The organism is Paenibacillus sp. ICGEB2008 (assembly GCF_000307675.1).
Taxonomy (GTDB): domain Bacteria; phylum Bacillota; class Bacilli; order Paenibacillales; family Paenibacillaceae; genus Paenibacillus; species Paenibacillus polymyxa.
This window is the reverse complement of sequence record NZ_AMQU01000006.1, coordinates 1-115,343: the sequence shown is the minus strand read 5'-3', so window position 1 is coordinate 115,343 and position 115,343 is coordinate 1. Positions and strand designations below refer to the sequence as shown.

The window sequence follows — 115,343 nt, the reverse complement described above, 5'->3', positions numbered from 1 at the left end:
AGGGAGCCTATACCCAAAAAATAAAAAAAAGAAGCTGCTCAATATCACATTGATTTGCTTCTCAAAACTTCGGCCGTATATGTAAAGCATCTTCCTTCCGATCCTGCTCATTTCGCCGAATTATCCAATATATTCATGCAGCATCCATCCTTTCGGATGGAGGAAGACAGTTATCTCATCCTGATGCAAAATCAGGAACCAACGACCAAGCTACTGGAACCACTTGTACGCAGCCATCCTGATGTGCTGATTGCCATCAGCAGACAAGAGCACAGCATTGCGGATGTTTATATGCAAGCCAAGTCCGCTATGAATGTTGTACTAGCTCTGCGTCCACCTGTGCAGATTGTCTCTTTTGCAGAAGTCGAATTCTTGGTCAAATTAAGCCAAACCAACCTGACTAACACAATCCACCTGGTCAGCAAGCTGGAAGATACCGTGGATTTGCTGGATACGCTGCGGAGCTTTATTAATCATAATGGCAGTGTCTCCTTTACCGCAGATGAATTAAACATTCATCGAAATACACTGCAATACCGTTTGAAGCGCATCCATACCTTAACTGGCAAAGATCCCCGGAATCTCCTTCAGCTTTTTGAACTTACGCACGGCTTATTGGCGCTGCATCAATGAACTGCTGTATCACGCCAGATCATGCTGCGATTATATCCTATTTTCGCTCGCCGTCACTCCCGAATTTCTCCACCAATCTCCGTTGGCTAAAGAAAACCGGGGTTACAGGCGAGCGCTCGTATTCCATTGTAATTATATTATGCCGTTTTATGTTCCTCGCCTATCAATCCGATCATTACTCACTGATTTGAAGCACTCTTGCGATATTCTCGCATGTGCGCTCTACGTTTTGCGGCCCTTCGGCCAGCAGCTTACCCAGCTCCGAGGCTCCCGGCACGATGCCAAACACTGCATCTATTCCTTCCTTGTACAGCGTGTCGATCCCTTCCCCGATATAACCTGCGATCGCAATGACCTTTTTGCCGGATTGTTTGGCTGCCTGAGCTACTCCGTACGGAGTTTTACCGAATTTGGTCTGGAAATCAATGCCGCCTTCCCCCGTCAATACGATATCGGCCGTGGCTAGCTTCTGCTTTAAGCCAGTGTATTCAATCACGATTTCAATGCCTTTTTGCAGCGTCGCCTGAGTAAAAATCAATAAGCCCGCACCCAAGCCACCTGCTGCACCTGCGCCCGGAAGATCGCGTACATCCTTGCCCAGCTGCTGCTTCACCACATCCGCATAATGGGCAAGATTGGCATCCAATTGCTGCACCATTTCTGGCGTTGCCCCTTTTTGCGGGCCGAATACACGGGATGCCCCATGCTCTCCGCAGAGCGGATTTGTCACATCACAGGCTACAATCAATTGCACCTGCTGCAAGCGGTCATCCAGTGATGAAATATCAATGCTGTCCAGCTCGCCCAAACTGCCGCCGCCGCGTGGAAGAGTATTGCCTGCCGCATCCAAAAATCTAGCCCCCAGCGCTTCCGCCATACCTGTACCGCCATCATTCGTCGCACTTCCGCCAATGCCAATGATAATTTTTCGAATTCCCTGGTTCAGACACTCACGTATTAACTCACCCGTACCATAGGTTGTTGTTTTTAACGGGTTTTTATTGTCCTTATTAACCAAATGGATTCCGCTGGCAGATGCCATTTCGATTGCCGCAGTGGTGCCGTCTCCCAGCAAGCCATATGCCGCTTTTACAGGTTCTCCAAGCGGTCCTGTCACCTCCATGTAACGAAGCTGCCCGCCTGTCGCATCCACCAGTGACTGCACTGTTCCTTCACCACCGTCTGCCATCGGAACGTGGACATAATGGGCTGTCGGATAGACCTTGCGCAATCCTTTCTCCATTGCGATGCACACTTCCTTTGCCGTCATGCTTTCTTTAAAAGAATCCGGTGCCAGTACAAATGTTTTCTCTCTCATTTTGTCACCCCATCGTGAATATTAAAGTATGAATCCATACAATATGGTTGCTACAATCGCCATAGTTCCGCCCACAATAGCTTCATAAGGGATTAATCCCATCCGTTGCTTAATGCTCATTTTCATGCTGTCTGCCGTAACGTGGAAATAGTTGCCCTGTGGTAAGGAATCAATGACGGTAGCTCCTGTATGCACCATCACAGCGGCAGCTAACGGGGCTGTCCCCATGTTCAGAATGGCTTCCCCAAACGAGCCAGTCGCCAAAATAACGCCAGTTGAAGTCGATGCTGTGGCGGCCGCCATCAGAATCCCTGCAAGCGGTGCCAAAAATGTGCCAGAAACTCCCGAAGCTTCAATCAAGCCAACTACCTGAGCAGATAAATTAGACGCAGAGATCAAACCCGCAATCCCACCTGCACCGATCAAGATGAGCACGGTTGCCGTCATTTTATTCAAACCGGAAGCCGAATATTTCAGGATATTGCGCCCTTGTCCCATGGCCAGCATACCTACAATCCCGGCGATCGGCAAAATGTACATCGCGTCGACCTTGAAGTTCGACAGTGCTTCAATGCCAGAGATGGAACCAATCGGGTTAATCATCAGCAAAATAACAGCTACCACCGGAGCTACAATCGCCCGTCCCAATGCCGGGTACTTCGACGTATCGACATCACTATCCATAATATCCTGTTCGGATACCTTCACGCCCTTGTTTTTCAACATAGACGCCACCAGAACCGTCATAATTAATCCGCATATCGCGGGCACCACACCCGCCAACATCACGTGGCTTAAATCCAGATTAAACCCGCGTGCTGCCGCAATCGTATTGGGATTTGGAGAGATAATGTTTCCCGCCTTTCCGCCTCCAGACAAGGCCAGCAGGAGAGCCAGCTTGGAAATCCCCATTTTGTTCCCAACCGACAAAGCAATAGGTGCCACGATTAGCACTGCGACGGGAATAAATACGCCTACTGCTGTAATAATCATCGTCGCTAACGCTAGGGCAAGGATCGCTTTACTGCCGCCAAACTTCTTTACAATAGCCTGTGCAATTGTCTCCGCTGCCCCAGACTCCATCATCACGCCTGCCAATACACCGGCCGCGAGCACACGAATGACCGTCCCCATCACGCTCTGCGTACCACTAATTAGCACGCTGATCGTCTGCTCCAGATTGGCTCCGCCCAATAAAGCGCCTACAATAGCTCCCAAAAATAAAGCGTAAACCGGATTCAGCTTTCTTAATATCAAAATAATTGCAATAGCCAGCCCTGCTAGAGCTCCTATCCAACTGATCGTTAACCCTTCCATCTGTCTAACCCCCCGGGCAATTTTTGATTACGCTTTCATTATATCGATTGCAGCGTGTGAATTATATTGAAGAACAGACGAAATTGATTGTGCATTTGCACAAAAAGGCCCAAACAGCTCACAAAATCAATTTAATGAATACGCTTGCAAATTTAAAATTTTAGATTATAATACTTGTATACAAGTATACTTGATTAATGAGAAGGTGAATTTATGGTTCTGTCCAGTGAATTCCTATATCCCTCCAAATGGCTTCTTAAAGCCTCTGCTGGGGATCGTGTAACATCCGAGCTTAGAATGCGCATCATTTCTGGCGCAATTGAAAGCGGTACCATACTATCTGAAAATAAATTAGCTGCTGATTTTGCTGTAAGTCGCTCACCTATTCGTGAAGCGTTAAAAATACTGGCCTCCGAAAATATCATCCGACTCGAAAGAATGGGTGCGGTCGTTATTGGTCTATCAGAGAAAGAAATAGAAGAAATTTATGATGTTCGTCTACTTATAGAATCCTTCGTATTTGAACGTCTTATAAAGATGGACACTCATGATTTAGCAAAGGAACTTAGTAAAATACTCGAAATGATGAAAGTCGCAGTCAAATATAGTGATGCCGATGAGTTTTCATATCAAGATGTCTTGTTCCATGAAACGATTATTCGTGCAGTTAATCATTCATACATTCTGATGATCTGGAATAACCTAAAGCCCGTGATGGAAAGCCTCATTCTGTTGTCGATGCGTATGCGTTTCAATGAAAAGTATGAAGACTTTACACGGATTGTATCAAATCATGAGCTTTATATTGAAGCAATCCAGGCAAAAGATAGAGACCTTATGATTAAGTCTTTACATGTAAACTTTGATGATGTTCAAGGTAAAGTAGAAGACTTATGGATGTCCCAACAACTGCTGTCCAAAGGAGTCGTGCCACAAAATGACTAACTACATGTTAGGTATAGATATCGGAACCACCAGTACGAAAGCCGTTTTATTTAGTGAAAAGGGCGAGGTCATCCAACAAGAAAATATCGGGTACCCGCTTTATACACCAGATATAGCGACAGCTGAACAAAATCCTGAGGAAATTTTTCAAGCAGTCCTACAAGCGACTTCGAATATCATGAAACATCACTCACAAAAAAAGCTATCGTTTGTTTCATTTAGCAGTGCCATGCATAGTGTCATTGCAATGGATGAACACGACCGTCCACTTACACCTTGTATCACTTGGGCAGATAATCGCAGCGAAGCGTGGGCACATCATATAAAAGATGAGTTGAATGGCCAAGAAGTCTATAGACGAACAGGAACACCCATTCACCCCATGTCACCCTTAACTAAAATAGCTTGGATTGTGAATGACCTTCCTGAAATCGCTATCAAAGTTAAAAAATATATCGGAATTAAAGAATATATTTTCAAAAAACTCTTTGATTTATATGTTGTTGATTATTCTCTGGCTTCAGCCATGGGCATGATGAATCTTGAAAAGCTGGATTGGGATGAAGAAGCTTTAAAAATTGCGGGTATAACCCCTTCTCAATTGTCTGAGCTCGTACCCACAACCAAAATATTTACCGACTGTAATTCAGTTTTAGCAAAAGAGATGGGGATCGATCCACAAACACCATTTGTCATTGGGGCCAGCGATGGAGTTCTCTCTAATCTAGGTGTCAATGCGATACGAAAAGGCGAAGTTGCCGTCACTATTGGGACAAGCGGTGCCATTCGAACCATCATAGACAAGCCGCAAACAGATGAAAAGGGAAGAATATTTTGTTATGCCTTAACGGAAAAGCACTGGGTCATTGGCGGGCCGGTAAATAATGGCGGGATGGTCCTTCGCTGGATTCGTGACGAGCTTACCTCATCAGAAGTAGAAACAGCGAAACGACTAGGAATTGATCCGTATGATGTACTAACCAAAATTGCTGAACGCGTAAGGCCAGGATCTGATGGATTGTTATTCCACCCCTACCTCGCTGGTGAACGTGCACCCTTATGGAATCCAGACGTACGTGGCTCATTCTTCGGTTTAACGATGTCACATAAAAAGGAACATATGATTCGCGCAGCCTTAGAAGGAGTCATTTACAATTTATACACCGTATTTTTGGCCTTAACCGAATGCATGGACGGGCCCGTGACCCGGATCCAAGCTACAGGAGGCTTCGCAAGGTCAGATGTTTGGCGGCAAATGATGTCTGATATATTCGCATCTGAAGTCGTCGTTCCGGAAAGCTACGAAAGTTCTTGTCTAGGAGCTTGTATTTTAGGCTTGTACGCCACCGGAAAAATCCAATCATTTGAAGTCGTCTCTGAAATGATTGGCAGTACCAACAAACATGCACCCAAAGAAGAAGCAACCAAGGAATATAGAAAGTTGCTGCCGATTTTCATTAACCTATCCAGAGTATTGGAAGACGATTATACACGGATTGCCAATTATCAAAGAAGCTTAATTAAACACTAAAAGGATAAATACAGGGGGTAATTACAATGCCATTAGTCGTTGTAGCGATTGGAATTTTAGCATTACTCGTTTTAATCATGGGCTTCAAATTAAACACCTTTATTTCCCTAATCATTGTATCGTTCGGCGTGGCCCTAGCCCTTGGAATGCCCTTAGAGGAAATTGTCAAAACCATTGAAGCCGGATTAGGCGGAACACTGGGCCACTTAGCGTTAATCTTTGGACTTGGGGCGATGTTAGGGAAGTTGATCGCTGATTCTGGGGGGGCCCAAAGAATTGCCATGACCCTCGTTGACAAATTTGGTGAAAAAAATATTCAATGGGCGGTCGTAGCCGCTTCATTCATTATCGGAATTGCGTTATTTTTTGAAGTAGGATTAGTATTGTTAATTCCAATCGTATTTGCCATTTCAAAAGAATTAAAGGTTTCTATCTTATATCTCGGTATTCCGATGGTCGCTGCTTTGTCCGTCACACACGGTTTCTTACCACCACATCCAGGACCAACCGTGATTGCTGGTGAATATGGCGCGAACCTTGGTGAGGTTTTACTTTATGGCTTCATTATTGCTATCCCAACCGTTATTTTGGCTGGTCCTGTATTTACGAAGCTTGCCAAAAAACTCGTACCTGCTTCATTTACGAAAACCGGTAATATTGCCTCTTTAGGTGAACAGAAAGTATTTAAGTCTGAGGAAACTCCTGGATTCGGAATCAGTGTATTTACTGCAATGCTTCCTGTCATTTTAATGTCGATTGCTACGATTATTACTTTGCTTCAAAAAACAATGGGATTTGAGGATAATAGTTTACTGGCAGCGATCCGTTTTATTGGTGATGCATCAACATCTATGTTGATTTCTTTACTGGTTGCCGTTTACACCATGGGAATAGCAAGAAAAATTCCAATCAAAGATGTAATGGCATCTTGTACAACTGCTATTACTCATATTGGGATGATGCTCTTGATCATTGGGGGAGGCGGAGCCTTCAAACAAGTACTCATTAATGGCGGCGTAGGTGACTATGTAGCCGATTTATTCAATGGAACTACATTATCACCAATTCTGCTAGCCTGGATCATCGCTGCAATCTTACGTATTTCCCTGGGTTCTGCGACTGTTGCAGCCTTAACAACCGCTGGTTTAGTAATTCCGATGTTAGGACAATCTGACGTTAATCTTGCTTTAGTCGTGCTTGCCACGGGAGCGGGTAGCTTAATAGCTTCACATGTTAACGATGCCGGGTTCTGGATGTTTAAAGAGTATTTTGGTTTAAGCATGAAAGAAACCTTTGCCACATGGACATTGCTTGAGACCATTATTTCTGTAGCCGGATTAGGATTCATCTTAATACTAAGTTTATTCGTATAAACCATGATTTCCGGGCGGTAGATCCCCCACCTATCTTTCTTAGAATCTCTAAGTCGATAAGTGAGGATCTACCGCCTCTTTACAAACTGGAGTGATATCACCTTATTTCACTTTTGAACGATTGAACTGGTTGCTTCTGTTGTTCCTTTTGCCTCACCATGTCCTGCACCAAATAGGTTCAATACCACCACGCCAATAACAATTAAAGCAATCCCTACCATACTCCCTGTATTGATTTTCTCCTTCCAAATCAATACTGAAATCACCGTTGTAGCAACAGCCCCCACCCCTGACCAAATGGCATAGGTCATATTAAGAGGAAGTGTCTTGAGGGTTAGTGAAATAAAGAAGAAAGAGATTACAAACGCGACAATCGTGAATAGTGTCGGATACAGTCTCGTAAAACCTTCTGAAGCTTTAAGCATTGAAGTACCAATAAGCTCACTAGCAATAGAGATTGCCAAGAAAAAATAAGCCATCATTCATTCTCCTTTATATATGTCTTTAATTCTTCTATAATTTTTTGCTTCAATTCTTCATTGGGAAGAGCGAGTCCAAACATTTCGGCAAACCACAAACCGTCTATAGCTAATCGGACAATCGTAGAACGAACCGGATTTAATTCGTCGTTTTCGATTTTATTTTGGATATTCGCATACTCATCCTGAAGCAGCTTGAGCATTTGAGGGTTCGTAAATTGTGCTGCCGAGAGAGCGGTATACAGGTCACTTGCATGCTGATCCCCGGAAAATGACGTATTCATATAAGCGCGAATCCATCTACCTTGGGAATGTGTATCGTTTTCTGCCCTTTCATTAAATTCGGTGATAAAGCTGGTCGATAGCTGTTCAACCATCCCCAGAATCAATTCATCTTTATTCGGAAAATGGTAAAGCAACCCTCCCTTACTTATTCCCGCTTTCTTAGCCACCGCTTCTAATGTTAATTTTTCTACTCCTTCTTCTTGTACAATTATAGAAGCCGCTTTAAGGATTAATTCTCTTTTTAATGTTTTTTTAGTTGTATTCATTCTGATCACCACCCATTTTACTACACCGTCCAGACGGTTTTATTTCAATCAAAAGATACGTTTAAGCTAAATAAAAAGAAGCCTTGGGCGTGTAACATTTCAGCCAAGACTTCTTCAAATAAACAACTACCCAGCCCGGATATTTAACAAAAGTCCGCATCTGTTGGGTTTTAAGTGCCACCTATAGCTTATCTCTTCAGATACTGTCTCAGCCATTGGAGCGCGGGGCGTTCCGTGCCGTTAGAGTTCAGCAGATGTGTACCATCTTTCCAAGTTTGTCCTTGGATATACCCCCAAAGCGTAACTCCCTTCACTGAGGGGTTTTGCCAAAGGACTGGAAACTTCTCTTTGTATCTGGCAAGTTGAGTATTATCATCCCCAGTTATATCCAGTTCCGACACATAGATCGGTAACCCGGTCGCCGACAGCTTATTTAGTACAGTATTCATCGTGTTGACTGAGACGTTGTCCATACTGAAATGGTGGCATTGAATGCCAATACCGTCAATCAGGCCTCTACTCTTGAGCTGATTAATAATATTGACATATTGGTCGGCTAAAGAAGGGTCGTTGATAATACCATAATCATTTATATGCAGTTTGGCATTCGGGAAAGCTTGTCTAGCCTGTTGAAACGACCATATGACCCAATCCCATCCGGTCGACCCGTCACCACCAATGGCATTGCGGTAGGACGGCTTCTGATGCAACGGCTCATTCACCACATCTACAAACGCCGCATTCGGATAGCGTTGACCTGCTGCTTTAATCCACTGAGTCACTTCCGCTTTCTGATCAGCAGCCGACAGTCCTTTAACCCATCCTGGCTCCTGGGCACCCCATACCAACGTATGGAACTTGAACGGGAAACCATTGCTACGGGCATAATTGTAGGCGGTATCCGCCTGCGACCAGTTCATGTTGTTACGACTGCCTTCAACCGATTCCCACTTAGTCGAGTTCTCCGGCGTCACTTGATTCCAGTATGTCCCGTAACTAGGAGGGACACTGCCCGCAATGATATTCCCCAGAAATTTGCTTCCATTTGCCAGGCCAGCATCAGCCTGGTTGACCAGAACAGAAGATAACAACACACCCGCCAACGCCAAGCTGCTCACCAACTTGCCCACTTTAGTTCTTAACATAAAATCTCCTCCTCACACGTATAATTTGATAATACTCTTCCTCAATAATTTAAGCGCTTACATTTCCAATTATAAGAATGAATAGTTGTTTTCTGCTACATGTGAAAGTATAGATTTTACCCGAAAAATCTTACATCATTGCAGAACAGCCACAACACGAATCCCAAACAACTCTGAAACGATAACAAAAGGCTGCTGCGAAAAGTGATATACTCCCTTCACAGTAGTAGGTTTTATTATTCAACCTGTCTATCTTCTTGGGAGCATATCACCTGAAGACCGCTCCTTAATTATTTAAGGATTAAGCGCTCTTGCAATCGCGTCTACATAACTTTGGCTGGCGCGTTGACTTACTTCTGCTTGAGGAACCATCCCTTCAAAATTGTGGAATGTGCCGGGATACAGATGAAATTCAACGTCAACGCCTGCTTGGGCAAGGCGTGCCACATATTCGATCGTCTCATCTCGGAATAGATCGAGCTGCCCTACGCACGTGTAGGTCGGCGGCAGACCAGCCAAGCTTTCTGCTCTCGACGGCACCGCATATGGGGAAACCTCGCTATCTTCGGTACGATTACCCAAGTACATGTTCCAGGCCGTCAAGTTGTTCTTCCGGCTCCATGGTGCATTATCGGCCGTAATTTCATGACTTGATGCCGTAACATTGCGGTCGTCGATCATCGGATATAGCGGCATTTGGAAGATAAGGGCTGGTCCGCCTTTGTCACGAGCCATTAAAGCAAGTGCTGCGGTTAGACCGCCACCCCCGCTTGCACCAGCAATTGCGACCCGGTCCAAGTCGATGCCCAGCAGCTCAGCTTCATCGGTCATCCACGTCAAAGCGGCATAACAGTCATCGATGGCAGCTGGGTAGGGGTGCTCGGGAGCAAGTCGATAATCGACCGATACGACGACGCAATTAGCCGCCTGCACGAAGCGTTCGCACAAAGCATCGTCCATATCAGGATGCCCCATTACATAGCCTCCCCCGTGAATCCACAGCATGGCCGGAAGCTTAACGTCAGTTCGCTGGGCAGGTTCGTAGATTTTGACTAATATCTCGCCTGCAACGCTCGGAATCATCCGGCTTGTCGTGCGTACGTGTTCCGACTGCTCAATAGGCGGACTCGACAAACAACTTCTGCTCAGTTCTAAATTCTCCTCCAGTTGAAAACCGGGGAATTGTGCAATTACTGACCTTAATTCTGGTAATAAACGATTTTCAAAATCCATGCGAATCACTCCTCTATGTTAGGTTATTTTATAGTCTTTTTTCCGTCTCCGCTTCCCACTTGGCTATTTCCTTCCGCACTCGGGGTGCTACCTCTGTTCCAAGTAGCTCAATGGCTCTCATCACCTCGGCATGCGGCATCGTGCTTAACGGAACATACAGCATAAAGCGTGTAACACCAACATGCTTGCGAAGATGAATGATCTTCTGAGCAACCGTCTCGGGATCGCCAACATACAGCGCACCTTCAAAGTTGCGCGCGGCATCATAGCTGGAACGATCATAATGCGCCCAGCCTCGCTCCCTGCCCAATCTATTCATACCTGCCATCGTAGAAGGGAAATATGTATCTGCCGCTTGCTCATTATTCTCTCCGACAAATCCTATCGAGTGCGACCCAACCCTAAGCTGCGATTCATCATGACCAGCGTGCGCTGCTGCTTTCTTATAAAGCTGGACAAGCGGTGCAAAATTTATCGGGTTTCCTCCAATGATCGCCAGCATCAAGGGCAGTCCTAACAGACCTGCACGAATAGCAGAATCCTGCCTTCCCCCGCTGCCTACCCATATTGGTAAAGGGTTCTGAACTGGCCGTGGATACACGCCCAAATTGTTAATGGCTGGCCGATGACCGCCCTTCCAGATTACCTTTTCGGACTCCCGTATTTTAAGGAGAAGTTCCAAATGTTGTTCAAACAGCTCATCATAGTCATCCAAGTCATAGCCGAACAGAGGAAAAGACTCAATAAAAGAACCCCGACCCGCCATAATCTCGGCACGTCCATTTGAAATACCATCCAGCGTAGCAAAGTCTTGAAAAACGCGCACCGGATCAGCTGAAGAAAGCACCGTCACTGCACTGGTTAGCCGAATCCGTTGTGTCTGCGCTGCAGCCGCGGACAGCACCATTGCTGGTGAAGATGCCGAATAATCCTTTCGATGATGCTCACCTACACCAAACACATCAAGTCCCACTTGATCAGCAAGGATAATTTCCTCGACAACTTCACGCAACCGCTGTGCGTGACTTATCACTTCGCCTGTCTGAGCATCAGGCTTTGTCTCTACAAACGAGGTAATACCTATCTCCATGGTCTATCTCTCCCGTTCTAATAGCTTTCTTTGTGTGCCAATTGAATAACAATAAAATATCATACCAACCGGTATGTTATTTTCCCCAGTAAATATAACTCACAAAAAAGAATACTGTCAACAATCATAGTAAATTCACTTTGATTATTCTTTCATATTCACCTCCTCTTTTCGGGAAAGACCAACCCTCATTTGACAATTTTAAGGACTAATTATAAGATAATAACGTACCAATTGGTAATCAAATGAATGTCACTGAACATTATAATCAGATACATGGAGCCATTAAGAATAAAATCATGAGTAACGAGAGGTATTGTTATGGGACGAATCCGCGAATTTGACGAAGAGAAAGTTTTAGATGCAGCTATGCAAATATTTTGGGAAAAGGGATATGAAGCCACCTCATTAAGTGATTTAACTTCCAGAATGGAAATTCAACGCCCCAGTATATATTCAACTTTTGGGGGCAAAAAAGAATTGTTCGAAGCCGCACTACGCAAATACACGATGTCCCGTGCTTCTCTGATCCGAATCAAACTTCAAAGCATTCCATCTGTAAAAGAAGCATTTCGTACCTTTTTTGAGGGTGTGGTTGAAGAGGAGTATGCGGAAAATCCTAGAAAAGGATGCTTTTGCATTAATACAATGGTTGAACTTGCGCCCCATGATGAGAAGTTTGAAATTCTTACAAGGGAGCATCAAATGTACCTAGCGGTCATTTTTCAAGAAACCATTGAACGAGGTATACAATTAGGTGAGCTTGAGATCGAACTAGATGCGAAGGCTGTATCACAGGCACTAGTTGTATCGTTAATTGGTCTGACCGTCATGATAAAGTCTCGTCCAGAACGATCATTTATTGATAATACAATAGAGGTAACACTGACACTGCTTAAGTAAGTTGAATGGATTCTTTTAGCGGATAACAATCTCTATAAGACAGTTTAAAGGGCACCCAGTCGGGTGCCCTTTGTGCGTAACACATATTTTCACATATGTTGATATAAAACAATGCGTTACAATTGCGTATAAGGATGGAGGTTTTATTAATGTCCACGATGTTTTTCTTTCGCTTTTTTCTCCTTTAATTCCCTTATCCGTGCCTTCATAGATTCCTTTTGTTGTTTGGAGTAAGTACGTTTCTCCAACTTACGCTTCTCATACTCTAACTTTAAGGCCTCTTGTGCGTTGGAAGAGACTCCCTTTCGCCTTAATTCATACGCTGCCTGCCTTGCTAGCCGCTTTGGATTGATCTTCTTCGTTTCAGACCCCTTTACAGCCACCTCTTGTGACAGCCGACTAACAAGTTCACACATTTCCTCACGGATAAAATGGAGAATTTCTTCGTCTTTAGGCTCTGTACCAAAAATGTACCTGGCTGCCTTCAATTTCCCTTGGTCCTGCTCCTCCACGACTCCAACCCAATACTGTCCATCATGATAAATCGTAAGCTTCATTTGAATCCCCCTCATTTTAAATCGAAACGATGGACATCCCGAGGGGGGAAGGTTACTGACATGGCACTCTTGCTAATATAGAGTCGTCCATGCGTCTGGACTACCAACCAGACTGTGTTTTTTCGTCTCAGAAAAAGTATAGTTGCCTTACTGGAAAACAGCAAGTTAATCGCTGATATGTATTAGAGTGAACCTAGATATAGAGTATACTAGATGAGTATAAGTTCGGTACACGATGACATGATATATGTAATGGTACTTAAATACAGCGCAGAAGAGGTTGAGAATGAGTCAGAAGCATTTTGCAGATTATCCATTAAGTGAAGAAATTGTGAGGGCTCTGAATAGCTTGGGCTATGAGACGCCAACAGAGATTCAAACGGAGGTTATTCCCGTTGCGCTTGCGAAGAAGGATCTTGTGGCCAAATCGCAAACAGGCAGCGGCAAAACAGCAGCATATGGTATTCCACTTTGTGAGCTAGTAGATTGGAATGAGAATAAGCCCCAAGCTTTAATCCTGACACCAACTCGTGAACTCGCATTACAAGTTACTGAAGACATCACGAATATCGGACGCTTTAAGCGGATCAAAGCAACGCCCCTTTATGGGAAACATCCTTTTCATATACAAAAGGCCGAGCTAAAACAAAGAACACATGTGACTGTTGGTACGCCTGGACGTGTACTGGATCACATTGAACGAGGCACGCTATCCTTAAATCGAATTGCCTATCTCGTGATTGATGAAGCTGATGAGATGCTGAATATGGGCTTTATCGAGCAGGTTCAGTCGATTATTCAGGCGTTGCCTAGTGACCGGGTTACGATGTTGTTTTCCGCTACTTATCCCGAAGATGTAGCCAAATTATCACGTAAATATATGAACGATCCTGCGGAAATTGAGATTAAGGCGACGGGTGTAACCACAGCCACGATTGATCACTCTCTTATTCAGGTGCGAGAGGCGGACAAACTGGCTCTGCTCCAGGATCTGCTCATTGTTGAGAACCCTGACAGCTGCATCATTTTCTGCCGTACGCAAGAGCATGTAGATACACTATTCAGAGCATTGGCTGACCTCGAATATCCATGTGATCGCATTCATGGCGGCATGGAGCAGGATGAGCGATTTGAGGTAATGAACGCATTCAGAAGGGGACAATTCCGTTACTTGATCGCAACGGATGTAGCCGCCAGAGGGATTGATATCACAAATATCACCCATGTCATCAACTACGATATTCCCCTTGAAAAGGAAAGCTATGTTCATCGTACAGGCCGTACAGGACGTGCTGGCAAAACGGGGAAAGCCATTACTCTAATCACTCCTAAAGACAGCAACCGATTAGCTGATATTGAAGCATATATTGGATTTGCAATTCCGCAAGTAAAAGCCCCCTCAGAAGAGGCTGTAGATCTCCGCAGAGAAGATTTCGAGCGGAACCTACATGTAAAAACTGTGCTCAAAAACGACAAGCGCGAGCAATTAAACCAACAGATTATGAAGCTCAATTTTAACGGCGGTAAGAAGAAAAAACTTAGAGCTGTCGACTTTGTGGGTACCATCGCTAAGCTTGACGGGGTAACGGCAGATGATATCGGCATCATTACGATTCTGGATAATGTGACAGATGTTGAGATTCTGAATGGCAAGGGCCCACTGGTGCTTGAAATTATGAAGAATACGACCGTAAAGGGCAAGCTGTTAAAGGTACGCAAAGGGCATAAGTAGAAGGTACGCTGCATAAAAAGAGTGAGGCCATCCCGTCCAGAACAGCCGAAGGTTTTCGTAAGCTATACAGGCGGGATGGCCAAGTTCATCTCTTGCTCCTCTAATTCATCTTTCCATTTATCGATATTATAAATGACTTTGAATTTCTCTTTTAACTGAGTAACACCTTCAACTGGCACATAGCTGTCCAATTCTATATGGAAGTCCGAAATATCTTTTTTATGGTTATACATCTCTTCTAGAATATCAATGATTGTGGAAAGTCTAGATTTAAACGATAACTTATAATCATCTTCGTCCTCGAGTATACATAGATTTTCTACCCCTCTAAAAAAGGAGTTCTCTTCAAAATATAGCTTGTTACAGATCATATGGATCTGCATCAATGGTTCGCATATTTGCCAATCTGCTTGCTGCATGGCGGTTTTAAGCGATACATGTGCTCCACTAGTGTAATAATAATCTCTATAAAAACACATTGAACAAGAGGCCTTCATTATTTTAATTTTAGAATCTACAGCAGGATACCCTAATACAAATCCTTCAGCTAATAATTTCTTGGAAAAGTAATCTAACGATTTTACGAATAATTGGTATCCAAGCTCCTTACCTTCCTCATCATCTTTATGACAGCAATAGTGAATAATATCTTCATTTACTTGTTTATTTTCATATTGATATCCCATTCCAGCCTCTAAACGATCAATATGAATTTCGACTCCTGCAAATAAGTCATTCAAACTTGTTATTCTGGAATGATTGCCTTTCAAATTTATGTTTAAGTCAGCAGTACATTCTCTATAAAGTATGCAGGTGTCTTTGATATTCAGGTTAATATCTTGTCTTTTCATAAAATCAGCGATTCTCTTGAGATGCAAGTAATCCGTTCCTATAAAAATTATGTTCTCATATTCAATAGCCCCAGCATCAGATTGATTAAAATGAACAGCAATACAAACGTCCCCATCGTGTGCTATCAATGTCTCAATACTCTCAATCATCCTATTCCGTAGTGCAGCTTGTCGAGGAAATGACATGGTTAATCCAATGTATTTTGATTCTAGGTTAGGCAGCAGCTTTATTTGATCATGAAGGTAAAGCATCACACGATCAAAATTATATTTCTTAGCACTTTCATTCATTAGAAACCGTAGACCTCCTTCTTATCAATTCTTAATTTCATTTTACCATCCCCCCACTTCCACAATATACCTTTAACTCTATAAAACTAATTACGTGGGTGATAATTGATCTGCTTTATCGTATTCTCTTAAAGAGTCGCTAGAACATTTAAAAAAATTTTAGACAAGGTGTCCCTTTCGGTCATCTTCAATTGTTATACAGATATAGTTTGCTTTTTGATCAGAGGGGGTGCCTAAATCTTTGAATGAGGACATCGAATACAGAATCAAACGAGTTCAAGCCGGCGAAATCCAGGATTACGCCTACATTGTAAAGGAGTATCAGCGTCAGATTTTTGTGTACTGCTGGAGGCTATTAGGAAGTGAGCAGGAGGCAGAAGAGGCTGTGCAGGATATTTTCGTCAATGCTTTTGAGAAAATCAGCAGGTACAAGCCGACAGTGGGCTTTTCCTCATGGCTGTATAAAATGGCCTATCATCACTGCCTGAACCTGATTCGCAGGAAGAATCTACAGCGCAAATTTAAACTTACCCTGTTCACCTCAACTAACATGACTTCAGACAGTCCAGCGCAGGTTATGGAACGTCAGCTTTTCAGTGAACCGCTGAGCCGAGCGTTGGACCAACTGAACGCGGAGGAGCGTAACCTGCTGGTGCTGCGCATTTTTGAAGAAAAAACGTTTGGAGAAATCGGGGAAATCATGAACAAAAGCGAGGATGCTATCAAGAAAAAATACGGCAGGACAAAAACAAAGCTCAAAAAAATAATGGAACCCCTAAAGGAGGACCAAAAATGCGTGAGTTACAAGACAGAATTCAAAAACAAAGCCTGAAATACACCGATCTGCAAGACAGGGGGTTCAAAAACATGGACAAGCTAACCGAGCCAGAGAACGCTTTGAAAATTCAGGCTTTTGACGTCTCTGACAAAGTGATGGAACAGGTCTACCAAAAGGAGATGCCCAAAAAAGGAAATATCGGAAAAATCCATTTTCAGCCTCGCTTGACTGTCCCCATCATGATTTTGCTTTTTGTAGTAGGGGCCTCTGTGACCGGATACGCAGCTTCACAATATCTGGAATTCCGTAACAGCACGGGTAATGTCGTATTAAATACCGCCAAAACCCCTACCGAAACGGACGCCTCCAAAACGTATACCTCCACCTACGAACGGTGGAACGAAGAGGTGAAGCGCCGTTTGCAACCAGGAGAATATGCTGCTTATTACGTCAAAGACGATTCCATGAATCAAAAAAACCTATCTAATCCTGCCCTGTTTGCGTACAAACCGGCTGAACTTTCAAGTTTCAACAGCTTACAAGATGAAATCAAGCGGACTGAGGCTCCTTTATTCAACAACCCTACTCACCTACCGGATGGCTATCAGTTTGAATTTGGATACGTCTATCCAGTCGCTGCATATCCTGGAATGATGGATAAAAAGGAATATCGCGCTTTAACCGATCAACTGATGCAACAGGCCAAAGCTGCACCGGAGGGTGAAAATCTGTTTATTCAAAAGCTAAGCTGGGACAAGTCAGACTCCTCCTTTGCCCGGTATGCGAGAGGAAACGACTATGTAAACATTACCGTCACCAAATACACTCCTGAAGTCACAAAGACGACCATCATGCAAAATGAACAGGATTCGGCTGAGCAAGTGACAATCAAAGGAACCAAGGTCTATTACATCAGGGCAAGTGAAGCAAGCAAGCCCTTGGAAGCAGGAAAAAACCGACTGGGATGGCTCGATGAAAAAAGACATTTACACTACAACATATCCGATAACCAAGACAGCCCGCTGACCAAAGAAGATTTGGTTAAAATAGCCGAAGATTTGCTTAATGGTTCACCACAATAGCTGCAACGGTAAGATTTAAAAAGAGACTGCCCTTCGCCAAGGGTAGTCTCTTTTTAAAGAATAGTCCCTATACCTTTCCTCACAAACCACTACCGCATACACCATAACCTTTTTACCTCGACTAACTCCTGATCGTTGAACTTCATTCTGTATACATCTGGTTTGGATGTGTGTAGTAGAAAATCCAAGTCGTACTGCTTGTCATAATACCCCATCATTAAAGTCATAACCGCCCCATGAGTGCCTAATGCAACTTTCTGTCCTCGATAGGTTTTTAACAATTCTTTTAGAACTGCTATACTTCGGTTCTGACAAACCGTATTAGACTCTCCTCCCTGTAAAGCAAAGTTTGGATCAGAAAATGACTTATCTAATAAAGGGAATAATTCCTCATCGGGCATTCGGTGGTCTTCATTCAAAAAGATCCTTTCTTTAAGATCCTCGAATACTAAAACTTCTTGTCCTGAACATCGGGCTAATTCTTGGATGGTTAGGATTGCTCGTTGATATGGACTTGAAACGAAAACCCCGATCCCCTCTCCTTTCAGTAATTCCGTTATTCGATAGGCATCTGACTTCCCTTTATCCGTCAACCCTCTAGTTCTTTCATTTCCTTCCGTCTTCGGTGATTCGCCATGTCTCACCATGTAAATGAAAGTTTCCAAAATAGCCTCCTTAAAGGATATCGTTTTGCTCTCGTGATTCCTGAAACCGCCCATTGGTTATAATTTTAGAGCAAATCCTTCGGTATGACCAATCCAGTCTGCACTCACCATACACGAACTGATAATTGCTGTTACAATGTCATATATTATCTTTTTCTTTCATGCATAACGCTTTACCACGGAAGCTGATCATCCATGTAATAGAATCCGCCTGTTGGACCATCCTCTGGCAGGGTCGCCAGTCGGACCGCCGTTTTTGCTCCATCCTCCACCGACAGTTCCGCCTTTTCCCCACCCATCTGCGTTTTGACCAAGCCGGGGTGTACGGAGTTAACCTTCAGATGCGTCCCACTGTTTTTTTGTGCCCAGTAGGCCGTCAGCATATTCAAAGCTGCTTTGGAAGCTGCATAAGCCGGGGTAGCAAGCCGCTGCACCCGTTCATTGGAAAGTTGGAACTGAATCGATCCTATAGCGCTGCTTTGGTTGACGATTCTGCCTGCTTCGCTCTTTAACAGTAATGGCAACAGTGCTTCTGTAATCAAATAGGGTGCGAACGTGTTCACCTCAAAAGTATCTCTGAAAGCATCCCCGTCATAACCCGCTTTTTCTGCCAAAATGCCTGCATTGTTGACCAAAATGTCCAGCCGACCGTAAGTCTTCTCAATGAATTGCGCCAATTCCGCGATATGTGCAGAATTCGTAACCTCCAGCTTCACACCGACTGCCTGAATGCCATCTTGCAATAGCCCGGCCGCTGCTTCATCTGCTGCTGTTTTTGTGCGCGCAGCAACCAATACCGTTATCCCTTGCCGCCCCAATTGTCTGGCAATCTCCAGTCCGATTCCTTTGCTTGCTCCGGTAATTAACGCGATTTTGTTTGTCATGATTTATTTCCTCCTCATTTTTATAAAATTGAGAATGATCGTTCTAATAACATGAAAAAAATTTGTTTTCGTGTATCGTCTATGTCTCTAAAATACGTAGATTTAACTCGGCTATCCGTTGCAGCTTTTCTTTCGGAACGGAAGTCCGCACCATCACCCTCAGTCCCGCTAAGGCATTTTGCAGATACTCAGCCAATTCCTTCGCTTCGTACTGCTGTGTGAATTCGCCGTTTTGCTGTCCCCACGTTACGATTTCTGCAAGCAGCTCCTCCGATTTTGCAAAGGCCTTCGTCGCTATCGCATCAATCTCCTCATCCCGAGCTGCTAATTCGACAGCCGAATTCACGAACATGCAACCGGGCGGTACGTCCTCTTCACCATTAATGATAAAGTCGAAAATGAACTGAAGTGCCTGCTTAGCCGTCTGGGATTGCTTGATCCCTGCCGACCATCTACCACTAACTCGCTCTCCGAATCGGTCCATCACTTTGAGAAACAGGGTGTGCTTGTCGGTAAAAGTATCATAGATACTTCTTCGATGGATCCCCATGTGCTCGACAAGATCATTCATCGAGGTTTTCTCATACCCCTGCTCCCAGAACAGCTTCATAGCTTTTTCCAGAACAACGTTTTCCTCAAATTCTTTGCTCCTGGCCATCGTAGCTACCCCCTGACCACTTAGAATAGGTTTGGATTAATTTGCATGACCTTTTGGAAACGATCGTTCTACATTGGTCGCTGATATGTCTTTCTTCTCTGTCTGGCTTTATCCTAACATATCGGGAACGATCGGTAAAGAATTACTTTTCCCCCTTTATAGCCCGCTCCATGATTACTGTAATCACTATAGCAAACACCAATAAACACAGAAGGATTACAAAGTTTCGCACTCGTAAGCAAGCATTTTAGCGGTGGGAGCTCCCCACCGCTAAAATGCTTGCTTATGCGACTGAATACGTATTGTAAGATTACTTTGTATTTTATTAAAATATTTGGATGATCGAGTTACTAGCCATGTAAAATTAACGATGCAGCGGTTCTTTTTCGCCCAGACCCAGCACCTCTGTAGTGGTATTGTGGATCTGTTGGTAAAGCTCTGAGTTTTCCGCTAACGACAATCCATAAGAAGGAATCATCTCTTTTATTTTTGGTTCCCATTTTTCCATATGTTGTGGGAAGCATTTCTCTAATACCTCCAGCATAACGTGAACAGCAGTAGAAGCCCCCGGAGAAGCACCGAGCAATGCAGCCACCGAGCCGTCAGCGGAACTAACCACTTCCGTACCAAATTGAAGGGTTCCTTTACCGCCCTCTGTATCTTTGATCACCTGCACACGCTGACCTGCTACCACGATATCCCAGTCCTCGATTTTGGCATTGGGAATAAACTCGCGTAATTCCTCCAGGCGCTTTTCATTCGATAACATCACTTGCTGGATCAGGTATTTGGTCAATGCCATCTCTTTTGCCCCTGCCGCCAACATCGTGATGAGGTTATTGGGTTTTACGGAACCAATCAGGTCCAGATTTGAACCCGTTTTCAGGAACTTTGGTGAGAAGCCGGCAAACGGTCCAAACAGCAGCGCTTTTTGGTTACCGATGTATCTAGTATCCAGATGCGGGACAGACATAGGAGGAGCACCGACCTTCGCTTTACCGTATACTTTTGCATGATGCCGGGCGACCACTTTAGAATTGTTACATACCATAAATAGTCCACTTACCGGGAATCCCCCGATATATTTGGACTCAGGAATGCCAGTTCTTTGGAGTAAAGGTAGACTTCCGCCACCACCACCGATAAAAACGAATTTGGCAGTATGATATTCGATTTTTCCGTTATCCAGATTATGCACTTTGACTTTCCACGAGCCATCGCTCGCACGTTTAATATCCTTTACACTATGCTTGTATTTAATCTCGACGTTTTTGCTTTTTAAATGGTCAAACAGCATGCGTGTTAAAGCACCAAAGTTGACATCTGTTCCAGAGTCGATTTTGGTTGCCGCAATCGGTTCATTCAATGTACGACCTTCCATAATTAGCGGAATCCATTCCTTCAGCTTTTCAGGGTCATCGGAAAATTCCATGCCTTGAAATAGCGAAACACGTGAAAGCGCTTTAAAGCGCTTTTTTTAAAAAAGATACGTTTTTTTCACCCATTACCAAACTCATATGGGGTATGGGCCTGATAAAGTCCTGTGGATTACGAATCAAATTACTGTTGACAAGAAAAGACCAAAACTGTCTTGAGAGCTGAAACTGTTCGTTGATATTAACCGCTTTACGAATATCTACAGATCCGTCCGCTTTTTCGGATGTGTAGTTCAGCTCGCACAGTGCAGCATGACCCGTGCCTGCATTATTCCATTCGTTAGAGCTTTCTTCTCCTGCACTTGCCAGTTTCTCAAACACTTTAATTTCCCATTCCGGTGCTAACTCTTTCAGCAATGATCCCAGAGTCGCGCTCATGACTCCGGCACCAATTAAGATAACGTCTGTATTTTTCTGAATACTATTCATAAAAACCTTCCTTATCTCTTATATTTGCAAAAAAGAGCAGGCCCTCCTGCTTAACTGACTCAAGAAGCAAGGCTCCACTCAGGAACATACCTTTTCTATCTCCATTATAACTTAAATATAATCATTTAAAAATTATATCTACTTTTATCTGATAATTATAAATCATTTCTGCTAAAAAGTGAGAATTTTCTTGCGAAAATAAAAATTGAACTCAGCTTTTTATAAGAAACATAGCTGATTTTGTTACTCTCATGAAATACAGCTTCCCAATAATTAAATCAACAGTTTATATATATGAATAACCAGGAATTGTTATGTAGGATTTCAAGAATTAATGCGCGATCCATCTTGGGACTGTACGCAAACTGTACAATGCATAGAAATCAAGTAAAATAAGGGACATAAGGCGAAGATCCCCCATGACCTGGACTATTGTTGGAATATTTTCTTTTGTCAGGGAAGAACGGTTTTCGGACTGAAATGCTGAAGAAGCAGAATCCGTAATGATTCTGCAAACCTTGTAGGAATGGGGACTAGAGTGCTATGAGGAAAATAGTAGTTAGTGGGAATACGTACTTGTGGAGTTATAAAACAGTCAGAGATATTTACTGTAGATCCAAGTTGACTATTATTTCTGAAAATAAAGATATAAAATTTATAATTCAGTTTACTACTAAAGATACAATTGTCACTGGTAGCCCTTTGAATGAGGGATTACGTGTGATGAAAGAGGGTAAACAATATTCTATTAATCTGAACCAACCTAAGTATGTTGCTGAAGTGTTGCAGTATATACTTGATATGGAGTTAGATGTGACAGTGAAGAAAGTGCATGAGCTAAATGGTAATGAATTGTTGGTTAGTATGGGGTATCAGGATGTGACTGGACTTTTGATATGAACTAAGCCTGTTCCACATTCAAAATCAAGCAAAGGGCCTTCCCCGAAGGAATGGCCTATTTGTTATGGAAAGATACCTCATTTTTCATGCCTCACTCTTAGTCACTTTATAGAGAACTTGCTGTTATTTAGGATAAGTTACGTATACACCAACTGCTTTCCCTCTGAATCCCAACGCCATGCCAAATCACCTTGTAGCCATAAACCACCATAGCACTCGTCTATTCCCTTTATCTTCACCCAGTCATGTACTCCTGCCACTGTATTCCTCCCTACTTCCGATAATGCAACAACGCATTGGTCAAAGGATGGGGTTGTTTTCTTTTGATGATCAGAAAATGAGTGGCGACCTTGAATCTCCAATAGTGCATGTGGTTGCTCCGACATATTCCTTAAACGATACCAAAATTCCAAATCACCCAGGCCCAAACCACTTATTCGGTTCCCAATCTGCTTAAACAATTCTTGTGGAGTATTTACTCCTTGCTGGATGAGTTCCAAAGTTGTCTGCTCTACGATGCCCAGCCCATTGGCGGTAGAAGGTAGACGAGATAGGTGCAGTTCAAGTGCCGCATGAGCAAAAGGCAGGGCAGATGTGTCTTCGTGCAAAATATCAATATGCCGCGTTATATCCGGGGAGGTATATGCTTCCCAGATTCTTTTGCCCATCTCAAGCTCCTGCTGGCCAATCTGCTGCCACGTGCCTGACAATTTTTCTAACTGCTTCGTTGTAAGCTGTCCCAAGCCCCTAAACGGTTCAATACCTGGGTAGTTGCCGATACACAGCAAGCTCAGTTTGGTTTGGCCTAGGGTTTGCATTGAAAACCAGTACAACAAGTAACTTAGCATCAGCTGGTCGAACAAATCGTGCTCAAACCATAGCACGACTTCGTCGTACTTATGAAAGTTATGCAGAGTCTGCTCCTGAGCCTTGCAATTGGATACATAGTCTTCTGCCGGAATCCCGAGAGTTCTCTCCAAATATTCCACTCTAGCTGCTCCAGATGAGGGCTCGCCCATTTCAAGGAACACCGGACCTACCGGATACACTTCTCTCCAGACCAGGATATCTCCGCGAATGTTCCCTTTCCTCAGCTTGTCACCAACGTGGTCACCGTTGACTATATGTAGCACCGATTCTCCTCCTTCGTAAATATCGTTAAACATGGATACAAAGTCGCTGACAAGCAGCGAAGCTCTCAGATTATTGCGGGCATCGAACAATCGTTTTTTCAGCACGGATGGAGATACACATAGATAGCTTGATATTTCACCGATTGAATACCCTTGAAAATAGTACAGCTGAACCGCCAGTTTTAACTTGTCAGATAAACCCTCGACGGATTGATGAAGCTTCTGATGCCATTCCCTTCTCTCTGCGATAAGCTCCACATCATATTTCTCTACATCCATGACTATAGTTTCGTCCAACGGCATCATCGTGTGCTTCTTCCGGCGCAGAAGGCGATGACATTGGCGTTCGACAATGATCTTGAACCATCCAGGGAACGCCTCTGCTTCCTGTAACTTATGGAGATTGGCAAAAGCCTCAGTGAACGCTTCCTGAACTGCATCCTCAACTATGCTCCAGTCACCCAGCTTGGTAAATGCTACTGAAAAGGCCATCCCACTAAAATGCTGCACGATCTGCTCCCATGCGATTTGGTCGCCTAGCCGAGCTTCCTCAATCCATCGCTGCACCTCTTGCACCTCCTCTGTATGTAAATTCTATATATAAGTGCCGGTATAGCTGCAAATGGTTACTTTGTCTAATTAAACTATCGTTTCCCGAGATTATAAATACTTCATCATGATGTTCGAAACAGTCCGCTGTTGATTCTCCCAATCATAATCGGAGTTATCCATTATAAAAGTTTGAAAAGGAAGCTGCTCAATAATGTGCAATTCTAGCTCTCGTCGATGTTCAAGGAACTGTATATATCCATCGTACCCGTGCAACCCCTTATTTTTTCCATAATCCTGCTCCGTATGGTACCAAATCACAAAATCTAGCCACTCTTGAGGCCTCATCGTTTTCACTCGCTCAATCGTCTCACGGACACTAGGTTGCTTCAGATAGAACAAAATTGGATTAAGGTCCTGAATTTGCTCCGCAATCTGTAATACGTGCTGAACAAATCGATCATTTCCAGTATCATGTCGAGCGAGTAATGCACACCCTGGGTTCTGTAAAAAACAGCATTCGAGTATGACCAGCTTATCCTTTTCTCGCTGATTCTTAGCAAAAGAACTCCAACGTTGAACCATCAACTCGCAATATTTTTCTACAGGTATTCCATCGTAGATTTCATAGCGCCGGATTTCCTCATACAAACTAGAAGGAATTTCATTTTGAGCTGATTGCTGCGCAAGCGCGTATGCGATTAATGAGTCGTTACCGCTTAGCGATACAAATGGATCAATATCATGAAATACATCGGCATAGCTAGACCGGAGCCTATCAAGTTCCTCATTCGGCACACATGCAACCGATTCATAATCAGCGGGATGTCGTAAGTTCCCTTCTAAAAATAGCTCCGATTCTATTCGATGCGTGTTTAAGGTGTCCTGTATATATTGGGATAATGTAGATTTTCCAGAGCCAGGTATACCTTCAACCATAACCAATTTTGTTGCCGCAGATGGTAAATTCGCCATAGTATCACATCCTCATGAATTAAAAATCCTCTGAGAAACAATAAAAAGCATTGGGTCCTGAGGACTGACCCAATGCTTTTATAGATGATCTATAATTATTTAATAATTACGTATTCCAGGTTAACCAGTTTTGCATAAGCAACAATTTGGTCTGTAGTTAGATTCAAGGAAACTACAGTATGGTGACCACCACCGTTTTCAATCCACGCTTTAACTCCATCTTGGAAGTTTGGCTTCACATTCCACAGTACACGAGCCACTGGAAGTTTGGGAGCAGGAACTGTTGGTTCAAATGCAGTAACCTCATTGATCAGCAGTTTATAATGTGTGCCAAAGTCAGCCATGGAAACAACCACACCGTCTCCTGCCTTACCGTCAAACACCAGACGGGCTGGGTCTTCACGATCGCCGATACCTAACGGAGAAACGATAATTTTAGGCTTGTTGCTTGCCAACGTTGGATCAACTTCAAGCATATGCGATTGAAGGATCGATTCCTGACCAGCTGCTAATTCATAGGTGTAGTCTTCCATAAAGCCAGTGGATTGGTTATGGCTCATGACTTTAAGCAGACGGTCCAGCGCTGCAGTCTTCCAATCTCCTTCACCAGCGAAGCCATATCCTTGTGCCATCAAACGTTGAACGGCAAGACCAGGAAGCTGTTTCATACCGTAGAGATCTTCAAAGTTTGTAGTGAAGGCAGTATAACCACCATCATCCAGGAATCGTTTAATAGCAATTTCATAGCTTGCTTGCACTCTTACGCTGGATTCCCAAGCTTCCTTGCTGTAAGTACCATAATCAAATTCATAGAGTTCGGAGTATTCTGCGAACAAAGCATCAATTTCTTCTTCCTTCACAGCATTGACGTACTGAACAAGGTCGCCAATTCCGAAGTAGTCAACGGTCCATCCAAATTGGATTTGGGCCTCGACTTTATCCCCTTCCGTAACACCAACGTTACGCATGTTGTCGCCAAAACGGGCAACTTTGATATTGAAGCTTTCGTTATAAGCAACCGCTACATCCATCCATTCTGCGATTTGCTTTTGCACTTCCGCACGTTCCCAATATCCTACAACCACTTTATTCTGTTTCTTCAGACGGGCATTGATAAATCCATATTCACGGTCACCATGAGCTGCCTGGTTGAGGTTCATAAAGTCCATGTCAATTGTAGCCCAAGGAATGCTTTCATTATACTGAGTAGCCAAATGAAGCAGCGGTTTTTGCAACAATTTAGTACCGCGAATCCACATTTTTGCAGGTGAGAAAGTATGCATCCAAGTGATGACACCAGCAACCTCGTCACGATAGTTGACTTCTTTCATGAGGCTGGTGATTTTGTCTGCACTAACTGCCAGATCCTGCAATACGAGCGGATAAGGCAACACACCGCTTTTATTTAAGGCATCGGTCATTTCTTGTGCGTGTGCTTTCACTTCTGCTAATGCTTCTTCCCCATACAGATGTTGTGAACCTACGACAAACCAGAACTGTTTTGTACCTACTGTTGACATAACATTCATCCTCTTTTCTTCGTTTGTTAGTATAGTTGTCTTATTTTTGCCCGTAGTAAGCGTCTTTCCCATGTTTGCGCAAATAGTGTTTATCTAGAATACGCTGCGGCAATTCTTCAGCAAAATGATTCAATTCCCGTGCGAATAGGTTCATTTTCGAAACTTCTTCCAACACGACGCTATTCATAACTGCGGATTTCGCATCTTTTCCCCAAGTGAAGGGAGCATGACCTTTAAGCAGGACACCTGGCATTGCTAAAATATCCAGCCCACGCTGCTCAAAAGTTTCGATGATGACACGGCCTGTTTCGGCTTCGTAACCACGATCAATCTCGTCTTGTGTCAAGAAACGGGCACAAGGAACAGAACCATAGAAGGTGTCTGCATGAGTAGTCCCCATTACAGGTACGTCCAGGCCGGCTTGAGCCCAAACGGTCGCCCAGGTCGAATGCGTGTGCACAATACCGCCGATTTCTGCATAGTGCTTGTAAAGTACGGCATGAGTCGGTGTATCCGATGAAGGTCTCATCTCTCCTTCAACAACATTGCCGTCAAAATCAACAACTACCATATCGCTAGGTTTCATCGTGTCATAGCTAACACCACTCGGTTTGATAACGAATAAGCTGCGCTCACGATCAACAGCACTTACGTTACCCCAGGTGTATTTCACGAGTCCATGTTTAGGCAAATCCAGATTGGCTTGAAATACTTCTTCTTTCAGCTGCTCTAACACGTCAATTCCTCCAGTTTTCCACTAGATTATCTACAGCAGCCTGCTCAATCGCCAGGCCTTGTGTGTAGCGTTCCAAGAATGTTTCGAATCCCTTAACATCGGAACCGTCGGGATGAATTTCTTGTCCCTCAACATCTCTGAATACTTTTTGGTCGAGGAAGTCTTCCAGACTTTCTTGCTGATCCTTGTTCATCATGTAAGAAGCCAGAATAGCCATACCCCACGCTCCGCCTTCTCCAGCTGTTGCCATCACGGACACCGGAACATCCATAGCTGCCGCGACAATTTTTTGTCCGACAATAGGAGTTTTGAATAAACCGCCGTGAGCCAGAATGCTGTCAATTGCGACATTTTCTCTCTTCGTCAAAATATCCATCCCGATTTTCAAAGCAGCAAATGCAGTGAACAGATGAGTGCGCATGAAATTGGCCAAATTGAAACGGCTCTCAGGGGAGCGGACAAACAATGGCCGACCTTTCTCTATTCCGGTGATATTCTCTCCTGACAAATAGCCGTAGCTAAGTAAGCCGCCGCCATCTGGATCTGCTTCTAAAGCCTTGTTCAGCAACACGCTGAATAATTGATTCGGGTCCGCCTTTTGCCCCATGGCCTCATAGAACTCACGGAACAAGCCCAGCCAAGCATTGAGATCACTTGAGCAGTTGTTGGCATGAACCATTCCGACTGGATTACCATTCGGTGTGGTCACCAGATCAATTTCCGGATATACCGCCGAAAGATCCTTCTCTAATACGATCATGGCAAAAACTGAGGTTCCCACAGACACGTTGCCAGTACGTTTTCTCACACTATTCGTAGCGACCATTCCTGTTCCCGCATCACCTTCTGGAGGACAAAGCGGAATACCTGATTGCAAATCTCCGGATTTATCTAAGATTTTGGCTCCCGCTGCGGTTAGTACACCTGCCTGCTCGCCTGAGATATGAACTTTAGGAATAATGTCTTGTAACTTCCAATCGTAGCCTTTGGCTGCAATGAGTTCATCAAACTGCTTAACCATCGACTCGTTATAATCATGTGTAGTCTCATCAATTGGGAAGATCCCCGAAGCGTCTCCGATGCCAATGGCTTTGTTGCCAGTCAGCAGCCAGTGAATATATCCAGCCAACGTCGTAATAAAATCAATATGAGGAACATGTTGTTCTTCGTTCAATATCGCTTGATACAAGTGAGCAATACTCCATCGCTCAGGAATGTTGAATTGGAATTTATCAGTTAAAGCTTTTGCTGCAGCACCGGTTGTCGCATTCCGCCAAGTACGGAACGGAACAAGCAACTCGCCCTTGCTGTCAAAAGCCATATAGCCGTGCATCATTGCAGAGAATCCTATAGAACCAACCGTATGAAGGGTGATTCCGTATTTTTGTTCAACCTCTTGTTTCATTTCACGATAAGCCTCTTGTAGACCTGTAATAATGCTCTCTAAGTTGTACGTCCAATATCCATCTACCAAGAGGTTTTCCCACTCATAGCTTCCAGATGCGATTGTTTCAAAACGATGATCAATCAGCACTGCCTTGATACGTGTGGATCCAAATTCGATACCAAGTGAAGTTTCTCCCTTAGTAATCGCTTGTTTAATGTCTTGATCCATGCTCACGTTACTCCTCTCTCTGAACAACTGTTATAATCGCAATAATTGAAAGAAGGCGCTTTCTTTTGTTTACAGCCTTAGTATATTTTTTTGTGCGTACATTTGTCAATACAAAACCATAGTTATACTTACAAATACTTTGACGAACCGAGTGTTTTTCTATTTTAACTTTAGTATTTATACAGATAGGACAATAGATTATAATAAACTCATAATTATGCTAAAATATGTACATACAAATATTATAGATACATTAATTAGTATTAGAACAACTTGGAAAGAAGGAATAAAGTGAAACCAAAGTATCAGGTCATCCTTGAGGATATAAAAAGCAACATTCTTTCAGGGGCATACAGCGTAGGAGAACAAATTCCAACGGAATTCGCTTTGCAGGATAAGTATAAAGTTAGTCGCCAGACGGTCCGAAAGGCTATTTTGGAACTATCTAACGAAGGTTTTTTAAGAAGTGAAAAAGGATCTGGCACCTATGTCAGCAACCAATTTCGGTCAAAAACCGGTGGCAATTCCAGCAATAAAACCATCGGAGTCATCACAACCTACATCTCTGATTACATCTTTCCCTCTATTATTCGCGGGATTGAAGCCAGATTGAACGAAGATAATTATTCATTACTATTAGCCAGTACCAATAATGATGTCGCACAGGAAAAGAAAGCTTTGGAGATGATGCTGTCCTTTGGTGTCGATGGTTTGATCATTGAGCCTACGAAGAGCAATCTATATAATCCCAATATCGCTTACTATCTGACGTTCAAGGAACAGGATGTTCCATTCATCATGATTAATGCCTATTATGAAGAGTTGGAGGTTCCTTACTTCTGTCTCGATGACGTACAATCCAGCTATCTGGCAACCAAAGAATTGATCGCTAACGGACACACACAGATTGGCATCATTGCCAAAATGGACGATTTACAAGGGAAGTATCGAATGAAGGGTTATATCAAAGCGCTTGGAGAAGCCAAATTACGCTTTCACCCCGAGCAAGTGCTCTCATTCTATACAGAAACGAAGCAGGATCTGTCCACCAATTTGAAGAAATTCTTGACCGAACAAAGAGACGATTTAACCGCAATTGTCTGCTATAACGACGAGGTCGGACTAGAAGTTGTACATGTATGCAGACAACTTGGTATATCCGTTCCCGAAGATTTGTCCATTATTGGCCAAGACAATTCCTATATTTCCAAAAATGCAAACATCAAACTAACAACATTGACACACCCACAGGAACAAATGGGCCGTGATGCCGCCGACTGGGTTATTAAGAAACTACAAGGGAAGAAGGATCTAAGCAACCAAACCTATTATCAGCCCGTGTTAATTGAAGGAGAGACGGTAAAGAAGAAATTGAAGTGAAGGGGGAAATTTGTGATATTCACATACTCGTAATATACAAAACGCTACTGACAACGGAATGTCAGTAGCGTTTTGGCCTTTTTTGGATTCCTTGCCAGATGCGAAGCGAAATAACTTATCCATCATTATCACCTGAAAACTAAATCTGTTGACATTTTGTGGGGAATACTGTATATATTCAAAGCCAATATGAAAGGCAGTAGAGGAGGATCTGCATGCACAGAGTGATCAAGATCAGATTTACGCTTTTTTACGGTGAAGTGCCTGAGGCAAAATATTACGGGTACTTGGAGTTTAATCAGGATGGAAATATAATCGCGCTCTACAATAGGTACGGTGAGGAAATAGACATGTATGGCGGACATGAATTTGTTAGGGTAAGGGCACTTGGCAAATTTGATGACCAAGACCGTGATAATTTTTATTCTTTGTTAGAAAGTGATGGTGTAGGATAATCTGCACGATAGGCTGACGATTCCGGTGCCAAGGCACTACGAAAAATCAGCCTTTTTGATTTTATTTGCCTTATAGAGTTGACCGGCACGTTATCATAATCCCCTAACCTCATCCTGTCAAGAAATAATGCGCGAATGAGCGACACCGTGGCGGACCCCCCTTTTGCTTTCGAAATATGAATGAATTTCCGAGTATGATGAGCAATTTCGCTTTTTCCAATTCATCCCACTCCACGTAAAATGATCTTCAGGCGTTGCGGGATAAGCGATATACAAACAATAGACGGAACGCCATGAACAATCGGGAGGTAGAAGATGGACAATCAGGCTCAAGATGCAAGAGAAATGAAGAGAGGGGCAATATTAACCGCTCTACTCATCGGTACATTTGTCGCATTTCTTAACGAAAATTTACTTACCAATGCGTTTCCTGCATTGATGAGAGAATTTAACGTTGCTGCTTCGACCATACAATGGTTATCGACCGGTTATATGCTCGTGATCGGCGTACTGGTGCCGGTGACCGCATTACTACAGCAATGGTTCACGACTCGCCAGATGTTTATGTCTGCGATGGCGTTATTTTTGGCCGGTACCTGCTTGTGTGCAGTATCCCCGGCATTCGGAATCTTGCTGATGGGCAGGGTTGTTCAGGCTTGCGGAACAGGATTATTGATTCCGTTGATGATGAATACGATTCTCGCCCTCTATCCTCCAGAACGCCGGGGTGCCGCCATGGGTCTCATGGGGCTGGTCATCATGGTCGCTCCTGTCATCGGGCCAGCTTTGTCTGGCTTGATTATCGATACCTTTCAATGGCGATGGCTGTTCTACATGGTGATTCCTATCGCACTGTTTTCGATGATTTATGCATTGGTGTACTTAAAGAATGTGACAGAACTGACCAAGCCAAGGGTCGATCTTGTATCCATTGTGATGTCAACCGTCGGTTTCGGCAGCGTCACCTATGGCTTCAGCCAAACAAGTGTCTCACTTGAGCCTGAAGGTTACGGATCGATTGCAATAGGCAGCCTTTTCTTGCTCTTGCTTGTATGGCGCCAGCTTAAGACCAAAGAGCCGTTGATCGATCTTTCCGTATTCCGGCATTACACTTTTTCTCTGGTTGCGGTATTGATTGTAATTCAGATGATGGTTCTATTCGCCACAACAACATTGCTGCCGTTCTATATGCAGGATGTGATGAAGTTGACAGCATTTGCGACAGGCTTACTTCTAATGCCAGGTAGCATTTTGAACGGGATGCTGATGCCGGTATCGGGTAAGTTACTCGATAAATTTGGGCCGAGACCCGTCATTGCGCCCGGACTATTCCTGATCGCCATATCGTTGTGGCTGTTTACCGGCATCGACAGTGATACAACACAAGGTTCCGTTCTGTTCAATCATATCCTCTTATTCTTAGGCATGTCATTCGTCGTCATGCCGGCTCAGACAACAGGATTGAATCAACTTCCACGTCACCTGGTTCCTCATGGCACAGCCATATACAATACGCTCCAACAGATTACAGGTGGAATTGGCATCGCATTGTTCGTCGGCATCATGTCGTCTGGAGCCAATCGTTATCTTCATCATTCGCTCAATCCCACTGCAATGCATGAGAAGACACAAAGCATGGTTTCCGGTCTACAAACAGTTTTTTGGATTGAATTTATTCTTGCAATACTTATTATAGTGCTGGGTTGGTTTATAAAAAAGCCATCTGAACATAATTAATTCATTACTAGGCACAGATTAAATCATGTATAGGATCGCTACTCTATTTTAATTGCCTCGATATAAAGTTCAATTCTCACTTCATTCGCGACAACAATCCCGCCTTTTTCCAGATGGGAGTTGAATGTCAAGCCGAATTCATTGCGTTCAATACTGGCTGTAGAATGAAATCCTACACGTTCCCGGCCGCGAGGGTCTTTGTTAAGTCCTTCAAAAACGGTATGAAAAGTGATGGGTTTTGTTACTCCATGCAGAGTTAGATTGCCCGTAAGTTCATATTGCCTTTCGCCAGCAAGGACGCAGCTGGTGCTTTCAAACGTAATGGTTGGATACTTGTCTGCATGAAGGAAGTCGTCGCTCTTCAGGTGCTCATCTCGTTGCGATTGGCGAGTTGTGATACTATTTGCATCTATGGAAGCCTGAATACCCATGGTTGCTAAATCATTAGGATCAAAACTCAAGATCGCTTGGAAATGCTCGAATACTCCTTTGATTCTATTAATCATTAAATGCGTTACTGAAAACTCAACGGAGCTGTGGTCCGGATCAACTTCCCACTTGATATTTTCCATGAATAAGTTCCACCTCTATAATAAGATTTTGAGAAGGGTCGCTCCCTCTCAAGGCACTGCGATATTCGCATACTCCTAATATACAAAAACGCTACTGACAACGGGATGTCAGTAGCGTTTTAGCATTTTTTTGGCTTCCTCGTTGTCTATAGTCAATAAAGTTATGTACTAAACAATAAAGTTGTGTTCTAACTTATAGTAACTTGTGAGTGACTGGAAGCTTGCGGAAACAACCTGTGAAGCTGAGTAAGGACGAAGATCGATCAAGGTCAGCAGATTGCAAAGCCGTTTTGGGGTAGCTAAACCAGACCCTATATCGAAACTTTAAACCAAACGGACTTTTCTTTGCAATCCACTAAAGAGAAGTCGCCGTATTTGTTATGTGACGTTTCTTAGTTTTAAAAATGAGTTTAATCTCTTGTTTTTTATTTCTGATTAGCACGTTGAGAGAGCCATTCTTTTTTCAGTAATGCATATTGATACGTATTCTCGTATTTCGGCGTGCCGTCTTCGTATTTAACAAATGAAACGAATTCCATGAAGCAGCCTTCCTGGCGAAAGCCCAGTTTATCACACAGCTTCTGGGAACGGAAGTTATCGTCCTCGACATAGGCGTACAGTCTCCTTACTTCCTGTTGCGTAAAGAGATATTCTATGAAGGCGTTGGCGCTCTCACTTGCGTACCCTTTCCCTTCAAATCTGGCATTAAAATTCCATCCAATACCATACGTATCCGAATCTCGTTCTTCCTTCATACCAAATAGTTCTCCGATCAGTTCGTTGCTGTCTTTCAGGCATACCGCGATATGGGAGTCGTCACCGCTTCTTTTTTCGACCTCCTCTGTAGCTTCCTCCAACGTCGAAATCTGGTGATCCATAAAGCAGTTAACTCTTGGATTAGCTGTATACTCCAACAATCCGGCAGCGTCGGTTGCGGCAAAATTCCGCAGGATCAATCGGTTGGTTTCAAGTATTTGCATGGATATACCTCCAATTGTTATTTAAACGGACAATAAAGTTGTGTACGAGATATTAATGAAACATCACGAAGGTGAGCTTGCAGGTGCCAATCAATTGAAGGCTGATACTCTAAACTTATCCGTCAACATTTTATGGATAATTTATACACGCCTTCCTCACGATTCGTCTTTGTCGAAATAATCATTTGGCAAATGCAGTTCTCGCAAACAGCTGATAAATTCTCCTTTGAAATTCGGATTGCTTTTATATTCCGGCCATACCGCCTTATAGTAAGGTAGCAACTTCTCATGTGGGATAATGCCCCAGTATAAAATCAAGTTATTCAGAACCTGCGGGCCGCCCCCCATCAGCATCTGTTCAATGATCTGCCAGCTTCCCAGCTTGTTTTCGCAACTGCGCGCGGCATAGATGGCAGTGGTTTGCATTTTCAGGTCGGCATGACACAAGAAAGGCGCAAAGTTCTGAAGCGTAATCGCACCGTAATTCTCCAAAATATACCCTGCATAACGCAACGCTTCTGGGTCGTCAATCCTGTCAAGCCTTTGCAAGATCACTGAAATAAACTTCGTTAAATCCTCAGTTTTACTGGAAGCGTGCAGAATCTGTAAAGCTTGAAGAAAATCCTCATGTTTATCCGATTGCAACAGCTCCAGAAGATATTTTCTACCCGTGTCAAAGGAAGTTTTGCAGATAAGCCTAATGGCTGTGGTCCGATTTTTGGGGCTTTGTTCCGCAATATTTTTCAAAAAAGCAAGGGTTAGCTGAGAGACCTTCTTAAACTTGAACAATCCATCAAGCGCTTTAGCTTGGATTTCTTCGTTTGGAGCGCTCTGATAAATCTGGATCAGTGCATTCTCATCACCCGGCATTCGACTGCCAAACCACCCGATATCATAATCCAGAATAATTTCATCCAGCCAGCGCTCATACCAATCCAGAAAGCTACCTTCATAGACAAAGAAAAAAGGATGATCGGGATGAAAATCGGAGGTGCACACAATTCTCCCCCTATATTTCCCTTCAAGTACGAGATACATGTCGTATTCGCAACCTTGGGTACCTATGCACAACATGCCGCCCAACACCTTATTACAGGTGTCGTCGTATTCCTCATCGGGAATGTCCTCGTCCCTGGTCAGGGGCTCAATCAGATGGTTCCATTCCTCTTTGGTCATCCCGGGATGCAGAACGGATTTTGCAAGGAGCACCTGGCGCTCGGTGTAGGAAGTTGCCTTTCCAAGTGAATAAATTCCATAGTAGGGTCCGGCGCCTCCGTTGCCGATTTTCATTAAAAACAGCGCGTAAGGCTCAGGAAGTGTGACCTGATTGAGGGTTTGCCAGTCCTCTAGCTCTTTTGCTGTAAGCTTCTCTTTAACCCTATATTGATGTGAGGATGCTCCAAACACCGAGAAGTCCGCGTCCTTGCGCATGGCTTGACTCAGTTTGTTTTTTATTCGATCCAGTTGCGTTTCTTTCTTCCTAAACCACATATTTGAACTCTCCTGTTGACCATAGCCAGGTTTCCTTGTTTGCTTATCCAGCAATTTTATTGTTTTTTCTATGGGTCGTACCTCTTTAAAATGATATGTATCTAGAGTACCACAGGAAAAATCCATATGAATGGAATCTATATGTGGATTAGACTATAATCACCTTGTTATTCATGTAAGCCACTCCTCATTTCTCGGAAATTAACGACATAATTATTTAATTAAACTCATTAAACGCAGTTCATTTTAAACAACATAGAGTGAGGGAGAAAATAATGAAAAGCCAATTAAGAAATATTACGGTCGACGGTTATGCCTTCGTTTATTGGTATTCAGGCGGGTCTCGCTTCATCCTAAACCTATCTCCCAAAGAGAATAAAAACATCAAAGTCACGCTCATCTTCCAGGCAGATCCTCCCGATGAAGAGCCTCGTACTTATTGGGCCTTTTATGATATTTCAGCACAAAATAATAACATGGAAACTGTCCTCCATCTGGGTAAACCCAAGCATATCGCTGAAATTATCTCTTACTTGATGGCAAAACGACAAGAGCTTTTGACCCAGGGGAAACCTCAGGTTCTGGATAATGCCTGGGATTTATTAAAGGAGATGGGCTATTCCGAGCTAAATCCAATCTGGATTAGACAGTGGTAGTCCTAATGGCTTGTGGGCTAGCCCCCTTTGACCTGACCACTCAAAGGGGGCTTAAAGTCCACAGGGGTACGATTATTCGTTATTCGGCGTAGTCGGACTAGCCGAGGGCATCAAGCCTTTAACAGCGCCGAGAAACGGGCGAATAGACTTGATCATGCCGTAGCCCATCTTCACAACCGGGACAAATTTCTGGATCATGCCGAACAGTCGCAAGCCGCCGCCGAGCATACCGCCAAGCCCTCCTGCGCCTGCAGTGGAGCCGCCAAGGCCGCCTAACAGCGAGCCCATCATCGGCAGGAATGCCGACACCTTGGCGTCCGGCTTGCGAGAGCGCGAACGGCTAGACGGTTTACGTGCACCGCTTTTCCGGTTGCCGAGACGGACGCCCGGGGCATGCGAACTGGCTCTGCGTTTGAGAGATCGGGAATCTTGCTTCCTGGAAGGAGCACGCGGGGGAGCCCCAGCACTGGAAAGTACCAACCCGCCGCGATTAACGTCGGTGATGTAGCCGACATAAGTCTCTCCGCTGTGCAGGGTGACACAGACCGGACGGCCTTGAAACTTCTTAGCCCGTGCACGCATCTCTTTCGATTGTGCCATGGAAGTTCACCTCGCTCACTGATTATAATTCAGTTTACGCCAGGGGCGGGCTTCCTGCTTGTGCGAATGGGGCATACGCACGCCAAAAATCGCCTAACGTGCTCGTTAGCCCCACGCCAAATCAAGAGAATTGCCAAAAACCTGCTACTGGATGTTGTATCTCAGTCGTCCCCACGTTGGCGAAAATATATAGTGATCCAAAACCAAAGGGATAATTGTAATCCTCTTGAAGCAACGTTTTGGGATAACCATCTTCATCTACCTGAAATAAAAAAGAGAATGATTCCTCTTTCAACTTCGTAAAATAATAGTCTTCATTTTGAATAAGTCTCGGGTTTCCGCCTACTTTGATCAAAAAAGGCTGATCCATCGATTTTTTGTCATGGCTTAATTCCCCATCTGAAATTGCATGCTTTACAAGCCCTGGGTTAGTAAACATATCTTTGACACTTTCAGTTGAAGTGGGATGCTCAATCACCTTGACCGAGCAATTAGGATAAATGTTGTTTTCTAAATACTCCTCATAGTCTTCAGGGATGAAGATCGAAATCATGCTCTCCGGTTTAAAGGGATGGACGAGGCTCAAGTAAAAAACATATTTTTGGTTATCTTCGTGGATGAGGTCCGATTGATTATCAAAAAATTCGGGCGCATTCCCGCCGATCCAGCCCGCACTATGCTTGTTCGATAGGATCGACCCCGCATAATAAAGAATACATTCCGTTCTCTCAGCTAAAATATTCATTTGATATTCATTAGGCATTTTACAACTCTCCCTCAAGAAACGCGAAACCCCTTACTCCGCTGCTTCCGCCAGCCATGCTTGCATAGCTGGCGACTCTGCCTGATTCAAACGCAGGGCGATTTCGGTATTGATCTCATCTGGCCGCATGATCTCGACAAGGACACATACAGACTCTCGCGGTTGATTCAAGGCAAACACGCCTTCATCATCGAGCATTTTCATCGCCAGCTCCATGGCCTTCAGCCTCGAATCAAATTCACGATTCCATTCATCAGCTTCAAGCTCCACAATGGAAGGACGCTCCATAAATAATTGTTTAACATCATCGAAGTCCTCATCCTCGTAACAACAATAGGGTGAATCGGCTTCTGCCGCCAGCGCCTGTATTTCATGCGTCGGTTCCATGACAATCGCCCCTTAGCCCTATAAAATATATATCTTATTTCCATTATAAAAATTGTTCGTTCTAAATTTACCTACTTTTCGCCTGAATCCTGGAAATGTGTGCGATTAAGGTTCTAATTCAAGGTGCATCTTGGCTTCCGCCTCATCCCATGGCACCGAGTAACCCGCCCCTTTGGCGCAAAAGATAGAGGAGGATGTATACAGTGGGTCTGCCCCTTTGCGGTAGCCCATCCGTTCTATGACTTCCTCCGTATTATGACAGCGATCGTAGCCGCTGAACACGCAACGGATACTGCCTCGTCCATGCGTAAAGGATGCAAATTCGGTACTGTAGTTCATGAAAGTCGACACAGGCACCCTGCCCGTGACCACCGCTTGCGTTCCGGTTGTCTGCGGTGGATTAAAAATACCCGAAGCACGCTGAATATCGGACAGCACCCTGCCCATTTCATCGATAGCGACCTTGATTTTGAAATCGTAATAGGGCTCCAGCAGCACATTGTCCGCCTTCTCCAGCCCCTGCCGTAGTGCTCGAAAAGCAGCCTCACGAAAATCGCCACCATGGGTATGTTCTTTATGCGCGCGCCCCCTCAGCAGCGTAATGTTCACGTCGGTGACCGGCATGCCAGTCAGCAGTCCGTGATGCTCCCGTTCATAGAGATGATTCCGAATCAGATTCTGATAGCTGACATTCAGATCATCGGCATGACATCTGCTATCGAACATAATGCCGCTGCCCCTTTCTCCCGGTTCAATCAGCAGATGCACTTCCGCATAATGCCTGAGCGGTTCGAAGTGGCCGTACCCTTTCACAGCCGATTGAATCGTTTCCTTATACAAGATTTCCGGTTGTCCAAAAGAGATAGCAAAGCCAAACCGCTCTCTAACAAGCTGCACCAGCACTTCCAGTTGAATCAATCCCATGACGCGGATAGAAATCTCCTGCAATTTTTCATCCCAAACGACGTTTAGAGACGGCTCCTCCGCCTCCAGTGTGCGAAAAGCACCGAGCACCTTCTGTACATGTATCGAATTGTCGAATAATACCTTCGATTGTAATGTCGGCTCCGAATCGTAAGCTAACTTGTCCGATATCGACCCCAGACCTTGTCCGGCCTCGGCGGCGGACAATCCGGCAACCGCAAACAAATCGCCGGCCTCCACTTGTTCCACCGGCTGCGATTTAAGTCCGTTAAACAAGAAGAGCCGCGTAATTTTTTCGTCATATTGAACCCCGCCGCTCTCGTAACTAAGCTGTTCTCTCACCTTCAGCCGACCACCCAGCGCCTTAATGAACGTGAGTCTCACTCCGCCTGCATCGTGCCGAATTTTATAAACCCGCCCCTGGAACGAAGCATTCTCGTCATAAGTGGTTGTCGTCAGCAGATGCAGCTGATCCAGAAATTCAACGACGCCTGTATCCTGAAGCGCAGAGCCGTAAGCACAGGGGAAGAGAAGACCCGCCGCTATCATCCTCTGCAAGGCCTCCAGCCAGAAGCCGGAATCCTCTCTCCCCTCCAGGAATGCTTCCAGCAATGCTTCGTCTCGCTCCGCCATGGCCTCCCGCAGCGGCTCGCCGACTATGCCGTCAGCCAAGCTCTGTGTAATGCAACATACTTCCCCCGTTAACTGCTGTCGGATATCTGCCTCGGTTCTGCCTACATCCGCGCGGATCCGATCCGTTTTGTTGATAAAGAAGAACGTCGGAATCCGATGTTTGCGCAGCAGCTGCCAGACCGTCTCCGTATGGCCCTGGACACCTTCAACTGCGCTTACAATCAGGATGGCATAATCAATGACCTGAATCGCTCGCTCCATCTCCGGGGAGAAATCGACGTGTCCGGGCGTGTCTATTAAATAATAACTGTCTCCTTTATATTCCATTACCGCCTGATCTGCGAACACCGTAATGCCCCTTGCCCGCTCGATGTCGTGGCTGTCCAGAAACGCATCCTGATGATCCACCCGCCCACGCGACCGGATACTGTTCGTATGGTACAGCAGCTGTTCCGCAAAAGTTGTCTTACCTGCATCCACATGGGCGAACAGGCCAATCGTTAGTCGCTTCATAGAATCCCACTTTCAACGTTTCTTGTTGATACTACTCATTTTATTAAAGCATAGAAATCGGGAGAGTGGGTAGAAGTTGGTTTGCGCTCACAACTTGCTGGTAAGCCAACATAACTTCAAACTTGGTAGTGGCATCACCACATTAGGGATAGCAAACATAGCAAACATAAGATATCGGAAAGTAAAATAACTCCTCAATTAATGCCGAAAGCGAGTATTGTCAGAAATGGGTCTGAGTTACTGTTTGTTTGAAATAACATTATCGAGAAACTGAACTGCGTCACTATTAAATTTCCAGGAGATCCCAAACTTATCAACCAGCATTCCAAAACACGAAGACCAAGGCGTATTTGTTAACGGCATCACAACATGGCCGCCAACAGACAAATGTTTAAAGTATTCTTCCAATGTTTGTTTATCATCATTAACTAGACTAATAAATACGTTATTTCCTTTCACTAGTTCCCCTGTTACCGCCATCATGGAAGGCAAAATATCCGACATCATGATTTTTCCGCCTGCAAACTCGACTGAGGACTCCATGATCATATTTAATTCATTCTCCGATAATGGATAGTTTGGATCTTGCGGGAAATCCTTAAATTTAACTTTTTTAACTTCTTTCGCGTTTAAAGCCTTCGAATAAAAATCAATCGCTTGTTCTGCAACTCCATCAAAGTTTAAATATACAATAGCTGACATAAAGTAAAACCTCCTTCGTGTTATACATGCAGTATAATGAATAAGAGGTGACAGATGTATGTCACCATTTATAGATATAGTACAAAAAAAAGAAGGAGAACCTATGGAAAAGGTCGAGAGGTTAATATCCATCATCATGATATTGCTGAAAAAAGACATCGTTACAACAAAAGAATTCGCACAATTATTTAACGTTTCCAAAAGAACGATCCTTCGGGATATGGAAACTCTGAGTTTATCGAACATCCCGATCTATTCTATTCATGGAATTCATGGCGGCTATGGCATTATGGATGAATACAAGGTTGATAAACGTCTTTTAAGCAACTCCGACTTGGAGAATATATTGACTGCGCTCGGCGGATTAGGACAAATTCTAATTAGTAAAGAAGTTGAAGTGACTATTAAAAAAATAGAAGCCATGGTTAGCCCATTGTCTCCAAAAGGCTCAATCCAACTGTCATTTTATGATTGGGAGGGTCGGTCTGAGATTCTTCAAACCTTGAAGATATGCCAAGAATCGATATCAAAGAGAAAGTTGGTCTCATTTGATTATATAGATAAAAATGGCACCGCGACGAATAGAATTGTCGAGCCATATCAGCTTCATTTTAGCGAAATGAGTTGGTATTTGAAGGGATTCTGTTTACATCGTCAGGGATATAGAACATTTAAATTATCCAGGATCGATCATCTTCTTATGGAGGAAATCACATTTAACCCTAGAGTTGATTCATTGGGACAAGAACATGAAGCAAGTTATCAATCGGAATCAGTCTCTATTAAGGCATTAATTTCGCCTAGCATAAAAGATCAATTTATAGAAAGGTACGGCCGAAAGAGTATTGAAAACTATAGTCCTGATTATCTCTTAGCCACCATCCGTGTTCCTCAAAACACTAATGGATTTCAATTTTTAGCAAGCCTCGGTACAAATCTAGAAGTCGTAGAGCCCAAAGCATATGTTGAAGAATTTCGAAATTATTTAAATAAAATGGTGGCGATATATAATGAAAACCCCAATTAATTCTGATAAATAAAGAGAGAGTGTGGTGGATTCTTTTTATACTAATTCTTTAATTTGGGTGGCCCCGTGAGGGAAAATTTACAGGTTTACGTATCCTCCACTTTCAACGATCTTTTGAGGAGAGACATACCGCTGTTGAAGCCAATGATACGGTTCAGCTTAACGTCGCTATCAGCGAAATTACTAAAGGAGCTGCCGCCGTCAGCTCCTTGTTTTAACTCGTCTGGTGTACGTATTGTCATTTTCTGTCCTGTTTACCCACTGGAATGCTCTGAGCAAAATGAAATACATTATGAGGGTCGTACTTTCGTTTCACTTGCTTCAATCTGCCAAAGTTCACGCCATAATACGCCTTGGGCCAGTTCTTAATCTGCAGATCGGGAAAATTCACATAATTCCCTTTAACAAAGGGACGTAACGCTTTACGGAACCTTTCCACCCACTGAATATTCCGCTCCTGCTCCCCACTATTTCTCCAACGGGCTGACAGTTCGTAGATTGTCTCAGCCTTCCGATGAGGATAGGCCGTTGCAGTAGGCGATACTCGACTCACCGCGCTTCTTGCACCGCCTAAGCTCTGACTCCACACGCTAGAATGCCTGTTGGGTGCTTGAGCTAAAAAGTCGCGTATAATTCGTACTCCTTCAGGCGGTAAAGGTTGGAACCCGTAGGCCCCAGTTATTTTAAACTTTGGTTCCAAATTCAGGTCCGATTCGGTAAAAAAATGGGTTGCTTCAATAAAAGGTACTGTCTTCACCATCACCTTCACCGGGGTGCCTGCTCGCAAGAGCGGTCTAATCAATCGACGCAGCTCCTCTGCACCGCCAAGCAATTGCCCGGTAGATACAATGGATCCCACCTGCTTGACAGCCACCTCAATGGTTGAGGTTAAGCGGTTTGTGACCGATGGGCCCCAGCGTTGCCAAGCCGGTAATACCTTCTCAAGATCGCTCCATTTCCACGTAATACTGTATATAGAAACCTTCGAAATCGGTCTAACTCGAAATGTAAACTCGGTAGCAATACCAAAGTTCCCTCCCCCTCCGCCTCGCGATGCCCACAATAGATCGGAATGTTTCTTGCTGTTTGCCACAATCGTCTTTGCCCCATACCGCCCCGAAGCTACGACCATCTTCACTTGTTTCAAGTTATCGCACGTAAGTCCATATTTGCGGGAAAGAAGTCCAATGCCTCCTCCCAGGGTGAGCCCAGCTACGCCTACATCGGGTGCAGTCCCCGCCGGAATGGCCACACGCTTATTCCACAGCTTCTTGTACACACGGGCAAGTGGATTTCCTGTTTGGACAATGGCCACTCCATTTTTTCGATCAACTGTAACCTTATTCATCTCGCTCACATCGATAATAATACCGCCATTTACAGTTGAGAAGCCTTCATAGCTATGCCGTCCGCTGCGCACTCGCAGCCGTATGCCCCGCTCACGAGCCCATTTGACTGCGTTGATCACATCCTGAGTTCGTTGGCAAAAAACAATGACCCTTGGAAATTTGGAAAAACGCCTATTGAACTCCATTCTGGCCATATTGTATGACGGATTCCTCGGAATTACGATCCTTCCGGTTAATCGCGTACTTTTCTTTTGCAACTTTTGTGCCATCTACTTTACACCATCCCCGTTCATGACATAAGCCTTTCTCTTCAGCTTATTTCTATGTAGAGACACCTGGCCTAGTAACGGCACACACCCAGTGTGAATCGTAAAATAGTTCAAACCACTATGAACTAAGACATGGTCATTTATCTAAGTTGCCGATTCGCTTTGCGTCTGAGGGGTTACACCTAGAGGTGAGACGATACGCACGCTTTTCATCAACGAGGGCAGAAAAGGAGCCATCCCTAGTGGGATAGCTCCTTTTCTTATTCTCAGTACGAATTATTCTTGTACAATTCGAAATCTGCTAATCATTTCGCTCACTTGTTGGCTTGATTGTTTCAATTGTTCAGCTGCACTATGCAGATGGGAATACGCTTGACTCTGATCGTTAGAAGCCGAACTTATCTCTTCTGTGGCAGAAGCTGCGTCTCGAGCTACATCGGATATCTTGATAATGGATGAGATGACCTGTTCCCTGCTAACATTCATCTGCCCTATATCCCCATCCATCTCTTGAATCGAACTGATGATTTCCTTTAGCATATCCATAATCGATTCAAAAACCGTTCCCGACTCCTGAACAATAAGAGATTGTTCGGAGATAATCACCTCTGTTTGATTCATGACCTGCAACGTTTGAGAAACTTCTGCCTTGAGGCGTGCAATAGTTGTGTTAATTCTCTCTGTTGATTCATAAGTCATGGTCGATAGCTTGCGAATCTCTGTAGCGACAACTGCAAATCCTTTTCCGGAATCGCCGGCACGCGCCGCTTCTATGCTCGCATTTAATGCGAGGAGCTTCGTTTGCTCAGATACTTCATTAATCGTTTGTACGATTGTGGAAATCGTAAGCATCTGTTCTGCCAGGCCTTCAATATGTTGTACGACTAATTGGTTTGCTTCTGTCGTTTGGAGATTGTGATCCTGTAATTTCTTTACTTTATCCATGCCGCCTCTTAAGACGATTTCCGCCTCCGAAGACAAGCTGGTCATTTTTTTGTTCCTTACATTTACCTTTTCAATCGTGTCTGAAAGCGCCATTGTTTCACGGCTCGTTGCCTCTGTCAAGGACGCTTGCTCGGAAGCACCAACTGCAATTTCATTAATGCCTGACGTCATTTCCTCGCCGGTTGCCGTTGTTTGTTCCGCGATAAAGGTAAGTTCATGAGCGGAAGTATTTACACGGCCAATCGATTGGCTTACTGTCGAAATGAGTTCTTTCATACGAGATACCATTATATTAAAATCAGCGGTTAATTGCCCAAGCTCATCCTGGGAGAAGGTACGTATATCGACGGCCAGATTGCCCTCCGCAATCTCTCGCACACGTCCACGCAAATAACGGATCGGATGATGGATGGATCGGATGATCAAATACCCAAGCAACGATGAAGCGATCAAGCCTGCTAATGTTAAAAGGATACTGATCAATCGCAGGAAGCTATATTGTTTTTGTGTGCTGTCCAACATGATTTGGTTATCATCGTAGTACAGATCGCCTATGTGATCCAAAGCGTCTTCCATCTGGTCAAACTTTTCGCTGCCCTCCTGATAAGAAAGAAGATTCGCCCTTTCACGCACAGTTGAATCCTTTGACGATAATCCGTCAATCACTTTCTTGGAGACCAATTCATACGCTTCAACCGTTGCTTCGTAGTCTTGAATCAACTTTTCCTCATTATCAAAAATTGTTCCAAATGACTTATACTTATTAAGTTTCTTCTTTGCTGACTCCTTTTGTTTTTCGTAATCCTCCAGTTGTTTCGAAAATTGCTCCGACCCTGGTTCGTAACTGTACAGCGATCGTTCTGCCAACAGCATCTGATATAGGTCGATATCCGCTGTACGAATGAGATCAATGACTTCCGCCCTAATACTAAGGCTTTCCTCAAGCGAGGATTGTACCCGCTTCAGATTGTAAATCCCAACGCCTCCGATCACAAGGCTGGTGATTACAGTAACGACGATCGTTAGAATTACCTTGTTCCTGATCGTCATCGTGAACTTCTTACCTCTCATTATGCATCACTCCCATCTAGTCCCTCTCGAGGTAACATAAAATAATATTCGACATGGTTTGCTAAACACCTTTCTATACAGTAGAGTTATGAAGAAATCGTGAAATTGTTAGAAACCAAGAGTCACACACATGGAATTACGTTTCCAAACCCCATTTTTCCTAGAGAGGGAATGCTTAATTTTTAAATCACAATCGAAATACTCTGCCCCTTCATCCTTCGCTTCATTTTGACAGCAAGGGACCCTTCTGCATGGATTGCAGAAGGGTCAACGGTTAAAAAATGGTGTGCTGTTACGGTTCACCGTATCGGATCTAACGGCAAATAAAAAGGGTCTGTTTACAGTGTCTCACTTAAACAACCACTTTAGAGTAATCCTGGAGTCATTAATCCGAACGATGAGACGACCGTTACATTCGGATAGGTCCATGCGCTGACGATTTTAGCCATATCCACAACTCACCCACTTGCATTTTTTTACAAATTGGAATCATACTAACATGACGATGTTCGTTCATTATTCCATCCCGCTAAAGAAAGGTCACCTGCCAAAATGGAAATAATTAGAGGTTTGGGGCTGGTCGCAGGGAGAATCATTACCATGATCCCGCTCATGTTGTTTGTCACTTTATTTATGGGGAGAAAAGCCATTGGGAACTTCCTGTTTTTGATTTTTTAGTTATTTTAATTTTGGGAGCTCTTGTTGGAGCAGATATAGCCGACCCTGATATTCGCCACATCCCAACAGCCTTCGCTATCGTTAGTATCGGGATCGTTCAAAAGATTTTCTCAGTTGGGGTACTTAAATTTCGTTGGTTCGGTAAATTGGTAACGTTCGAGCCTATCATCGTTATATCTAAAGGTAAGTTCATAGCTAAAAACATTAGAAAAACGAAATATTCCATAGATAACATCCTGCAAATGTTAAGAGAGGAAAAGATTTTTGATGTCACTCGCGTAGAAATTGCAGTCATTGAGGCAAATGGAAAATTGAGCATTCTCGAAAAGGCCAATCGTTCAAGCTCCTCCACCATATCTTATCCCATTGCTCGGGAGGGGAAAATCGAGAAACGAATCCTCCACGAACCTGGAATAAACGAACTTTGGGTTAATGCCCAATTAGCGGCACAGCAAATTCAAAGTCTTCCTTGCGACAGTTGACGATCTGCATCGTGTATCTATTACAAAATATATGGATAGCGATCTTACAAACTTGCCCCCTGTTCATCACTAGCCTAAGGAGAATTTCATTTATGGCTGTGGAGAACGAGGAGATTGAAGTTAACCTGGTCATAACAAAATGGAATAACTTCAGCGGACGTGGCAAATGCTGAATTATCGAGTAACCGCAGAAAGAAGTTTTCTCATTCTTTCAATTGTTGGGGTATCCAAAGGAATATTAACTGTAACCTGGAGGTCAACGGAGTCCATAGCCTGAAAGGAAAGATGACCAAAACGAAGGGAACCGACAACAGGATGATTAAGCAGCTTTTCGCCTTCCGGCACATTTATAACTTGATGCAACGGCCACCATTCCCGGAACTCCTTACTTTGCTGGTGCAGGTCCTCAATAAACTCTCCCCACCAAGGATCCCCGACTGTATTTGCATAGTTGGCCCGAAACTGGGCTAACCGATGTTTGGCGTTCGCTTCCCAACTGTCACCCAGCATCCGCTTCGCATTATTCGTAGTGAATAGGCGCCATATCGAATTTCTATCTCTTGCCGACATTGCTTCGTAATCTCCAAAAACGAGAATCGCGGCCTGGTTCCAGGCTACGACATCCCACCTTGAATTTACCACAAAGGCAGGGCTTTCCCCCTGTCTGTCCAAAAAATCCTGTAGTAGCCGGCTTACCTTGTTCTGTGGCGCTTGATTACTCGGGGGTAAGTGTCCTGCAGCGAGCAAGAAGAGATGTTTTCGCTCAATGTCGTTCATTCGCAGCGCACGGGACAAGCTATCAAGCACCTGGATGGATACCTGAATATCTCTCCCCTGCTCCAGCCATGTATACCAATCCACACTGATACCAGCGAGTATGGCAACCTCTGCCCTCCTAAGACCAGGTGTCCGCCGTCTTTCACCGGAAGGCAAACCTACCTGCTCCGGAGTCAGACGGGCCCGTCGGGTACGGAGGAATTCAGCTAATTCTCCGGTCTTTTCCCGTTCCTCCTGCATTTCATCTCATCCCTCCAGTATTTCTTTGTATTCTGGGAGTAACACTCCTAGGTTAATTCCTTCTCTCGTTATTCTATATCATCGATTATATACTGATGTAGTCATATTTAATTACAAGATAAGGTTAGGAGGAGATTCTATATGAACCAACTAAATGGCAATCATTTGAAGGGTGGGGAACGAGCACCGTTATTGGATTGGAACAAGACTTCTCTGGTCGTCATTGACCTCCAAAAATGGATTGGCAGTCAGTATGCTCCTTATTCTGCCGAGATGGTCATTGCAAATTCAGCTAAGCTGGCCAATCTTTTTCGTAACAAGGGGGCTTTTGTGAATCTTGTACACGTATCCAGTAAAGACTTCAAGGATATACCTTCTCCCAAGCTCGATATCACGGTACCTAGATTGAACCTGATAGAGGGCTGGGATGAATTTGTTCCCGAGCTCGGAGTGACCGAGACAGACCATATCATCTCCAAAAAACAATGGGGGGCTTTCCATGGAACAGACCTTGACCTGCAGCTGCGCCGCCGAAATATTGATACGATCGTTTTATGCGGTATATCCTCAGGTATCGGAGTCGATACAACCGCAAGAGAGGCATTTCAGCACGGCTATCAACTTATTTTTGCAATTGACGCCATGACCGGGTTCACCAAGGCCGAACATGAGCATGTACGGGATGTTATTTTTCCGAGGATTGGCCGGATTCGCACAACGGAAGAGATTCTAGAAGGGATTTAGGTTCGCTTTAAAAGGGAAACCCGATTGTGTCTAGAATCAAAATATGCTTTTAAAAATATGGTTGGCTATGGCTCAAGGCCATCCATCCCAAGGATCTGGCTGCAGGCATACGCGTGGTTCATGCCGGAGGCACCTTAATAACGCAAGAGATGGCGGGCAAAATGATTAAAAGCATGAGCATGAACAATACCTCCACCGTAAAAAGTAATGAGTACGGGCTCAGCGCCCGTGAACTTGAAGTGCTGCATAAGCTGGCTTCCGGCCTGCGCAATCAAGACATTGCTGAGGCGCTTTTTCTTAGTGAAGGGACTGTTAAGAATTACATCTCATCGATTTACTCGAAGCTTCAGGTCAAGGGAAGGCGAGAAGCTGCCCGCATAACCCGGGATTCGGGCATATTGGATCACAAGTAACCATAAACCATGTCATGACCAAAGAACACTATCTCTTTATGACTTTTCCAGCATAAACTCATAGCTACCAAACGTTATAGGAGCTGATGAAGGACATGAGGAAAGTAAGGTCCAAAAACATAGAGAGGCTGCTTCGCTTTCCGATAATCTGGATGCTTATGGGTGCGGTTCTCTGCGCTGTCTGTAACGGCAAGTTTTAAGGCCATCCTTTGCTGGATGGCCCTTTTATCATGTCCCATTCGTGGGGGCTCTTCTTTCTGCAGGCAAAAGGCCGCCTTCCTTATTCCGTTTCATTTGGAGATGTTAACGGATTTTTGAGGGCAGGGAGTAGAACGCCGTCGATTAGCGAAGTGTAGAAAAGCTTGTCGAATGTTTTGCGCTGTACGAGTCCGCGATAAGAAGCCATTGAAGTAATAACCTGGCAGGCCATTTCAATGTCCGCACGGGTGGAGATTTCACCGCGGCCGACGGCCCGCTGCATGAGCTCACGATTCACTACAGCCCACGGTTCGAAAATTTCTCCGTTAATTGATTCCCGATTCTGCGAAAAAAAGGAGCCCAGGCCTGCGAGTACTCGAAGTTTGCGTTCACCTTCTTCGAGCGATTGCGGCTTCAATAGCGCAAGCAGATCATCGCGCAACGTTCCCGTATCGGGCAAGAGGTGAAGCTCAAGATGATTTCGATTCATCCAGGTTAAAGCATCTCGGACTAGCTCTGTCTTGGAGGACCAGCGGCGATACACCGTCGCCTTTCCGGCCTTCGCTCTAGCTGCGACCATGTCCATTGTCATTCCATCGAAACCGGCTTCGGCGAGGATGTCGATTGTCGCTTCCAGGATTTTAGCATCCCGCGTGTGATCTCGTTTCCGGCCTAATGTTTTCTCTGGCTTTTCCGCTACTTCGTCAGCTAATTTAGACCCGATTGACTCTCTACTTTTCATTTTATTCATTACATTTAACCTTCCTTTTCGGTACTAATTAGTTTCGGAACTTGAAGGTATCGTATTGTGGTGCTTTAATTTAAGTATCCCACACAGAACAGGGAATTTAAAGGAGGAGTATACCATGGATAAAAAGGTCTGGTTTATCACGGGGGCCTCTCGCGGTTTAGGCCGCATATGGGCAGAAGCCGCGCTCACGCGTGGCGATAAAGTTGCAGCTACCGCCCGCAAATTGGAGGACGTTGCCGATTTGAAGGAACGTTTCGGAGATCTCGCTCTTCCCATGACACTCGACGTAACGGATGCTGAGCAGGTCCGCCAGGTCGTTCAGCGGGCTCATGCCCATTTCGGCAAGCTGGACGTTGTCCTCAACAATGCCGGTTATACTTTGGTCGGAATGATCGAGGAGGCAAGCGAAGCCGATGTCCGCGCTCTGTTTGATGCGAACTATTTTGGTTATCTTCGAGTCATCCAAGCTGCCTTGCCACTACTGAGGAAGCAGGGCAACGGCCATTTGCTCAGCGTTTCAAGCTCCCTTGGGATCGAGGCAAGACCGCTCATCGGCTTCTATTGCTCCTCCAAATGGGCGGTCGAAGGACTCCACGAAAGCCTGGTGCAAGAGGTCAAGGACTTTGGGATTAAGGTGACACTGCTTGAACCCGGTGCCTATGCGACTGAGTTTGGCGCTTCAGGTAAGCGTGTACCGGAAATGGACGTCTATGCCGATGTACGGAAGCAGGTGTTCACGCATCTATCAACCGAGAAACGCGGCAACCCTCAATCGACTGCAGAAGCCGTTCTCAAGATCGTGGACGCAGCGGAACCCCCACTACGATTTGTGCTCGGCTCGGAAGTCCTGCCTATAGCACGCGGCATCTATGCTGACCGTCTAGCCACCTGGGAAGCCTGGGAGACTGTCTCGAATGCAGCGCAAGGCAACCCTATGCAATAAGCCGTTGCAATTGGACTGGAACGGACATCTACATCACTTAGCAGAATATATATCCGATAACCAACCGGCTTTCTATTTTAGCAAAGAGCCTCTCCGAATTTTTTTTCGAAGAGGTCCCTTGTTGTAACTATAGATTTAGCCCTACTTGTGATACGGTTCACCTTATCACTCTAACGGCGAGAAAAAAGCCGTTGTATTTCGGTTCTCCGAGCTATAGGTAATGAAAGTTTTAGGGCCATCCTTAGCCTCCCTCATCTATGAAGAAAGGACAGGGCGGTCGCCCCTGTCCTTCTTTACTTTAACTAAATTTTTCTATTATATATTTTAACTGTAATTGGAGCGACAATCATAACAAGGAGTATGCCGATAAAGATGGTCATTGATGCGCTTGAAGTGAACTGTCCATGATTGGCTAAATCTTTAAAAGCCGTGACCAAATAAGTAATAGGATTATGTTCAGCTACGCTCTGCAAAAAATGGGGCAACGTATCAATAGGCACGAAGGCGTTGGATAGGAACGACATCATCATGGTAACCATTGTCGAAATACTAGAGATCGTTGATGCGGATTTGGATAGCAGACCAATCAATGCAAATACCCAACTGATTGCGCATGCGCCGAATATGGCCAAAAGCGAAGCGACGATCAACCACCCAAACCCGGCTTCCGGACGCCATCCAAGAATAAAGCCCGTACCGATCGAGAAAAAAGCCGCCGCGACATATCGTAAAATATCTGATGCCACTAAACCAGCCAGTGGAGCAATCCGGACAATGGGTAATGATTTAAACCGATCAAAAACGCCAGTATCCAAATCTTCTCGTAATTGCGTGCCCGTTGCCGATGACGACATGACCAGTGTTTGAATTAGAATTCCCGGCACGATGATTGGCAAGTATCCTTGTACACCTCCAGCAATCGCACCTCCGAACAGATAAGAAAAGACGATCATGAAGAAAATAGGTATTACGGTTACATCTATCAATTTATCGGGATTATGTTTGATTTTCAGGATATTTCTTTTTGCCATTACAACAATATCATACAGAGCGCTCTTTAAGTTGTTTTGTTTGCTTATCACGGATTCCATGTTTATCCCCCTAATTATTTAGTTAGTTCCAAAAACACCTCATCAAGCGTCGGTTTTCTAACCGAAAACTCTTTGATTTCTATATCTTGCTGAGTTAAATCTAATAGTAATCTCGTCATCACTTTCGTGTCTGCCAGCTTAACGGTCAATTTGGTTCCTTCGGGTGAGATCATGGCCTCCTGAGCGATCTCCGCCTTGATTAGTCCTTTGGCTCTTTCGGCGTCCCTCATATACTCCAGAGTAATTTCAAAATGGGTATCGCTTAACAAAGACTTCAATTCATTCGGCGTTCCCTGAGAAATGATTCTTCCATGATTAATTATTGCTAGTCGATCTGCTAGTTGATCCGCTTCCTCCAAATACTGAGTTGTCAGCAAGATCGTTGCCCCGTCGCTTGCCAAGTTGCGGATCACTTCCCACATCTCTCCTCGTGTGCGTGGGTCTAAGCCCGTTGTCGGTTCATCAAGAAAAATGAGTGGGGGCTTCACGATTAAACTCACCGATAAATCCAACCGTCTACGCATCCCGCCCGAAAATTCACGAATCGGTCGATCCTTTGCCTCGGTTAATGAAAACTGGTTGAGAAGTTCAAGAGCCCTCGCTTTGGATTGACTCGCTGATAAACCATTCAATTGCCCAAAGAGCTTCAGGTTTTCCATCGCGGTCAATTCCTCATCAACGGTTGCATATTGGCCCGTCAAGCCAATCAAACTTCGAACCTTTTGAGCGTCTTTGGTGACGTCTTTGCCAAAAATCATTGCTTTGCCTTTTGACACTTTAGTAATCGTTGCAAGCATTCGTAAGAAAGTTGTCTTTCCTGCACCATTCGGACCCAGAATACCGAAGATCTCTCCTTTCTTAATATCCAAAGAAATACCATCGACTGCTCGCTTGTTAGGAAACTCTTTAACGATCTCTTTAGTTGAAACGGCTAGCTCTGTCATTCTGTTTTCTCCTTTGCGCATTTAGTAAGGGTACCTTTCCAATAATATAAGGTACCCTTACTAAATTGTCAACAATATAATTTGAATTACTTCGGTGACCTGATAAAATAGAGGGGGACGGAGAACAAATAAGGGGAAATTATTGTGGATGAAAAACAATTAAACGTCGATATAACCACTAACTTCATGAAATATAATGATTTACTTACGACGTTCTTAAAAGAAAGCAAACTTAAAGGCAGCAGCGTGTTTACCTCTCCAAATCGAGGGCAAGGGAAAATATTGAGTATCCTTCATCAGACGCCAAGTATTTCCCAAAAGGAATTAGTCAATCAATTGGATATGCGCCCGCAATCTGCTTCTGAAATGATTAAAAAGCTAGAAAAAAAGGGATTCATCGAGCGGTATAAATCTGAAGAGGATCAACGCGCGATGATGATTACGCTAACTAAAGCCGGCAAAGTAGTTTTAAATCAACCCGGAGATTTTCAGCCTGTATTTTTAAATGTTCTAACGATGGATGAAAAACAACAATTTAATCGAATACTCGAAAAACTTGTATCCGAAATTGAACCCGAAGTCGCGAAATTTCGAAACAAGCAATAGGGGCGTCATTTATAGATGCCGAAGGGGGGGGGACCAGCAGCACGCCTGAATTTCCGGAGAAGGTAGGTTGCGAAAATCAAAGGGAGCCGTCCCTAAGTCGATGATTTGGGGACGGCTCCCTTTACTGTTTACCTCACTTTTCGCTTGCTATTAATTTTTTTGGGACAATCCAACGTATTGCAGCGAGCAAATTTCGCCCTACTTATGATATGGCTCCCCCCGATTAATCTTCACCGCCCGATAAATCTGCTCCACCAGAACCAGTCGCATCAGTTGATGTGGCAAAGTCATCCTTCCGAAGCTCAGCTTCTGCTGGGCGCGGCGAAGGACTTCGTCAGAGAGACCATGACTACCCCCAATAACAAAGACAACATGGCTTGTACCGTAGGTGCCGAGCTTGTCCAGTTCCTCTGCAAGTTCTTCCGAGCTCCAGAGTTTGCCGTCGATGGCAAGCACAATGACGTGTGCTTCACTTTTCACATGAGCAAGGATGCGCTCACCCTCTCGCTCCTTGACCTGTCGGACTTCCGCCTCGCTCAGTGTATCAGGAGCCTTTTCATCGGCTACCTCAATCATTTGGAACTTGATGTATGGCCCCAGCCGTTTAGCGTATTCCTGAATGCCCATGACCAAATACTTCTCTTTTAACTTCCCCACACCTATAAGCTGAATAAACAAATTCCATACCCCTATCTATGTCGATTAATAATGTAAAATCGTATTTACGATCCTTAACTTAAAAACATACCTGTAACATAGTTATTTTAGCATCTGAAACGCCTCTTACCTATCTTTTCCTCTCCGTTACGAGCCTATCCTCATTTCAGATCATAGCGGATCATTCATTTAGGCCTCATCACAATGGAATGCTTTCAGTTCCGTATTCATCAAGACACCGTATTAGCATCTGTTGATATTCGCTGATTTGCTCCGCTGTCGCTGATCCCCGTAGTGATTCGAACAATGCTGTACATTTCTTGAAATTACGATCATTACCTGACTGATCAGCCAGTTGCATCGCCCGTACAGTAAGCCCCACTGCATCCTGTAATCTGCTACATTTGCGATGGTACAAGGCCAAGTGATAGCAGTAGTTATAATAGTAAGATATGTTCTCTGTGTCTTCATAACTTTCAAACTCATCAATCTGCTCTGCAAACGTATGTAAAATATCTGTCACGTCCAAATGATACATAAGCGCTGCCTGTAATATGGTATTTAGCCCCGGTAAAATTTCCTCTAGATTATCCTGCAAAAAGGCTACATATTCCTCGATCAGCTCTATATTTCCAGACAAAATATCTACTGCATATAAATTAGTCTTGGCTAAAAACCTTAATTCCTCGACAACCTGATTGTCTTCTTCCTCTAAATCCTCCATCCACCCTAGCTCAGCATACTTATAGATGCACTCCCTTGCCTGCTCATATGCACCCTGGTGCTGGTGAGCCATTCCGCACATCAAGTGACTGAGCCCAAAATAATATACCAACGGACGTTCTAAATTCACATGCGGGATGGGTAATTTCATTGCTTTATAATACTGCCTTTCTTCGTAGATACGCTGGACACATTGATACAAAATATCCGCCGTCTCCATCACCTTTTTCCAATTTTCAAAAGCCACAGCCAACTCTAACAATTCAACAATGATGTCCGGTTTGAGTGATTTCAGGATAGAAGTTTGCAAAGATATTCCTCCTTATATTTCCATTTAGAACCAATTGTATAGAAAGTGAAAAAGAAGGTCAATATAAAAAGTACTTAAAAGTACAGTTATATGTGTATTTATTTTGCATAAGATGGTCTGTAACGATATTCTCTCCTCTTCTAACCTTAAGTGGGGGTGATTACATGAGTTTACCAGAAAGTGTCGGAAACCGAATACGAGAACTAAGAAAAGCTAGAGGCTGGACACAGGAACAACTGGCAGAAGCAGCAGGGCTTCATTACAGTTATATTGGTGGAGTAGAACGTGGAGATCGAAATATTTCATTGGAGACGTTGGAAAAAATTATTTTAGCGCTAAAAGTTCCAGCCTTTGAACTTTTTCAATTCGATGAACCTACGGATCGAAAACAAATCATAAATGAACTTATGTTACTCATAAATTCAAGAGAAACAACAGAACTCGAAATTCTTACTACTATTACTAAAAACATTGTTGGTTTAGTTGAGTTACAGCATAAAAAGATTTGAACTATTCCCTTCTACCTGACTTTTACACTTCATCTTCCATAAGCTTGTTATGAGGTGGTTAATATAACAAAATTACGAAATTCGGTTGGGGAAAGAATTAGAGCAATTCGGAAGGCTAAGGGATTAACACAGCAACAACTTGCGGAGCTTTCAGGATTAGATGATGCATATATCGGATCACTAGAGCGTGGCGAAAGGAACTTTTCGATTGATACCCTGGAGAAAGTGCTAACCGCCTTAAACGTGTCTATCAGTGAATTGATGTTTTCCGAAGAACATATGACTACAGACGAAATGATTCGGCAAGAGGCGATAGATGAGTTTGTTGCGCTCACCAGCAGATTAAATAAAGAACAAATCGGGATTCTTAGACGTGTTAGTAAAGAAATTTCACGCGCGTTCGACTAAGCCATTCCACCCTGAAAAGTCTTAAATAAAACCAAAAAGAGCACCCCACAGGTGCCCTCAAACCTTTTTATATAAAAAACTTAAGCATACAACATAAAAAAGCTCACTTCATGTCCCAGTTGCTTCAGATAATTGTAGATCTGCGAACGGTGATGGAACACATGGGTCACAGTCTCAATCTGCCATTGAACCTGCAAATGCCCATGCTCCATATAAAAGGCCTTCGTCGAACGATTCAGATAATTGTCTTCGCTAAGCGAAAGAATGTAAGCCTTATATGCCTCAAAATTCTGCCTGAAAGTCGCAGCTAAGCGCTCGGGATCTTCCACCCCGGACAGGCTGGTTTCAATCTCTCCTACTTCACCCTCGGACTTCTCCTGCATAATCGCAAGATCCGAAGCTGGAATAAGCACAAAGTGATGCACTAACTCCAACAGCGAGCGGAAATTATCCTGTGGGCGAAAGCTCCAATCGTCTGGACGTATTTTACGAATTAAGGCTTCCCCCGTCCGTACTCCAGTCTCCAACTCATTCAGCAGATGATCACGAACTTGTAGCGTTCCACTCATATCCTCATCTCTCCTTTGCCATTCTCCTTCATATTTTGAGTATAGCCGAAGCCCCTGAACGTGTATTGTAAAAATCGGACAACTTCCGAAAGTCCTTAGCTGCAGTAAGTGGGGAAGCTCCATAAAATCTGCGAAAATCACGGATTAGATGCGCTTGGTCAAAAAAGTTATGCTTCAATGCCAACTCCATCGAATCGACAGAATCACCATTCTGAATATTGTGCAGAACGCTCTGGAAGCGGACGACTTCACTGAACTTTTTGGGGCTGATCCCGATCCATTGCCCAAATTTGCGGTTGAGCTGTCTTTCACTGATTGCCTCACGCTCGGCAAGCTCCTTAACCCCCACACTTCCGCCGCTCACAAAGATGCGATGCAGCAGGTTTTTCATCAGGTCACAATCGCTTGTCCTACGACGCAGTAGAAGCTGGTTCAAATACTGATCCATTAGGCGCACCCGTTCATTAAAGTCTCGTGCCTCCAAAATGCGCTCACCTATGATCTCGACATTCTCGGGCCATATGTCTTCCAAGCGATAATTACCGCCTGTAAACAAATGAGTCGGCATGCCGTGAAAATAGTGTGCTCCACCGGGGAAAAATCGCACTGCAAAAATACGTGTTTCGGACCCTGCTTGTCTGGTAGACACGAACGGATTCGTAAATGTCCCACAGTATGAGAGTTCCTGACGCTTACTCAGCGGGTCGTATTCTAATAGAATATCCGTACAACCATCAGGTAATACCCGGTCCACTGCCTCTTCTTCCTCCAGCCAGCCTAATGAAGCTTCGCCTCTATCCGATACTGCCATATTCCGTTCAGAAACTTCTCTGGTAGCCGGACCCGACTCCCAATAGCAGGCTACGTAAGCTCTCAGCGCAGCAGACGGCTTTTGCTCAATATAATATGTATAGGGATCACTTCCATTGACCTGAAGCGGACGAAACAGTGAATGCAGCAAAGGGTCCATCCAACGTTCACTCCTGTCTCAGTACGTGGTGGGGATATATACAAAAAGGACGTTTCTGCCCGAAACGCCCGTGCTTGTTGTTTAGACGACCAAAAACTCTGCTTTTTTCTCACATTCCTTGCACTTCACTGGAGGGTCCCAATCCGAAAATTTCGTTTCTTTGAGATCGACGACATCCGGTGCATCCTCGTATTCATCGACGAACATATCAATTGCCAGTTCCACATGCTCTTTACATACCACGTACATTCCAGTTGCATCCCTTTCCGTTTGAAGCTCTTCCTGTTGTAGGTGTGTCAAAACCGCCTTCTTTTGTTCTACCACACTTGACGCGGAAAGGAAAGGGCTTGCCCACTATCCCTGACGTTTGGTCTTAAAAATGAGAAAATTACTGACGTTCAGGTCTTCACGGAAATGGGGATATTTCTCAAGCATATCAGCAGACGGCTTCGGTTCGATCATCCCTTCCAACAACAAACCCGACTCCACAATGGCCTGTACATAGCTGCCTAGCGTACGGTGAAAATACAAAAGCTTTTCCTCCTGATCATAAGGAATCGCTTGCTCCAATGGGCCTTCATTGAAATATTGATCCACTTTCCAATACAGCTTTTTCCCTGTCTCATCCTTCACCCATCCACTCTGCGGCGTCAGAAAGCACGGATGCAGAATAGAAAAAATAAAGCGGCCTCTTGGAACTAATAATCGCCGCATTTCGGCAATCGCCTGCTCATAATGAGCCAAGTCCTGTATGACCATATTGGATACGATCAGATCAAAGCTCTGGTCCCCGAACATCTCCAGCTTCTCCAGATTGCCATGGTGATATGTAATTCCCAACGCTGATGGTGTTCGCTCTTTGGCTAGCCTCAGCATCTCTGTCGAGTAATCGACAGCCTCCACCAAAGCACCCGCCCTGGCCATTTTTCGGCTCAGATAACCTTCGCCACAGCCGGCATCCAGCACCTTTTTGCCTGCGATCAGTCCCATACACTCTTGCAAAGCAGGATTTAGCAGCACTTCACGAGACCGATCCCCTTCTTCAGTGTACTTAGCAGTAAAATTTTCTGCATGCATATTCCAGCGTCGAATGGCCTCTTCGGTGTTCCATGTCCCCATATTTAGCTCCATCTCCCTTCCGTACTCAGTAGCCCTTTGCGAATCCATCTTTCGCGTAGGGTCATAGATTCTACACTCATTTCTGTATTTTTTCAATAATAACGCTTACAATTGTAAAATAACTAATTCACACATGATTTTTACTGGAATTATGCAGGTATTCCATATTGCATTAGTATGATAGTGTTTTATTAGAAAGCGCTCTCAAAAATATCTTTGTAAAGGGGCCTGTTATGTTAAAACGAAGACCCATTTCATTGCTGTCGTTGACGCTTGCCATTACCCTATTATTATCCACGTTCGCATCCGTTGCCGCTGCTGCTGAAACGGACGAACAAGCACAACCAGCTGCTGCAACAAGCAATATGCTGTCATACGTGGAAGCCATGCAGCCTGGATGGAATTTAGGAAATTCGCTGGATGCTGTCGGGGCGGATGAGACCGCCTGGGGCAATCCGCGCATTACCCAAGCTTTGATCCAGCAAATTGCTGCCCAAGGGTACAAAAGTATTCGGATTCCCGTCACCTGGGATAAGCATATTGGAGCCGCACCCCATTATACCGTTGAGTCTGCTACATGAACCGTGTGGAAGAGGTTGTTCGCTGGGCACTGGATGCCAATTTGTATGTTATGATCAATGTCCATCATGATTCATGGACGTGGGTAAGCAGTATGGAGCCCAAGCATGATGAAGTGTTAGCACGCTATAACGCATTATGGACACAAATTGCCGACCGCTTTAAAAATCAGCCCAACAAGTTGATGTTTGAAAGTATTAACGAGCCCCGCTTTTCTGAAGGGGGAACAACGGATGAAGCGAAAATGAATCAGATGCTTCATGAGCTAAATGTATCCTTCCACAAAATCGTTCGCGCCTCCGGTGGTAAGAATGCCACTCGTCCCCTTGTCCTATCCGGTCTGGATGCTGCACCTGCCCAAGCCAAGATCAGCCAACTTGCCAACACGATTACTGGGCTGAACGATCCTAATCTGATTGCGACTGTTCACTATTATGGCTTTTGGCCTTTCAGTGTGAACATTGCCGGGAATACAACTTTTGATAAAGCTGCCCAAGACGATATTATTCAAACCTTTGATAATGTCTATAACACCTTTGTAGCCAAGGGGATTCCGGTTATTGTCGGTGAATATGGCCTGCTCGGTTTTGATAAACATACAGGTGTTATTGAACAGGGCGAAAAGCTGAAGTTTTTTGAATTTTTGACTTATTACATGAAAGTGAAGAAAGTAACAGGCATGCTCTGGGATAACGGCCAGCATTTGAATCGGAGCACTTACAAGTGGTCTGATCCTGAACTCTTTAATGTCATTAAGGCCAGCCTGAAAGGACGTTCCTCCAATGCAGCTAGTGATCTCATTCACTTGAAGAAAGGCTCTTCTGTTCAGGATACCAAGGTCACTTTAAACCTGAACGGTAACCAGTTGAAATCACTCCATGCCGGCAGTAAAAAACTGAAACAGGATACCGACTACACGCTGAACGGAGACACATTAACCTTCAAAGCCAGCTTGCTCACCAGCCTAATTACTTCCGGTAAATATGGTGAGAATGCCGTTATTAACACCAAGTTTAATAAGGGGGCAGATTGGAATTTTAAAATCGTCGTGTATGATACACCGAAATTAAGTGCTGTCGAAGGGACTACACAAGCCTTTACCATTCCAACAGACTTCCGTGGTAGCCAGCTTGCGACGATGGAAGCCGTGTATACGAATGGAGGCAATGCCGGTCCACAGGATTGGACACCTTATAAAGAGTTTGGCAATACTTTTGCCCCTGCCTATGATACGAATGGCATCAAGCTGCTGCCTGAATTTTTTAACAGTGTGAAGGATGGTGAAGTCACGTTGAAGTTCCACTTCTGGAGCAGCGATGTAGTGACATACAAAATCACCAAGAGCGGAACCCGCGTGACGGGTACGACATCTTAATCCAAGGTACTGCAGAAATCAAAAAAAGGCGTTCCCGGAAATAAGCCGGAGAGCGCCTTCTTTATAGTTAAGTCTATCATTCAACCTTAGCCTTCCGGCTTATCTGTTAATTTTAACGTCACCGATTCTTCCTTGCCCCCCCGGTAAAAAGTAACTTTCAGCTCATCGCCAATCTTCTTGTTATCGTACAAGTAGCGACGCAAATCAAGCGTAGAGTTAATCGGTTCGCTATCAAACGCTGTAATGACATCGTTCAGCTTCAAGCCGCCCTCCTTGGCAGGACCATGGGCCTCCAGAACAACGGCTCCATCCTTGACGCTGTCAGGCAGCTTGAGTTCCTTGCGCTGAGTTTCATCCAGCGGTGCATATTCATTATTGAGGTCCACCGTGTACACCCCCAGATAAGGGCGGGTAATCTTGCCGTCCTCAACCAGTTCATTCACCGTCTTCATTACCTCATTAGCAGGAATGGCGAAGCCCAGTCCTTCAACACCTGTATCGGCGATTTTCATCGTATTGATGCCAATCACCCGTCCGTCCAGATCGACCAGCGCTCCGCCGCTGTTTCCTTCATTAATTGCTGCATCGGTCTGAATCACATGCTGTTCCCAGTCATATACACCATCCTGATTAATGGAGATCGGAATGATGCGATTCGTATAGCTCACAATGCCGGAGGTCAGGGTGTCTCCCAATCCGAGCGGGTTGCCAATCGCAATGACCGTCTCGCCCAGACGAAGTTTGCTGGAGTCCCCGATATCCGCTACTGTGCTAATACCTTTATCATCAACGGCCAGTACAGCGATATCACTAATGCGATCCTTTCCGACCAGCTTCGCCTCTTTTCTGACACCGTCTACGGTTACAATATCCAGATCATCCGATCCTTCAATGACATGGTTGTTTGTCATAATAAAGGCTTTGCCTGAGCTCACACGGAAAATGACGCCCGATCCAAGCGCGGATTGTTCCGTACTTTTACCGTCTTCCCCCTTCAGGTTTACGATGCTGACGACGGCTGGGCGTACCTTGGCTGCCGCCTGCACAATCCGATCATACGGATCGCCCGCTGCTTGCCGCAAGGGATAATGACTTGCTCCGGTTACCGCTGTAGTGGAGGGCAGACCTGTAACAAAGCTGAACAGCAGCACGGAAACCACTGCACTCACCGCACCGCTAATGACAGCAGCCTGCACCGGACTTACCCGACGATTCCTGTGCGGCCAACGTCCTCGTCCTCCGCGACGCGCCTTAAATGCCGTTTTTTTAGCCGCACGTGTGGACACCTTCGTTGAATAAAAATCATCATCAAACAAGCCCATGCTAATCCTCTCCCCTTCGTTGTCATGCACCGACACTCACTAAAAAATTAGGGCTATTCGGGCTTGCGCCAACCTATGCTACAGAGAACCTGCTCCGTTGAACATCTCAAATGGATTGAATATCCCCTACCATCGGAATTCAGCAACTAATCGTTCCGGTCTACTTATTAATCACCACAAATAGAACCTTCCTAAGCAACCAAATCTCATAAATTAGCATACACGCCGAATCTGACCCCGAATAGAGGAAAAAAGAGGAATGATTTCCAAACCAATGGACTACAATAGTAACAAGTCTTCTATTCTATTACAAAATGATCGTCTCATAGAGACGTTCTGGCTTGTTCCCGTCCGCTTAAAGCAGCCTATACTTTCGATGAGAGCCTTCCTTCAGAAAGCTTTCTGTTGTTAGCTTTATTGTATCACAGCACTTGGCAAAACCACAGGCAGAACCAAGCTTATTGCACGCCATTTTAAAAATATTTTTACAGGAGGAATATAGGATGAATTCCCATCGTTCCGCTATGGATGAAGTTCGCATGGCAGCCAAGCTTGCGGATTTGAAAGACGAGCACTACCGTAATACACTGGCGCTAAGTACATTGATTGAGCTACTGGTGGACAAAGGCATAGTGACCCGTGAAGAGGTCGAGCGCAAAGCCGCCGAGCTGGACAGCTTTATGGCTCACTTACCTTATCCCAAGGTGTAGGACGATCATAATACGTATCACACAATCGAAACTCACTATCCTTGTAAAAACAGCCGCGGTCCTCCATTGCCCCGCGTACGGTCAGCTTCGCAAGCTCCATCATATTGTGGTCGCGGCTCAAATGTGCCAGATACGTCCGCTTTGTCCGTCCGGTCAACAGCTCGCTAAGAATCGCACCTGCCATCTCATTGGATAAGTGGCCGATATCACTGAGTATACGGCGCTTGATGTTCCAAGGATAGCGGCCCATACGCAGCATTTCTACATCATGATTAGCCTCCAGCACCAATACATCTGCATCTGATATCGCTTGTTTTACCTTATCGCTGACATAGCCGAGATCGGTCGCTACGCTAAGCTTCTCTGCCCCATCATAAAAGCTATATCCTACGGGCTCAGCCGCATCATGGGAGATGCCAAAAGACTCTACACGCAATGACTCAAATTCCCGTGTCGCGCCTGTCTCCAATATTCTGCGGTTATCATCCGCAATTTGCCCAACAGCGTTGCTGATGGCAAACCATGTCTTCTCGTTAGCATATATAGGTAAATTATATTTACGCGCCATGGCGCCTAGTCCTTTAACATGATCGGAATGCTCATGCGTGACCAAAATACCATCCAACTCTTCTCCGCTCAGATCGCGTTCTTTCAGCAATTCGTCAATACGCTTTGCGCTGAGACCTGCATCGATGAGCAATGTCGTGTCTTCGTTCCGTACAACAGTAGCGTTGCCGGTCGAACCGCTCGACAGCACGGTAAAAGAAATCCCCATATCTGTTCAAGACCCTTCTGTATGTTCTGTCTTTGGACTAATGACATCTCCGTTCATCTGTACATAATACACGCCTTTTCCGTTGTCCAGCATAAACCGCCACACCGGAGCAGCCACCTGGCTATCGGAGTTAAAGGTCTGTCCGTAATATCCGAGCCGGATATCCTTCACTACGGAGTCACGCGGCAAATAGCCATCGATCAGCCTCGCCAAGGCTTTGGACGCAGGCAGCATTTTCTTTGCCTCATCCGAGGGCTGGAGCTCTACCTGAATTTTGCGATACCCTGTAATCTTCTGATTGCTGTAAAACAGAGCTAGCTTCACATTAAAGAGCGGCCACTTGCCCTGTACCAACGGATGCAGTACAAAAGCATCTGCCTGTCCGGATACGAACTCCTCCTGGACATCCAGCGGATCATACTGATAGCTATCGATATCCTTGATTTGCGGCTCCAAAGCCTCCACTAGCGCATCATGAGTGAATACCAGCTTGCTGTCCACTGGTCTCAGCAGCTGCACAAGTTCATCTTTCTCTCCACTATGGACATAGGTGTAAGACAGCTTGGGCAGCTGCGGGGTATCTCCGGGAATCGGAGCCAGCACCTGAATGCTTTTCTCTTCCATTAAACGCTGCGTGTTTTCATCCAGTGAAGTAAAATCCAGATTCGGCCCGGCCGTTTCCTGCGCATCATGCCACAGTTGATAACCCAATACCACATTGAGCAGCAAAAATGTACAGATCAGTACGTTTTTAGCGCGGCTCCAATCCATTCCCGTTCCCCCTTCCTATTATCACTTTGTCTCTTGGTCTGACTTTTTTAATGTTGTATTGGATGCTGTCGTTACAGGAACAGCATGAATCTCTGCAACAGAACCGTCGTTGAACGTAACACGCCACTCTGGGATGAGCTTCAATCCGTCATTGATCAGCTCTGGCTGATATACAGGAGTTAGATCTCTAATCGACTTGCCGTCGCCTACCGTTTGCAGTTGCTTCTCCAAGGTCTCACCACCTGGCAGCATCACTTTCTTTGAGGATTGCTCCCCGCCCTTGAGATACAGCAACGAACGATCATAGACAGATGCCGTTTCCTGCTGGATTTGCAAGGAGATCGTACCAAAGCGGAACGATGGCGTGTCCAGCACCGGATAAGCGCCATAATACTGCTGGAACATCACGCTCGTGCGATTTTCATTGCTGCTTCTCAATTTCAGCTGATACGCAGCATCCCAGCCGCCATGCTGATTCACAAAATCAACTGCGGCCAACACGTCCCTAATTGGGCTGCTTCCATCCGCTCCCGGTGCACTAGGATCGGTATAGCTCATCCAACGTTGATCCTGCTTGATCTGTAAGCTACGCTTGCTATCTGTATAAATCTGTGAACCATCTTTTTCCTGAATATTGCGCGTAATGCCCGGATCGAAAAATAAATTCCGCTGCATCTGTTCTGTCGTAAACAACCCGGCATATACCACAGGCTGTACAGTCTCCAGGTCATCCACGGGAATGTAATACTGATTATTCACCAGCTTGTACAACGGGGCATTTTTTCCAAAATTCACATGCTGCCGAATGTCTTCTACCGTCATATCGAACTGGTTCGCCTCATACACCACATCACCTCTGGCACTGAAAAAGAGTGCGTGCGGCTTGGCATTCTTTTCGTCGATGTAGATCCAGATGCGGTTAATCGTCTCCCCCTGAAATACTGAATCCGGCGTCAGACGCATGACCCGCTCCAGTAATGAAACCGGAACCCCGCCGGAAAATGATAATTCGATCCCCTCATTCTCACTGCGAATCCGTGCCCAGTCCGCTGACTGGATACTCCGACGTTGGAAATTGTTAAAGCTTCGGCTTTCCAGCCGTGTATAAATCAAATCGTAAAAAGTAACCCCCGGATAAAAAACGGTATGTTTCTTCTCACCTTGATGAATTAGCATCCTATCAGGGAATACAAGATTTTCAATCTTTCTCTCCTGCCCCATGCTTTCAGTTTTGACATAGTTCGTTTCTGAAGTGAGTACAGAATCACTGCCTGGAAGACGGTAGATCAAAAAATAAGTCTGAACCAGACTGGAAGCCACCAGCAAAACAAGCGTCCAGGACTTCAAACGTTCCTTCACTGTGCTTCCCTCCCTTCACCCGACATAGGCAGCGTAAAGGTTGTACAAGTTCCCTGACCATATTCAGACTCCAGGAAAATCTGACCTCCATGGGCCTTTACAATTTCCCGGGCAATCGACAGTCCCAGTCCTGTGCCACCCATATTGCGCGATCTCGCTTTGTCCACACGATAAAACCGTTCAAAAATTCGGTCCAAATCTTTTTTGGGAATACCAATTCCGGTATCCTGCACCGAAATAGCCAGCATTCCCTCATGGTTGCGGCGAGCCTCGATCCGGATACTTCCACCTTCCGGCGTATATTTCAATGCATTGGACATCAAATTGTCCAGCACTTGATCAATCTGATCGCGGTCGATCACGACCTTGCCAATCCCCTGCTCTACGAACATGCCTGAGCGAATGTGTTTTTGCTTCATTTGAAAAGAAAACCGATCCGCGACCTCATCCAGCATCTCCATCACATCGGCAGGCTGCATCCGCAGAGGCGCCTCATTGGAATCGAGCCGCGACAGATGCAGCAAATCCGTAACCAGCCGGATCATACGCTCCGTCTCGTTACGGATGACACCTACAAAACGCTCTGCGAGCTGCGGCTCAGCCATCGCGCCGTCATCCAGCGCTTCAGCGTAGCTACGGATCGTCGTCAGCGGTGTGCGCAGCTCATGAGATACATTAGCGACGAATTCCCGCCGCGTCGTCTCCATCTCCTCCTGCTCCGTCACGTCCTGAAGCACAGCAATCGTGCCCGTAATGCCAAATTCCCGCCGATGAATGGGTGTAAAGGTCACGCGGATGACGATGGGTTCATCCTGACCGGCCGGCTCCAGCTGCAAGAGCGTAGAAGCGGACGATCCGCTGTACAGGGCCTCGGTTTCCTCTGGGTCGATCCCCAGAAGTACCGCGATATGTCTGCCGGTCATCTCATTCTCGTTCACACCCAGCATGGCGCTGGCCCGGCGGTTGACCAGAATGACCCGGCCATGATCGTCGGTAGCGACCACACCGTCGCTCATATTGGTCAAGATGGAGGAGAGCTTTTCCTTCTCCTCCTCATTCTGCGACAGGGCCTCACGCAGACGTCCTGTCATATAGTTAAAGGCCACACTCAGCCTACCGATTTCATCTTCGCCAAACACTGGCATCTGCTGGTCAAACTTGCCCTCAGCGACCTCCGTTGCATGACGTGTCATCACTTTGATTGGATGCGTAATCGTGTGGGCCAACACCACGCCCAGCACAGCCGTCAACGCGAGCGCAATCAGCATACCTGAGAGAAACACATTGTTAATGCGTTTCATCGTATCGTACAGCTCAGCCATCGAAGCAGCGATGTACACAGCACCGACGATTTTGCTTGGCTGATGACAGGCTTGGCGACGACCTTCTTGCGGACGTTATCTTCGTCCACCATATATTCCTCGTTATCACGGATTCCTTGGAGTGCGCGGCTAACCACTGTCTGCGTATTTTTACGTCCGACATAGTCAGCATGAGAGCCTTGAGAAGTAATCAGTACTTTGCCACTGGCATCCAGCACCTGAATTTCCGCGCCGCTGAAATCAAACAAGTTATTCACGCGTGCACGCAGACTTTCGACGCTATCTTCCTCCATTTTGCCATCACTGCCACTCAGATCCTGCTCCGCCAGCACGGACAGCATCTCCGCCCGTGCTTGCAAATCCTGCGTAAAATTACTCGTCAACGAGTTCTTCATCGAGCTGACAAAATAGACTCCAATCAACTGCATGGCCACCAAGATTAGCAGCACATAGATAATAATCAGCTTGGCATGAATGGTGCGAAAGAAGGACAGCCATCTCATGCCCGCAGGCCACCTTTGCCCCCGCTAACGATATATCCGAGGCCACGCCGTGTCAGGATCGTCTCCGGCTTGCTCGGGTTCTCCTCAATCTTCTCGCGCAGTCGCCGGATCGTCACGTCTACCGTCCGCACATCCCCGTAGTACTCAAATCCCCATACCGCTTGAAGCAAATGCTCGCGAGTCATGACCTTGCCTGCATTTTTCGCCATATAATACAGAAGTTCATACTCGCGGTGCGTCAGGTCAAGTGGAGTTCCATTTTTATAGGCTGTATACATATCTGCATCAAAAAAGAGATCGCCTACACGCAACCCCTGCTTTTCCTCCTGTGAGCGGTTTTCCGGCGTGCCCGCCATACCACGTTGCTGTCTGCGCATCTGTGCCTTTACCCGTGCCAGCAATTCGCGTGTGCTGAACGGCTTCGTCACATAATCGTCCGCCCCCAGCTCCAGCCCTAGCACTTTGTCGATTTCCCCGTCCTTGGCAGTCAGCATAATAATTGGTGTTTGAAGCTGATGTCCGCGCACCTCGCGGCATACGTCCATACCGTCCATGCCCGGCAGCATCAGGTCCAGCAAAATCAGGTCTGGCTGTTGCTTAACCGCGATATCCACCGCACTGATTCCATCAAAGGCGCAAATGACCTCGTAGCCCTCTTTTTCCAAATTAAATTTCAAAATATCAGCGATAGGTTGTTCATCATCCACTACTAGAATCGTCCCTTGCATACAGCGTTCACCTCTTCTCACGGATCATCATCTATTATTAACTTTCGTTTGTCAGTACCCATAAGATGCTTATTCTATTCTATCATACCCGTACGCTATTCCATTACTTTTCCAGACCCTTTTCTTTACGCAGAAAAAACCATGCCTGCACCTGGCTGTTAAGCATGCAGAAAACATGGTCTTCCTCCTTGATCCTCATCGAATCACATAACTCTCGATTTAAACATCCAATCTATCTTAAATACGTCATTGGATTTTGTGGCGTATTATTTTTGCGAATCTCAAAGTGAACATGTGTGCCTGTGGAACGTCCGGTGCTTCCCATGATACCAATCGCTTCACCTTGCTGAACAACCTGTCCCACATGGACACCAATACTGTTCAAATGCCCGTATACTGTTTGATAGCCGTTGCGATGATCAATCATAATGACATTACCGTAGCCATTCTGCTGACCGGCAAATGTGACCACACCTTCATCAGATGCTTGAATCGTATGATCGCCGACCAAGTCAACACCTTCATGCATACGTCCCCAACGTCCTCCGAAGCTGCTCGTCATTATTGCACCCGCAGTCGGCCAGGCAAATTGGCCCGAGCCTTCCCCCTCGACTTTCGTTCCTCTCAGAACCACCTCGGTAACAGACGGCTGTAACACCTTTTGACCGAGCCATTCCTCTTGCACGACCTCACCGTTCTCCTTGGTCAAACGGTAGTCCATCTCTTTAAGACCTGCTTGTCCCGGTCTGACTACTTTCGTAACTCCTGCTTTCAATTCATCGCTCTGGCGAATCTCTACTTCAGGCTCGATAGCAATCTGCTCGACGACCTTTTCTACCGTTCGTACCGTAACAGGTACCTTGGGAGCCGTGACCTTTAACTCGTCCCCAATTTGCAAGTACAACTCACGCAGACCGGGATTGTTCTGCTTAATCTCCCAAGCCGTCGTATCGAACTTCGTAGCAATCGACGACAAAGAATCGCCTTCTTGCACCGTATAGGTTGTAGGAGCTTCACGTCCCTCGGTCAGTACCTTAACCGCTTCTGCCTCCGTCAGCACCTTGTTCGGATCTGCTTTCACCGGCTCATACACAATCTTTTCACGGATACTGGCAGACTCCAGCCATGCTTTAGGGGCCTTCGTGCTTGCGCTAGCATGACTACTCCCCACGGATGTTTTGCGAACTAGCCCCTTGATGCCTGTCGCTGTACCTTCACCCGCAGGTGTGTATTTCTTCTGCACTTGCTTTAAAGCCGCTTGTGCCGTCGCTTTGTCCTTTACAATGCCAACCATCTGTCCGTTGACCTTCACTTCTACTCCTTTGGCATAGGCAGTCAGCATGCCGTCCAACTTCTTCAGCGTGGCTGCGCTATCGATATCCGCCTTATATGCCTTTTCTGTGCTCGTCGTGACCGCGCTCGTATTGAGCACCATTTCCACGTCAGGATACTTGTCTTTATACTGCTTGCTCTTCGTTGTATACAGCTGCTTAAGCTGCTGCTCATTCAGGATACTGCCGACCTCAACGCCTTTAACATACACTTTATAATAAGGAACCGTATTGGCACCAACATACTGATTGCTAGCAAAAATAAGACCGCCAACAATCACAATGCCGCCTGCCGTCCAACTTAACCATCTTTTCCGTCCGTTCCACCATGTTGCTATTTTCCCTGCTTTATCGGCAGAATTGCTTTCAACACTTGAATTCCCATTCCTGTGGTCTGGTGATAACTTCCCCTTAGAAACCTCCATGGTTCTCTCCTTTTCAGCATATCCTATCTCTATTAAATGCGTTCATTATTGTCCTTTTACATGATAAAAGTAGCCGTTTTACAAGCTTATCTATGATAATAGTCGCTATCTAGCATTGCATAGTTATGTAAAAGGTTTCAAAAATTTAACCTTTTCACAACACAGTTTACTTTAACATAGCTTTTACAAAGAATTCAACTGCACTCCAATTACTTCCTAGCACGCAAAAAAATCCGCGCCCGGCGCGGATTCTACAGTCCTGTTTTGAGCATTAACATTGCCCATACATTTATGCGTTTTATTTATGCATTATTTAAGCATACCCATCAATTTGTTATATTCCTCTTTGGTCAAATACTTCGCAAGCACCTGCTGAATATCTTGCAGCTCCTGCTCGGTGAGACCGCCTTCCATCGCAGCTGATATTTTCTGCATCTCTTCCGGCGGAAGTTTATTCATAAGAATCGTAAAAATCTCCTGCTTCTGAGCCGCCGGTAAATTGTTCTTTTTCTCCGTCAGATGGTCGGGCGTAATGACCAAATCATGGCCTTCGATACTCGTTTCAGGTGTAGCTGTACCTTCTGCCTGCTGACGCGGCTCGCTGTCTGGTGTTCCCGCCGACGTGGCCCCTTCCTGAGATCCCTTGTCGTTGGATGCACCACCTGTCTTATTTCCGCTTTCTTCTAAGCCCTGTCCCATGACAGGCAAAGCATTATCAGGCGGTGTTACACTTCCAGAGTCGCTCCCTGTCGTCTTGCTCTTCCCTGTACCTGTACTTTGATCAGTACCAGCGCTGCCTTTTAGCCAGCCCCATCCCCATATCGGCTGATGATCGAGCTGAATGTTAAATTGCCGTAGCAACGATTGAACATAAGCATTCACGACCACACCGGTCACTGCCAGTGTCAGCGCGCTGACCAGCACCACCGTCATTCCTTTTTTAAGCAGCCATCCAAGCCACCTCATATCCCGTTACCTCCTTATACGCATCTTGCCATGTGTACATCATGAAGTGCATATAGACCAGTATTGACGAGATATGACGATTTTTAACCCTTGGAATATGTAAAACTAGCACCAACACATCCATATAAAAAAGAAGAGGGAGGCATGAATTGCCCCTCTCCCCTTGATTTAGCAGGAATAGTTATATGATTAAACAGGCATGACGCCCTCATAGAATCCTACGGATATTTTACAAATAAATCGGAAGCACTTGGTTCGTTTGATCGCGGTTACGACCAACCGAGAAAATAGCGATTGGAATACCTGTCAACTCGGATACGCGTTGTACGTAATGGCGGGTAGTCTCCGGCAGTTCCTCCAGCGTCTTCACGCCAGTAATGTCTTCGTTCCAGCCTGGCATTTCTTCATATACCGCCTCGCACTCTGCCAGCATTTTCAAGCTAGCTGGATAATGCGTGATGATCTCGCCGCGGTATTTGTAGCCTGTACAGATCTTAACTGTTTTCAGGCCTGTCAATACGTCCAGCGAGTTCAGGGAAAGACCAGTTAATCCACTAACACGACGGGCATGGCGCACAACAACGCTGTCAAACCAGCCTACGCGGCGAGGACGACCTGTAACCGTACCGTACTCATGGCCTGTTTCACGAATGTAATCGCCGACTTCATCGTGTAGTTCCGTTGGGAAAGGTCCATCCCCTACACGAGTTGTGTACGATTTAGCTACACCGATCACTTGTTGAATTTTGGATGGGCCTACACCAGAACCGATACATACGCCGCCAGCTGACGGGTTAGAGGACGTAACGTATGGATACGTACCTTGGTCGATATCGAGCATAACGCCTTGTGCACCTTCAAACAACACCTTACGATTGGCGTCAATTGCATCGTTCAGCACAACAGACGTATCCGCTACATAAGGACGAATAAACTCAGCATATTCCAGATACTGTTTCAATATTTCTTCAACATCCAGCGGCTCGCCGCCGTATACTTGCTCAATCACTTGATTCTTTTCCTTCGTTAGATGGCGCAGTTTCTTTTCGAATTCTTCTGCTTCCAGCAAATCAGCAATACGAATACCGTTACGAGCAGCTTTATCCATATAAGCAGGGCCAATCCCTTTACGGGTAGTACCAATTTTGTTAGGACCTTTGCGGTCTTCTTCCAGCACGTCCAACGTCATATGGTAAGGCATAATGACATGTGCGCGGTCACTAATGACCAAATTTTTCGTGGAAAATCCATTATCATGAATATAAGTAATTTCTTCAATAAGAGCGGCTGGATTCACTACCATGCCGTTGCCAATAACACACTTTTTATCTTCATAAAAAACGCCGGATGGAATCAGGCTCAGCTTATACTTTTTACCGTCAATGAGAATCGTATGACCAGCATTGTTTCCGCCTTGGTAACGGGCCACTACTTCAGCGCTTTCCGCCAGATAGTCCGTGATTTTACCTTTGCCTTCGTCTCCCCATTGTGTCCCCACAACGACTACAGTTGACATGTTTCATTCCTCCGTGGAGTGCCCACAGACACTCTGATTTTGAGCTGACGCGCTAACACATATCTGGCTTCAACCGCCTCAGCGGGCAGGTATGGAGCGTTCTCGGACAGCAGGAAAAAACGTCCGTCGCAGACATTCCGTAAGTTCGGAAAGCCCCGGGCGTAATGATCTCCCCACTGCGTTGAAGCAGCACTATAAGTGTACCAGTACCATTTTTCAAAGTCAAATAAAAAGCGAACATTATATTACATGAAAATAGTATTGTTCGTAATTGAGAGTTTCAATCGTTCTATGAAAATATATGAATTCTATAAAAAAGGCTCTCTCGTAATCGCGATACCCGCGTCGAAAGAGCCTTTTCTAATCATACAAATATATTAACCGGCGAACGCATCCGAATGGGCACGCTCGTAATTAGCGAATTTATTATAATTTTTGAGAAATACCAGCTCTACCGTACCGACCGGGCCGTTACGCTGCTTGGCAATGATAATTTCAATAATATTTTTCTTTTCTGTTTCCTGATTATAATAATCATCCCGGTACAGAAACGCAACGATGTCAGCATCCTGCTCAATGGAACCCGATTCCCGCAAGTCACTCATCATGGGCCGCTTATCTTGACGCTGCTCCACACCCCGGCTCAGCTGGGAAAGGGCAATTACAGGCACTTCAAGCTCACGGGCGATTTGTTTTAATGTCCGTGAAATTTCGGATACCTCCTGCTGCCGGTTCTCGCCCGCTTTGCCGCGTCCGTGAATGAGCTGCAAGTAGTCAATAACGATCATACCCAGTCCCTTTTCCGCCTTGAGACGGCGGCATTTGGCACGGATATCAGCCACAGTGATGCCGGGCGTATCATCGATATAGATTTCCGCCTCTGACAAGGCTGCAATGCCCATCGTCAGCTTCGCCCAATCGTCGTCGCCTTTAAATTCACCTGTCCGCATGACGTTCGCGTCCAAGTTAGCCTCGGCACAGATCATCCGCTGCACGAGCTGAGCCGCCGACATCTCCAGACTGAAGATGGCAACCGTCTCTTTTGCCCGTACTGCAACGTTTTGTGCAATATTCAGGGCGAATGCCGTTTTACCTACAGATGGACGGGCAGCCACAATGATCAGGTCATTGCGCTGGAAACCCGCCGTCATCTTGTCCAGGTCAACGAATCCGGACGGAATTCCGGTCGTGTTTCCCTTGTTCTGATGCAGCAATTCAACGCGGTCGAACACTTCCATCACGACATCACGGATGGCGATAAAACCACTGCCTGAGCGCCCGTTGGAGATTTCCATAATCTTGCGCTCAGCATCACTCAGCATACCGGCGACATCCTCGCCACTGCTATAGCCTTCGCTCACAATCTGTGTAGCTGCACGAATCAAGCGACGAAGCATCGCTTTTTCTTCAATGATCTGGGCATAGTAATCCACGTTAGCCGCTGTTGGCACCCCGTGAGCCAGCTTCGCCAGATAACTGACACCGCCGATATCCTCCAGCTGACCTTTGTCCTGAATTTTCGAGGTCAGCGTAACCAAGTCAATCGGCTGTCCGGATTCACCCAGCTCAATCATTGCTTCGTAAATCATTTGATGAGCTTTATCGTAAAAGTCCTCGGTCTGCACCCGCTCCATTGCGGTAATCAGTGCTTCAGACTGAAGCAAAATAGACCCAATAACCGCCTGTTCAGCCTCCAGATTTTGCGGAGGAATCCGATCAAAAAATTCGCCGCCCATAATTATTCTTCAGTCACCTGTACTTTCAGCGTAGCTTTGACCTCAGGATGAAGCTTGACGGTCATTTGAGTCACGCCCAACGTACGAATCGGTTCTTCCAGCTCGATTTTGCGTTTGTCCAGCTTGATGCCTGTTTTAGCAACAGCCTCTGCGATTTGCTTGCTTGTAATCGCGCCGAACAGACGTCCGCCTTCTCCAGCCTTTGCTTTGAGCTGAATTGTAGTCTCTTCCAGCTTTTTGCCGAGTACTTGTGCCTCTTCCTTTTCCTCTTGCTTGCGTTTCTCCTCAGCAGCGTTTTGGTTTTCCAGCGTCTTCATATTTCCTTCCGTTGCTGGACGGGCAATCCCACGCGGCAACAGAAAATTCGCTGCATAACCGTCGGATACTTCCTTAACCTGCCCCTTCTTACCTTGGCCCTTCATATCTTTAATGAATATTACTTTCATTCAAATAACCCCTCTTCCCCATCAATTTCGGCCAGTACGTCGACCACTCTGCGCTTAGCTTCCTCCAGCGAGCAATCCAGCTGAACCGCTGCGTTCGTCAGATGTCCTCCGCCGCCTAGCCGTTCCATGACGACCTGTACGTTCATGCGTCCGAGTGATCGGGCGCTGATCCCCACCAGGCCGTCAGGACGTTCACTGACCACAAAGGAGGCCAGTACATCCGTCATATTGAGTAATGAATCCGCCACCTGAGCAATCAGGAGCTGCGGTATTTTTTGTCCGGGCTCGGTCACCGCAATTGCGATATGCCCATATATCATTTTAGCATGCTTAATAATTTCCGCCTTAGCAATATATTCATCCAGGTCCTCTTTTAACATGCGCTGGATCATCACTGTATCTGCTCCACTACGTCTTAAGAAGCCAGCTGCCTCAAACGTGCGTGAGCCTGTATGCAGGGAGAAATGCTTGGTATCCACCGTAATCCCCGCCAGCAGTGATGTTGCCTCCAGCGGTGTCAGCTGGACCTTTTCATGGATATATTGCAGCAGCTCAGTCACCAGTTCACAGGCCGATGACGCGTATGGCTCCAAATAGATCAGAACAGAATCATTAATAAATTCCTCGCCCCGACGGTGATGATCCACAACCACCACCCGGCTGGCCGTCTGCACCAGACGCGGCTCAATCGTCATTGACGCCTTGTGCGTATCCACCACAACCAGCAGGCTGTGCTCGGTCATCACCTGAAGCGACTGCTCCGGTGTCATGAGCGCTTGCGACAGCTTCTCATCCTTGTTTACCTGCTCCATCATTCGGTCAATAGACGGATTGGATTTGTCCAGTACGATATGGGCCTCTACATTGTAAAGTGCCGCAGCCTTCCACACACCGATAGCTGCTCCTATTGCATCCATGTCCGGTATTTTGTGTCCCATAATCAGCACACGGTCGCTCTCCTGCATCAGATCACGCAACGCATGCGCAATGACTCGGGCACGCACCCTGGTACGCTTCTCGACAGCATTGGACTTGCCTCCGTAAAAGGACAGGCGCTGTCCCGCTTTCACTGCTGCTTGATCTCCCCCACGTCCAAGCGCCATATCTAGACTGGATTGAGCTAGCTCGCCCAGCTCCTTGATACTCTCTGCCCCGAAAGACAAACCAATGCTCAATGTCATCGGTACTTTCAAATCTGCTGTCATTTCCCGCACGGTATCCAAAATGACGAATCGGCTTTGCTCCAGCTCCTGGAGTGCTTTATGATTCAGCATAATAAGATAACGCTCAGATGACAACCGGCGCAAATAAATATTGTATTGATTGGCCCAAGACGTAATCTCGCTGGAAACCTTCGCAATAAGCGCGGTACGCTGCTGATCGTCCATTCCCTGAGCAGCCTCGTCCATATTATCAAGCATGACAATACCAAGCGCTAACCGCTCGTTCTCATACTGCTTGCGCAGTACCGCGAGCTCCGTCACTTCATACAAATATATCAGACGCTCATCAGGCACGATTAGAAACTGATAATGACGCTCATCATGCTGTAATTCCACCTTTAGTTCACGAGCAGACTCTTTCGTTTCCTTTTTAGTGCTTAGAGCGTTTGCGAGTTGAGGAAACAAATCTTGAAGGGGCTCTCCAATCAACGATTGCTCCTCGAACATCTCACTGGCAAAGCGATTGTGCCATTCTACCGTCCGATTTTCACTGTATAAAATGATACCGAACGGCAGTGTACTGATCGCTTCTCCCTCCACCCGCTTGATCCGGAAGGAAAGGCCACTGATATATTGATTCAGTTCCCGACGGAAATCCAGCTCCGTCTTCAGCATCAATCCGCCGAGCAAGAATGATAGCAGCAGTCCTATCACACCCAGTTCCCAGTTGTACATGGAAATACATATGACAAGCACCAGCAGCAGTAAAAACGCCCAGACCGTCTGATAGCCGTGCCAGCGTTTTTGTAGAAATTTAGGCATGACTGTTCACCCTATTTCTTTGATCTTGTAATAGCTTCACGCAGCGGAAAGGCCAAATCAATAATACCTATAATGCGGAGCGGCTGGAACACCAGAACGACGAGCGACAGCAGCAACGCAATCACTGGGCTCATTTTACGGCTATGCGTCCAGAAGTATACAAAACCAATTGTCTGGATAATAAAACATGCATGGATCAGCGGTAGCATACTAATGGAAACCGTTTGAATCCAGCTGCTATCGGAGGAATCCGCTATCCATCCAATTACAATTGCCAGCAGATAGTACCAGATCAGCGTGCGTGGTAGCATCCACTCGCGGGCAGGCTTCATTTTACGTACCGGCACATCGAGACTGCTCAATGCTGGACGTGCCAAAGCATGTGTGATCACTGCCAGTATAAACGAGCTGACGATCATCACATATGGAACTTTACCAATCAGCATTGTACCGAGTTTCTGCGTATCTTCAGCTGTCCAGCTCATATTCGCAAACATCGGATTCGCACTTAAAATCTGCTGTACAATACTGGCCGATATCTCAGCCTGATCCCGAAGGGACTGCGAAAGATCAAACCCGAAGGAATACGTAGCGATAAACAGTACAAACAACAACTCGGCTAAAATAATGCCTGTTCCGGTCATCAACGCCTGAAAAGCAGATCCTCCCTTTTTATATATCCGTCCCATCAATATAGAAGGAATCAGAAAGTAAATCGCAGGAAGCAGCGAATACACATCGAGTAGCGCTATAATTAAAAGCACCGGTATGACGTGAACCAGAAATCCTTTGAAAGGCAGCGATGAAAACAATACAGCGCCAGGCACAATCAGAAAAAATACGGTAATAATTCTAAATGGTGTCAATAGAGTCAGCAGCAGAAGCAAATAAATAACGCTCCATGCTACAGTGGCCAAGCGGAATTTCAACGTTTTCACCTCTTACGCATATGTTCTTCCAGTGCGGAAATGTCCTGATACCAATCCTCCAGCTGGTGTCCTTCTTTTCTGTGCTTTCTTAGCTTGTCGATGAGTAGATCATCCAATTCACGGTAAGACACCCCAAGACGCCTCCCCAGAATATAACTGCTCATCACCAGGCTGGCCAAACAGTCACCAATACGGACTGTACTGCCTTCCCACATCGCCTTAAACAGACGGGAGACTTGGTCAAGCACCTCTGTTTTAAGCCATTCAATAACCTTGGCTCGTTTAACTACATCCATTTCTTTAGGCATATGATGAAGAGTCACACCCCTCTGAAAAAGCTTTATTCTCCATTATAGCATATCCTATTTTGAAAATAACTGTTACCCCATAGGGTAAATCGTTATTTTCAGAGCAGCTTTGCTGCTTATTATAAGCCCATGTCAACACTGTTAGCCCCTAGGGTGATAGTAATCTTCAGTGCGGCTTTGCTGCTTATTTTAGCTTGAAGTATTAAGCGATTCCTTGGACACAAATTTCTCACAATACTCAATAATTTGGCTGCGGCGCACGATACCGATAAACCTTTCCATATCATCCACAACGGGCACAAAGTTTTGTACCTTCGCCAAATTAATCAGATCCTCCATATTGGCATCAATGGATACAGGTTTCATCGAAACCCGTAGCGGAACGTCCTTGAGCATAAACTTAGAAGCGTTTTCAAAGGTGATTTTCCCCTCAGACTCTTTCATATGCCACAATAGGTCACCCTCTGTAACCGTACCCGTATATCTACCTTCCTTATCCAAAATAGGAACCGCTGTGAATCGGTGATATTCCATTCGTTCCAATGTTTGCCGTAGAGTAGCATCCGCCGTTACACAAGCGACCTCTTGTTTGGGAAGCAAGAAAAAAGCAATATTCATGAGAAACGAATCCCCCTCAAAATCAAATATAAATCCATTGATTACTCACTGAATGTCCTGTTTGTCGGGAAGCCTCAGCGTCTGCGGGGTTGTATCAGAGTCTAGCCAGTTCGCAATCATAAGTCTGGCATATTCAAGTTCCTGTTCATTAGCCCGGTCATAGTACAGGCCCTTCTTCTTGAACCCTTCCCCCGTAATCGTAAAACTTGAGATTTGTGGATTCCCTTGTGAAATAGCTTGCTTGCCAAGCCCAGTAATAAAGGCAGGTTCCATATCCGTTGTGAAATTGGCCCCCATGATATCGAGCAACTCCGGGATCTTGGTGATTCCGTCGATATTCAGTAGCCTATCGGCCATAGCATTCAAAAAAATTTGCTGACGTTTTGTACGGTTGAAGTCGCTATCTTCCCGATACCTAACATAATACATGGCTTCTTCACCATTATAAAGCGGCTTGCCCGCCTCAATACGGAACTTGATATGCAGCGGGTTTTTATTCTCGATGGGCTGGTCGATAGGTAACACTACTCCGCCCACTGCATTCACGGCATCCTGAATACCCTGGAAATTAATCGTAGCATAATAATCGACCTTATGCTCCATCAGCTTCTCTACAGTGCCCATGGACATATCCTCGCCTCCGAACGCATAAGCATGCCCCAACTTATCAAAATCATCCTCGCCATCTCGATTGGAATCATGTCCGGCAATCTGTACATACGTATCCCTTGGGATAGAAATCAAGAGCACACGCGATTCTGCGGGCCGTACAGCAGCATATATCACCGTATCTGAGCGACCACGTGCCTTTTCATTGGGCCGTTGATCTGTCCCCAGTAATAACACCGAAAAAGGCTCCTTCTGGTAAGCAACGGTCTCTTGGGGCTGTTGTTCCTTGGATTGACGAGGCTGGTAGGATTTCTCCAGCTTGCTTTCCAGCGTCGGTGACACAAACCAGTCAAAAGCCACGAGCGTCAGCTGTTTGCGGAATAGATAGCCCCCTACTGCAACTAAAAGCAAGACAATACATGAAATATATAGAGCGGTAAACCTCTTTTTCTTTTTGGGCTTTCCACGGGTCCTTCTCTTATGTCTTCTCTCCATCATGGCTTCCTTCCTTCTTTCGTCCACAAATCCCATCTCTTCATTAAACCGGATTGATCCCTCATGAAGCGGAAACTTCCCCTCAAAGCATAAAAGGTCTGCTACCTTGTTGTCAAAAGTGCCATGGCGTGGTTAGTTCCTCAAACTCATGACAAAAAAGGCTTTGCCCTTACGGTCAAAGCCCTCATTTACGTTTATATAAGTATTCTATGTAGCTTTCAAAGTTATCTTTTATCTTAATGCAGAGACAGTTTCACCAAATTTTGCAATCGTACCGGAAAAGAGGTGGACAGAGAAAAACCATAATCAAACAGCTTCCGTGTCTGTGCGAAACGCTCTTCCTTGCTCGGTGCACCCAGCACTACAGCAACTAATCGTTTGCCATGCTGCTCAGCTGTACCAGTGAAGCAGTATCCAGCATCGCTTGTGTACCCTGCTTTCAATCCGTCCGTCCCCGCATAAGAGTACGGTCCAGCCAAGGAAGGCAGCATCCAGTTCGTATTACTGATGTAAATGCCCTTATCCTTCAATTCCATCTGTGTGCGGCTGGACGTTCTGAGAATCTCAGGATGTGACGTAATCAAGTAAGAGGCCAACTTTGCAGTGTCGCTTGCCGTCATTTTCGTTTCTCCGCGAATATCCTTAGGATGGTTCGGCCCCAATTCACTCTGACCAGCCCCAGAGGCATTACTAAAGCGACTACCGGGTGACAGCCCAATTTGAGCAGCCTTTTCATTCATGCGCTTCACAAAAGCGGACTCATTCCCTGATGAACGCTCTGCCAGCGCTACAGCGGCGTCATTCGCTGAATACACAACCATACTTTGGAACAGTTCAGATACGGTCATTCTTTCCCCATACCGAAGAGACAGATTCACACCACCCACCGTACTGGCATAACGACTAATTCGCACCTCATCATTCCAGCCTAACCGTCCGGTCCGAATATCCTCCAGTACCAATAGCTCGGTCATGAGCTTGGACATATTTGCAGAAGGCATAGGCTTATCGCCATTCACATCCATCAGTAATTCCCCGGTGTGCATGTCCATCAGCACTGCAGCGTCTGCATCCACATTCGGCTTTCCGATCAACAAGCGGGGTCCAAGAGTAATAAAAATCAATATAATAAGTACCGGGACGACAATAGCCCAACGTAACCAATGTTTTTTCATCATCGTAATAACCTCCATATCTTATTAGACGATGAAAAATCCATTTTGTCTGCAATTTTTCGAAAAAAAGATACAATTTTTTTACCTTTTTTTATTTCACGACAAAATACCCGCCAATCCCTGTTACAGGATAACGGATATTTTGCTTCTTCAGTATGCCGTATTAGGCAAAATGACAGGCTACAAAATGCTGGTCGCCCGAATCTCGGTATACTGGAGCCTCTGTTCTACAGCGCGCTTCCGCCATAGGACAGCGTGTATGAAACTTGCATCCTGACGGCGGATTAGCCGGAGACGGGATGTCCCCTTTTAACACAATCCGCTGCCTTTTGATCGTCGGATCTGGAATCGGTACTGCTGATAGCAGAGCCTTGGTGTATGGGTGTAGCGGATTGCTGAACAGCTCCTCCTTGGAAGCCAACTCTACCATCGAGCCCAGATACATCACACCAATCCGGCTACACAGATGCTCGACTACACTCAGATCATGCGAGATGAACAGGTACGTCAGTTGGCGTTCCTGTTGCAAATCGCTTAACAAGTTAATGATCTGGGCTTGAATCGACACATCCAGAGCAGATACCGGCTCGTCAGCCACAATAAAATCAGGATTCAAAATCAAGGCCCTTGCAATCCCGATCCGCTGCCGCTGACCGCCAGAGAACTCATGCGGATAACGATCATAGTGATATGAGGACAGCCCACAAATGTTCAGCGTTTCGTTGACCTTCTGCCGTAGATCATTACGATCAATCAACCCGTGATCCAGCAAAGCCTCTCCGATCGCCTCACCCACCTTAATTCTCGGGTTCAGTGAACTAAAAGGGTCCTGGAAGACGATTTGCAGCTTTGGACGAAGCGCACGAATCTGCTCCTTGTTTAATGCGTGCAAATCTTCGCCCTTGTACCGTACTGATCCCTCTGTCTTATCCATCAATCTGAGAATCGTGCGTCCAATCGTACTTTTACCGCAGCCCGATTCTCCTACCAGACCAAACGATTCACCCTTATGAATATGAAAGGATACATCATCGACCGCCTTTACATGTCCGACCGTACGCTGAAACACCCCGCCTGTGATCGGGAAATACTTTTTCAGCCCTTCCACTTGAATCAAAGGCTCGCTCATACCCGTTGCCCCCCTTCTTTCTCATATAGCCAGCAGGCAACCTTATGACCATTTCCCTTTTCATTCAAGGAAGGAGCCTGATCCTTGCATATTTGCATGCAATGTGCGCAACGATCATGAAAATGGCAATTTTCACCCAGCTCAATGGGGTTTGGAACCTGTCCTGGGATGGAATACAGCCGATCCATTTTCTGATTAATGACAGGTTTAGCCTTTAATAGCCCTTGAGTATACGGATGCTGCGGATTTTTGAACAGCTCAATGACAGGAGCCTCTTCAATAACGTTCCCGGCATACATAACGACCACATAATCGGCCATTTCTGCCACGACACCCAAGTCGTGCGTAATCAGCATAATGGACGTTTTAAGCTTATCCTTCAAATCCCGCATTAAATCAAGAATCTGCGCCTGAATTGTTACATCCAGTGCCGTTGTCGGTTCATCCGCAATCAACAGCTTCGGATTGCAGCTTAAAGCAATAGCAATCATAATCCGCTGGCGCATACCGCCACTCAATTCATGAGGATAAGAATGGAATATTTCCTCCGATCGCGAAATGCCCACCAAATTAATCAGTTCAATTGCCCGGGCGCGTGCTTCTTTTTTACTCATTAATGTATGCATCAGCAACGGCTCCGTAATCTGTTCCCCAATCGTAAGCACTGGATTCAGCGAAGACATCGGTTCCTGAAAAATAATCGAAATGTCATTGCCGCGAATTTGCTGCATTTGACCTTTATTGAGTTTTAAGAGGTCTTTGCCCTCAAACCAGATTTGTCCGTCTGAGGTATGGGGAGAATCAATCAACCGCATCATCGTCATTGCAGTTACACTCTTACCACAGCCAGATTCTCCTACCACACAGAGCGTTTCACCCTCACGAATTTTAAAACTGACGTCATTGACCGCTTTGACAGTTCCGTTAGAGGTATGAAAGTGGGTTTTCAGGTTACGAAATTCAATCAAAGCATTTTCCATAAACGTTCGTCTCCTACTTCTTCATTTTAGGGTCCAGCGCGTCCCGTAAACCGTCGCCAATCAGATTAATCGCTACAACAGTAATTAGAATACACATTCCCGGTGGTACCCATATCCAGGGCCGTTTGCGGAAGTCAATCAGGTTATTCGCAGCCGATATCATGTTCCCCCACGAAGGTGTGGGCGGCACGACGCCAATCCCCAAGTAACTGAGCGCAGATTCTGTAATAATCGCACCAGCCACTCCAAGCGTAGCCGTAACAATAATAGTAGGAATCGTGTTCGGTAGCAGATGTCGGAATATTTTGCGGCGGTCTCTCAAGCCCAGCGCTTCCGTCGCCTGCATGAACTCCTGTTCACGCAGCGTAAGAATCTGCCCTCTGACCAGACGGGACAAGCTCGTCCAGCTCAGGACCCCAATAATAAGCATCAGAAAATAAATACGGTTCGACGGATCAACCTTCAAATCCGACAGAACAGCACCTAAAATAATAAGCAGCGGCAATGTAGGCAGCGCCATGAAAATATCGGCAATCCGCATAATAACCGTATCCACGCCTTTACGATAAAACCCTGCCAGCGCACCCAACGTCGCCCCGATCATGACCGAAATAAACGTGGCGACCAGTCCCACTGTCAAAGAAATACGGCCGGCCAGCATCGTACGCAGTAAAATATCTCTACCAAACTTATCCGTACCAAGCCAGTACTTCGCATTAGGGGATAAATTTTTGTCAGATAGCTTGTAATCATCTAAATGATAAGGTGAAATCATGGGGCCAAATACACAAATGATAACCATGAGAATTAATATAACGAGACCTGCCAAAGCCAGGCGGTTTTGGTTAAAACGACGAATGGCGATTCTCCATGGAGACGCTTCAGGACGGATCGCCGCCTTTTGATTCGTTTCAATCGTGACTGTTTCTGCGGACAATAGTATCCCTCCTACTTCAAGCGAATTCTTGGATCTGCCATGCCATACAATACATCAGACAGTAGATTGCCAATGAGCGTGAGAACAGCCAGAAAAATGGTGAAGCCCAGCATAAACGGATAATCCCGCATACTAATCGACTCCAGATAAACCTGCCCCACACCTGGCCATACAAATACCTTTTCCAGGATCATCGCCCCACCAAATAAGGCTGGAAGCTCGAACCCGAGCAGTGTGATTGCTGGAATCAGGGCATTGCGCAGTGCATGTTTGAAAATAACCGTCCGTTCCTTCAAACCCTTGGCGCGTGCGGTACGGATATAATCCTGACGGATGACCTCCAACATGCCTGTACGGAAATAACGAGTCAGGCTTCCTGTACTCAGCATCGTAAGTACGAGTGTCGGCAGGAACATATGCTTGAGGACATCCACCATATACGCCCACGAACCTGCTTCCATCCCTGCTGTAGTCATACCCCCAACCGGGAGAATTCCCCATTCAAGGGCAAATATTTTGATGACCAATAAACCAATAAAAAATGAAGGCAGTGACATACATAAGAAAATGAATAACGTAACGAACTTATCGAATAACGAATATTGAAACTTAGCTGAAAATACCCCTGCAACAACTGCAATGAGCCAGCTAAAAATAAGACTAAAAAAAGCGATAATAAAAGAGTTCCATACATAATTGCCAATGACCTTCGTTACTGGCTGCTTATGCTGCAATGAATCCCCCATATTTCCCTTTAACATATTACCGGCCCATATAAAATAACGTTGGTATTCTGGTTTATCCAGCCCGTAGATATGTCGTAGCTGCTGCGCCTTCTCGGCGGTCATATTCGGGTTCTGCTTGGCTGTAATATAATCACCCGGCACCATGGCTGAAATCGCAAAAACGATAATGGATATGCCAATAAGTGTGGGGATGAGTTGCAGCAGTCTTCGAATAATGTACTGCTTCATATTCATTCCTCCAGACGAATAAAGTGATATGCCCAGCTCGTGAGAGCTGAGCATACAATTGGCAACCCTTATTGAGCGATTTGAGCGTTATGCAGAGTGAACTCAAAATCTTTGTATGGTGTAATTTCTAAGCCGGATACACGTCCATTCACTGGCCACATATCTCTGCGTTGGTACAAAAAGATAGTTGGCAGATCTTTGTTCAGCTCTTGATAGAGCTGTTTGTAAATCTGTTTGCGTTTTTCTTGATCCAGTTCATGCTTACCAGCAAGTGTTAATTCATCAACCTTTTTATTGGAATAGCCGATATCATTTTGTGCACCATTCGTAATAAAAGTCGTTGTGTCCGGGTCTGGAGTTAAGCCCCAAGCCGCAAAGAACATATCAAACTTGCCCGTATCCTTTTTATCCATAATGGCGTTAAAATCTAAAGTTTCAGAAGTCAGCTTGATGCCCAGCTCCTTATAGTTATTGGACATGATCGGTAGCAAGGCCTCTACTACTGGATTATCAGCAGTTGCGGAGAAGTTAATGGTCAGCTTTTCTCCGTCCTTTTCGCGAATTCCGTCAGCCCCAACCTTCCAGCCTGCCTCATCCAGCAAAGCCTTCGCCTTAGCTGTATCAAATTCATATTTGTTGATGCCTTCATCCGTATAAGACCAAGATTCTGTAGATTGTGGAATGTTAATGACATTCGCATATGGGCCATACACGCCCTGTACAATCTCTTTACGGTTTAAACCAATAGTTAAAGCCTGACGTACTTTAGGGTCCTGGAATTTCTTTTCCTTGTGATTAAATGCAATATATCCATAGCCATTGGTCGGCATAATATTCACGTCCAAGAAGCCTAGAGCCTTTAATTCCTCTACATTGTCTTCCGTAACTGTGATATTGTCCATGTCCGTTTCGCCTGTTTGCAGCATAGACAGGTTTGTTTCTTCTGTTGTCGTTTTGAAAATAACTGATTTCACCTTTGGTGCACCTTTGAAGTAGTTTGGATTCGCTTCAAGTACGACTTGTTGACCTGGGGAAAAGCTCTTCAGAACATACTGCCCGGAGCCGATTGGTTTATTATTAAGCGCCTTGATGCTGTCCAGGTTACCCTTCTTGAACCCTTTTCCGTAATAAGCTTCTGGCATGAAGTATTGCTCACCCAGATAATCCTTCGTATAAGCTGTTGCTTCTGTAACGGTTACCTCTACTGTGTTATCATCAATGACCTTGATACCTGAGATATCATTCGCCTTGCCATCGTGGTATTCCTTACCGCCTTTAATCTTAAAAGATAATATATCGCTTTCTCCATCATAATTCGGATCATGCAGCACTTTGAGAACAAAAGCATAATCCTTTACGGTTACTGGAGTGCCGTCACTATACTTCACACCTGGTTTCAGATGGAATGTGTATTTTAGACCATCCGGCGATACATCAACCTTTTCAGCCAAACTATTTTCATATGTACCATCTGCCTTCACCTGTAAGAAGGAATCAAATACTGTTCTGACTACATATAAATCGTAAGTTGTTTGCCAGAATAGCGGGTTAAATACCCCTTTAGGTGACGTCATACCTACTACAATGTTATCTTTCCGATTCGTTGCTCCTGGAGGATTTTGCGACAAATCCGTCGCTTTAATAACACCCTCTGTAACTGGTGCGCTTGCTTCATTTCCCTCTGTTTTATTATCCGCATTGCCTTGCTGCGGCTGTGCCTCATTAGCACCTCCACTACATCCTGCAAACAGAACACCAACGATCGTAAGCACCATAAGCAAAGAAACCCATTTCTTCGTTTGCACCATCCTGTTAATCCCCCTTGTCGGTTCTTTATTTAACAGCCTGTCTCATTCCTGCGGTGATTCGTTAAAGCTTGAGGTTCAAAAATGAAGTTTTGCACATCCTCCTTACTGTTCCTAATGATAGTGTAGAACACATGTTTTAGACCCTTGGTCAATTTTGTGCACTGACAACCATTACATTTTTATTAAGGTTTATCTTAAGTGTAAAATAATATCACGTCAATATCTTTTTTTATGTAAAATGCAATTGCAAAACATCTATTTTTGTAAAGTTTATGAAATTTACTTGTGGAAAATGACAGAAAACTGAGTGTTATGTAATATAAAATAACATTTCGAATGACCGAAATGTGTACTCTGGCGAGTTGGGGAGCTTGTAATTTCTTAAGCCACTAAAAGGTGATTTATACTTAATGGGTAAACATGGATTGTATAGTAAGTTACAATAGATGGCACTTGTTGTCAATAAAAAAAAATTATAAAAAGGATGTCCCCAGAATTGGAGACATCCTTTTTTTCCACCCACTACTATTCAGTAGTGTAAGGAAGCAATGCGATTTGACGGGAACGTTTAACAGCGATTGTCAACATACGTTGATATTTCGCGCTTGTTCCAGTCACACGACGAGGAAGAATTTTTCCACGTTCGCTGATGAATTTTTTAAGCAAGTCTGTATCTTTATAGTCAATGTGAGTAATTTTGTTCACAGTGAAGAAACATACTTTACGACGTTTGTTGCGACCACCACGACGAGCTGGTCTTTTGTTATCGTCTCCGCCTTCTCTTTGTCTGAAGCCCATTCTTTGTCAGTCCTTTCCCAATTAAAATGGTAAATCATCATCCGAAATATCGATCGGTTTTCCGTCATCGGAAAAAGGATCCTGATTGTTTCGCGAGTTATTATTCCCGCGCCCACTATTGCTGTTACCGCCTCCGAAAGGAGACTCCTCACGCATACCTCCACCGCTATTGCCGCCACCGTTGCCGCTATCGCGGTTAGATTCCAAGAAACGTACATTATCAGCAACAATTTCAGTCACGTATACACGTTTTCCTTCATTGTTCTCATAATTACGCACTTGTACACGGCCTTCAACAGCCGTCAAACGACCTTTACGAAGATAGTTAGCGCATGTTTCAGCAAGCTGACGCCAGGTTACGATCGGCAAGAAATCCGCTTCCCGTTCGCCGCCTTGACTTGTAAACGGACGGTCTACAGCCAGGGTGAACTGGGTTACTGCTACACCAGACGGTGTATAGCGCAGCTCTGGATCTTTGGTCAAACGACCGATCAGAATGACACGGTTCAACAATCCAATCCCCTCCTTTGAGCGTTGTTCATTACATAATCACGTACAATAATTAAGCTACGTCGTTCGTAATGAGATAACGAATTACTTCGTCAGAAATTTTCATGATACGCTCAAGCTCAGTAACAACAGCAGGTTCTGCTGTGAAGTTTACCAGAACGAAAGAACCATCACGGAATTTCTTGATCTCATACGCAAGACGGCGTTTAGTTACATCGTGATTCGTAATTTCGCCACCGCCGTTAGAGATGATACCTTGGAATTTGTCGACTGTCGCTTGAACAGCTTCTTGTTCAATGTCAGGACGAATAATGTACATCACTTCATATTTGCGCATTCTTTACACCTCCTTATGGACATAAGGCCCTCAATCTCAGTTGAGAGCAAGGAACGAGCCTAAACTCGCACTAAAACAGTTTACCAAATCGAGCACCTGAATGCAACCTGCAATTTCGAGCACAAGGCTAAAAGCTGTTCACACACAACCTATTATTAGCTTTATACATTTTTATATCACTTCACAAATTTTGCATATATAAAGGAAATCATTTTTGATTAACTACTATCTATGTGCCCTGATTTCGCATGTTTCTGTTTAAGACAGCGCACAATAACCGTTGCAGTCCAAATTCATTATCTAAGGAGGCACAACCGTATGGGTGAAAAGACTGAGTTCGTACCCGGGGATAAGGTCCCAAATGACGGCGTATATATGGAGGTTGGAGAAAAAAGCTTTCATACTGAAATCCAAAACCCGCAGCAAATAACGTTGGAAAGAGGCGATTCTTTTCCGAAGACCACCAACCATAATCGCAAGTGGAAGAAAAAAACGAAAGCTCGTGTCCACTAATGTATATTTCTTCGGAATCCTGGCCATATTATGATTAGGCGATACAACAGAGAGGTGTGGTTCCGTTGGACAACGTAGCCTTACAAACTGTTAGGAGATCCATTCCGGGCATTAGAAGCGTTAGGTTTGTGTAAAAGGACACTGTCTTTTCAACACGGTATTGCTAGTCAGTACACCGAGTTTCATGATGTGATTGGACAGATCGTATCCTGTTAAAAATGTATCGCCTACGATGGAGGACCTTTGTGGTCCTCCTTTGTTGCATTATCGGACTTTTTGCATATGCTGGTAAAATGCAGATTAATTCAGCTCCTTCTGCTAGAATATATCCAAGTACAAAGACCTACTATCTACGGAGGTTTAAAGATGAGCTATTCTCGTATATTAAAGTGGATATCAGGTATATTCGAATTGGTGCTGGCTGTACCGATTGTGGGAGGAGCTATTGTCATGGGGACTGGCTACTCAGCACTGGGGTTTATGCTTGTCCTGCATGCAGTAACACTTATCCTGTCGTTACGCAATCAGGAAGCGATCTACGGTTCTGTCTGGGGAGTACTCACTTCCTTGCTAGCCTGGATTCCTTTTGTTGGCTGGGCACTCCATTTGATCGCCGCCATCCTGCTGATGATCTCTGGCTCAAAGAGAACAAAACGCTATCATTACCCGCCTAACCAGCTATAACAAAAGAATGCTCCTGACGGCAATTATTTCAAACGCTGTTAGGAGCTTTCTTTTACTTTAACACCTTATTCATTCACCAAGAGGTTCTTAATCATTTCTTCGATAACGCTACATTCATTTTTATAACCTAATAATGGTTTATTTCCATAAACCAAAAAATCTCTTACGTCAGCAGACGTAAGAGATTGATCCAGTTCATGAAGTTAGTGGCGGAAAGAGTGGGATTCGAACCCACGCACGCCTTGCGACGCCTAACTGATTTCGAGTCAGCCCCCTTGGACCTCTTGGGTACCTTTCCGCAGCAAGGATAATTATATCATCATTGCTACCATGACGCAAGCTGATTTCTTGTTCACCATGATCCACTTTCTCTGCTCAAATGGTTTCCGAATTCTGCTCGCCAGCGCTGGACTTTGAGCGCAACACTTTCTTCATATTCTTTTCGAACTTGGCACGCGGAATCAGCACACTATGCTGGCATCCGACACATTTGATTCGAATATCCATCCCCATCCGGATAATTTCCATCTCGTTCGTTCCACATGGATGAGGCTTCTTCATCTGCACAATATCCCCTAGTTCAAACGACTTACGCTCCACCCTTCTCTCCCCCTTTTCTTCCTGACTCATCTTCTTTTTCAAGGGTGATTGCCGTCTCCAGTGCAGCCTGACGATGTTCCTCGTCCTCTAGAGCCCTCTTGATATTATTCTGAATATCACGCTCTACCAAGGCCCCTGTATTCGGCATACATTCCGCCACAACCCGTACGATATACTCTGATGTAGTCATGGACTGAACGCCTAACACATCCGGCATATTAAGTATCTGCGCATTGGACTCTTCGATGCCTTGGATCGCCTGTTTTACCAAGCTGACGGCTTCCTCCAGACTACGCTCCGCCTTCATCGGCACATCTACCACCGCCAACGCGTTGGACATGGAGAAGTTCGTTACCGTCGTAATGGAGCCGTTCGGTAAAATATACACCTCACCTTTCCAGCTCACCAGCCTGGTTGTACGCAGCCCAATCATTTCTACCGTCCCCTTGAAAGTTCCCGTCTGAATGACGTCTCCTACGGCAAATTGATCCTCAAATATAATGAAGAATCCGGTAATTACATCCTTAACCAAGCTCTGTGCCCCAAAACCTACAGCCAACCCAAGCACTCCAGCTCCAGCAATCAGAGGGCCTAGATTTATACCCATTTGCGATAGCACCAGCATAATCAAGATGAAATTGAATACAATATTTGTTACATTTTTCAGCAGTTCGCCCACAGTCGTTAACCGTCTGGTATTCAATCGGAATCTGCCGTTATCTCCCTTTTGCTCCATCGACTTATCTATAATTTTATTAATAACTCGAATAAAGATACGTGTAATGATGAAAATAATTACGATTTTCAAAATCACAAACAAAAAGGTCGACCACATCGCACTATCTGTAAGCCATTTCCATACAGCATCCTTCCAATGAATCGCACCTTGCACTACGTCATCCGTGTCTAAATTACCGGTCAACCAATGTATAAAGGTCATGCTGTACTCCTCCTCAAACCAGGGAACCACTCTTTCTATTTCCCACATTCTATTTCCTATCTATATAAGCATATCTCCCGACTTCAAACATACGACTATGAATAATCTACTTTTCCCGAGTATAAAAACGCAAGTTTATCCATATACTAGCTACTATCTTGAGAATAATTGTTACCCGCAGGCCAAGTGAAATCTTAAAGGTAGGCGAGCACAACCTGCACGCTCCATTACAGGACGAAAGGAAGATTCCATGACTCATTCTGACTTCATTCCGGGGCAAGAACCCCTAAGCTTAAAAATATCACACACCGATCCCGGGATCCAATCAGCCATCATCCATCGCTTGCTGTTCCATCTGCATCAGGCACGGAGTCTGCAAAATATCGTCATCATTTGCATCGGCACCGATCGTTCTACTGGAGATTGCCTTGGTCCGCTCGTTGGTACCCATTTGTCACGCTATAAAAGCCCCCTGTTTAACTTGTATGGAACATTAGATGAGCCTGTACATGCTATGAACCTTCAAACGACGCTGAACGGCATACATGACCGATACGAACAGCCTTATATCATTGGTATAGACGCATGTCTTGGACAAACCTCCAGTGTTGGATGCATTCAGGTTGCAGAGGGTCCTCTTAAGCCTGGAGCAGGTGTAAATAAAGAATTACCGCCGGTCGGCGATATCCATTTAACTGGTATCGTTAACGTCGGCGGCTTCATGGAATACTTTGTGTTGCAAAATACGAGACTAAATTTGGTCATGAAATTATCAGATATCATAGCTAGTAGCTTATACTCCGCAATTAAGGAGTGGCATTACCGGTCTGTCCTACTTGCTGCGCAAGAGTAATAGCTTCTTTCTCTTCAGGTGATAAGGAATAAGAAGATTGCCCCGCTTCCAGAGGCTTGGCATACACATATGAGCCATCCCGGTTATAAATACCGGTCAATACTATTCCGTCCTGATTATCGTCTACAATAGCCAGAGAGAAGCTTAGATCGCTCCCTCTCTCACCAAAGGCATTATAGCGTTTGATGCCTATATGTCCCTTCAAGCCAGTCAGTTTGCTGCGTAGTGATTTCATACTTGCACGGTGGGCTTCCTGCTCATCTTCAATCGTGTCCATCTGTACCTTTAAATCAATCAGCAGCGTCTCCAAATTCTCTACCCCGCTGCCTGCCATCATGGTTTCATACTTTCGCCGCATCTTCTTCAGCTTTGATCCCTGTACAATAACAACAATCAACAGGATAAGCAAAATAAGCACGATCCCTGCAACAATACCAGCAAGCTGCTCCATGATTAGTCCATTCAATTCAGCCATATGTTTGTTTCTACCCCTCTACCTCAAAAATCATGTTACTGCTTTGCTTACCTTTTATTTTAAACGTTTGAGAACAGCGAGACAAATAACACAAGGCTATTAGTTTATCCATCAAAACCATTCTAATTCCTGCAATTCCAGACAAAGCAAAGACATATCTCACTTTCCATTTCACTCAAGGAGACATGTCCATATTTTTACAGACTACTGTAATAGCTCCAGTAATCTTTCCAAATCCTGCTGGCTGTAATAATTCAATTCGATTTTTCCTTTATCTTTATTGTGCTTGATCTTTACAGTTGTTTTAAAACGCTCGCGCAGGGACTCTTCCATATGGTCAATATAGGGGTCCTTTTTTCGCACCTTGGCTTTAGCTTTTGTTTCTCCAGGCTTATGATCCAACTGTTGTACGGCTTCCTCAAGTTCACGAACGCTCCACTGTTGCTCAATACATTGCATGGCCAGCTGTTTTACCATGTCTGGATCTTTGAGCCCGACAATTGCTCTAGCATGCCCCATAGACAATGTTCCACGTGAAACATGATCTTTAACCTCCTCAGGCAATGCGAGCAAACGGAGAAAATTGGCAATGTGTGAACGTGATTTTCCCACTTTCATGGACAACTCTTCCTGAGTTAAAGAAAACTGATCCATTAACCCCTGATAAGCCACCGCCACTTCCATTGCATTTAAGTTTTCACGCTGCAAATTCTCAATCAGGGCAATCTCCATTACCTGCTGATCTGTAAAATTGCGAACAACCACAGGTATGGTTGGATTCCCGCAAAATTGAGAGGCCCGAAACCGTCTTTCCCCGGCTATAATCTCATAACCTCTCAAGACACTACGCGCAATAATGGGTTGGATAACACCGTGCTGACGAATGGATTCCGCTAATTCCTTAATGGACTCCTCATCAAACGTTTTCCGAGGCTGGTATGGGTTCGCCCGCAACTGACTGAGCGGAATGTCAACAACCTTATCCTCGTCACTGACTGTAAGGGAGGGAATAAGTGCGTCCAGTCCCTTTCCCAACCGTTTACTCATAAGATACCACTTCCTTTGCCAACTCAATATATACCTCTGCCCCACGAGACCGGGGATCATACGTAATAATGGACTGGCCATGTGATGGTGCTTCGCTGAGTCTCACGTTGCGTGGAATAATCGTCTGATAAACTTTGCTTTGAAAATATTTTTTCACTTCTTCAATCACCTGAATACCCAAGTTCGTGCGGGCGTCAAACATGGTTAGCAATACGCCCTCAATTTGCAATGAGGTGTTTAGATGTTTTTGCACTAATCGCACGGTATTCAACAATTGGCTTAATCCTTCCAGCGCGTAATATTCACATTGGATTGGAATAATGACTGAATCGGAAGCCGTCAAGGAATTGAGCGTCAAAATCCCCAGTGATGGAGGGCAATCTATTAATATATAATCGTAATTATGCTTGACGAGTTGAAGTGATCTTTTTAATCTCAATTCGCGAGAAATAGTTGGTACCAGCTCGATTTCAGCACCTGCTAATTGGATGGTTGCCGGGATAATATCCAATCCCTCAACCTGTGTACTGATAATCGCCTCGCTAGGGTCAACTTCGTTAATGAGTACATCATAAATACAATTTGCCACATCCGCCTTATTGATACCCACACCGCTAGTTGTATTACCTTGCGGGTCGATATCCACGAGCAATACCCTTTTGCCGAGGGAAGCAAGTCCGGCGCCCAAATTCACGGAAGTAGTCGTTTTGCCTACTCCGCCTTTTTGATTGGCTACGGCTATTATTTTTGACACTTCATTCACCTCATAATTTAATCGGAATCCTGCTACGTTCCATGAAAAAGCTCTATGAAGACGTTACTTAGTCCTTAACTTACGGATAACGGCAATTTCAAAATAGAATACGAGTATGCTGCGGTTTTATGTTGGCGTTAGACAGAAAAAGCGGCAATTGCTGCCGCTGTACGCTTCATCCCTTACTTACGTTTGGGAATTTGAATGACAATCTCATAGTGATCCTCATGATCAGATTCCTTTGTTTTGATATCCAACCCTGAGCCAGACACCATATCAATGGATTGACGAATCGTATTCAGCGCAAGCCGGACATCCTTGGTAAAGGAAATCCGCTTAGATTTCTTAATCGTGGATACTTGTTTATAGAAGGCAACTCGTGCCTCTGTCTGCTTCACATTGAGTTCCTTAGCAATCACTTCATCTAAAACCTTGTACTGTAGCTCTTCGGTCTCTAACGACAATAATGCACGAGCGTGACGCTCGGACACCTTCCGCTCCATTAGAGCCTCTTTCACTCTCTCCGGCAAATGAAGCAGCCGTATCTTATTAGCAATAGTGGATTGGCTTTTGCCAAGTCGCTGAGCGAGGCTTTCCTGGGTGAGTTGATGCAGGTCAATCAGCTTTTGATAAGCTACAGCCTCTTCAATCGCAGTTAGGCCCTCCCGCTGAAGATTCTCAATCAACGCGATGGATGCAGCTTGTGAATCATTAAACTCACGAACAATGGCTGGAATCGTCTCCATACCCAGCTTGGTGACAGCTCTCCAACGACGTTCCCCTGCTATAATTTCATATTGTCCATTACGGAAACGAACGACAATCGGTTGAATTACACCATGCGTCTTAATAGTCTGGCATAGCTCATCAATCTTTTCGTCGTCAAATATGGTGCGGGGCTGATAAGGACTGCTGACAATATCCCGAACTGGAATTTGTTTTATTTCGTCCCCATTGGAGCGCTCCGTCAAACCAAATAGCTTGGAAAATTGTTCTTTCATTCCGTATAATACCACCTAATTTCATAATAGCACCATACAAACAGCGCTTCGTGAAAAACAGTTCCTTACGGGGATTGTAGACCCTTCTATATGAAACAGCGCCGTAAGCGGGTACACTCCACGTACTCCCCTGACATTTGTTGTCCCACTTCCCTATATGTATATCTGAAATCATGGGTACGGGAAGCAGCCAACTTACACTAAAACGATTATCTCTATTCTATCACTTTTCCAGTCATAATCCTATCGTCTCTAACAGCTTTTCAGAAGGATAAAAGAATAAATTATGTAGAGGGCATTCGGCAAGGAGCCATCTTAAGCAAGGAGTTTATAAACCATAAAAAAAGTGAATGTTTCACGTGAAACATTCACTTTTTTTCAAACATTTACACTAAAGGTGTTTTCAAAGGAGTACCTGGCTTACGCGGGTATTTCCGTGGTGTAGCTGCTCTTTTTTCAATAATAATCATATGTCTGGCTGCATCCTCAACAGGTAGCTGAAAGGCCTGAACATGCTTGATTTTTCCCTTTAGCTCTTTCAAACTGTAGGAGGCTTCCCCGATTTCTTCCGTTGGGTCGCTACCCTTCATCGCTGCAAAGTGGCCCCCCTCACGGACAAAAGGAAGACAAAATTCATTTAGTACCGCGAGACGGGCAACGGCTCGAGCTGTGACCAGATCATAGCTATCACGATATCCTGCTTTGCGCCCCAATTCCTCTGCCCTGCTGTGAATCAGTTCGACATTTTCCAGTCCCAACTGCTCTACAACATGAGCTAAAAATTGTATGCGTTTGTTCAATGAGTCTACAATGGTCAATTGAATATGTGGAAAGCATATTTTCAAGGGAATCCCAGGAAAACCAGCACCTGACCCAATGTCAGCCAGGCTCCCCACATCATTTAACGGAACATAAAAGGCAAGTGAAACAGAATCGTAAAAATGCTTGGTGTACACTGCATCTCGCTCAGTAATGCCCGTCAGGTTCATTTTTTCATTCCATTCAACCAGCACACGGTAATACGTTTCAAACTGCTCTAACTGACTGTCATTAATCACAATGCTATGCTCTGCCAGCCGCTGCTTAAACTGCTGTTGTATCGCGTCCATTAAGATCCCCTCGCTGCCGTTACACGGTTATAGTGCTCCAGATAAACCAGCAAAATGGAAATATCCGCAGGAGTTACACCGGAGATACGGGATGCCTGACCAATGGACATCGGACGGATCTTCTCAAGTTTCTGCTTGGCTTCAATGGCCAAGCCTTGAACTTCATTGTATGCGATATCCTCTGGGAGCTTCTTCTTCTCCATCTTTTGCAGGCGTTCTACATGCATTAATTGCTTTTCAATGTAGCCCGCATACTTAATTTGGATTTCCACCTGTTCTTGCTCTTCCTCAGTAAGAGCTACAGGTGAAGGCGAAATTTGTGCCACTTGTGCATAGCTGATCTCAGGTCGACGCAGCACTGTTAACAAATTACTGCCGTCCTGTATCGGTGCAGATCCGCCTTGCTCCAGCATCTCATTTACATCAACCGGGCGAACTTTAGCTAAGCGTAAACGCTCAATTTCTTGCTCTACCTTTTGTTTTTTATCCAAAAAGCGCTCGTATCGTTCGTCAGTAATCAGACCAATATCATGCCCGATCGGAGTCAATCGAAGATCCGCGTTATCATGCCGCAACAACAGACGGTATTCTGCACGGGATGTCAGCAAACGATATGGCTCATTTGTACCCTTTGTCACCAGGTCGTCAATCAGAACCCCAATGTAGCCTTGAGAACGATCCAGTACGACGGGCTCTTTTCCCTGCACCTTGCGAGCTGCATTAATCCCAGCCATAATTCCTTGACCCGCAGCTTCTTCATAACCGGATGTCCCGTTAATCTGACCTGCTGTGAACAAGCCAGGTACTTTTTTCGTTTCCAAAGTAGGCCACAACTGAGTAGGTACCATCGCATCATATTCAATAGCGTAACCGTTACGCATCATTTCTACCTTTTCCATCCCTGGAATGGTACGCAGTACTGCTAATTGCACATCCTCTGGCAAGCTTGTTGACAAGCCTTGAACATAGTATTCAGATGTGTTTTTACCCTCAGGCTCCAAAAAGATTTGGTGCTTCGGCTTATCACTGAAACGCACCACTTTATCTTCAATAGAGGGGCAATAACGTGGTCCCGTTCCTTCGATCAGACCAGAGAACATCGGTGCACGATGCAAATTATCATTAATAATCTGATGTGTTTCCACTGAAGTATACGTCAGCCAGCAAGGCAACTGCTCATTATCCGAGGACTTCGTTTCATAGGAGAAGAACTTCGGCTGATCATCGCCTGGCTGTATTTCTGTTTTGCTAAAATCAATCGTATCCTTATGCACACGTGGTGGCGTCCCTGTTTTAAAGCGAACGAGATCAAACCCAAGCTCTCTCAAATGTTCAGAAAGTCTCAGCGAAGGCTGCTGATTGTTCGGACCACTCTCATACATCAGCTCACCCATAATGATTTTTCCGCGCAGATAGGTGCCCGTCGTCAGGACAACTGCTTTACTACGATACTCTGTGCCCGTCTTCGTAATCACACCTACGCATTGGCCGTCTTCTATAATCAGCTCTTCAACCATGCCTTGACGTAAGGTCAGATTCGGTTCTTTCTCCATCGTTTCCTTCATCGCATGCTGATAAGAGAACTTGTCTGCTTGTGCGCGCAAGGCATGCACGGCAGGGCCCTTACCAGTATTTAACATTCTCATTTGGATAAATGTCTTGTCGATATTCCGACCCATTTCGCCACCCAATGCATCAATTTCCCGTACTACATGACCCTTTGCGGGACCACCAATAGACGGGTTGCAGGGCATGAATGCGACCATATCCAAGTTAATTGTGATCATCAATGTACGACAGCCCATCCGTGCCGCTGCCAAAGCCGATTCTACGCCCGCATGGCCCGCACCGACGATGATCACATCATAGTCGCCTCCTTGATATCCCATACCTCTCTTGCCTCCTTATACATTCGAGTCTTCACCCCGAATATGCTCTTGTGTATCTATAACGATAGCAGGCTTAAAACAGCCATGCTTGAATGTTCTACTTGCCCAGACAGAATTGTGAGAATATTTGATCTATTAACGCATCATGCGCAGTATCGCCTACAATCTCACCCAAATGCTCCCATGCCAGCCTTACATCAATCTGGATCATGTCAATTGGAACAAATTGATCAGCGGCCTCATAGGCATCTACCAGCGATTGGCGCGCTTTCTTCAGCAAAGCAATATGCCGTACATTGCTGACATACGTCATATCCGCTGATTCTAGCTTGCCGCTAAAGAATAAATTCGATATAGCCTGCTCCAGCCGATCTGCTCCCTCATTTTCCTTCACAGACATCGGCACAATAAGCTCTTCAGGAACATAGCGCAGCAACAAATCCCGGTCTATTTGGGCCGGTAAGTCCATTTTATTCATAATAACAATCGCTTGTCTACCGCGGATTTGTTCCATTAATGCCATTTCATCCTCGTGCAGTGGTTCGTTGGCATTCATAACGATGAGCAACAGATCCGCTTCACTAACTGCCGTTCTCGAACGCTCTACCCCAATCCGTTCCACGACGTCCATCGTTTCGCGAATTCCAGCTGTATCCAACAGCTTGAGCGGAATATTATTAATCGTCACATACTCCTCGATAACGTCACGGGTGGTACCCGGAATATCGGTCACAATCGCCCGTTCGCCCTGAGCCAACGTGTTTAGCAGCGACGATTTGCCTACATTCGGCCTTCCGACAATCGCTGTAGTTAGCCCTTCCCGCAAAATTTTCCCCTGCTCCGCTGTATGCAACAGCCGATCAATTTCCGCCATGACTTGGCTGCTTTTATCCTTGATTAACTCAGACGTAAAGGATTCTACATCATGCTCAGGGTAATCAATGTTTACTTCAATATGAGCAAGTGTCTCGACCAAAACATGACGCAAACGACGAATATTCTGGGACAGCTGTCCATCCACCTGCTTCAAAGCCATCGAAAAGGCTTTATCCGATTTGGAACGAATTAAGTCAATGACGCCCTCCGCCTGACTCAGATCAATACGACCATTCAAAAAAGCGCGTTTCGTAAATTCACCTGGCTCAGCCAGACGTATATTTTGCAGCAGTAACAAATCCATCACCCGTTTAACGGCTACCACCCCGCCATGAGTGCTGATCTCTACCACATCTTCTGTTGTAAAAGAGCGTGGTGCCCGCATCACTGTAACTAAAACTTCCTCCACCTTCTCTTGGCTTTGAGGATCTATAATATGTCCATAGTGTACCGTGTGCGTTGGAGCCTTACTTAAGGGCGTTTTACTACGGAACAAAGCCTCCACTTCCGTGACCGCTTCTGGACCGCTGACCCGCACAACTGCAATGCCGCCCTCGCCGACAGCCGTTGCAATGGCAGCTATGGTATCGCTCAGCATATCGTTTCTACCTCCTATCAAGTAAAAACGGCATTGCCGCCCTTCATCAAGGACGGCACCCGTTTCAGTGTGAAATATAAGAAAAAAAGCAATGGCTTCTGCAGCTTGCAGAGAGCCATTGCGTCGGATTATTTCTTGGCAATGACAACGCGCCGATTAGGCTCGTCCCCCTTGCTGTATGTTCTAACCAGCGCATGCTGCTGGAGCTTGGCATGAATCAGCTTCCGCTCCTGGGACGGCATTGGCTCCAGTACCACTTCCTTGCCGTAACGAACAGCCTGGTTCGCTAATCGTTCCGCCAAATCCTCCAGCGTTTTCCGCCGACGTGCACGAAATTGCTCGGCATCCAGCACAATTCGGATAAATTTATCAGAATGACGGTTAGCAACAATATTCGTCAGGTACTGCAATGCATCTAATGTCTGTCCTCTGCGGCCAATCAGCATACCGAGCGATGGACCGGAGATATCCAGTGTACTTTCATCCTTGCGATGACGGACATCGACTTCGACGTCGAGTCCCATTCCTGCAGCTGTTTCACGGATGAAACGCACCGCCTCTTCATAAGGATCTATATGTCCCCTGGATGCTTCCATGTTCATCTGTGCTTCCTGCGCAACAGACCCAGCTTGTGATACAGCCTGTCCCACGTCAGAAGGTGCTTGAGCCGATACATGAGGTTCAGCCGTGTGTGTGGTTTCAGGAGACGGCTCAGAAAGCAGCGTAAGCTCCACCTTCGCCTTTTTGACCCCTAGCCACCCCAGGAATCCTTTTGACGGCTGTTCCAACACGTTTACGGTTACCCGTTCACGGCTTACTCCCAGCTGGGAGAGTCCTTGTCTTACAGCATCTTCAACGGTTTTTCCTGATGTCACGACTTTGGTCATCTCGACTTTTTAGCCCCCTTCGTGTTTTTGCCGCCTTTTTTCTTACTATTATTAGAGGAACCTGTTTTCGCGAGACTCGCTGTTTTTACATTAGCCAATGCTGCGTCCTTATCATTATTCCGATAAAGGAAATAGTTTTGAACAATCGTGTAAATATTACTGAAAAACCAGTACAACGGCAAAGCAGACGGGAAGTTATACGACATGAATAGAATTAGCACCGGATAGACATACAGCAAAAATTGCATGGGTCCTTGCTGCGGTGTCGGATTCATTTTCATCATCATCCAAGTTTGGACAAAAGTCGTAATCGCTGCTAGAATCGGCAGGATAAAGAAGTGATCCGGTTTACCTAACTGGAGCCACAAAAAGTCATGATCCCGCAATGCCGAGTTATAATAAATGGCATTATAAAGCGCGATAAAAATGGGCATCTGTACTAACAAAGGCAGACAACCCGCCATTGGGTTAACCTTGTTTTCTTGAAACAATTTCATCGTTTCTTGCTGGACTCGCTCAGGTGTATCCTTGTATTTCGCTTGAATTTCTTTTAATTGCGGCTGAATAGCCTGCATTGCTCTGGAACTGCGTACTTGCTTGAGTGTAAGCGGCAAAATAATAGTACGCACGATGATCACCAGAATCAGTACGGCCAGGCCATATTCTCCAGAGAACCATTGGGCAAATGTATCCAGCGCATACGAAAACCAGTAAACGACATATCTTTGCCACCAAGATCCATTGGCCAAGTCTGCCGTCGTGTAAGAATTGTGAGCCGCCTGGGTACATCCGGACAGCACAGCAACAAGTGCCAATAAGGCAATCAGGAGGAACCATTTTCCCCGTTGAGTCTTCAAACGCGACACTTCATAACCCCTTTCTTAACCAATCCATTCCAACGTAAATCATACCATATCCTGTAGGACAAAGATACTGATTATCGGCGCGTAGACTTGAGCAGCGAGGCTTTGCGCAAAACGTGCAGCACGCTTTTCTCCAGCTCTTGATACGACTTTGTAACCGCACCCTTACGAACGATAAAAATCAGGTCAATCTGCTCCACCAATTCCTGCTCATGATGGCGCACGATTTCCTTAACGATCCTGCGCATCCGGTTGCGGACAACTGCATTGCCGATCTTCTTGCTAGCCGAAATTCCGACGCGGAACTGCTCTACCTCTCTGCGGCGGAACCAGTACACCACAAACTGATGGTTGGCAAAAGATTTGCCATGGCGGTATACGCGCCCAAAGTCCGCCCGGTTTCGTAGACGCAATTTTTTTTTGCACGGCGCTTCTCCTTGCTCATCTCTTTTACACATATCGGTAAGCAACCCTTACCTCTTATATAGTAAGAAGTATGGACAATATTCCAACATGGTAATCTCGCTTATTTTATATCCGTTTTCAAAAACTTCATCTAATATAGAGCAGGATGCAGGACTTGTCCCTCTTTTTACACTACATTTCTACAATCAGAAGAAGCAATCCGATCCATAAATACTTCAATTATGAAAAAAAAAGACCACCGTAGTGGTCTTTATGCACGCATTACGCACTCAATACTTTTCTACCTTTTTGGCGACGAGCTGCCAAAACTTTACGGCCATTCTTCGTGCTCATTCTTTTACGGAAGCCGTGAACTTTTTTACGTTTGCTGACATTCGGTCTGAAAGTCGGTCTCATTGTGCTGCACCTCCTTACAAGGAATACGTTTTATATGGAATATACCTAACATAGCAATCTCCACAAAAAACACCTTTGTACATTTAACCACAAATAGCGGTCAAAGTCAATGTACTTCTGAATTCTCTCCCTCTTTTTCACATTCACAAGTCCTCTCCCTCTTTTTGCATCACCCACTCTACTCTTTTCTATCCCTTTATTCCTGATTTTTTCGTTTCTTCTCCATGATCAACATTCATCAGCATTTTACTGTAGCTTACGTTCCTATCTAAAAACTGCCCTTTTTTTCATCTATTCATTTACGGCTTAAATCCAGGCCGTTTCAAATCCCCACTATCAGTTTCGTCAAAAATATTGTCGGAAACGTTACCGGAAATTTTCAACACAAAAACAACCCGGTGTAACCAAAAGGCAACGGGTGTTATACACAGATCCACAAAAAGAATGGAATTGTGATTTAAATGGTCATAACCTGTGCATAACATTTTAGAGCGAAAAAGAGTTATTGTCGAAAACTGAACAAATTATAAACAATATCTTGTGTTGTGAATAAAAATTGTACACAACAGATTGAATTTGTGGATAAATAACCACGAGTCATTGAAATACAAGGCTTCTTTTGCTATGATGATATTACTTTTGAATGTGAATATGTTGTTTTACCCTCCATATTATCAACACCCTGTGGATAAAGTTGTGAACAAGTTCAATTTATCCATCTTTTTATTTTTGTGCGGATTCGGGATTCTGGGGATATATTCTACATTTTTCATTTGATTTCGACATATTGCAGTCCCGTTTTGGCCTGCGGGATCAAGAGAACGGATCGTGCCGCACATTCCCTCCTGAGAAATATCGCCTTTCTTCTGCTGATCAGCAGTGGAATTTTCCATTACTATTTTTCAGGGCATTTTGTGCTGCGTTCTCTCACTACACTGCCGCATGATTTAGGCGGCGGTATGTCTTTTTATGGCCTTCAACAATATTTTTGTGATTTTAGGCGTTTTGCCGAAGCGCCGAGAGCAGCTCTCTGCAGCTTAATTCGGCAAAATGTCAGGATTTAAAAGGAGTGACGTCTGTGGACAGCCATACCTCTGAACTATGGCAGCAAATTCTATCCATCATACAAACCAAGCTGAGTAAGCCGAGTTACGATACTTGGTTTAAGGCTACCAAGGCAGCGAAACTAAATGACCACTCCATTGTGATTTCTGCACCGACAACTTTTGCCGTGGAATGGCTTGAAAGCCGCTATACCAAGTTAGTCGGTGCAACGGTTTATGAGATTTTGGGCAAACATTTAGAGGTCAAGTTCGTTATTGAAGAGAACAAGCCGGCCGAGGTCGACCTTCAGCAACAACCTCAGCAGCAGCCGGTCGTTCAAGAAGAAGCTGTATCCCATATGCTGAATCCCAAATATACATTCGATACATTTGTCATTGGATCGGGGAACCGTTTTGCCCACGCGGCATCGCTGGCCGTCGCCGAGGCGCCGGCCAAAGCTTACAATCCGCTGTTTCTATACGGTGGTGTAGGTCTGGGGAAAACGCATCTGATGCATGCTATCGGTCACTATATTTTGGAGCATAATCCGACCAGCAAGGTCGTTTATTTATCGTCGGAGAAGTTTACGAACGAGTTCATTAATGCCATCAGGGACAACCGCGGAGAGAGTTTCCGGAATAAATATCGTAACATTGATATTTTGCTCATTGATGATATTCAATTCATTGCGGGCAAGGAATCGACGCAAGAGGAATTTTTCCATACGTTCAACGCGCTTCATGAGGAACGCAAGCAGATTATAATCTCAAGCGATCGACCGCCTAAAGAAATTCCAACGCTGGAAGAACGGCTGCGCTCTCGCTTCGAGTGGGGACTTATTACGGATATTCAACCGCCGGATTTGGAGACGAGAATTGCTATTCTTCGGAAAAAGGCGCGGGCAGAAAACCTGGATATTCCTAATGAGGCCATGATGTATATCGCGAATCAAATTGATACAAACATCCGTGAGCTGGAGGGGGCGCTCATTCGCGTTGTCGCTTATTCTTCCTTAACCAATCAGGATGTATCAAGCCATCTCGCGGCTGAGGCGTTAAAGGATATTATCCCATCCAGCCGTCCAAAAATGATCACGATTCAGGATATACAGCATCAAGTCGGGGAATTTTATAATCTACGACTGGAAGATTTCAAAGCACGTAAGCGGACGAAGGCTGTAGCTTTTCCACGGCAGATTGCCATGTATCTTTCCCGTGAGCTAACCGACTATTCTTTGCCGAAAATCGGCGAAGCTTTTGGTGGTCGTGATCATACGACTGTCATTCATGCGCACGAAAAAATCTCCAAATCCATTCAAGTGGATCAGGATCTATTTAAAGTTATCAACAACCTAATAGAAAAAATCAAAAATCCAACCTGAACAAGTTCAGAGCCTATACACAATTTATACACATGTGGATAGGCTTGATTTTATTAGGGTTACAGATAGTTATCCACATATTCAGTGCGCCTATTACTATTACTAATATATTTTAAAGATATACATCACCTATATAAGGCCCGCGTCAACGCGTGCTTGCAGGATTAAAACCCGTAGGAGGAACTTATGAAGATTAGCATTCTGAAAAACGTTTTGAACGAGGCTATACAACATGTATCCAAAGCGATATCCAGTCGGACCACGATTCCAATTCTGAGTGGTATTAAGCTGGATGTGAATCACCAGGGAGTCACACTGACCGCCAGCGATACAGACATCTCTATTCAATCCTTTATTCCGATGGAGGATGGTGACCAAACTGTCGTTCAGATCGAGCAACCTGGCAGTGTAGTGCTGCCCGCTAAATTCTTTGTCGAAATTATTAAAAAGTTGCCGTCTCAGGAGATCCGCATGGAGGTAAAAGACCAATTCCAAACCTTTATCTCATCCGGTGCTACTGAAATTCAAATCGTTGGTTTGGACCCTGAGGAATTCCCGGTGCTGCCCAACATTGAAGAAAATCAAGTCATCTCTGTGCCAGGTGATTTGCTTAAAAATATGATTAAACAGACGGTATTCTCCATCTCTACCCATGAAACGACACCTATTTTGACGGGTGTATTGTGGAATCTGGCTGAGGGTGAATTGAAATTTGTCGCCACGGACCGCCACCGCCTTGCCACCCGCAGCGCTCATTTGGAGACCTCTGAAGGCTTGCGTTTTAGCAATGTTGTCATTGCAGGTAAAACGCTCAATGAGCTGAGCAGAATTATTCCGGATCAAAATATGCTTGTGGATATCGTCGTAGCGGACAATCAGGTATTATTTAAGGTGGATCGCGTGTTATTTTATTCCCGCATCTTGGACGGCACCTATCCTGATACTTCTAGAATTATTCCGACTTCCTACAAAACAGAACTGGTTGTGGACACAAAAAGTTTGAGCGAGTCTATTGACCGTGCTTATTTGTTGTCCCGTGAGGAAAAAACGAATATTGTAAAAATGCAATCGTTGGAAAACGGTGATCTAGAGATTTCCTCCAGCTCATCTGAGCTTGGTAAAGTGCGTGAGGAAGTAAATGTGTCTAAATTTGAGGGAGAGCCACTCAAAATCTCGTTCAACTCCAAATATATGCTCGACGTGCTGAAGGTGATTGACAGCGAGCAGCTGACGATTGCTTTTACTGGCATTATGAGCCCCATTATTTTAAAACCGGCAGATTCCAGCAATGCGCTGTACATCATCCTGCCATATCGCACAACCAACTAGCGTCACCCACCCGAACAAGCGAAAGGATGAACAGGCCTTGAAACCAATATCTATACAGACCGAATACATCAAGCTCGATCAATTTTTGAAATTAGCCGATTGTGTATCCACAGGAGGCATGGCTAAAGCCCTGCTGCAGGAGGGACAAGTCCGCGTTAATGGTGAGCCAGAAGAACGTCGGGGGAGAAAATTGTACCCAGGCGATACCGTAGAAGTAGAGGACATTGGACGTTTCGAGGTTACGGCAGGAGCATGATCGCCTGAACGGCAAGGACTCCTTTTAGGTGCGGAATAACAAGGGGGACCCTATGTGTTTGTGAACAACATTGTTTTGCAGCAGTACCGGAACTATCAACAGTTGGAGCTGAATGAATTCGGGCCCGTTAATTTGCTGATCGGACAAAATGCGCAAGGCAAAACGAATCTGGTTGAGGCGATTTTTGTATTGGCTTTGACTAAAAGTCACCGAACGTCCCGCGATAAGGAATTAATTTCTTTCGGGGCTACTTCCACCCATCTAGCTGCCGATGTGGATAAAAAATACGGGAAAATCAGATTGGATCTCTCGTTATCCACACAAGGCAAAAAAGCAAAGATCAACGGGCTAGAGCAGCGAAAGCTGAGCGATTTTATCGGTTCGTTAAACGTGGTCATGTTTGCGCCCGAGGATCTGGAAATTGTCAAAGGAACACCGGGGGTTCGCCGCCGGTTTCTTGACATGGAAATCGGACAGGTTGCGCCAGGATATTTGTATCATTTGCAGCAATATCAGAAAGTGCTGGTTCAGCGAAATAATCTGCTCAAGCAAGCTTGGGGTAAAGATATGGCGTCCGTGCAGCTGATGCTGGAGGTATGGAATGAGCAACTTGTTGAGCATGGTGTTAAAATTGTAAAAAAGCGGAAACAATTTATAACAAAGCTACAAAAGTGGGCCCAAGCCATTCATGAAGGGATTGCAGGGGGGACAGAAGAGTTAAAATTAACCTATGTTCCCTCCTTCGGTGAGCCAGAGGAAGAAGATGAAGCTGTCTTATTGGAGCGATTTATGATAAAGTTATCCCAAATGAGGGAACAGGAAATCCGCCGTGGCATGACTTTGGCGGGACCCCATCGTGATGATTTGGCCTTTGCCATTAACGGCAGAGAAGTGCATACGTATGGCTCTCAGGGGCAGCAGCGGACGACGGCCCTGTCTTTGAAGCTGGCCGAAATAGAATTAATTCATGAGGAAATTGGGGAGTATCCTATCCTGCTGCTGGATGATGTGTTGTCCGAGCTGGATCCCTATCGTCAGACTCAACTGATCGAGACTTTCCAAAGCAAGGTACAGACCTTTATCACGGCAACCGGGATTGAGACGTTGAACGCAGAACGACTTAAGGGTGCCCATATTTATCACGTCCACGACGGGCATGTGGAACACTAAGGAGTGAGTGACTGCTATGTATATTCATCTGGGTGGAGAAAAGATCATCCGCTCGTCCGAGCTTGTGGCTATTTTCGATATCTCGATTGAAAAATCCTCTAAAATCTCCAAACAATACGTGAACCACGCCCAACAGCAAAAGCATGTCGAGATGATTGGCGAAGAGGAAGCCAAGTCCATCGTAGTGACTCAGAATACGGTGTATTATTCCCCCATCTCCTCAACAACACTCAAAAAGCGGGCAAACCAGTTTGTTGCCAATGCTTAACCATAGAAATCTATAGAAGTAGGTGAAAGGCATGTCTATGAATCAACCGTCTTATGATGCGGGCGAGATTCAGGTCCTCGAAGGCCTGGAAGCGGTTCGGAAACGTCCCGGGATGTATATTGGCTCCACGAGCGCCAAGGGGCTCCATCATCTGGTCTGGGAAGTTGTGGACAACAGTATTGACGAAGCGCTGGCGGGTTATTGTAACAGCATTCAAGTTGTCGTTCACAAAGATAATAGCATTACCGTTACAGATAACGGCCGCGGTATTCCGGTAAGTGAACACGCCAAAATGAAAAAATCAGCGCTGGAAGTCGTAATGACCGTACTTCACGCAGGTGGTAAATTCGGAGGCGGAGGGTACAAGGTGTCTGGTGGTCTGCACGGGGTTGGTGTATCCGTGGTGAACGCGCTCTCCAGCAAAATGATTGTTCATGTTAAACGGGATGGACATGTATATGAGCAGGAATACCATCGTGGTGCTCCACAGTATGATGTCAGAGTCATCGGTGACACTGAAGAGACAGGTACCCAAACGACCTTCTATCCAGACGAACAAATCTTTACCGAAACGACCGTATATGACTATGATACGCTGCAGACGCGGATTCGTGAGCTGGCTTTCTTGAACAAAGGCATTGCAATTAGCTTGACCGATGAACGGACAGGCGCCAGCGATACATTCCACTATGAGGGTGGAATCAGTGAGTATGTGCAGTTTCTGAATCAAAAAAGAGAAGCCCTGCATGAACAGCCGATTTATGTCGAAGGCTCTCGTGACATGATTCAAGTCGAAGTTGCATTGCAATATAACGACAGCTATACCGAGAATATTTATTCTTTCGCCAACAATATCAATACTCATGAGGGCGGAACTCATGAATCAGGTTTCAAGAGTGCATTAACCCGGATTATTAACGATTATGCACGCAAAAATGGCTTAATTAAGGACAACAATGCCAATTTGACTGGTGACGATGTACGCGAAGGTTTGACAGCGATTATCTCCGTCAAAATTCCTGAACCACAGTTTGAGGGTCAGACTAAAACAAAGCTTGGCAACAGTGAAGTTCGAGGAATTGTCGAGTCCCTGTTCGCAGAGAAACTTCAGGAATTTCTGGAGGAGAACCCGTCCGTCTCCCGCCGTGTAGTTGATAAATCGTTACAAGCAGCTCGTGCCCGGGAAGCAGCACGCAAAGCGCGTGAACTTACACGTCGCAAAAGTGCGCTGGAAATCAGTTCGCTCCCAGGTAAGCTGGCGGATTGCTCCTCTAAGGATGCTTCGATCAGTGAACTGTACATCGTCGAAGGTGACTCAGCAGGGGGATCGGCCAAGCAGGGGCGTGATCGTCACTTTCAAGCGATTTTGCCAATTCGCGGTAAGATCCTGAATGTGGAAAAGGCACGCTTGGACCGTATTTTGTCCAGTGATGAAATACGGTCAATGGTAACAGCAATGGGTACAGGGATTGGAGATGATTTTGACATCAGCAAAGCCCGTTACCACAAGGTTATTATCATGACAGATGCCGATGTCGATGGTGCTCATATTCGCACATTGTTGCTGACATTCTTCTATCGCTACATGCGCAAAATCATTGATGCAGGCTATATATACATTGCTCAGCCACCACTATTCAAAGTTGAGCGTAACAAAGTTGTGCGTTATGCGAACTCTGAAGCGGAACGTGACGAGATCATCAAGGAATTTGGAGAAAATGCGAAGTACAATGTACAGCGCTATAAAGGTTTGGGTGAGATGAATGCGACCCAACTTTGGGAAACCACGATGGACCCAGAGAGCCGTACAATGCTGCAGGTAACTGTCAGTGACGCGATGCTGGCTGATACACTGTTCAATACCTTAATGGGTGACAATGTAGAGCCTCGCCGTGACTTTATCCAAGAACATGCGAAGTACGTGAAAAACCTAGATTTCTAATGTGTGTTATTCCATCCTGATGGCTATGTTATCTGTTCATTAGGGTTGTATAAGCAAGAGTGTACAAGGGGCGCCCAAATGGGCGTCCCTTTTCTTGTCATTAACCAGCCCGGATGGATTTGAATATTTAATTTCAATGTTTTAGGCCTTTTTCTTAGAGCGTACAGGTTTACCTGTGGATGCCGTATACCGGCCGTAGCCTACTGCATATCTGAATATTTTATGATAGAGGCTTTTATTTGGGAGGGAAGCGAACACTTTGATGGCTGGTCTTGTATTGACCTCCAAAATCCATGGATAGTTTTGCTGGTCCAATCCCACATCTAACCCGATTTCCCTTAAACGAGGGTATCTTTTTTGTAGCTGCCAGGCTACTCGCTCTCCCATTTTCGATAATTTTTGCTCCAGTCGTACGGCTTCCTTTACATCCATATATGGAGCCACCAGTTCATTGAAAAAACGCGTTGTCCCACCGCTGTGATGATTGGTGACGACTTTGTCAGGAGCAGCTACACGTCCTACAATAAGCGTTGTTTCCCAGTGATGTCTCAAGTTCATCTGGGTCAATACCCTCAGATCGAAGGGACGGGCTTCATGCTGAAGAAGAGGAATTCCGCGCTGTATCAGATATGGACGTTTCTTTATACGAGAAGAAACCACCCTATGCAGCTCATCCAGGCTTTCAAAGGTGAGGATATCTACTTCATAGCGAAGTACATACCAAGTTCTCTCCTCGATGATTCCTTCTTCTGTCGGCGGAAGCTGCTCTGTCTGCCTTTCTGCACGCATAACCCCTTTGCCGTAGGTACCATTATCCGGCTTAATATAGACAGTTCCATACACCGCCAACATTTCATTCAGATGCTCAAACGTGTACAAACGTGTTTCCGGTATATAAGCGGCCAATGTCGGATGGGGAAGAATGGCATTTGTTTTGGCCCACTTACTGGATACTCGCTGAATAGACAAGTATTCTCATCCCTTTCTTTTCGAATTATGAGTCATGTACCTGGAATTCACACCCTTTAACAAAACAAGGGAAACTAAAGGACAAGCGCGTAAAACAATGATATAATAGAGAAATACGGCGTTTTTCGGAATTTTGCTAAGTAGAACCCTGACCGTATACGTATTGTATGTGGAAAAGGCCCTTAGGGTGGGGGCTAATCCCCAGTTCAGGGGAATTTGTTATAATCAGGGCTTGTAAGTTGTACAAGAAAATAGCAATCTGCTACAGGCAGAAGGGGAATGACGAGGGTTTTACGCTGTAAAGAGGACAAATGCGTTTAATTGTGCTCTTTTTGTGAAAGTAATATAATTATACAGATGAGGATTTCAGCCAAAATCCTGCGCAAGGAGCGGAGTATATAGGCAGTGTCTTGTTAGGCTTTTCACATAGAGAGCGCTGTATTGAAGGATGAGAAGGAGGACCAGCATGGCGGATCAAAATAACTCGCAAATCATCAATAGGGATATCGGAGTGGAAATGCGCGAATCCTTTATGGATTATGCCATGAGTATTATTGTTAGCCGTGCCTTGCCTGATGTGCGGGACGGACTGAAGCCGGTACACCGTCGTATTCTGTACGCGATGTCCGAGCTAGGCATGTCGCCAGATAAGCCTTATAAAAAATCGGCAAGAATCGTCGGTGAAGTTATCGGTAAGTATCACCCTCATGGTGATACGGCTGTATATGATACGATGGTGCGGATGGCGCAGGATTTTTCCTTGCGTTATATGTTGGTGGATGGACACGGTAACTTTGGCTCCGTGGATGGAGATATGGCAGCAGCAATGCGTTACACTGAAGCACGGCTGTCCAAGATTGCCATGGAAATGCTCCGTGATTTGAACAAAGAGACCGTTGATTTTATGCCTAACTACGATGGTGAAGAGAACGAGCCTGTCGTATTGCCTGCACGTTATCCTAACTTGCTGGTTAACGGTGTCGGCGGGATTGCAGTTGGTATGGCAACCAACATTCCTCCGCATAACTTGGGAGAGGTTATCGATGGTGTACAAGCACTGATCGAAAACCCTGACATTACGCCGATGGAACTTATGGATTACATTCAAGGGCCCGATTTCCCGACAGCAGGTTATATCTTAGGTCGCTCAGGCATTCGTCAGGCGTACCAGACTGGCCGCGGGTCTGTGACTATGCGTGCAAAGACCACCATAGAGGAGATTGGCAATAAAGCACGGATTATCGTGCATGAGCTGCCTTACCAAGTGAATAAGGCTCGTCTGGTCGAGAAAATTGCTGAACTAGTACGTGACAAGCGTATTGAGGGCATTACGGATCTTCGCGATGAATCCGACCGTACGGGTATGCGTATTGTGATCGAGTTGCGTAGAGATGTGAACCCGAACGTCGTTCTGAATAATTTGTTTAAACATACGGCCATGCAGTCCAATTTCGGTATCAATATGCTTGCGATTGTAAACAATGAGCCGAAGATTTTGAACCTGAAAGATGTCTTGTATTATTATCTCAAGCATCAGGTTGAGGTTATTCGTCGTCGGACAGAATTTGATCTGAAAAAAGCCGAAGCTAGAGCACACATTCTGGAAGGCTTGCGTATTGCTCTTGACCATCTGGACGAAGTTATCTCCTTGATTCGTTCTTCCCAAACTGCAGAAGCAGCCCGTGAAGGACTGATTGAGCGTTTCTCACTGACTCTTGAGCAGGCTCAGGCTATTCTCGATATGCGTCTGCAACGCTTAACCGGTTTGGAACGTGAGAAGATCGAGAACGAATATAACGAGCTAATTCAAAAGATAATGGAATACCGCGAAATTTTGGCGAATGAGCATCTGGTACTCAACATCATTAGCGAAGAGCTGAATGAGTTGAAAGGACGCTTCGCCGATGAACGTCGCACTGAAATTACAGTGGGTGAAGAAAGTATTCTGGATGAGGATCTCATTCCGCGTGAAGACGTTATTATTACTGTAACCCATACTGGATATATCAAACGCCTCCCTGTTACTACGTATCGTAGTCAAAAACGCGGTGGTCGTGGTGTAGTAGGTATGGATACCAAAGATGAGGACTTCGTAGAGCATCTGTTCATTACGAATTCACATCATCATTTGTTATTCTTTACGGACAAGGGCAAGGTATACCGGATTAAGGCCTATGAGATTCCGGATTTAAGCCGGACAGCTCGGGGGACACCGATTATTAACCTGATTCAGATTGAGCAGGGTGAGTCGATCAATGCAGTAATTCCAATTGAGGAATTTGTGGAGGATAGTTATCTATTCTTTGCGACCCAGCATGGGATTATTAAGAAAACACCTCTTGATGACTATGCGAATATCCGCAAAGGCGGCCTGATTGCCATTAATTTGCGTGAAGATGACGCCCTGATCGAAGTGAAGCTGACTGATGGACAGCAGGAAATGATTATCGGTACAGCACAAGGTATGTCTATCCGCTTCCCTGAAAGTGACGTACGATCTATGGGGCGTAGCGCTACAGGAGTTAAAGGGATTAGTCTTGACGAAAGCGATGCTGTAATCGGCATGGATATCGTCAATACCGACCTGGATATTCTGATCGTAACGGCCAAGGGTTATGGCAAACGTACCCCTGCTGTGGATTATCGTATCCAGAGCCGTGGAGGCAAGGGGATCAAGACGATTAACGTTACCGATAAAAATGGTCCAGTGGTCGGCCTCAAGGTAGTAAAAGCCGAAGAGGATTTGATGATTATTACAGCTAGTGGCACCTTGATCCGGACTAGCATGGGGGAAATCTCCACGATGGGTCGGAATACGCAAGGGGTAAGATTGATTAATATTCGCGATGATGATTCGGTTGCAACGGTTTGTCGGGCGAACAAGAATGAGGAGCAAGATGAACTGCTTGAGGATTTATTAGAGGATGGAGGAACTGGTGAGGAGCCAACTCTGTCATCTGCTGAACCAACTCTTGGAGCGAATGCAGAAGATACGGAAGGTAACGGTTCAGAATCTTCTGGGGACGAATAAGCCCTGAATATAGAAGCAACAAATTTAGATTGAAGAGACTCTCTGGCTATTTGGTCAAGAGAGTCTTTTTTTCTTGTTCAGGTTGATCACAATTCAGACTAGCACGTTTTAAATGGCATAAAATGAATGTACAGGATCATTTCCAAGTAATATAATGACATCATAACTGGCAGCTGGAGCAGCTGTTGTGAGAACAGAGAGGTTGACCATGACAACTGTACCCGTATCCGAATTAAAAGCAGGACTTAAATTGCAAAGCGACGTTTTTACTGAAATGGGCAGCCTGCTGCTACCGAAAGGGCGTATTTTGCTACCACGTGACTTAGAGATTTTAGAGGCGTTCCTGATTCAACAAGTAGAGGTAGGGACGGATGATATTGCAAAATCCAGTAGCGAGCCTGCCACTGTTCGATCTGGGACAGCTGAATCGCAGGGAGTTTCGTTAGATGGGCGAGATGAAGCCGAACAATTCCAGGATGAGTATGACAAAATGGTGATGCTTGTTAAGAATGCGTTTCAATCCGTACTTGTCTCTAATTTATCTATATATGAGTTACGCGGACAACTGGAGTCCTTGCTGGCACATATCCAACGCTATAATGTAATGACCTATACTCCGCCTGCTATGATCGAAGTGGACTATATTTTTCACAATGCCGTGCTAACCTCCCTTACCTCTTACTCCATTGCACAATGGATTGGGTTGCCTCAAAAGGATTGGATGCAGGTGGCTTTTGCCGGATTGCTTCATGATATAGGGAATGCTAAGATGGACCCGTCCATTCTGTACAAGCCCTCCCAACTAACACGAGAAGAGCAAGAAGAAGTACGCCTCCATACATCACTAGGATACCAAATGCTTAAAAATGTGAAGGCTATTAACGAAGGTGTACGTTTGGCAGCTCTTCAGCATCATGAGAAAGTGGACGGTACTGGATATCCATTGCGCCTTAAGGGAGAGCAAATTCATATATACGCTAAAATCGTAGGGGTGGCTGATGTATTCCATGCCATGACTCTAGAAAAAACATACCGACCTGCCCAATCGCCTTATCTGGTTCTAGAGCAAATTAAATCAGAATCATTTGGAAAGCTGGACCCAAGTGTCGTGCAAGTCTTCATACAAAAGTTAACCCAATTTAATAATGGAACCAAGGTGCGTCTGAATGATAACCGTACAGGGGAAATTATTTTTGCTGATCGAGATCACCCGACTCGTCCGTTGATTCAAGTAGAGGGGGAGATCATTAACCTTATGCTTCAAAGAGAGCTTTATATCGAGTGTATTGTTACTTAACTGGGTCTTTTCAAAAAATAGTTGCGCAATATAGTGAAGATATGATATATTCTTTCTTGTCGCTTCAAGGGTTGAAATAAAGAAGCGAAAAACACTTTTAAAAAAAAGTGTTGACACAAACCTGAATAACATGATATACTATAAAAGTTGCTGAGGGGAACGAGAGTTACTCTAAAGCAAACAACGAATGTTTGATCTTTGAAAACTGAACAACGAGTGAGTAAAATGATTTTGTTCGCAAAATCAAACAAAGAGATATTTTATCTCGTCAGTTTCAAAATGAGCTAATCGCTCTTTCTATAACCAACTTCGGTTGGTCTTTAATGGAGAGTTTGATCCTGGCTCAGGACGAACGCTGGCGGCGTGCCTAATACATGCAAGTCGAGCGGGGTTA

The 115,343-nt window shown here is 45.1% G+C and carries 108 protein-coding genes, 1 tRNA gene, 1 rRNA gene and 4 pseudogenes (1 of these 114 running past the window's edge); 35 read left to right on the top strand and 79 right to left on the bottom strand.

What is annotated here, in order from left to right:
* Positions 1–633: pseudogene (locus C400_RS28630) on the top strand (CdaR family transcriptional regulator); it begins 364 nt to the left of the window's first position.
* A 175-nt stretch (positions 634–808) separates the two neighbouring features.
* On the opposite strand, the gene C400_RS0103990 reads toward C400_RS28630, so the two are convergent.
* Together C400_RS0103990 and C400_RS0103985 are read right to left on the bottom strand one after the other, a co-directional pair.
* Entirely contained in the window at positions 809–1,951 is a 1,143-nt protein-coding gene (locus C400_RS0103990; RefSeq protein WP_017426043.1) for a glycerate kinase family protein, read from the bottom strand.
* 21 nt (positions 1,952–1,972) lie between these two features.
* Complete coding sequence (locus tag C400_RS0103985; protein ID WP_016822522.1) at positions 1,973–3,268, bottom strand: GntP family permease; 1,296 nt, start codon at positions 3,266–3,268, stop codon at positions 1,973–1,975.
* Positions 3,269–3,481: 213 nt separating this feature from the next.
* Between C400_RS0103985 and C400_RS0103980 the strand changes: the two genes are divergently transcribed.
* The 3 genes from C400_RS0103980 to C400_RS0103970 are packed head-to-tail and all read left to right on the top strand — an operon-like array spanning position 3,482 to position 7,117.
* The gene (locus C400_RS0103980) at positions 3,482–4,213 is read left to right on the top strand and encodes a GntR family transcriptional regulator (RefSeq protein WP_017426042.1); all 732 of its coding nucleotides are present in this window, start codon (positions 3,482–3,484) and stop codon (positions 4,211–4,213) included.
* Positions 4,206–5,744, top strand: a complete 1,539-nt coding sequence (gntK, locus tag C400_RS0103975) for a gluconokinase (protein ID WP_017426041.1) — start codon at positions 4,206–4,208, stop codon at positions 5,742–5,744. The genes C400_RS0103980 and gntK overlap by 8 nt, the downstream gene beginning before the upstream one ends.
* 26 nt (positions 5,745–5,770) lie before the next feature.
* A complete protein-coding gene (locus C400_RS0103970; protein ID WP_017426040.1) occupies positions 5,771–7,117 on the top strand; it encodes a GntP family permease in 1,347 nt (448 codons plus the stop codon).
* A gap of 107 nt (positions 7,118–7,224) precedes the next feature.
* Here C400_RS0103970 and C400_RS0103965 read toward each other — a convergent pair whose 3' ends face one another.
* The 5 genes from C400_RS0103965 to C400_RS0103945 all read right to left on the bottom strand — a co-directional run bounded on the left by C400_RS0103965 (position 7,225) and on the right by C400_RS0103945 (position 11,615).
* A complete protein-coding gene (locus tag C400_RS0103965) occupies positions 7,225–7,596 on the bottom strand; it encodes a DMT family transporter (RefSeq protein ID WP_017426039.1) in 372 nt (123 codons plus the stop codon).
* On the bottom strand, positions 7,596–8,147 hold the full coding sequence (locus C400_RS0103960) for a TetR/AcrR family transcriptional regulator (protein ID WP_017426038.1): 552 nt from the start codon (positions 8,145–8,147) through the stop codon (positions 7,596–7,598). Before C400_RS0103960 ends, C400_RS0103965 begins: the two co-directional genes overlap by 1 nt.
* A 188-nt stretch (positions 8,148–8,335) precedes the next feature.
* Positions 8,336–9,292 carry an endo-1,4-beta-xylanase gene (locus C400_RS0103955; protein ID WP_013373834.1) on the bottom strand — a complete coding sequence of 319 codons (957 nt, stop codon included), beginning with the start codon at positions 9,290–9,292 and terminating at the stop codon, positions 8,336–8,338.
* A 294-nt stretch (positions 9,293–9,586) separates the two neighbouring features.
* Positions 9,587–10,525: an alpha/beta hydrolase gene (locus tag C400_RS0103950; protein WP_017426037.1), complete on the bottom strand. Its 939-nt coding sequence runs from the start codon at positions 10,523–10,525 to the stop codon at positions 9,587–9,589.
* A 28-nt stretch (positions 10,526–10,553) separates the two neighbouring features.
* Positions 10,554–11,615, bottom strand: a complete 1,062-nt coding sequence (locus C400_RS0103945) for an LLM class flavin-dependent oxidoreductase (RefSeq protein ID WP_017426036.1) — start codon at positions 11,613–11,615, stop codon at positions 10,554–10,556.
* A 321-nt stretch (positions 11,616–11,936) separates the two neighbouring features.
* Between C400_RS0103945 and C400_RS0103940 the strand changes: the two genes are divergently transcribed.
* Positions 11,937–12,518 carry a TetR/AcrR family transcriptional regulator gene (locus C400_RS0103940; RefSeq protein WP_017426035.1) on the top strand — a complete coding sequence of 194 codons (582 nt, stop codon included), beginning with the start codon at positions 11,937–11,939 and terminating at the stop codon, positions 12,516–12,518.
* A 146-nt stretch (positions 12,519–12,664) separates the two neighbouring features.
* Here the strand turns inward: C400_RS0103940 and C400_RS0103935 are convergent, their stop codons facing one another.
* The gene (locus C400_RS0103935; RefSeq protein WP_016822512.1) at positions 12,665–13,075 is read right to left on the bottom strand and encodes a YjdF family protein; all 411 of its coding nucleotides are present in this window, start codon (positions 13,073–13,075) and stop codon (positions 12,665–12,667) included.
* Positions 13,076–13,361: 286 nt separating this feature from the next.
* Between C400_RS0103935 and C400_RS0103930 the strand changes: the two genes are divergently transcribed.
* Positions 13,362–14,807: a DEAD/DEAH box helicase gene (locus tag C400_RS0103930; RefSeq protein WP_017426034.1), complete on the top strand. Its 1,446-nt coding sequence runs from the start codon at positions 13,362–13,364 to the stop codon at positions 14,805–14,807.
* A 62-nt stretch (positions 14,808–14,869) separates the two neighbouring features.
* Here C400_RS0103930 and C400_RS0103925 read toward each other — a convergent pair whose 3' ends face one another.
* Entirely contained in the window at positions 14,870–15,949 is a 1,080-nt protein-coding gene (locus tag C400_RS0103925; RefSeq protein ID WP_017426033.1) for a hypothetical protein, read from the bottom strand.
* 241 nt (positions 15,950–16,190) lie between these two features.
* On the opposite strand from C400_RS0103925, the gene C400_RS0103920 reads away from it, so the two are divergent.
* Both C400_RS0103920 and C400_RS0103915 read left to right on the top strand, forming a co-directional pair.
* Positions 16,191–16,781 (top strand): RNA polymerase sigma factor, encoded by a 591-nt coding sequence (locus C400_RS0103920; protein ID WP_017426032.1) that lies wholly within the window; start codon positions 16,191–16,193, stop codon positions 16,779–16,781.
* Positions 16,742–17,809, top strand: a complete 1,068-nt coding sequence (locus tag C400_RS0103915) for a DUF4367 domain-containing protein (RefSeq protein ID WP_017426031.1) — start codon at positions 16,742–16,744, stop codon at positions 17,807–17,809. Before C400_RS0103920 ends, C400_RS0103915 begins: the two co-directional genes overlap by 40 nt.
* An 89-nt stretch (positions 17,810–17,898) precedes the next feature.
* Here the strand turns inward: C400_RS0103915 and C400_RS0103910 are convergent, their stop codons facing one another.
* The 4 genes and pseudogenes from C400_RS0103910 to C400_RS0103895 all read right to left on the bottom strand — a co-directional run bounded on the left by C400_RS0103910 (position 17,899) and on the right by C400_RS0103895 (position 21,881).
* A complete protein-coding gene (locus C400_RS0103910) occupies positions 17,899–18,474 on the bottom strand; it encodes a histidine phosphatase family protein (protein WP_017426030.1) in 576 nt (191 codons plus the stop codon).
* Between the two features lie 173 nt (positions 18,475–18,647).
* The gene (locus tag C400_RS0103905) at positions 18,648–19,358 is read right to left on the bottom strand and encodes an SDR family oxidoreductase (protein WP_016822505.1); all 711 of its coding nucleotides are present in this window, start codon (positions 19,356–19,358) and stop codon (positions 18,648–18,650) included.
* Between the two features lie 79 nt (positions 19,359–19,437).
* Positions 19,438–20,016 (bottom strand): TetR/AcrR family transcriptional regulator, encoded by a 579-nt coding sequence (locus C400_RS0103900; protein ID WP_016822504.1) that lies wholly within the window; start codon positions 20,014–20,016, stop codon positions 19,438–19,440.
* A 364-nt stretch (positions 20,017–20,380) separates the two neighbouring features.
* Positions 20,381–21,881: pseudogene (locus C400_RS0103895) on the bottom strand (malate:quinone oxidoreductase).
* Between the two features lie 621 nt (positions 21,882–22,502).
* Here C400_RS0103895 and C400_RS0103885 point away from each other — a divergent pair.
* A complete protein-coding gene (locus C400_RS0103885) occupies positions 22,503–22,781 on the top strand; it encodes a hypothetical protein (RefSeq protein WP_228552464.1) in 279 nt (92 codons plus the stop codon).
* Between the two features lie 137 nt (positions 22,782–22,918).
* On the opposite strand, the gene C400_RS0103880 is transcribed toward C400_RS0103885, so the two are convergent.
* From C400_RS0103880 to C400_RS0103860, 5 genes are all read right to left on the bottom strand, one after another.
* A complete protein-coding gene (locus C400_RS0103880; protein WP_017426029.1) occupies positions 22,919–24,481 on the bottom strand; it encodes a sigma-70 family RNA polymerase sigma factor in 1,563 nt (520 codons plus the stop codon).
* Between the two features lie 93 nt (positions 24,482–24,574).
* The gene (locus C400_RS0103875; RefSeq protein WP_017426028.1) at positions 24,575–25,438 is read right to left on the bottom strand and encodes a hypothetical protein; all 864 of its coding nucleotides are present in this window, start codon (positions 25,436–25,438) and stop codon (positions 24,575–24,577) included.
* Between the two features lie 95 nt (positions 25,439–25,533).
* Positions 25,534–26,958 (bottom strand): L-arabinose isomerase, encoded by a 1,425-nt coding sequence (gene araA / locus C400_RS0103870; protein WP_016822498.1) that lies wholly within the window; start codon positions 26,956–26,958, stop codon positions 25,534–25,536.
* A 40-nt stretch (positions 26,959–26,998) separates the two neighbouring features.
* A complete protein-coding gene (locus tag C400_RS0103865) occupies positions 26,999–27,694 on the bottom strand; it encodes an L-ribulose-5-phosphate 4-epimerase (RefSeq protein WP_017426027.1) in 696 nt (231 codons plus the stop codon).
* A 1-nt stretch (position 27,695) separates the two neighbouring features.
* Complete coding sequence (locus C400_RS0103860; RefSeq protein WP_017426026.1) at positions 27,696–29,309, bottom strand: xylulokinase; 1,614 nt, start codon at positions 29,307–29,309, stop codon at positions 27,696–27,698.
* A gap of 291 nt (positions 29,310–29,600) precedes the next feature.
* Between C400_RS0103860 and C400_RS0103855 the strand changes: the two genes are divergently transcribed.
* From C400_RS0103855 to C400_RS0103845, 3 genes are all read left to right on the top strand, one after another.
* Entirely contained in the window at positions 29,601–30,689 is a 1,089-nt protein-coding gene (locus C400_RS0103855) for a GntR family transcriptional regulator (protein ID WP_016822495.1), read from the top strand.
* A gap of 215 nt (positions 30,690–30,904) precedes the next feature.
* Positions 30,905–31,144 (top strand): hypothetical protein, encoded by a 240-nt coding sequence (locus C400_RS0103850; RefSeq protein ID WP_017426025.1) that lies wholly within the window; start codon positions 30,905–30,907, stop codon positions 31,142–31,144.
* A gap of 315 nt (positions 31,145–31,459) precedes the next feature.
* Positions 31,460–32,881 carry an MDR family MFS transporter gene (locus C400_RS0103845; protein WP_017426024.1) on the top strand — a complete coding sequence of 474 codons (1,422 nt, stop codon included), beginning with the start codon at positions 31,460–31,462 and terminating at the stop codon, positions 32,879–32,881.
* A gap of 38 nt (positions 32,882–32,919) precedes the next feature.
* On the opposite strand, the gene C400_RS0103840 is transcribed toward C400_RS0103845, so the two are convergent.
* From C400_RS0103840 to C400_RS0103830, 3 genes are all read right to left on the bottom strand, one after another.
* Positions 32,920–33,453 carry a YceI family protein gene (locus C400_RS0103840; RefSeq protein WP_017426023.1) on the bottom strand — a complete coding sequence of 178 codons (534 nt, stop codon included), beginning with the start codon at positions 33,451–33,453 and terminating at the stop codon, positions 32,920–32,922.
* Positions 33,454–33,878: 425 nt separating this feature from the next.
* Positions 33,879–34,433, bottom strand: coding sequence for a GNAT family N-acetyltransferase (locus C400_RS0103835; RefSeq protein WP_017426022.1), 555 nt, complete (start codon positions 34,431–34,433; stop codon positions 33,879–33,881).
* A 156-nt stretch (positions 34,434–34,589) separates the two neighbouring features.
* On the bottom strand, positions 34,590–35,924 hold the full coding sequence (locus tag C400_RS0103830; RefSeq protein ID WP_017426021.1) for an SMI1/KNR4 family protein: 1,335 nt from the start codon (positions 35,922–35,924) through the stop codon (positions 34,590–34,592).
* A gap of 275 nt (positions 35,925–36,199) precedes the next feature.
* Between C400_RS0103830 and C400_RS0103825 the strand changes: the two genes are divergently transcribed.
* Positions 36,200–36,580: a hypothetical protein gene (locus C400_RS0103825; protein WP_017426020.1), complete on the top strand. Its 381-nt coding sequence runs from the start codon at positions 36,200–36,202 to the stop codon at positions 36,578–36,580.
* Between the two features lie 72 nt (positions 36,581–36,652).
* On the opposite strand, the gene C400_RS0103820 is transcribed toward C400_RS0103825, so the two are convergent.
* From C400_RS0103820 to C400_RS0103800, 5 genes are all read right to left on the bottom strand, one after another.
* Positions 36,653–37,180, bottom strand: a complete 528-nt coding sequence (locus tag C400_RS0103820) for a hypothetical protein (RefSeq protein WP_017426019.1) — start codon at positions 37,178–37,180, stop codon at positions 36,653–36,655.
* A gap of 121 nt (positions 37,181–37,301) precedes the next feature.
* Complete coding sequence (locus C400_RS0103815) at positions 37,302–37,943, bottom strand: hypothetical protein (RefSeq protein ID WP_017426018.1); 642 nt, start codon at positions 37,941–37,943, stop codon at positions 37,302–37,304.
* A 33-nt stretch (positions 37,944–37,976) separates the two neighbouring features.
* Positions 37,977–38,330 (bottom strand): DUF4303 domain-containing protein, encoded by a 354-nt coding sequence (locus C400_RS26100; RefSeq protein ID WP_017426017.1) that lies wholly within the window; start codon positions 38,328–38,330, stop codon positions 37,977–37,979.
* Between the two features lie 105 nt (positions 38,331–38,435).
* The gene (locus tag C400_RS0103805; protein WP_017426016.1) at positions 38,436–40,400 is read right to left on the bottom strand and encodes an elongation factor G; all 1,965 of its coding nucleotides are present in this window, start codon (positions 40,398–40,400) and stop codon (positions 38,436–38,438) included.
* A 237-nt stretch (positions 40,401–40,637) separates the two neighbouring features.
* Positions 40,638–41,102 carry a VOC family protein gene (locus C400_RS0103800; protein ID WP_017426015.1) on the bottom strand — a complete coding sequence of 155 codons (465 nt, stop codon included), beginning with the start codon at positions 41,100–41,102 and terminating at the stop codon, positions 40,638–40,640.
* A gap of 103 nt (positions 41,103–41,205) precedes the next feature.
* Here C400_RS0103800 and C400_RS0103795 point away from each other — a divergent pair, with 103 nt between their 5' ends.
* Entirely contained in the window at positions 41,206–42,129 is a 924-nt protein-coding gene (locus C400_RS0103795; RefSeq protein WP_026065357.1) for a helix-turn-helix transcriptional regulator, read from the top strand.
* A gap of 86 nt (positions 42,130–42,215) precedes the next feature.
* Here C400_RS0103795 and C400_RS27320 read toward each other — a convergent pair whose 3' ends face one another.
* The 3 genes from C400_RS27320 to C400_RS0103780 form a co-directional block, all read right to left on the bottom strand.
* Positions 42,216–42,371: a hypothetical protein gene (locus tag C400_RS27320; RefSeq protein WP_017426013.1), complete on the bottom strand. Its 156-nt coding sequence runs from the start codon at positions 42,369–42,371 to the stop codon at positions 42,216–42,218.
* Positions 42,368–43,747: an FAD-binding oxidoreductase gene (locus C400_RS0103785; RefSeq protein ID WP_017426012.1), complete on the bottom strand. Its 1,380-nt coding sequence runs from the start codon at positions 43,745–43,747 to the stop codon at positions 42,368–42,370. The genes C400_RS27320 and C400_RS0103785 overlap by 4 nt, the downstream gene beginning before the upstream one ends.
* 276 nt (positions 43,748–44,023) lie before the next feature.
* The gene (locus C400_RS0103780) at positions 44,024–45,763 is read right to left on the bottom strand and encodes a methyl-accepting chemotaxis protein (RefSeq protein ID WP_017426011.1); all 1,740 of its coding nucleotides are present in this window, start codon (positions 45,761–45,763) and stop codon (positions 44,024–44,026) included.
* Positions 45,764–46,452: 689 nt separating this feature from the next.
* On the opposite strand from C400_RS0103780, the gene C400_RS0103775 reads away from it, so the two are divergent.
* Entirely contained in the window at positions 46,453–46,923 is a 471-nt protein-coding gene (locus tag C400_RS0103775; protein WP_017426010.1) for a DUF421 domain-containing protein, read from the top strand.
* A gap of 174 nt (positions 46,924–47,097) precedes the next feature.
* On the opposite strand, the gene C400_RS0103765 is transcribed toward C400_RS0103775, so the two are convergent.
* Positions 47,098–47,940 carry a helix-turn-helix transcriptional regulator gene (locus C400_RS0103765; RefSeq protein WP_017426009.1) on the bottom strand — a complete coding sequence of 281 codons (843 nt, stop codon included), beginning with the start codon at positions 47,938–47,940 and terminating at the stop codon, positions 47,098–47,100.
* A gap of 141 nt (positions 47,941–48,081) precedes the next feature.
* Between C400_RS0103765 and C400_RS0103760 the strand changes: the two genes are divergently transcribed.
* Positions 48,082–48,684: an isochorismatase family protein gene (locus tag C400_RS0103760; RefSeq protein ID WP_017426008.1), complete on the top strand. Its 603-nt coding sequence runs from the start codon at positions 48,082–48,084 to the stop codon at positions 48,682–48,684.
* A 173-nt stretch (positions 48,685–48,857) separates the two neighbouring features.
* Positions 48,858–49,097 (top strand): response regulator transcription factor, encoded by a 240-nt coding sequence (locus tag C400_RS0103755; RefSeq protein ID WP_269800338.1) that lies wholly within the window; start codon positions 48,858–48,860, stop codon positions 49,095–49,097.
* A 280-nt stretch (positions 49,098–49,377) separates the two neighbouring features.
* Here C400_RS0103755 and C400_RS0103745 read toward each other — a convergent pair whose 3' ends face one another.
* Positions 49,378–50,037, bottom strand: a complete 660-nt coding sequence (locus tag C400_RS0103745; RefSeq protein ID WP_231124970.1) for a TetR/AcrR family transcriptional regulator — start codon at positions 50,035–50,037, stop codon at positions 49,378–49,380.
* 124 nt (positions 50,038–50,161) lie between these two features.
* Here C400_RS0103745 and C400_RS0103740 point away from each other — a divergent pair, with 124 nt between their 5' ends.
* On the top strand, positions 50,162–50,989 hold the full coding sequence (locus tag C400_RS0103740; RefSeq protein ID WP_017426004.1) for an SDR family NAD(P)-dependent oxidoreductase: 828 nt from the start codon (positions 50,162–50,164) through the stop codon (positions 50,987–50,989).
* 302 nt (positions 50,990–51,291) lie between these two features.
* On the opposite strand, the gene C400_RS0103735 is transcribed toward C400_RS0103740, so the two are convergent.
* Both C400_RS0103735 and C400_RS0103730 read right to left on the bottom strand, forming a co-directional pair.
* Positions 51,292–52,080 (bottom strand): ABC transporter permease, encoded by a 789-nt coding sequence (locus C400_RS0103735; protein WP_017426003.1) that lies wholly within the window; start codon positions 52,078–52,080, stop codon positions 51,292–51,294.
* Between the two features lie 14 nt (positions 52,081–52,094).
* Positions 52,095–53,024, bottom strand: coding sequence for a daunorubicin resistance protein DrrA family ABC transporter ATP-binding protein (locus C400_RS0103730; RefSeq protein WP_017426002.1), 930 nt, complete (start codon positions 53,022–53,024; stop codon positions 52,095–52,097).
* A 144-nt stretch (positions 53,025–53,168) separates the two neighbouring features.
* Here C400_RS0103730 and C400_RS0103725 point away from each other — a divergent pair, with 144 nt between their 5' ends.
* Positions 53,169–53,630: a MarR family winged helix-turn-helix transcriptional regulator gene (locus C400_RS0103725; protein ID WP_017426001.1), complete on the top strand. Its 462-nt coding sequence runs from the start codon at positions 53,169–53,171 to the stop codon at positions 53,628–53,630.
* A 198-nt stretch (positions 53,631–53,828) separates the two neighbouring features.
* On the opposite strand, the gene rlmH is transcribed toward C400_RS0103725, so the two are convergent.
* Both rlmH and C400_RS0103715 read right to left on the bottom strand, forming a co-directional pair.
* On the bottom strand, positions 53,829–54,308 hold the full coding sequence (rlmH, locus tag C400_RS0103720; RefSeq protein WP_013312768.1) for a 23S rRNA (pseudouridine(1915)-N(3))-methyltransferase RlmH: 480 nt from the start codon (positions 54,306–54,308) through the stop codon (positions 53,829–53,831).
* Positions 54,309–54,486: 178 nt separating this feature from the next.
* A complete protein-coding gene (locus tag C400_RS0103715) occupies positions 54,487–55,320 on the bottom strand; it encodes a hypothetical protein (protein WP_017426000.1) in 834 nt (277 codons plus the stop codon).
* A gap of 164 nt (positions 55,321–55,484) precedes the next feature.
* Between C400_RS0103715 and C400_RS0103710 the strand changes: the two genes are divergently transcribed.
* Together C400_RS0103710 and C400_RS0103705 are read left to right on the top strand one after the other, a co-directional pair.
* Positions 55,485–55,829 carry a helix-turn-helix domain-containing protein gene (locus tag C400_RS0103710; RefSeq protein WP_017425999.1) on the top strand — a complete coding sequence of 115 codons (345 nt, stop codon included), beginning with the start codon at positions 55,485–55,487 and terminating at the stop codon, positions 55,827–55,829.
* A 54-nt stretch (positions 55,830–55,883) separates the two neighbouring features.
* Entirely contained in the window at positions 55,884–56,237 is a 354-nt protein-coding gene (locus C400_RS0103705; protein ID WP_017425998.1) for a helix-turn-helix domain-containing protein, read from the top strand.
* An 80-nt stretch (positions 56,238–56,317) separates the two neighbouring features.
* Here the strand turns inward: C400_RS0103705 and C400_RS0103700 are convergent, their stop codons facing one another.
* From C400_RS0103700 to C400_RS0103685, 4 genes are all read right to left on the bottom strand, one after another.
* On the bottom strand, positions 56,318–56,806 hold the full coding sequence (locus C400_RS0103700) for a DinB family protein (protein ID WP_017425997.1): 489 nt from the start codon (positions 56,804–56,806) through the stop codon (positions 56,318–56,320).
* A 28-nt stretch (positions 56,807–56,834) separates the two neighbouring features.
* Positions 56,835–57,776, bottom strand: coding sequence for a helix-turn-helix domain-containing protein (locus C400_RS0103695; protein ID WP_017425996.1), 942 nt, complete (start codon positions 57,774–57,776; stop codon positions 56,835–56,837).
* Between the two features lie 81 nt (positions 57,777–57,857).
* On the bottom strand, positions 57,858–58,025 hold the full coding sequence (locus C400_RS26095) for a CxxH/CxxC protein (RefSeq protein WP_013373879.1): 168 nt from the start codon (positions 58,023–58,025) through the stop codon (positions 57,858–57,860).
* A 105-nt stretch (positions 58,026–58,130) separates the two neighbouring features.
* Positions 58,131–58,895, bottom strand: coding sequence for a class I SAM-dependent methyltransferase (locus tag C400_RS0103685; RefSeq protein WP_017425995.1), 765 nt, complete (start codon positions 58,893–58,895; stop codon positions 58,131–58,133).
* Positions 58,896–59,128: 233 nt separating this feature from the next.
* Between C400_RS0103685 and C400_RS0103680 the strand changes: the two are divergent.
* Positions 59,129–60,849 (top strand): annotated as a pseudogene (locus tag C400_RS0103680) (cellulase family glycosylhydrolase).
* An 86-nt stretch (positions 60,850–60,935) separates the two neighbouring features.
* Here C400_RS0103680 and C400_RS0103675 read toward each other — a convergent pair.
* Positions 60,936–62,171, bottom strand: coding sequence for a S1C family serine protease (locus tag C400_RS0103675; RefSeq protein ID WP_017425994.1), 1,236 nt, complete (start codon positions 62,169–62,171; stop codon positions 60,936–60,938).
* A 503-nt stretch (positions 62,172–62,674) separates the two neighbouring features.
* Between C400_RS0103675 and C400_RS0103670 the strand changes: the two genes are divergently transcribed.
* Positions 62,675–62,881, top strand: coding sequence for a hypothetical protein (locus tag C400_RS0103670; protein ID WP_013373883.1), 207 nt, complete (start codon positions 62,675–62,677; stop codon positions 62,879–62,881).
* Here C400_RS0103670 and C400_RS0103665 read toward each other — a convergent pair.
* The 24 genes and pseudogenes from C400_RS0103665 to rpsF all read right to left on the bottom strand — a co-directional run bounded on the left by C400_RS0103665 (position 62,850) and on the right by rpsF (position 88,351).
* The gene (locus C400_RS0103665) at positions 62,850–63,656 is read right to left on the bottom strand and encodes an MBL fold metallo-hydrolase (RefSeq protein WP_016822471.1); all 807 of its coding nucleotides are present in this window, start codon (positions 63,654–63,656) and stop codon (positions 62,850–62,852) included. The genes C400_RS0103670 and C400_RS0103665 overlap by 32 nt on opposite strands.
* Before the next feature lie 6 nt (positions 63,657–63,662).
* Complete coding sequence (yycI, locus tag C400_RS0103660; RefSeq protein ID WP_016822470.1) at positions 63,663–64,427, bottom strand: two-component system regulatory protein YycI; 765 nt, start codon at positions 64,425–64,427, stop codon at positions 63,663–63,665.
* Positions 64,428–64,448: 21 nt separating this feature from the next.
* Complete coding sequence (locus C400_RS0103655; protein WP_017425993.1) at positions 64,449–65,786, bottom strand: YycH family regulatory protein; 1,338 nt, start codon at positions 65,784–65,786, stop codon at positions 64,449–64,451.
* Positions 65,783–67,611, bottom strand: a pseudogene (gene walK, locus C400_RS0103650) (cell wall metabolism sensor histidine kinase WalK). The gene C400_RS0103655 and the pseudogene walK overlap by 4 nt, the downstream one beginning before the upstream one ends.
* Positions 67,608–68,339, bottom strand: a complete 732-nt coding sequence (yycF, locus tag C400_RS0103645) for a response regulator YycF (RefSeq protein ID WP_017425992.1) — start codon at positions 68,337–68,339, stop codon at positions 67,608–67,610. The pseudogene walK and the gene yycF overlap by 4 nt, the downstream one beginning before the upstream one ends.
* Before the next feature lie 232 nt (positions 68,340–68,571).
* A complete protein-coding gene (locus tag C400_RS0103635) occupies positions 68,572–70,095 on the bottom strand; it encodes a M23 family metallopeptidase (protein ID WP_017425990.1) in 1,524 nt (507 codons plus the stop codon).
* Positions 70,096–70,404: 309 nt separating this feature from the next.
* Positions 70,405–71,061, bottom strand: a complete 657-nt coding sequence (locus C400_RS0103630; RefSeq protein ID WP_017425989.1) for a hypothetical protein — start codon at positions 71,059–71,061, stop codon at positions 70,405–70,407.
* A gap of 229 nt (positions 71,062–71,290) precedes the next feature.
* Positions 71,291–72,577: an adenylosuccinate synthase gene (locus C400_RS0103625; protein ID WP_016822464.1), complete on the bottom strand. Its 1,287-nt coding sequence runs from the start codon at positions 72,575–72,577 to the stop codon at positions 71,291–71,293.
* 377 nt (positions 72,578–72,954) lie between these two features.
* Positions 72,955–74,313, bottom strand: a complete 1,359-nt coding sequence (gene dnaB / locus C400_RS0103620) for a replicative DNA helicase (protein ID WP_013373892.1) — start codon at positions 74,311–74,313, stop codon at positions 72,955–72,957.
* Positions 74,314–74,315: 2 nt separating this feature from the next.
* Complete coding sequence (gene rplI / locus C400_RS0103615; protein ID WP_016822463.1) at positions 74,316–74,759, bottom strand: 50S ribosomal protein L9; 444 nt, start codon at positions 74,757–74,759, stop codon at positions 74,316–74,318.
* Positions 74,756–76,744, bottom strand: a complete 1,989-nt coding sequence (locus C400_RS0103610) for a DHH family phosphoesterase (protein WP_016822462.1) — start codon at positions 76,742–76,744, stop codon at positions 74,756–74,758. The genes rplI and C400_RS0103610 overlap by 4 nt, the downstream gene beginning before the upstream one ends.
* A gap of 11 nt (positions 76,745–76,755) precedes the next feature.
* Positions 76,756–77,673, bottom strand: coding sequence for a DUF2232 domain-containing protein (locus tag C400_RS0103605; RefSeq protein WP_016822461.1), 918 nt, complete (start codon positions 77,671–77,673; stop codon positions 76,756–76,758).
* Between the two features lie 5 nt (positions 77,674–77,678).
* Positions 77,679–77,981 carry a MazG-like family protein gene (locus tag C400_RS0103600; RefSeq protein WP_013373896.1) on the bottom strand — a complete coding sequence of 101 codons (303 nt, stop codon included), beginning with the start codon at positions 77,979–77,981 and terminating at the stop codon, positions 77,679–77,681.
* Positions 77,982–78,170: 189 nt separating this feature from the next.
* On the bottom strand, positions 78,171–78,599 hold the full coding sequence (locus tag C400_RS0103595; RefSeq protein ID WP_013373897.1) for a CBS domain-containing protein: 429 nt from the start codon (positions 78,597–78,599) through the stop codon (positions 78,171–78,173).
* 45 nt (positions 78,600–78,644) lie between these two features.
* Entirely contained in the window at positions 78,645–79,706 is a 1,062-nt protein-coding gene (locus C400_RS0103590; protein ID WP_017425988.1) for an LCP family protein, read from the bottom strand.
* Positions 79,707–79,939: 233 nt separating this feature from the next.
* Positions 79,940–80,881, bottom strand: a complete 942-nt coding sequence (locus C400_RS0103585) for a D-alanyl-D-alanine carboxypeptidase family protein (RefSeq protein ID WP_016822459.1) — start codon at positions 80,879–80,881, stop codon at positions 79,940–79,942.
* Between the two features lie 160 nt (positions 80,882–81,041).
* Positions 81,042–82,007 (bottom strand): ABC transporter ATP-binding protein, encoded by a 966-nt coding sequence (locus tag C400_RS0103580; protein WP_017425987.1) that lies wholly within the window; start codon positions 82,005–82,007, stop codon positions 81,042–81,044.
* Positions 82,004–82,987 (bottom strand): ABC transporter ATP-binding protein, encoded by a 984-nt coding sequence (locus tag C400_RS0103575; RefSeq protein ID WP_017425986.1) that lies wholly within the window; start codon positions 82,985–82,987, stop codon positions 82,004–82,006. The genes C400_RS0103580 and C400_RS0103575 overlap by 4 nt, the downstream gene beginning before the upstream one ends.
* A gap of 13 nt (positions 82,988–83,000) precedes the next feature.
* Positions 83,001–83,924 carry an oligopeptide ABC transporter permease gene (gene opp4C, locus C400_RS0103570; protein WP_017425985.1) on the bottom strand — a complete coding sequence of 308 codons (924 nt, stop codon included), beginning with the start codon at positions 83,922–83,924 and terminating at the stop codon, positions 83,001–83,003.
* 11 nt (positions 83,925–83,935) lie between these two features.
* On the bottom strand, positions 83,936–84,898 hold the full coding sequence (locus tag C400_RS0103565; RefSeq protein ID WP_016822455.1) for an ABC transporter permease: 963 nt from the start codon (positions 84,896–84,898) through the stop codon (positions 83,936–83,938).
* Positions 84,899–84,966: 68 nt separating this feature from the next.
* Entirely contained in the window at positions 84,967–86,706 is a 1,740-nt protein-coding gene (locus C400_RS0103560) for an ABC transporter substrate-binding protein (RefSeq protein ID WP_013373905.1), read from the bottom strand.
* Between the two features lie 525 nt (positions 86,707–87,231).
* Positions 87,232–87,504 carry a 30S ribosomal protein S18 gene (rpsR, locus tag C400_RS0103555; protein ID WP_013312800.1) on the bottom strand — a complete coding sequence of 91 codons (273 nt, stop codon included), beginning with the start codon at positions 87,502–87,504 and terminating at the stop codon, positions 87,232–87,234.
* Positions 87,505–87,525: 21 nt separating this feature from the next.
* Positions 87,526–88,017, bottom strand: a complete 492-nt coding sequence (gene ssb / locus C400_RS0103550) for a single-stranded DNA-binding protein (RefSeq protein WP_010346813.1) — start codon at positions 88,015–88,017, stop codon at positions 87,526–87,528.
* 49 nt (positions 88,018–88,066) lie between these two features.
* On the bottom strand, positions 88,067–88,351 hold the full coding sequence (rpsF, locus tag C400_RS0103545; RefSeq protein ID WP_007433230.1) for a 30S ribosomal protein S6: 285 nt from the start codon (positions 88,349–88,351) through the stop codon (positions 88,067–88,069).
* A gap of 318 nt (positions 88,352–88,669) precedes the next feature.
* Between rpsF and C400_RS0103540 the strand changes: the two genes are divergently transcribed.
* Both C400_RS0103540 and C400_RS0103535 read left to right on the top strand, forming a co-directional pair.
* Entirely contained in the window at positions 88,670–88,864 is a 195-nt protein-coding gene (locus C400_RS0103540; RefSeq protein ID WP_013373906.1) for a YjzC family protein, read from the top strand.
* 366 nt (positions 88,865–89,230) lie between these two features.
* Positions 89,231–89,548: a hypothetical protein gene (locus tag C400_RS0103535; protein ID WP_016822453.1), complete on the top strand. Its 318-nt coding sequence runs from the start codon at positions 89,231–89,233 to the stop codon at positions 89,546–89,548.
* Between the two features lie 207 nt (positions 89,549–89,755).
* Here the strand turns inward: C400_RS0103535 and C400_RS0103530 are convergent.
* The 3 genes from C400_RS0103530 to C400_RS0103520 all read right to left on the bottom strand — a co-directional run bounded on the left by C400_RS0103530 (position 89,756) and on the right by C400_RS0103520 (position 91,088).
* Positions 89,756–89,846, bottom strand: a tRNA-Ser gene (locus C400_RS0103530).
* Between the two features lie 77 nt (positions 89,847–89,923).
* A complete protein-coding gene (locus tag C400_RS0103525) occupies positions 89,924–90,148 on the bottom strand; it encodes a DUF951 domain-containing protein (RefSeq protein WP_016822452.1) in 225 nt (74 codons plus the stop codon).
* Entirely contained in the window at positions 90,138–91,088 is a 951-nt protein-coding gene (locus C400_RS0103520; RefSeq protein WP_017425984.1) for a mechanosensitive ion channel family protein, read from the bottom strand. Before C400_RS0103520 ends, C400_RS0103525 begins: the two co-directional genes overlap by 11 nt.
* Positions 91,089–91,338: 250 nt before the next feature.
* Between C400_RS0103520 and yyaC the strand changes: the two genes are divergently transcribed.
* Complete coding sequence (gene yyaC, locus C400_RS26560) at positions 91,339–91,941, top strand: spore protease YyaC (protein ID WP_019689093.1); 603 nt, start codon at positions 91,339–91,341, stop codon at positions 91,939–91,941.
* On the opposite strand, the gene C400_RS0103510 is transcribed toward yyaC, so the two are convergent.
* The 11 genes from C400_RS0103510 to rpmH form a co-directional block, all read right to left on the bottom strand.
* Positions 91,895–92,416 carry a DUF4446 family protein gene (locus tag C400_RS0103510; protein WP_016822449.1) on the bottom strand — a complete coding sequence of 174 codons (522 nt, stop codon included), beginning with the start codon at positions 92,414–92,416 and terminating at the stop codon, positions 91,895–91,897. The two genes, yyaC and C400_RS0103510, sit on opposite strands and share 47 nt — an antisense overlap.
* Positions 92,417–92,620: 204 nt before the next feature.
* A complete protein-coding gene (locus C400_RS0103505; protein WP_016822448.1) occupies positions 92,621–93,463 on the bottom strand; it encodes a ParB/RepB/Spo0J family partition protein in 843 nt (280 codons plus the stop codon).
* A complete protein-coding gene (locus C400_RS0103500; RefSeq protein ID WP_013373915.1) occupies positions 93,456–94,217 on the bottom strand; it encodes a ParA family protein in 762 nt (253 codons plus the stop codon). The genes C400_RS0103505 and C400_RS0103500 overlap by 8 nt, the downstream gene beginning before the upstream one ends.
* A gap of 182 nt (positions 94,218–94,399) precedes the next feature.
* Positions 94,400–95,218: a nucleoid occlusion protein gene (gene noc / locus C400_RS0103495; RefSeq protein ID WP_013373916.1), complete on the bottom strand. Its 819-nt coding sequence runs from the start codon at positions 95,216–95,218 to the stop codon at positions 94,400–94,402.
* A 386-nt stretch (positions 95,219–95,604) separates the two neighbouring features.
* Complete coding sequence (gene rsmG / locus C400_RS0103490; RefSeq protein WP_017425982.1) at positions 95,605–96,327, bottom strand: 16S rRNA (guanine(527)-N(7))-methyltransferase RsmG; 723 nt, start codon at positions 96,325–96,327, stop codon at positions 95,605–95,607.
* The gene (gene mnmG, locus C400_RS0103485; protein ID WP_016822445.1) at positions 96,327–98,216 is read right to left on the bottom strand and encodes a tRNA uridine-5-carboxymethylaminomethyl(34) synthesis enzyme MnmG; all 1,890 of its coding nucleotides are present in this window, start codon (positions 98,214–98,216) and stop codon (positions 96,327–96,329) included. The genes rsmG and mnmG overlap by 1 nt, the downstream gene beginning before the upstream one ends.
* 97 nt (positions 98,217–98,313) lie before the next feature.
* The gene (mnmE, locus tag C400_RS0103480) at positions 98,314–99,690 is read right to left on the bottom strand and encodes a tRNA uridine-5-carboxymethylaminomethyl(34) synthesis GTPase MnmE (protein ID WP_016822444.1); all 1,377 of its coding nucleotides are present in this window, start codon (positions 99,688–99,690) and stop codon (positions 98,314–98,316) included.
* A gap of 128 nt (positions 99,691–99,818) precedes the next feature.
* Positions 99,819–100,577, bottom strand: coding sequence for an RNA-binding cell elongation regulator Jag/EloR (gene jag, locus C400_RS0103475; protein WP_016822443.1), 759 nt, complete (start codon positions 100,575–100,577; stop codon positions 99,819–99,821).
* Positions 100,574–101,443, bottom strand: a complete 870-nt coding sequence (locus C400_RS0103470) for a YidC/Oxa1 family membrane protein insertase (RefSeq protein ID WP_016822442.1) — start codon at positions 101,441–101,443, stop codon at positions 100,574–100,576. The genes jag and C400_RS0103470 overlap by 4 nt, the downstream gene beginning before the upstream one ends.
* A gap of 71 nt (positions 101,444–101,514) precedes the next feature.
* The gene (rnpA, locus tag C400_RS0103465; protein WP_049885674.1) at positions 101,515–101,898 is read right to left on the bottom strand and encodes a ribonuclease P protein component; all 384 of its coding nucleotides are present in this window, start codon (positions 101,896–101,898) and stop codon (positions 101,515–101,517) included.
* A 229-nt stretch (positions 101,899–102,127) separates the two neighbouring features.
* On the bottom strand, positions 102,128–102,262 hold the full coding sequence (gene rpmH, locus C400_RS0103460; RefSeq protein WP_007433250.1) for a 50S ribosomal protein L34: 135 nt from the start codon (positions 102,260–102,262) through the stop codon (positions 102,128–102,130).
* Positions 102,263–103,340: 1,078 nt separating this feature from the next.
* Here rpmH and dnaA point away from each other — a divergent pair.
* The 6 genes from dnaA to gyrB all read left to right on the top strand — a co-directional run bounded on the left by dnaA (position 103,341) and on the right by gyrB (position 109,652).
* Positions 103,341–104,687: a chromosomal replication initiator protein DnaA gene (dnaA, locus tag C400_RS0103455; protein WP_013368644.1), complete on the top strand. Its 1,347-nt coding sequence runs from the start codon at positions 103,341–103,343 to the stop codon at positions 104,685–104,687.
* A 186-nt stretch (positions 104,688–104,873) separates the two neighbouring features.
* Positions 104,874–106,016, top strand: coding sequence for a DNA polymerase III subunit beta (gene dnaN, locus C400_RS0103450; RefSeq protein WP_016822441.1), 1,143 nt, complete (start codon positions 104,874–104,876; stop codon positions 106,014–106,016).
* Between the two features lie 37 nt (positions 106,017–106,053).
* Positions 106,054–106,272, top strand: a complete 219-nt coding sequence (yaaA, locus tag C400_RS0103445; protein ID WP_016822440.1) for a S4 domain-containing protein YaaA — start codon at positions 106,054–106,056, stop codon at positions 106,270–106,272.
* A gap of 54 nt (positions 106,273–106,326) precedes the next feature.
* Positions 106,327–107,442 carry a DNA replication/repair protein RecF gene (gene recF / locus C400_RS0103440; protein ID WP_016822439.1) on the top strand — a complete coding sequence of 372 codons (1,116 nt, stop codon included), beginning with the start codon at positions 106,327–106,329 and terminating at the stop codon, positions 107,440–107,442.
* Positions 107,443–107,458: 16 nt separating this feature from the next.
* Complete coding sequence (gene remB / locus C400_RS0103435) at positions 107,459–107,710, top strand: extracellular matrix regulator RemB (protein ID WP_007433255.1); 252 nt, start codon at positions 107,459–107,461, stop codon at positions 107,708–107,710.
* A gap of 31 nt (positions 107,711–107,741) precedes the next feature.
* Positions 107,742–109,652, top strand: a complete 1,911-nt coding sequence (gene gyrB / locus C400_RS0103430; protein WP_016822438.1) for a DNA topoisomerase (ATP-hydrolyzing) subunit B — start codon at positions 107,742–107,744, stop codon at positions 109,650–109,652.
* Between the two features lie 141 nt (positions 109,653–109,793).
* Here gyrB and C400_RS0103425 read toward each other — a convergent pair whose 3' ends face one another.
* Positions 109,794–110,621 (bottom strand): YheC/YheD family protein, encoded by an 828-nt coding sequence (locus tag C400_RS0103425; protein ID WP_016822437.1) that lies wholly within the window; start codon positions 110,619–110,621, stop codon positions 109,794–109,796.
* Positions 110,622–111,087: 466 nt separating this feature from the next.
* On the opposite strand from C400_RS0103425, the gene gyrA reads away from it, so the two are divergent.
* The 3 genes from gyrA to C400_RS0103410 all read left to right on the top strand — a co-directional run.
* Positions 111,088–113,652: a DNA gyrase subunit A gene (gene gyrA, locus C400_RS0103420; protein ID WP_016822436.1), complete on the top strand. Its 2,565-nt coding sequence runs from the start codon at positions 111,088–111,090 to the stop codon at positions 113,650–113,652.
* Positions 113,653–113,860: 208 nt separating this feature from the next.
* Positions 113,861–114,949, top strand: coding sequence for an HD-GYP domain-containing protein (locus C400_RS0103415; protein ID WP_016822435.1), 1,089 nt, complete (start codon positions 113,861–113,863; stop codon positions 114,947–114,949).
* A 320-nt stretch (positions 114,950–115,269) separates the two neighbouring features.
* Positions 115,270–115,343: ribosomal RNA gene (locus C400_RS0103410) — 16S ribosomal RNA — on the top strand; the annotation flags it as partial.

Bases quoted from the DNA above. Each gene is read 5' to 3' on its own strand.
- C400_RS0103990 (WP_017426043.1), bottom strand. From the start codon at position 1,951: ATGAGAGAGAAAACATTTGTACTGGCACCGGATTCTTTTAAAGAAAGC.
- C400_RS0103985 (WP_016822522.1), bottom strand. From the start codon at position 3,268: ATGGAAGGGTTAACGATCAGTTGGATAGGAGCTCTAGCAGGGCTGGCT.
- C400_RS0103980 (WP_017426042.1), top strand. From the start codon at position 3,482: ATGGTTCTGTCCAGTGAATTCCTATATCCCTCCAAATGGCTTCTTAAA.
- gntK (WP_017426041.1), top strand. From the start codon at position 4,206: ATGACTAACTACATGTTAGGTATAGATATCGGAACCACCAGTACGAAA.
- C400_RS0103970 (WP_017426040.1), top strand. From the start codon at position 5,771: ATGCCATTAGTCGTTGTAGCGATTGGAATTTTAGCATTACTCGTTTTA.
- C400_RS0103965 (WP_017426039.1), bottom strand. From the start codon at position 7,596: ATGGCTTATTTTTTCTTGGCAATCTCTATTGCTAGTGAGCTTATTGGT.
- C400_RS0103960 (WP_017426038.1), bottom strand. From the start codon at position 8,147: ATGAATACAACTAAAAAAACATTAAAAAGAGAATTAATCCTTAAAGCG.
- C400_RS0103955 (WP_013373834.1), bottom strand. From the start codon at position 9,292: ATGTTAAGAACTAAAGTGGGCAAGTTGGTGAGCAGCTTGGCGTTGGCG.
- C400_RS0103950 (WP_017426037.1), bottom strand. From the start codon at position 10,525: ATGGATTTTGAAAATCGTTTATTACCAGAATTAAGGTCAGTAATTGCA.
- C400_RS0103945 (WP_017426036.1), bottom strand. From the start codon at position 11,615: ATGGAGATAGGTATTACCTCGTTTGTAGAGACAAAGCCTGATGCTCAG.
- C400_RS0103940 (WP_017426035.1), top strand. From the start codon at position 11,937: ATGGGACGAATCCGCGAATTTGACGAAGAGAAAGTTTTAGATGCAGCT.
- C400_RS0103935 (WP_016822512.1), bottom strand. From the start codon at position 13,075: ATGAAGCTTACGATTTATCATGATGGACAGTATTGGGTTGGAGTCGTG.
- C400_RS0103930 (WP_017426034.1), top strand. From the start codon at position 13,362: ATGAGTCAGAAGCATTTTGCAGATTATCCATTAAGTGAAGAAATTGTG.
- C400_RS0103925 (WP_017426033.1), bottom strand. From the start codon at position 15,949: ATGAATGAAAGTGCTAAGAAATATAATTTTGATCGTGTGATGCTTTAC.
- C400_RS0103915 (WP_017426031.1), top strand. From the start codon at position 16,742: ATGCGTGAGTTACAAGACAGAATTCAAAAACAAAGCCTGAAATACACC.
- C400_RS0103905 (WP_016822505.1), bottom strand. From the start codon at position 19,358: ATGACAAACAAAATCGCGTTAATTACCGGAGCAAGCAAAGGAATCGGA.
- C400_RS0103900 (WP_016822504.1), bottom strand. From the start codon at position 20,016: ATGGCCAGGAGCAAAGAATTTGAGGAAAACGTTGTTCTGGAAAAAGCT.
- C400_RS0103875 (WP_017426028.1), bottom strand. From the start codon at position 25,438: ATGGCGAATTTACCATCTGCGGCAACAAAATTGGTTATGGTTGAAGGT.
- araA (WP_016822498.1), bottom strand. From the start codon at position 26,958: ATGTCAACAGTAGGTACAAAACAGTTCTGGTTTGTCGTAGGTTCACAA.
- C400_RS0103860 (WP_017426026.1), bottom strand. From the start codon at position 29,309: ATGGATCAAGACATTAAACAAGCGATTACTAAGGGAGAAACTTCACTT.
- C400_RS0103850 (WP_017426025.1), top strand. From the start codon at position 30,905: ATGCACAGAGTGATCAAGATCAGATTTACGCTTTTTTACGGTGAAGTG.
- C400_RS0103845 (WP_017426024.1), top strand. From the start codon at position 31,460: ATGGACAATCAGGCTCAAGATGCAAGAGAAATGAAGAGAGGGGCAATA.
- C400_RS0103840 (WP_017426023.1), bottom strand. From the start codon at position 33,453: ATGGAAAATATCAAGTGGGAAGTTGATCCGGACCACAGCTCCGTTGAG.
- C400_RS0103835 (WP_017426022.1), bottom strand. From the start codon at position 34,433: ATGCAAATACTTGAAACCAACCGATTGATCCTGCGGAATTTTGCCGCA.
- C400_RS0103830 (WP_017426021.1), bottom strand. From the start codon at position 35,924: ATGTGGTTTAGGAAGAAAGAAACGCAACTGGATCGAATAAAAAACAAA.
- C400_RS0103825 (WP_017426020.1), top strand. From the start codon at position 36,200: ATGAAAAGCCAATTAAGAAATATTACGGTCGACGGTTATGCCTTCGTT.
- C400_RS0103820 (WP_017426019.1), bottom strand. From the start codon at position 37,180: ATGGCACAATCGAAAGAGATGCGTGCACGGGCTAAGAAGTTTCAAGGC.
- C400_RS0103815 (WP_017426018.1), bottom strand. From the start codon at position 37,943: ATGCCTAATGAATATCAAATGAATATTTTAGCTGAGAGAACGGAATGT.
- C400_RS26100 (WP_017426017.1), bottom strand. From the start codon at position 38,330: ATGGAACCGACGCATGAAATACAGGCGCTGGCGGCAGAAGCCGATTCA.
- C400_RS0103805 (WP_017426016.1), bottom strand. From the start codon at position 40,400: ATGAAGCGACTAACGATTGGCCTGTTCGCCCATGTGGATGCAGGTAAG.
- C400_RS0103800 (WP_017426015.1), bottom strand. From the start codon at position 41,102: ATGTCAGCTATTGTATATTTAAACTTTGATGGAGTTGCAGAACAAGCG.
- C400_RS0103795 (WP_026065357.1), top strand. From the start codon at position 41,206: ATGGAAAAGGTCGAGAGGTTAATATCCATCATCATGATATTGCTGAAA.
- C400_RS27320 (WP_017426013.1), bottom strand. From the start codon at position 42,371: ATGACAATACGTACACCAGACGAGTTAAAACAAGGAGCTGACGGCGGC.
- C400_RS0103785 (WP_017426012.1), bottom strand. From the start codon at position 43,747: ATGGCACAAAAGTTGCAAAAGAAAAGTACGCGATTAACCGGAAGGATC.
- C400_RS0103780 (WP_017426011.1), bottom strand. From the start codon at position 45,763: ATGAGAGGTAAGAAGTTCACGATGACGATCAGGAACAAGGTAATTCTA.
- C400_RS0103765 (WP_017426009.1), bottom strand. From the start codon at position 47,940: ATGCAGGAGGAACGGGAAAAGACCGGAGAATTAGCTGAATTCCTCCGT.
- C400_RS0103760 (WP_017426008.1), top strand. From the start codon at position 48,082: ATGAACCAACTAAATGGCAATCATTTGAAGGGTGGGGAACGAGCACCG.
- C400_RS0103755 (WP_269800338.1), top strand. From the start codon at position 48,858: ATGAGCATGAACAATACCTCCACCGTAAAAAGTAATGAGTACGGGCTC.
- C400_RS0103745 (WP_231124970.1), bottom strand. From the start codon at position 50,037: ATGAAAAGTAGAGAGTCAATCGGGTCTAAATTAGCTGACGAAGTAGCG.
- C400_RS0103740 (WP_017426004.1), top strand. From the start codon at position 50,162: ATGGATAAAAAGGTCTGGTTTATCACGGGGGCCTCTCGCGGTTTAGGC.
- C400_RS0103735 (WP_017426003.1), bottom strand. From the start codon at position 52,080: ATGGAATCCGTGATAAGCAAACAAAACAACTTAAAGAGCGCTCTGTAT.
- C400_RS0103730 (WP_017426002.1), bottom strand. From the start codon at position 53,024: ATGACAGAGCTAGCCGTTTCAACTAAAGAGATCGTTAAAGAGTTTCCT.
- C400_RS0103710 (WP_017425999.1), top strand. From the start codon at position 55,485: ATGAGTTTACCAGAAAGTGTCGGAAACCGAATACGAGAACTAAGAAAA.
- C400_RS0103700 (WP_017425997.1), bottom strand. From the start codon at position 56,806: ATGAGTGGAACGCTACAAGTTCGTGATCATCTGCTGAATGAGTTGGAG.
- C400_RS0103695 (WP_017425996.1), bottom strand. From the start codon at position 57,776: ATGGACCCTTTGCTGCATTCACTGTTTCGTCCGCTTCAGGTCAATGGA.
- C400_RS26095 (WP_013373879.1), bottom strand. From the start codon at position 58,025: ATGTACGTGGTATGTAAAGAGCATGTGGAACTGGCAATTGATATGTTC.
- C400_RS0103685 (WP_017425995.1), bottom strand. From the start codon at position 58,895: ATGGGGACATGGAACACCGAAGAGGCCATTCGACGCTGGAATATGCAT.
- C400_RS0103675 (WP_017425994.1), bottom strand. From the start codon at position 62,171: ATGGGCTTGTTTGATGATGATTTTTATTCAACGAAGGTGTCCACACGT.
- C400_RS0103670 (WP_013373883.1), top strand. From the start codon at position 62,675: ATGAATTCCCATCGTTCCGCTATGGATGAAGTTCGCATGGCAGCCAAG.
- C400_RS0103665 (WP_016822471.1), bottom strand. From the start codon at position 63,656: ATGGGGATTTCTTTTACCGTGCTGTCGAGCGGTTCGACCGGCAACGCT.
- yycI (WP_016822470.1), bottom strand. From the start codon at position 64,427: ATGGATTGGAGCCGCGCTAAAAACGTACTGATCTGTACATTTTTGCTG.
- yycF (WP_017425992.1), bottom strand. From the start codon at position 68,339: ATGCAAGGGACGATTCTAGTAGTGGATGATGAACAACCTATCGCTGAT.
- C400_RS0103635 (WP_017425990.1), bottom strand. From the start codon at position 70,095: ATGGAGGTTTCTAAGGGGAAGTTATCACCAGACCACAGGAATGGGAAT.
- C400_RS0103630 (WP_017425989.1), bottom strand. From the start codon at position 71,061: ATGAGGTGGCTTGGATGGCTGCTTAAAAAAGGAATGACGGTGGTGCTG.
- C400_RS0103625 (WP_016822464.1), bottom strand. From the start codon at position 72,577: ATGTCAACTGTAGTCGTTGTGGGGACACAATGGGGAGACGAAGGCAAA.
- dnaB (WP_013373892.1), bottom strand. From the start codon at position 74,313: ATGGGCGGCGAATTTTTTGATCGGATTCCTCCGCAAAATCTGGAGGCT.
- rplI (WP_016822463.1), bottom strand. From the start codon at position 74,759: ATGAAAGTAATATTCATTAAAGATATGAAGGGCCAAGGTAAGAAGGGG.
- C400_RS0103610 (WP_016822462.1), bottom strand. From the start codon at position 76,744: ATGCCTAAATTTCTACAAAAACGCTGGCACGGCTATCAGACGGTCTGG.
- C400_RS0103600 (WP_013373896.1), bottom strand. From the start codon at position 77,981: ATGCCTAAAGAAATGGATGTAGTTAAACGAGCCAAGGTTATTGAATGG.
- C400_RS0103595 (WP_013373897.1), bottom strand. From the start codon at position 78,599: ATGAATATTGCTTTTTTCTTGCTTCCCAAACAAGAGGTCGCTTGTGTA.
- C400_RS0103590 (WP_017425988.1), bottom strand. From the start codon at position 79,706: ATGATGGAGAGAAGACATAAGAGAAGGACCCGTGGAAAGCCCAAAAAG.
- C400_RS0103585 (WP_016822459.1), bottom strand. From the start codon at position 80,881: ATGATGAAAAAACATTGGTTACGTTGGGCTATTGTCGTCCCGGTACTT.
- C400_RS0103580 (WP_017425987.1), bottom strand. From the start codon at position 82,007: ATGAGCGAGCCTTTGATTCAAGTGGAAGGGCTGAAAAAGTATTTCCCG.
- C400_RS0103575 (WP_017425986.1), bottom strand. From the start codon at position 82,987: ATGGAAAATGCTTTGATTGAATTTCGTAACCTGAAAACCCACTTTCAT.
- C400_RS0103565 (WP_016822455.1), bottom strand. From the start codon at position 84,898: ATGAAGCAGTACATTATTCGAAGACTGCTGCAACTCATCCCCACACTT.
- C400_RS0103560 (WP_013373905.1), bottom strand. From the start codon at position 86,706: ATGGTGCAAACGAAGAAATGGGTTTCTTTGCTTATGGTGCTTACGATC.
- rpsR (WP_013312800.1), bottom strand. From the start codon at position 87,504: ATGGGCTTCAGACAAAGAGAAGGCGGAGACGATAACAAAAGACCAGCT.
- rpsF (WP_007433230.1), bottom strand. From the start codon at position 88,351: ATGCGCAAATATGAAGTGATGTACATTATTCGTCCTGACATTGAACAA.
- C400_RS0103540 (WP_013373906.1), top strand. From the start codon at position 88,670: ATGGGTGAAAAGACTGAGTTCGTACCCGGGGATAAGGTCCCAAATGAC.
- C400_RS0103535 (WP_016822453.1), top strand. From the start codon at position 89,231: ATGAGCTATTCTCGTATATTAAAGTGGATATCAGGTATATTCGAATTG.
- C400_RS0103520 (WP_017425984.1), bottom strand. From the start codon at position 91,088: ATGACCTTTATACATTGGTTGACCGGTAATTTAGACACGGATGACGTA.
- yyaC (WP_019689093.1), top strand. From the start codon at position 91,339: ATGACTCATTCTGACTTCATTCCGGGGCAAGAACCCCTAAGCTTAAAA.
- C400_RS0103510 (WP_016822449.1), bottom strand. From the start codon at position 92,416: ATGGCTGAATTGAATGGACTAATCATGGAGCAGCTTGCTGGTATTGTT.
- C400_RS0103505 (WP_016822448.1), bottom strand. From the start codon at position 93,463: ATGAGTAAACGGTTGGGAAAGGGACTGGACGCACTTATTCCCTCCCTT.
- noc (WP_013373916.1), bottom strand. From the start codon at position 95,218: ATGAAAGAACAATTTTCCAAGCTATTTGGTTTGACGGAGCGCTCCAAT.
- rsmG (WP_017425982.1), bottom strand. From the start codon at position 96,327: ATGGACGCGATACAACAGCAGTTTAAGCAGCGGCTGGCAGAGCATAGC.
- mnmG (WP_016822445.1), bottom strand. From the start codon at position 98,216: ATGGGATATCAAGGAGGCGACTATGATGTGATCATCGTCGGTGCGGGC.
- mnmE (WP_016822444.1), bottom strand. From the start codon at position 99,690: ATGCTGAGCGATACCATAGCTGCCATTGCAACGGCTGTCGGCGAGGGC.
- jag (WP_016822443.1), bottom strand. From the start codon at position 100,577: ATGACCAAAGTCGTGACATCAGGAAAAACCGTTGAAGATGCTGTAAGA.
- rnpA (WP_049885674.1), bottom strand. From the start codon at position 101,898: ATGTGTAAAAGAGATGAGCAAGGAGAAGCGCCGTGCAAAAAAAAATTG.
- rpmH (WP_007433250.1), bottom strand. From the start codon at position 102,262: ATGAGACCGACTTTCAGACCGAATGTCAGCAAACGTAAAAAAGTTCAC.
- dnaN (WP_016822441.1), top strand. From the start codon at position 104,874: ATGAAGATTAGCATTCTGAAAAACGTTTTGAACGAGGCTATACAACAT.
- remB (WP_007433255.1), top strand. From the start codon at position 107,459: ATGTATATTCATCTGGGTGGAGAAAAGATCATCCGCTCGTCCGAGCTT.
- gyrB (WP_016822438.1), top strand. From the start codon at position 107,742: ATGTCTATGAATCAACCGTCTTATGATGCGGGCGAGATTCAGGTCCTC.
- gyrA (WP_016822436.1), top strand. From the start codon at position 111,088: ATGGCGGATCAAAATAACTCGCAAATCATCAATAGGGATATCGGAGTG.
- C400_RS0103415 (WP_016822435.1), top strand. From the start codon at position 113,861: ATGACAACTGTACCCGTATCCGAATTAAAAGCAGGACTTAAATTGCAA.